This is a genomic window from Streptomyces sp. NPDC107521 (assembly GCF_055598485.1).
In genome coordinates this window covers 225,442-340,784 of sequence record NZ_JBVKAT010000006.1, presented here as the reverse complement: position 1 = coordinate 340,784, position 115,343 = coordinate 225,442, and the positions used below count along the sequence as shown (strand labels likewise).

Genomic DNA, 115,343 nt, shown 5'->3' with positions numbered 1-115,343 from the left:
GAGAACACCGCGCGCGGCTTCCGCAAGACCCGTGAGGGCCTTGTCGTCAGCGACAAGATGGACAAGACCGTCGTCGTCGCCGTCGAGGACCGGGTCAAGCACGCGCTGTACGGCAAGGTCATCCGCCGTACCGAGAAGCTCAAGGCGCACGACGAGCAGAACGCCGCGGGCGTCGGCGACCGTGTCCTCCTCATGGAGACCCGGCCGCTGTCCGCGACGAAGCGCTGGCGCGTCGTCGAGATCCTCGAAAAGGCCAAGTAATTCTCCTGCGAGGCGCCCCTCGCAGGTCGTTCCGCCAGGCTCCGGGAGCCGCTCGCCCACGTGGTGAACGGCCCCCGGGGAACCGGCAGACAATCAGGAGATAGACGTGATCCAGCAGGAGTCGCGACTGCGTGTCGCCGACAACACGGGTGCGAAGGAGATCCTCTGCATCCGTGTGCTCGGTGGCTCCGGTCGCCGCTACGCGGGCATCGGTGACGTCATCGTCGCCACCGTCAAGGACGCGATCCCCGGTGGCAACGTGAAGAAGGGTGACGTCGTCAAGGCGGTCATCGTTCGCACCGTCAAGGAGCGCCGCCGTCCGGACGGCTCGTACATCCGCTTCGACGAGAACGCCGCCGTCATTCTGAAGAACGACGGCGACCCCCGCGGCACCCGTATCTTCGGCCCGGTCGGCCGTGAGCTGCGCGAGAAGAAGTTCATGAAGATCATCTCCCTCGCGCCGGAGGTGCTGTGAGCATGAAGATCAAGAAGGGCGACCTGGTCCAGGTCATCACCGGTAAGGACAAGGGCAAGCAGGGCAAGGTCATTGCCGCTTACCCGCGCGAGGAGCGCGTCCTGGTCGAGGGTGTCAACCGGGTCAAGAAGCACACCAAGGCCGGCCCGACCGCCAGCGGTTCCCAGGCCGGCGGCATCGTGACCACCGAGGCCCCGGTCCACGTCTCCAACGTCCAGCTGGTCGTGGAGAAGGACGGGAACAAGGTCGTCACGCGCGTCGGTTACCGCTTCGACGCCGAGGGCAACAAGATCCGCGTTGCCAAGCGGACGGGTGAGGACATCTGATGGCTACCACCACCACTCCGCGTCTGAAGACGAAGTACCGCGAGGAGATCGCGGGCAAGCTGCGTGAGGAGTTCTCCTACGAGAACGTCATGCAGGTTCCCGGCCTCGTCAAGATCGTGGTCAACATGGGTGTGGGCGACGCCGCCCGCGACTCCAAGCTGATCGAGGGCGCCATCCGCGACCTCACCACGATCACCGGTCAGAAGCCGGCCGTCACCAAGGCCCGCAAGTCCATCGCGCAGTTCAAGCTGCGCGAGGGCCAGCCGATCGGTGCCCACGTCACGCTTCGTGGCGACCGCATGTGGGAGTTCCTGGACCGCACCCTGTCGCTGGCGCTCCCGCGCATCCGCGACTTCCGCGGTCTGTCCCCCAAGCAGTTCGACGGCCGTGGCAACTACACCTTCGGTCTCACGGAGCAGGTCATGTTCCACGAGATCGACCAGGACAAGATCGACCGCGTCCGGGGTATGGACATCACCGTGGTGACCACGGCGACCAACGACGCTGAGGGCCGCGCGCTCCTTCGTCACCTCGGCTTCCCGTTCAAGGAGGCGTGAGCGAGATGGCGAAGAAGGCTCTGATCGCTAAGGCTGCTCGCAAGCCCAAGTTCGGTGTGCGCGGCTACACCCGCTGCCAGCGCTGTGGCCGCCCGCACTCCGTCTACCGCAAGTTCGGCCTGTGCCGCGTGTGCCTTCGTGAGATGGCTCACCGCGGCGAGCTGCCGGGCGTGACCAAGAGCTCCTGGTAATCCGGTAGTTCCGGGTTATTCAGACTCTCGGTAAGCACCGGGTCGGCAGAGGTCCGGCCCCGCATGCCTTAGGCTTGTGGGGTTGGGCGTCTGCCACCCGTACGCCCGCGGGCCAGGCCCGCTACTGTTTGCTTACTACGCCGTAGGTCCACCGCGCCGCACCCGTCCCGTCTCGGATCGGGGAGAGGGATGGCGCACCAGGAAACCCCGGCGAGAGAGGCCGAAGGCCAATTCATGACCATGACTGATCCGATCGCAGACATGCTGACGCGTCTGCGGAACGCGAACTCGGCGTACCACGACTCCGTGACGATGCCGGCATCCAAGATCAAGTCTCACATCGCGGAGATCCTCCAGCAGGAGGGCTTCATCACGGGCTGGAAGGTCGAGGACGCCGAGGTCGGCAAGAGCCTCGTCCTCGAGCTGAAGTTCGGCCCGAACCGTGAGCGCTCCATCGCGGGCATCAAGCGGATCTCCAAGCCCGGTCTCCGGGTGTACGCGAAGTCCACCAACCTGCCGAGGGTGCTCGGAGGCCTGGGCGTGGCGATCATCTCCACGTCGCACGGGCTCCTCACCGACAAGCAGGCCGGCAAGAAGGGCGTGGGTGGGGAAGTCCTCGCCTACGTCTGGTAGCGGAAGGGAACGGAGGAAACAGCTATGTCGCGCATCGGCAAGCTCCCCATCACGGTTCCCGCCGGAGTGGACGTCACCATCGACGGCCGCACGGTCGTGGTGAAGGGCCCCAAGGGCACCCTGACCCACACCGTCGTCGCGCCGATCGACATCGCCAAGGGTGAGGACGGCGTCCTGAACGTCACCCGCCCCAACGACGAGCGTCAGAGCAAGGCCCTGCACGGCCTGTCCCGCACGCTGGTGGCGAACATGATCACCGGCGTGACCCAGGGTTACGTGAAGAAGCTCGAAATCAGCGGTGTCGGTTACCGTGTGATCGCCAAGGGTTCGAACCTGGAGTTCTCCCTCGGCTACAGCCACCCGATCCTGGTCGAGGCCCCCGAGGGCATCACCTTCAAGGTGGAGACCCCGACCCGTTTCTCGGTCGAGGGCATCGACAACCAGAAGGTCGGCGAGGTTGCGGCCAAGATCCGCAAGCTCCGCAAGCCCGACCCGTACAAGGCCAAGGGCGTCAAGTACGAGGGCGAAGTCATCCGCCGCAAGGTCGGAAAGGCGGGTAAGTAAGCCATGGCATACGGGCAGAAGATCCTCAAGGGCGACGCCTACAAGCGCGCCGCGATCAAGCGCCGTCACATTCGCATCCGCAAGCGGATCGCGGGTTCCGCGGAGCGTCCCCGTCTGGTCGTGACCCGCTCGAACCGTCACATCGTGGCCCAGGTGATCGACGACATCAAGGGTCACACCCTGGCGTCGGCGTCCACCCTGGACACGTCGGTCCGCGGCGGCGAGGGCGACAAGTCCGCGCAGGCCAAGCAGGTCGGTGCCCTGGTCGCCGAGCGTGCCAAGGCCGCCGGTGTCGAGGCCGTGGTGTTCGACCGCGGTGGCAACCAGTACGCCGGGCGCATCGCCGCCCTGGCCGACGCCGCCCGCGAGGCCGGGCTCAAGTTCTGAGTCGGTTCCGGAGCTAGCGGAAACAGAGAGAGGTAATTCCAATGGCTGGACCCCAGCGCCGCGGCAGCGGTGCCGGTGGCGGCGAGCGGCGGGACCGGAAGGGCCGTGACGGCGGCGCAGCTGCCGCCGAGAAGACCGCTTACGTTGAGCGCGTCGTCGCGATCAACCGCGTCGCCAAGGTTGTGAAGGGTGGTCGTCGCTTCAGCTTCACCGCGCTGGTCGTGGTGGGCGATGGTGACGGCACCGTGGGTGTCGGATACGGCAAGGCCAAGGAGGTGCCGGCCGCCATCGCCAAGGGCGTTGAGGAGGCCAAGAAGCACTTCTTCAAGGTCCCCCGCATCCAGGGCACCATCCCGCACCCCATCCAGGGTGAGAAGGCTGCCGGCGTCGTGCTGCTCAAGCCGGCCTCGCCGGGTACCGGTGTGATCGCCGGTGGTCCCGTGCGTGCCGTGCTGGAGTGCGCGGGCATCCACGACGTGCTGTCGAAGTCGCTCGGCTCCGACAACGCGATCAACATCGTGCACGCCACCGTGGAGGCCCTGAAGGGCCTGCAGCGTCCCGAGGAGATCGCGGCCCGCCGCGGTCTGCCGCTCGAGGACGTCGCCCCCGCGGCCCTGCTGCGTGCACGCGCCGGGGCGGGTGCGTAGTCATGGCGCAGCTGAAGATCACGCAGGTCAAGTCCTACATCGGCAGCAAGCAGAACCACCGCGACACCCTGCGTTCCCTTGGTCTCAAGGGCATCAACACGCAGGTCGTCAAGGAGGACCGCCCCGAGTTCCGCGGCATGGTGCACACCGTCCGCCACCTCGTGACGGTCGAGGAGGTCGACTGATCATGGCGGAGCAGAACCCGCTCAAGATCCACAACCTCCGTCCCGCCCCGGGCGCCAAGACCGCCAAGACCCGCGTCGGTCGTGGTGAGGCGTCGAAGGGTAAGACGGCCGGTCGTGGTACGAAGGGCACCAAGGCCCGTTACCAGGTTCCGGAGCGCTTCGAGGGCGGCCAGATGCCGCTCCACATGCGCCTCCCGAAGCTGAAGGGCTTCAAGAACCCGTTCAAGACCGAGTTCCAGGTCGTGAACCTGGACCGTCTGGCCGCGCTCTACCCCGAGGGCGGCGAGGTCACGGTCGAGGGTCTGGTGGCCAAGGGAGCCGTTCGCAAGAACCAGCTCGTGAAGGTCCTCGGCCAGGGTGAGATCACCGTGGCGCTGCAGGTGACGGTCGACGCCGTCTCCGGCTCCGCCAAGGAGAAGATCACCGCCGCGGGCGGTACCGTCACCGAGCTCGTCTGATCCTTTCGGGCGCATCGATGACGTGAGCGATCCCGACCGGGGATACCCCACAAAAGGGGTATCCCCGGTTGGTCGTTCCTAGGGGGGCGGTGTCGCCGGTAAGGTGGCCTGCGCTGTCCTTTCACGGCTGCCACACATGGGGCACCCTGAACGGCAGTCATCCGTTACTCAATTGTCGTCAGTCGAACCTCAAGACCGTCACCCTTGACGCAGTAGCGCGGGGGTCGCAGGAGGCACCGTGCTCACCGCGTTCGCCCGGGCGTTCAAGACGCCCGACCTGCGCAAGAAGCTGCTCTTCACGCTCGGCATCATTGTGGTGTACCGAATCGGCACCAATATTCCGATTCCGGGCGTCGACTACAAGAACGTCCAGGAATGCGTGGACCAGGCGTCCGGCAATCAGGGCCTGTTCGGTCTGGTCAACATGTTCAGCGGTGGGGCCCTGCTGCAGATCACGATCTTCGCGCTGGGCATCATGCCCTACATCACGGCGAGCATCATTCTGCAGCTGCTGACCGTGGTGATCCCGCGCCTGGAGGCCCTGAAGAAGGAGGGTCAGGCGGGTACCGCGAAGATCACGCAGTACACCCGCTACCTGACCGTCGCCCTCGGCGTCCTCCAGGGCACCGGCCTGGTCGCCACCGCCCGCAGCGGCGCGCTCTTCTCCGGCTGCACCGTCGCCGGCCAGATCGTGCCCGACCGCTCGATGCTGACCACCATCATCATGGTGCTGACCATGACCGCCGGTACGACCGTCGTCATGTGGCTCGGCGAGGTCATCACCGACAAGGGCATCGGCAACGGCATGTCGATCCTGATGTTCATCTCGATCGCCGCGACCTTCCCGTCCGCCCTGTGGACGATCAAGACCTCGGGCACGCTGGCCGACGGCTGGATCGAGTTCGGCATCGTGCTGCTCGTCGGGTTCGTGATGGTCGGCCTGGTCGTCTTCGTGGAGCAGGCGCAGCGCAGGATCCCCGTCCAGTACGCCAAGCGCATGATCGGCCGCCGCTCCTACGGCGGCACGTCCACCTACATCCCGCTCAAGGTGAACCAGGCGGGTGTCATCCCGGTCATCTTCGCGGCCTCGCTGCTCTACATCCCGGCACTCATCGTGCAGTTCTCGGGCTCGCAGTCGGGCTGGGCGGTGTGGATCCAGAAGAACCTGGCCGATCCGGCCGCGGCGGCCCACATCACCCTGTACTTCCTTCTGATTGTCTTCTTCGCGTTCTTCTACGTGGCGATCTCCTTCAACCCCGAGGAAGTCGCGGACAACATGAAGAAGTATGGTGGTTTCATCCCGGGCATCCGGGCTGGCCGACCGACCGCGGAGTACCTGAGCTACGTACTCAACCGGATCACCTGGCCGGGCTCGCTGTATCTGGGGCTGATCTCTCTCGTACCGACAATGGCGTTGGCGGGTTTCGGGGCAAACCAGAACTTCCCGTTCGGCGGGACCAGCATCCTCATCATCGTGGGTGTCGGCCTTGAGACGGTGAAGCAGATCGAGAGCCAGCTCCAGCAGCGTCATTACGAAGGGTTCCTCCGCTGATGCGAATCGTCCTCGTCGGGCCGCCGGGTGCTGGAAAGGGTACGCAGGCCACCCGCCTCGCCGAAACGCTGCACATCCCGCACATCTCCACGGGTGACCTGTTCCGCGCCAACATCAGCCGGCAGACGGAGCTGGGCAAGCTCGCCAAGTCCTACATGGACGCGGGCAACCTCGTTCCCGACGAGGTCACCATCGCCATGGCCAAGGACCGCATGCTGCAGCCCGACGCCGAGGGCGGCTTCCTGCTGGACGGCTTCCCGCGCAACGTCTCGCAGGCCGAGGCGCTGGACGAGCTGCTCGCCTCCGAGGGCATGCGGCTCGACGCCGTGCTGGACCTGGAGGCCCCCGAGGACGAGGTCGTCAAGCGGATCGCCGGACGGCGGGTGTGCCGCAACAACTCGGCGCACGTCTTCCACGTGACGTACAACGCGCCGAAGACCGAGGGCGTCTGCGACGTCTGCGGCGGCGAGCTGTACCAGCGCGACGACGACTCCGAGGAGACGGTCCGCACCCGGCTGGAGGTCTACCACACGCAGACCGAGCCGATCATCGACTACTACAAGGCCCAGGGCCTGGTCGTGACCATCTCCGCGACCGGTCCGGTCGACGAGGTCACCACCCGCGCGCTGGAAGCGCTCAAGCGCGACGAGTGACCCTCGCGGTCCGTCCGCGCCACCACACGGCCGCGGCTCCCCCTCGGGAGCCGCGGCCGTGGTCGTGGGGCGGACACGGCACGGTGCGGTCCGCCGCGGCCCGTATCGTGGACACGTTCCCCACTTCCCCGGTCCAGAAAGGCCGCAGCCCCCATGGTGCAGATCAAGAGCCCCGAGCAGATCGCCAGGATGCGTGAGGCGGGGCTGGTCGTCGCCGCCATCCACGCGGCCACGCGGGAGGCGGCGGTGCCCGGCGCCACCACCAGGGACCTGGACCAGGTCGCCCGCAAGGTGCTCGCGGAGCACGGCGCCAAGCCGAACTTCCTCGGCTACGGCGGCTTCCCGGCGACCATCTGCACCTCGGTGAACGAGGTCGTGGTGCACGGCATCCCCTCCGACGACGTGGTCCTCAAGGACGGCGACGTGATCTCCGTCGACTGCGGCGCGATCATCGACGGCTGGCACGGCGACGCCGCCTACACGGCCTTCGTGGGCTCCGGTCACTCCCCGGAGCTGGTCGAGCTGTCCCGTGTGACCGAGGAGTCGATGTGGGCCGGGATCGCGGCCATGCGGCAGGGCAACCGCCTGGTCGACGTCTCCCGCGCCATCGAGACCTACATCCGCCGCCAGCCCCGGCCCGGCGGCGGCAAGTACGGGATCATCGAGGACTACGGCGGCCACGGCATCGGCACCGAGATGCACATGGACCCGCACCTGCTGAACTACGTCGACCGCCGGCGCGGCAAGGGCCCCAAGCTGGTCCCCGGCTTCTGCCTGGCCATCGAGCCCATGGTCTCCCTCGGCACCCCCCGCACGGAGGTCCTGGAGGACGAGTGGACGGTCGTCACGACCGACGGCACCTGGTCCTCGCACTGGGAGCACTCGGTCGCCCTGACCCCCGAGGGGCCCCTGGTGCTGACCGCCCCCGACGGCGGCCGGGCCAAGCTGGCCGAGCTGGGCGTGACGGCGGCCCCGGATCCGCTCGCATGATGATCACGCGGGTGGGGCAGAATTCCTCGTTTCGCCTTTCCGAGGGTGCTGACGTAGACTGACTCGTCGGCTCTGGTGCATCCGCATGTCTGCATGCGGCTCGTTCGCACGAGGCACCCGAGTTGATCAAGGTAGTCGATTCGAAGGGCGAAGCGTGGCCAAGAAGCAAGGTGCCATCGAGATCGAGGGCACTGTCGTCGAGTCTCTTCCGAACGCCATGTTCAAGGTCGAGCTCCAGAACGGCCACCAGGTCCTGGCACACATCAGCGGCAAGATGCGTATGCACTACATCCGCATCCTCCCTGACGACCGGGTCGTGGTGGAGCTGTCTCCGTACGACCTGACGCGTGGCCGGATCGTCTACCGGTACAAGTAGATCTTGCCTGCGTCCCGCGCGTCTCGCGTTCACCCGCGATCCGCGTAGGGCCGTCGGCAACTGACCCGGAGAACCTCACATCCCATGAAGGTCAAGCCGAGCGTCAAGAAGATCTGCGACAAGTGCAGGGTGATCCGCCGTCACGGTCGGGTCATGGTCATCTGCGACAACCCGCGCCACAAGCAGCGCCAGGGCTGACGCACGACCGTTCCCTCTGCGATTCGCAGAACTTCGCGCGACGCGAACTGATTTCGTTCATACGCAGAACCCGGGCGCCCTGGTGCCCGACACCCCCGGCTCGGAGGCCGGGGACCCAGTTCGTACCTGGTACGGCGGCTGGGAGCAGGTTCTGCGGAAGACCTCCGACCATCAACTGGAGCCATTGAATGGCACGCGTTTCCGGTGTTGACATCCCGCGCGAAAAGCGCGTGGAGATCGCCCTCACCTACGTGTTCGGCATCGGCCGGACTCTTTCCCAGCAGACGCTGGCCGCCACCGGCGTGGACCCGAACACCCGTGTTCGGGACCTCTCCGAGGAGCAGCTGGTCGCGATCCGCGAGTACGTCGACAACAACATCAAGACCGAGGGTGACCTCCGTCGCGAGATCCAGGCCGACATCCGCCGCAAGGTCGAGATCGGTACCTACCAGGGTCTGCGCCACCGCCGCGGCCTGCCCGTCCGCGGTCAGCGCACCAGCACCAACGCACGTACCCGCAAGGGCCCGCGTCGCGCCATCGCCGGCAAGAAGAAGCCGGGCAAGAAGTAGTCCGCAGCGGACTCGCCGTCCAGCGGTCTTCGCTGTAGGACCGACCACCTCCCGTAGGAGAACGACATGCCCCCCAAGGGACGTCAGGGCGCTGCCAAGAAGGTGCGCCGCAAGGAAAAGAAGAACGTCGCTCACGGCCACGCGCACATCAAGAGCACGTTCAACAACACCATCGTGTCGATCACGGACCCGTCCGGCAACGTGATCTCCTGGGCCTCCGCCGGCCACGTCGGCTTCAAGGGCTCGCGCAAGTCGACGCCGTTCGCCGCGCAGATGGCCGCCGAGTCGGCCGCCCGTCGCGCGCAGGAGCACGGCATGCGCAAGGTCGACGTGTTCGTCAAGGGCCCGGGCTCCGGTCGTGAGACCGCGATCCGCTCCCTCCAGGCCACCGGCCTCGAGGTCGGCTCGATCCAGGACGTCACGCCCACCCCGCACAACGGCTGCCGTCCGCCGAAGCGCCGCCGCGTCTGACGCGTCGGTCCGGCCCGGGCGGTGTCCGGCCGGGGGTGCGGGGGTCGTCCCCCGCATGCCGCGGTACGGCTGCCGTCCGCCGAAGCGCCGCCGCGTCTGACGCGTGGGGTGCGGGGTTCGCCCCGCACCGTGCGGCACCAGGGTTTTCCGGGCGGTACGGCCCTTTCGGCCGTATCGCCCGTACCCTTGCAGTACAGAGTCGGGCGTCAAATAGCGGGCGCCCCTGACTGAAGGAATACACATGCTGATCGCTCAGCGTCCCTCGTTGACCGAAGAGGTCGTCGACGAGTTCCGCTCCCGGTTCGTCATCGAGCCGCTGGAGCCGGGCTTCGGCTACACCCTCGGCAACTCCCTGCGGCGCACGCTCCTCTCCTCGATCCCGGGTGCGGCGGTCACGTCCATCCGCATCGACGGTGTCCTGCACGAGTTCACCACCGTGCCGGGCGTCAAGGAGGACGTCACCGACCTGATCCTCAACATCAAGCAGCTCGTCGTCTCCTCGGAGCACGACGAGCCGGTCGTGATGTACCTGCGCAAGCAGGGCCCGGGTCTGGTCACCGCCGCCGACATCGCGCCCCCGGCCGGTGTCGAGGTGCACAACCCCGACCTCGTCCTCGCCACGCTCAACGGCAAGGGCAAGCTGGAGATGGAGCTGACGGTCGAGCGCGGCCGCGGCTACGTCTCCGCCGTGCAGAACAAGCAGGCGGGCCAGGAGATCGGCCGCATCCCGGTCGACTCCATCTACTCGCCGGTCCTCAAGGTCACGTACAAGGTCGAGGCCACGCGTGTCGAGCAGCGCACCGACTTCGACAAGCTGATCGTCGACGTCGAGACCAAGCAGGCGATGCGTCCCCGCGACGCCATGGCCTCCGCGGGCAAGACCCTGGTCGAGCTGTTCGGTCTCGCGCGCGAGCTGAACATCGACGCCGAGGGCATCGACATGGGCCCGTCCCCGACGGACGCCGCGCTCGCCGCCGATCTGGCGCTGCCGATCGAGGAGCTCGAGCTCACGGTCCGGTCGTACAACTGCCTCAAGCGCGAGGGCATCCACTCCGTGGGTGAGCTGGTCGCGCGCAGCGAGGCCGACCTGCTGGACATCCGCAACTTCGGTGCGAAGTCCATCGACGAGGTCAAGGCCAAGCTGGCGGGCATGGGCCTCGCGCTCAAGGACTCGCCCCCCGGGTTCGACCCGACCGCCGCCGCCGACGCCTTCGGCGCCGACGACGACGCGGACGCCGGGTTCGTCGAGACCGAGCAGTACTGACGGCTCGGGACCGACGGTCCCCCCTCCGGGAGCCACCCCCGCGGGCGGCTCCCGGATCTCCGACAGGCGGCCGCCTGCTCGGATACTGACTCCGGTACCTGGTACGGCCGGGGCAGACACTGAGGAGAATCACCATGCCGAAGCCCGCCAAGGGTGCCCGTCTGGGCGGCAGCGCCGCGCACGAGAAGCTGCTCCTCGCGAACCTCGCGAAGAGCCTCTTCGAGCACGGCCGCATCACCACCACCGAGGCCAAGGCGCGCAGGCTGCGCCCGTACGCCGAGCGTCTGGTCACCAAGGCGAAGAAGGGCGACCTCCACAACCGTCGCCAGGTGCTCCAGGTGATCACGGACAAGAGCATCGTGCACACGCTCTTCACCGAGATCGGCCCGCGCTACGAGAACCGCCCCGGTGGCTACACCCGCATCACCAAGATCGGCAACCGCCGTGGCGACAACGCGCCCATGGCCGTGATCGAGCTGGTCGAGGCGCTCACGGTCGCGCAGGAGGCGACGGGTGAGGCCGAGGCCGCCACCAAGCGCGCCGCCAAGGACGCGGAGGCCACCCAGGCCGTCGAGGCCGCTCCGGCCGACGACGCCAAGGTCGACGTGACCAAGGACGCCGAGGAGTCCAAGGACGCGTAGGTGTCCCGCCCCTCCAGGGTGTTCACGGGCCCGTCCCTCCTCACCGGGGGGCGGGCCCGTTCTGGTTGGCTGAGAGGATGCGGGAGTGAGTGACGAAGTACGGTCCGGGAGCGTCCGGGTGCGGCTCGACCTGTCCTACGACGGGTCCGGGTTCTCCGGCTGGGCCAAGCAGGCCGGCGGGCGGCGCACCGTGCAGGGCGAGATCGAGGACGCGCTGCGGACGGTGACCCGCTCGGGGGAGACCCACGAGCTGACGGTGGCGGGGCGGACCGACGCCGGGGTGCACGCCCGGGGCCAGGTGGCCCATGTGGACCTGCCGCGCGAGGTGTGGGCCGGGCACCGCGACAAGCTGCTGAAGCGGCTGGCGGGGCGGCTGCCCCGGGACGTCCGGGTGTGGTCCGCGCGGGAGGCGCCCGACGGCTTCGACGCGCGGTTCTCGGCCGTCTGGCGGCGCTACGCCTACCGGGTCACCGATCATCCGGGCGGGGTGGACCCGCTGCTGCGCGGCCATGTGCTCTGGCACGACTGGCCGCTGGACGTGGACGCCATGAACGAGGCGGCGCGCGGTCTGGTGGGGGAGCACGACTTCGCGGCCTACTGCAAGAAGCGGGAGGGCGCCACCACCATCCGCACCCTCCAGGAGCTGAGCCTGGTGCGGGACGGGGAGGGGATCGTCACCGCGACCGTGCGGGCCGACGCCTTCTGCCACAACATGGTCCGCTCCCTGATCGGCGCCCTGCTCTTCGTCGGCGACGGCCACCGGCCGCCCGCGTGGCCCGCCGAGGTGCTGGCCGCCCGGGTGCGGGACTCGGCGGTGCACGTGGTGCGCCCGCACGGGCTGACCCTGGAGGAGGTCGGCTATCCGGCCGACGGCCTGCTGGCCGCCCGCAGCCGGGAGGCGCGGAACAGGCGGACGCTGCCGGGCGCCGGCTGCTGCTGAGCGGGCGGCGCGGCGGCGGTCAGCCCTTCGCCCAGGCGCTGAGCAGCCCGCCCGCCGCGGCGGCGATCTCCTCGGTGTCGCGGCCCCCGGTGCGGAAGCCGGGGGCCAGTTCCAGGTGGACGAAGGTGACGTGGCGGCGCTGGGCCGCCTTGCCCTGGACGTTCCGGGCGCCCTCCAGCGGGCAGCGGGCCGCCCAGCCCCGGCAGACCCGGATGCCGTCGGCCTTCAGCCGGTCGGCGAGGGCGTGCACCTCGGCCGGGGCGCTGCGGGCGGCGCCGGTGGAGAGGACGGCGTCGTACTTGCTGGCGGACGAGCCGGACTTGCCGTGCAGCTGGAGTCCGGGCACGCCGCGCTTCTGCAGCTCCAGGACGATGGCGTGGAAGGCGCTGTCCTCGCGGTGGGCCACGTCGGCGGTGCCCTCGTCCCCGGCCCTGCGGTGGGCGCCGGCGAGGACCAGGGAGCCGCCGGGGGTGCCCTCCAGGAGCCGGACGCCGAGCGACTCGGTGGCCCGGTCGGCGACGGGGTGCGGCACCTGGACGTTCCAGCGGACCCGGGAGTCGGCGGTCAGGTACAGCCGCCCCCAGTGGGTGCTGGGGCCGGGGCGGGTGGCCGCGATCTCGTCGTAGCGGCGGCGGGAGTCGGTGTCGGTGAGCCGGGTGACCCCGAGGCCGAGCGGGGCGAGCAGCCGCTCCGCCCCCCGCGCGTCGCCTTCGACGAGACGGCCGACGCCGAGGGCGATCTGCTCGCGCTGTTCGCCGTCGGGGGCGTCGTAGTCGCCGTCCGGCCGGAAGCCCTGGGTGTAGCCGAGGATGCGCCCGCGCAGGTCGACCAACTCCCGGTTGGCCGGAACGGTTTGGTCCGTATCGGTGTCCGGAGAGTCCTGACATCCCGTCACTGTCAGAAATAGTCCTATCGCGGTCATAAAGACAAGCAAACGTGACAGTTTTGTGACGGCAAAGCCAGAGGCACGGAAGGGGCGCGTGTGACCATGTCTCGGTGACATTGCGTAAGTCTCTCCGTATGGGTCGTGTTGCCGCCACTCTGGCGCTGGTGACCGGTCTCACCGTTTCCTGCACGTCCCGGTCCGCGGAGCCGCAGGCGAAGCCCGGCGGCCGTTCCTTCACGGTGGCGGCGGCGGGCGACGTGCTCATCCACCCCGAGCTGGTCGAGCAGGCGGCCAAGGACGCCCAGAAGACCGGCAAGGGCCAGGAGGGACTGGACTTCGGCCCGCTGCTCGCCGGTGTCCAGCCGGTGATCAGCAAGGCCGACCTCGCGATCTGCCACATGGAGACCCCGGTCGGCGACCCGAAGGGCCCCTTCCAGGGCTACCCCGAATTCCTGGTGCCCCCGCAGATCCTCACCGCGCTGAAGGGTGTGGGATACGACACCTGCTCCACCGCCTCCAACCACACCTTCGACCACGGCATGAAGGCCGTGAAGCGGACGCTGGACGCGATGGACGAGGCGGGTCTCGGCCACACCGGTTCCGCGCGCACCCCCGAGGAGGCGGAGAAGGTCAACATCCGCGAGGTCAACGGGGTGAAGGTGGCGCACCTCTCGTTCTCCTGGGAGTCGTTCGTCCACCCGGTGCCGAAGAAGGTGAGCTGGGCCTTCAACCGGACCGGTCTGAAGGAGATCAAGAAGGCCGAGACCCGGGCCCGGCAGAAGGGCGCCGAGGTCGTGATCCTCTCCATCCACTGGGGAGCGGAGCACTACAACGAGCCGGGTGTCGTCCAGGTCCGACTGGCGGAGCAGATCGGCGAGCAGACCGGTATCGACCTGGTCATCGGGCACCACTCGCACGTGGTCGAACCCATCCAGAAGGTCAACGGCACCTGGGTCGCCTACAGCCTCGGCAACCAGGTGGCCCGGCACTCCTCCCCGACCGGACTGACCGAGGAGGGCGCGATCGGCTGGTTCGAGTTCCGGGAGGCGGCCGGGGGCGGCTGGACCGTCGATGCCCGGTACCGCACGACGCTGATCGAGATCCCGCCGGAGCTCCAGCCCGAGGAGAAGCTCCCCGAGGGGGCGGTGGAGGACCACCGGCTGGTGGACGTGCGCGACGCGCTCGACCGTCCCGGCGAGGTGTCCGAGGAGCGGCTGGCCCGCTACCGGCTGGCCTCCGACCGGACCCGAGGATTCCTCTACAACCGCGGCGCCCCCGGCGGTGACGGATTGCAGCCGTTGATGCTGAAGAAGTGATCAGTAACACATGTGATGGCGTGGCCAGTTGAGCAACCTTGACAGTTTTTAACTGTCCTTTAAATCAGAGCGCCGTGCACTGCGGCAGTGGTGTGTCCACTTCCCGCTCTGGACACCCGCAGCGACCAAGGAAGAAGACCGGTGACATCGAGTCCTGCCGCGCACTCCGGACGGAAGGGGCGGCGACGCAGCCGCAGACGGGCGGACATGCCGCTCCTGGGTGGCATCCGTCCCCCGATCGCGCTGCTCTGCCTGCTCATCCTCGCCCTGGCCGGACTCACGGCCAAGGTGCTCGGTCCCCGTCCCGACGAGGCGGTGCCCAAGGCGGTCCTCTCCTCGCAGCAGCACTTCGCGGAGGACGGCGCCATCGCGCTGCGCGCCTCCATCGACGAGCGCGTCACCGACCTCCAGCGCACCGCCGCGGCGCTCAACGCCGGCCGGCCCACCAAGGCGGAGGACGTGCTGTCCGGCCTCGGCCGGGCCTACCAGAAGTGGACCGGCACCACGGTCATCGACCTGGAGGACGGCAAGGTCCTCGCCGCCCGCGGCGAGCACATCCCGCTCGCCTGGCTCGACAAGGACGTCCTCACCGGCAAGCAGGCCCTCACCCCCCGCATGGTGCGGCTGGAGACCGGTGACGTCCGGCTCATGACGATGGCCGTACTCGACTGGAAGGACCGGCCCCAGCAGCTGCTGATCGCCTCCAACAGCCTGACCGTGCCGCAGATCACCCTGGGCCCGTTCCGCACCATGGCGGTCGCCACGCGCGAGGGCGAGATCCTCGCCACCGCCGGGTTCGAGCAGTCCGAGGCGCTGAACTCGGACACCCAGCGCGAGGAGCTGAACTTCCTCCAGAAGCAGATGAGCCGCCTCGCCGACCAGGCCGCCGAGCGCACCGAGCAGCACCCCGTCAGTGCCCGGGAGCCCGGCGCGCGCGGCTACCCCGGCGTCAGCGGCAGCCTCCTCGGCGACCGCTACAACGGCCGCGTCGCCACCGCCGGATACGCCTCCCTCGCCTCCTCCGACCCGGAGGAGAAGGACAGCGTCGCCGCCGGGCTGGGCCTGACCGTCGTCGCCATGCTCCCCGTGGTCCAGCAGCAGGGCGCCGCCGAGTCCGGCCGCGAGCTGTACGGGCTGATCGCCGCCGGGGCGCTGGTCGGGCTCGGGCTGCTGGCCGCCGCCGTGCTGTGGGCCGCCGTGCAGCGCCCCCTGCTCCGGCTGTTCCTGGAGTCCCGCCGGCTCGCCCGGGGCGATCTGACCCGGCCCGTCGCCGTGCCCCGCTGGGGCGAGGCCGCCCGGATCGGCACCGCCCTGGAGCGGCTGCGCACCCAGCTCAACGGCATGGGCGGCGAGCAGCCGCCCGCCGCCCGGGTGCGCGGACTGCGCCTCGGCGTCCGCGCCCCGCTCGGGATCACCGCCGTCCTGCTGCTGCTGTGGTGCGTCCCCGTCGGCCTGCTGGTCAACCGCACCGACGGCTCGGTCAGCGTGCCCGCCACCATCGTCAACGACCAGCGCGACCGCACCGACCTGATCGGTGACCGGGTCCGCCGGGCGCTGAACGAGGCCCAGGCCGACCTCGTCTCCACCTCCCGCCTGATCGAGGGCAAGGACGCGGCCGCCACCGAGACCGTCCTCAAGGACGCCCTGCGCAAGCACACCCGCTACCAGGCCCTCTACGTCACCGACGCCGGGGGAGCCGTCCTCGCCAGGGCCGGGGCCGACCCGCACTCCTGGAAGGACGGCAAGGGACTGCCCCTGGTCCGGGTCTCCGGCCAGGGCGGGAAGAAGCCGGTGATCCAGGCGGGCGCCCCGGTGGCGGAGCCCAAGGGCGCCACCCTCGTCGGCGAGGTGCGGGTGGAGTTCCTCAACTCCCTGCTCAAGCGGCCCGGCCTCGGCGAGGTCCGGGTGGTGGGCCCCGACGCGAAGACCGTGGCCGGCAACGCCGGGTTCCTGGCCTTCGAGAAGCTGCCCCACTCCTCCCTGACCGACCTGGTGCGGGCCGGGCGGCTCCCGGTGGGCGCCGGGCCCATGGAGAACGGCCTCCTCATCCGCGACGGCGGCGCCGTCACCGTCGCGGCGGCGGCCCCCTTCTCCGGCGGCGGCGTCGCCGCCGACCTCGGCTGGACGGTGGTGAGCTGGCAGAAGGCCAACCACTTCGAGATCGCCGCCTACGAGCGGGAGGACCGCAGCGTCCTCGCCGGAATGCTCGGGCTCGCCGCGATCGTCGTCTGCCTGGGCTGGATCCATCTGGTCGTCGCCAGGCCGCTGCGGGCCCTGGCCGCCGGCGCCGAGAAGCTCGCGGACGGAGATCTCAAGACCGTGCAGTACCCCCGCTACCAGGACGAGGTCGGTGCCGTGGTGCGCAGCCTCGAACTGATCCGGCAGCAGTTGCAGGCCCAGCGGCAGAGCCAGACGCGCCGGGCCGCCGACACCCGGACCGGCGTCGGAGGAAGGTGACCCGTCGTGCTCTACCTGTACTTCGTGCTGCTGGTCGGCAGCCTGTTCCTGCTGGCCGCGGGCATCGTGGAGCAGCGCCGCCACTACGCCGCGCTGCACTCCATCCCCTCGCGGGTGCTGGTCAACGGCATCCGGGGCAAGTCCTCCATCACCCGGCTGTGCGCGGGCGCGCTGCGCGGCGGTGACCTGGTCACCGTCGCCAAGACCACCGGCACGGCGGCCCGCTTCATCCACCCCGACGCCACCGAGGAGCCGGTCTACCGCAAGTTCGGCATCGCCAACGTCGTCGAGCAGATCGGCATCGTCCGCCGGGCGGCCACCTACCGCCCCGACGCGCTGGTCATCGAGTGCATGGCGGTCATGCCGGCCCTCCAGGAGGTCAACCAGAGCAAGCTGATCCGCTCCACCATCGGCGTCCTGTGCAACGTCCGCGAGGACCACCTCGCGGAGATGGGCCCCACCCTGGACGACGTGGCCCGCTCGCTGTGCCGCTCGATGCCGGAGAACGGCATCTGCGTCACCGCCGAGAAGGACCGCTTCCACATCCTCCAGGAGGAGGCCGACGCCCGGAACTGCAAGCTCGTCTACGCCGACCCCGAGATGGTCACCGACGACGAGCTGCGCGGCTTCAGCTGGTTCACCTTCAAGGAGAACGTCGCCATCGCGCTGGTCGTCGCGGAACTGCTCGGTGTGGAGCGCCGGGTCGCCCTCCAGGGCATGTACGACGCCCCGCCGGACCCCGGCGTGCTCTCCGTGGAGCGCTACGCCACCCCCGAGGGCAAGCGGCTCGCCTTCGCCAACGTCTTCGCGGCCAACGACCCCGAGTCGACGCTGATGAACATCAACCAGCTCCTCGACCTCGGCGCCATCCGCCGCCCGCTGAACGTCGTGATCAACTGCCGCCCGGACCGCGTCGAGCGCAACGGCCAGATGGGCGAGATCATCCCGGACCTGGAGCCGGACAACGTCTTCGTCATCGGCCACCCGGCCAAGAGCGCCATCGACGCCATCCCCGCGCAGTGGCGCGACCGGGCCGTCGACCTCGGCGGTGAGCGGCGGGCCGCCGACGAGTTCATGCCCGCCCTGCTCGGCCGGATGTCCGACGGCTCCTCCCTGGTCGCCATCGGCAACATCCACGGCCAGGGCGAGGAGCTCCTGGAGTACCTGGCCGAGCTGCCCGCCGACGAGAGCGAGGCCGACGACGGCGCCGCCCCGGCCGCTGCCGCCCCGGCCCAGCCGCAGCGCATCGACCCCTATGCCTCGTACCCGATGGCCTACGAGGAGCGCTACCAGGCCACGCGGACCCAGGAGATCCCGGTCGTCCGCATCCCCGAGCAGCCGACCGGCCCCTACGGGCAGCAGCCCTACCAGCAACAGCACCAGCAACAGCAGCACCAGCAACAGCAGCACCAGCCGCAGCAGGCGTACCCGCCGCGGCCGGAGCCGCACCACCCGCCGCAGGACCGGCACCCGCAGCACCCGCAGGGGCCGCTGGAACCGCTGGAGCCGCGTCACCAGGCGCCGCGGCAGCGGGGCCCGCAGGACCCGCGCGGTCAGGACCCGCAGGAGCCGCACGACACCCGGGAGTACCCGCCGCAGGACCCGCGCCGGCAGCATCCGCAGGACCCGCGGCAGCAGGACCCGCAGGACACCGAGCCGTACCCGCCGCAGCAGCGGCAGCAGTACCAGGAAGAGCAGTACGGGCACTACGGGCAGTACGTCCCCACGCAGCAGTCCTGGCCGACCCCTGACGATCCGCACGACGACCCCTACGGCGGGTCCGCCCGCCCGCCCGCCCGGAGACCCCGTTGACCACCGCCGCCCTGACCCCCGAGATGGCCGCCCTGGGCATCGCCATCGGGCTGTTCTTCTCCTTGCTGTGCTACCTCACCACCAACCTGTCGCCCGGCGGAATGATCACGCCCGGCTGGATCGCCCTCACCCTCATCGAGGACCTCCAGCGCGCCGCCATGATGGTCGGCGTCACCGCGTTGACCTACGCGGGCACCAAGATCATGCAGCGGCTGGTGATCCTCTACGGCAAGCGGCTGTTCGCCGCCGTGGTCCTGCTGGGCGTGCTGCTCCAGGCCACGGTGATGATCGTGCTCTCCATGGAGTTCCCGCTGCTCTACGGCAACCAGACGCTGGGCTTCATCGTGCCCGGACTGGTCGCCTACCAGATGGTGCGCCAGCCCAAGGGGGCCACCCTGCTGGCCACCGGCACGGTCTCCCTCATGGCCTACATCGTCGTCGCCGCAGGACTGCTGCTCGGCGTCATGCCCACCGTCTGACATACGAGAAGCAGAGGAGAACACCATGGCAGCGAAGGCGAAGAGGAAATCGCGCCCGGTCGTCTCGGGTCTCGTGGTGCTGGCACTCGTCGGGGCCTCGACCTACCTCACCCTGGAACTGCGCAAGCAGGACCAGGAGGGCGTCACCTCGGTGCGCAACGTCGGCGTCCTGGACGGCAGCCGCCCCTCCGCCAAGGAGGAGGGCGAGGCGAGCTGGTCCCGGCTGGAGAACCCGGCCCGCTCCGTGCTGCGCGGCGAGGACGGCCGGATCATGGGCGTCTTCACCGACGGGGCCCGCACCGCCACCCTGACCGGCCCGGCCCGCACCTTCACCGAGCCGGCCTCCACCGCCTCCAAGGTCTCCACCACCGACTGGGTCCGGCTGATGCCGGAGCTGTGGAAGAAGGGCGCGGAGAAGGAGGCGTGGTTCAAGGACTGGTACGCCGAGTCCCGGGACAGCAAGGAGGACGACCTCTTCGCCATCGCCTTCCAGTACGTGGCGGGCGCCCCGCAGAAGAAGGACGACACCGGCCTCGTCTACGCGGGCGACGCCAACTTCGGCCCCCTCAACACCACCGGCGCCGAGGGCGGCGACCTGCGCCTGGAGCAGTCCGACTTCTACGACTACCTCGGCGTCACGTACCCCTTCCGGGACGGCTCGGTGGGCCAGCCGGAGACGATGCGGGCCAAGTCCCTGGACTGCTCGGGCTTCATCCGGATGGTCCTCGGCTACCGCGCCCGCTACCCGCTGATGTCCTCCGACACCTCCGGGGACGGGCTGCCGCGCACCGCCAACGGCATGGCCCGTTCCGAGGAGGGCGCCGACGTGCTCCCGCTGACCGGCATCACCCCGGACGACCGGCCCTCCGCCATCGACCAGCTCCAGCCCGGCGACCTGGTCTTCTTCAAGCTCGACACCCGCACCGCCGAGCGGCTGGACCACGTCGGCATGGTGCTCGGCTACGACACCGAGGGGCACCTGATCTTCGTCTCCAGCCGCGAGGAGATCAACGGCCCGACCATCGGCGACGTGGGCGGCGTCTCCCGGCTGGACGGCAACGGCTACTACGCCAAGACCCTGCGCAGCGCCAAGCGGCTCTGACCCCGCGGCTCTGCCCCCTCCGGGGCGGGCGCGGCGCCGGGTGCGGCCACCGGCGCCCGTGCCCGCCGACGCCCCGCCCACGGGCGGCCGTGCCCGCCGGGACCCCGGCCCGCGGTGTCCGTCGCCCGGGACGGTGCCCGCGGCGGCTGCGGTCCCGGGCGGTGCCGTCCGGCCGGGGGCGGTCAGTCCGCGGCGGCCGCCGCCGAGGCCTGGGCCCGGCCCCGGCGGTGGATCTGCCGGAAGGTGAACTCGGCCAGGTCGTCCCCGGCCCGGAAGACCGCCGCGTCCCCCTGCGTCACGTCCTTGCCGTCGACCCGGCCCGCCAGGGTGAAGTAGGCGTAGCGGCCGTAGGAGTTGGTGGTCGAACGGCAGACGGCGCCCGTGCAGAAGGCGGGGACCCCTTCGCCCGACAGGGAGCGGACGGTGCTCCGCCGGTCGGTCCCGGCCCGCGCCGCGGACGCCTTCGCCGCCGTGTCGAACACGGCCACCCCGACCGTCACCGCCACCCCGTCCCGCCGGTACGTCACGCGTATCAGACGGGTGCAGCCATGGGCGTCGAGCGCCTGCGGCAGCGTGCCCCGGGCGGCGGTGGCGCAGGACCGGGTGTCGGCCACCGGACCCTTCCCGTACTCCGCGTCGCCCATGGTCATGCGGGTGCCGGGGAAGAGGGTCCCCGGGCCGAGGGGCGCCCGGTCCTTGGCGGCGCTGGAGACGAAGTCCTTCGGGTCCAGCGGCGGCGGCGCGCTGGTCGGGGCGAAGGAGGGGGCCGAGGCGGTGGCGCCGGACGGCCCGGCCGCCGTCGGCGGCCCGGAGGAGGGGGAGGCCGCCGCCCCGTCGGGGCCGCCCGAGGAGGCCACGGCCACCGCGACCGCGACGGCCGCCGCCACGGCGGCCAGCGCACCGCCGCCGACGAGGAACAGTCTCCGGCGCCTGCCGCGGGCCTCGGAGCGCTCCGCGAGCGCGGCCCAGTCCGGGGTTCCGGCACCCCCGTTCCCGGCCTGCTCGGAGTGCGACCGCCACGGGTCCCACGGCTGCTGGGGTCCCCCCTGCCCAAAGCTCATGGGCGGCATTTTAGAGGTGCCCGGCACCGCCCGCGCCGCCCTCGGCGACCCTCGCCGCGCGCTCCCGTCGTGTCTTCGTGTCCGTCCTCCGCGGCGCTCCCGTCGTGTCTTCGCGTGCGGCCCCCGCCCGCCCCCGTCGCGTCCTCGCTTCCGTCCTCCGCACCCGCCTTCCGCAACCCCCTGTCCCGTCGGAGGCCCGGCCCGCACCCGGCCCGCCCCGCCGAGGCGCCCGGCCCGCCCCGCCGGAGCGCGCCGCCGGCTCCGCCGCCCCGCCGGAGCGCGCCGCCGGCTCCGCCGTCCCGCCGGGACGCCCGGCCGGACCCGCCGGTTCGGGTCGGTGCGGGCCGTCGCGGGCCGGGGCGCGCGGCCGGGCGGGGTCCGGGGCGGAGGGGGCCCGAGACCCTAGGGTTCGGTGCATGGCGACGCGCGAGGGCGACATCCGCGGATGGTGGGTGCGACCGGCCGGCCGGGCACCGTGGGCGGTGCTCGCGGCGGTGCTGGCCGCCTCGGTGGCGAGTGCGGCCCGGTCCGGTCCGCCCGGCGGGATGGACAACGCGATCGTGGTGCGGGCCGCCCGCACCTGGCTGTCCGGCGGCTCGCCCTACGACGACCCGCACTTCCTCTACCTCCCCAGCGCCGTCCTGGCCGCCGCCCCCGAGGCCCTGCTGCCCGCCCCCGTGCTGCGGGCGGCGGCCCCCTGCGCGGTGGTCCTGCTGCTGGCGCTCGGCTGGGCCTGCGCCCTCGCGCTGCACCGGGTGCCGCTCGGCAGCCGCCTGGCAGCCCTGGGGCTGACCGGGCTGGCGGCGGGCTTCGCCCCCTTCGGGCACCTGGTGCGGCTGGGCAACTGGACCGTGACGGCGGCCGCGGCGCTGCCGCTGTGCCTGCTGCTGGCCAGCCGGGGGCGGTGGACGGCGGCGGGCGGGGTGATCGGCGCGGCGGTGGCGCTCAAGCCGCTGCTGGCGCCGGTGGCCCTGCTCTTCCTGTTCGCCGGGCGCGGGCGGGCCCTGGCGGCGGCCGTCCTGGTGCCGGCCGCCGCCTCCGGGGTGGCGGCCCTGCTGGTGCCCGGCCCCGGCGGCTTCCTCACCCGCGCCCTCCCCTTCCTGCTCCACGGCGACGACGGCTTCGTCCGGCTCTACGAGGCGTCCCCGGCGGCCGTGCTGCCCCGGCTGGGGGTGCCGGGGGCGCCGGCGGAGGGGGCGGCGGCGCTGGCGGCCGCGGCCGGGGTGCTGTGCGCCCTGCTGCGCTGGCGGCGGGGCGACGCCGGACCGCTGCGGTACGCGGAGACCGGGACCGGGCTGATGCTCTCCGCCTTCCTCGTCTCCCGGCCGTCCTACGACCACTACCTCCTGGTCGTGGTGCCGCTGCTGCTCGCCGGGCTGCCGTACGCCGGGTCGGTGGCCCGGGGGCCCTGGTTCTGGGCGGCGCTGGTGCCCCAGCTCCCCGGGGTGACCTGGCCCTGGCTGGAGGGGGTGCGGCGGCGGGCGTTCAAGGACGCCTTCACGCTGGGCGTGCTCGCGGTGACCGTGGCGCGACGGGCGCGGAACGCACCGGTGACGGCACGGGCTACCATGGAGGGTCACGACCGTGCCGGGGAAGCCCGGGACCCCGTGCGGGCGTCGGCAGCACCGTTTTGACCCGGCCGCGGCCGGGCGGGTATTCTGCACAGTCGTTATGTGTATTGGCTTGCTCATTCTCACGTGAGGGGCCCTTACACCGGTCCACCGGGACCGATGACCAGCGACCAGCACACGGTTTGCGTCACCGTGGTGCGGTCAGGGCTGTCGTGATCGTCTTCGGTGACCTTGTCAGGACCAATCACTGAAGAAGCGAAGGCTACGAACCGTGCGTACGTACAGCCCCAAGCCCGGCGATGTGACGCGCCAGTGGCACGTCATCGACGCTCAGGACGTCGTCCTGGGTCGTCTGGCCTCCACCGCCGCCTCCATCCTGCGTGGCAAGCACAAGCCGATCTACGCGCCCCACGTCGACACCGGTGACTTCGTCATCATCATCAACGCCGACAAGGTGCACCTCTCCGGCAACAAGCGGACCCAGAAGATGGCGTACCGCCACTCCGGCTACCCGGGCGGTCTGCGCTCCGTGCGCTACGACGAGCTGCTGGACAAGAACCCGGAGAAGGCCATCGAGAAGGCCGTCAAGGGCATGCTCCCGAAGAACTCCCTGGGCCGTCAGATGCTCTCGAAGCTGAAGGTCTACAAGGGTGACCAGCACCCGCACGGCGCGCAGCAGCCGCAGCCGTTCGAGATCACCCAGGTCGCGCAGTAAGTCCGGCCACCCCCTAAGACTGAAGAGAATCTGAGGAGCATCGTGGCCGAGACCACTGCCGAGCAGCCGCTCGAAGAGATCGACATCGACAGCTACACCAGCGAGTCCGAGGTGCCCGTCGAGGGCGAGTACACCTCCGAGTCCCTCGCCTCCCGTTTCGGCGAGCCGCAGCCGGCCGCCGGCCTGGGCCGCCGCAAGAACGCCATCGCCCGCGTCCGGATCGTCCCGGGCACCGGCAAGTGGAAGATCAACGGCCGCACCCTTGAGGACTACTTCCCCAACAAGGTGCACCAGCAGGAGGTCAACGAGCCCTTCAAGGTGCTCGAGCTGGAGGGCCGTTACGACGTCATCGCCCGCATCGCCGGCGGCGGCGTCTCCGGCCAGGCCGGTGCGCTGCGCCTGGGCGTGGCCCGTGCGCTGAACGAGGCCGACGTCGACAACAACCGCGGCCCGCTCAAGAAGGCCGGCTTCCTGCGCCGCGACGACCGCGCGGTCGAGCGGAAGAAGGCCGGTCTGAAGAAGGCCCGCAAGGCCCCGCAGTACAGCAAGCGCTAAGCTTCGCTGCCTGCTCGTGCGTCTCGCGAGCCGGTCCGGCTCGCCCGTACGTACTCCGAACGCCCCGGCGGCACGCCTATGTGCTGCCGGGGCGTTCGTGTATCCCCGCCGTTAGGCGTATAACGACACAAGACGCTCTGATGCTTGTGTGTTCGTATGGCTTGGCAGTGCGCCTACCGCACGTCCCGGGCCTCGGGAGCCGACTGGGCGGGCCGCACCGGCAGCCGCTTCCGGAATTGACGTTTCCTCAGGAGGACAAGTGGGACGACTCTTCGGCACGGACGGCGTGCGCGGCGTCGCCAACGCGGATCTGACGGCCGAGCTGGCGCTCGGGCTCTCCGTCGCCGCGGCGCACGTACTGGCCGAGGCGGGCACCTTCGCCGGACACCGGCCGACCGCCGTGGTCGGCCGCGATCCGCGCGCCTCCGGGGAGTTCCTGGAGGCCGCCGTCGTCGCCGGGCTCGCCAGCGCCGGCGTGGACGTGCTGCGGGTCGGCGTGCTGCCGACGCCCGCCGTCGCCCACCTCACCGGGGCGCTCGGCGCCGACCTCGGCGTGATGCTCTCCGCGAGCCACAACGCGATGCCCGACAACGGGATCAAGTTCTTCGCCCGCGGCGGCCACAAGCTCGCCGACGAGCTGGAGAACCGCATCGAGGCCGTCTACGCCGAGCACCGCACCGGCGCCCCCTGGGACCGCCCGACCGGCTCCGGAGTGGGCCGCGTCCGCGAGTACGAGGAGGGGCTCGACCAGTACGTCGCCCACCTCATCGGCGTCCTGCCCAACCGGCTCGACGGGCTGAAGATCGTCCTGGACGAGGCGCACGGCGCGGCCTCCCGGGTCTCGCCGGAGGCGTTCGCCCGCGCCGGGGCCGAACTGGTCACCATCGGCGCCGTGCCGGACGGCCTCAACATCAACGACGGCTGCGGCTCCACCCACCTCGACCTGCTCCGGGCCGCCGTCGTGGAGCACGGCGCCGACCTCGGCATCGCGCACGACGGCGACGCCGACCGCTGCCTCGCCGTGGACCACACCGGCGCGGAGGTCGACGGCGACCAGATCCTCGCCGTGCTGGCGCTCGCGCTGCGGGAGCGGTCGGCGCTGCGGGAGGACACCGTTGTCGCCACGGTCATGTCCAACCTGGGCTTCAAGCTGGCCATGGAGCGCGAGGGCATCCGGTTCGTGCAGACCGGGGTCGGCGACCGGTACGTGCTGGAGGAGATGAAGGCCAAGGGGTACGCCCTCGGCGGCGAGCAGTCCGGGCACGTGATCATCCTCGACCACGCCACCACCGGGGACGGCACGCTGACCGGGCTGATGCTGGCGGCGCGGATCGCCCAGACCGGGCGGTCGCTGCGGGAGCTGGCGTCGGTGATGGAGCGGCTGCCGCAGGTGCTGGTCAACGTGCGCGACGTGGACAAGGCGCGGGTGGGCACGTCGGCGGAGCTGGCCACCGCCGTGTCGGAGGCGGAGCGGGAGCTGGGGAGCACCGGCCGGGTGCTGCTGCGGCCCTCCGGGACCGAGCCGCTGGTGCGGGTGATGGTGGAGGCGGCGGACCTCGAACAGGCCCGCTCGGTGGCGGGACGGCTGGCCGACGCGGTCAAGTCCTCCCTGGGGTAGCCCTCCCGCCCGGCCCCGCCGGGCGCCGCTCCCGGCCGGGTTTCGCCCGGGCCGGCCGGGTTTCGCCCGGGCCGGCCGGGTTCCGCCCGGGCCGGCCGGGTGCCCGGGCCCGCGCCGTCCCGCGCTCCGAGCGTGCCGCCGCCCGCCCCGCGCGCGAGCGGCGGCCCCGGAAGGCACGGGCACCGGCCCGGTCCCGCTACGGGGTCCCGGGCTTCGTCAGGTGCTTGCGCTGGGTGGACCAGAGGGACTTCTGGGCCAGCAGGGTCACCGTCCCGGCGACCGTGATGCCGGTCAGGTTCACCAGGAGCTGCTCGGCGGAGCCCACCGTCTGGGTGAGGTCGCCGAAGCTCAGGGCCACCGCCGCGTTCGCCGCCGCCGGGACCGTGGTGACCGAGATGGCGACGCCCACCAGGGCGCCCGACTTGGCCGAGGTCAGCGACAGGGTGCCCGCGATGCCGGCCATGACCGCCACCGCGAACGAGAGGGCGTCGGGGGAGTAGACGAAGCCGGTGTTGGGCCGGGGGCCCTCCAGCCGCTCCTCACTGAACAGGCCCAGCGCGGTCATGCCCCAGCTCAGCACCACCGTCGCCGCCATCGCCACCGCGAAGCCCACCAGCAGGGCGAGCAGCGACCGCGCCGCCAGCCGCGGCGCCCGCTGCACCACGGCCGTGGAGATCCCGGCCAGTGGTCCGAAGTCCGGGCCCACCGCCATCGCGCCCACGATCAGGACCGCGTTGTCGAGGACCACCCCGCAGGCCGCGATCATCGTGGCGAGCACCATGAAGGCGACATAGGTGATCGACAGCGAGGACTCCTCGTTCGTCGCCTCCTCCAGCTGCTCCCACAGCACCGCGTCCGCGGGCGCGCCCGGCGCCTCCCGCTCGGCCCGGTCGGCGTGGTCGGACAGCGACATCCCGATCGACTCGGCGGTGATCGCCCCGTCCCGCTGGATGCCCAGCCGCCGCAGCCGGCGCACCAGTTCGTCCGCCGACTCGCGGGCCACGTCGCACAGCACGACGTCGCCCTCCGGTTCGCGGGCGGCACCGGGCAGGACGACGAGATGGGTGGTGCCGACCGTCTCCCGGACGAGCCGGACGGCGTCGTCGGTCCGGTCGGCCGGGATGATCAGGCGCAGATGCAGCATCCGGTATTTCTACCGGCCGCGACCCCTCCGTCACAGTTTGCGCAGGCTGAGCCGCCGCACCTTGTGGTCCGGTCCCTTGCGCACCACCAGGGTGGCCCGCCCCCGGGTGGGCGCCACGTTCTCCACCAGGTTGACCCGGTTGATGGTGCGCCAGGTGGTGCGGGCGTAGTCGAGGGCCTCCTCCTCGGACACCTGCGTGTACCGGCGGAAGTACGAGGAGGGGTCCTGGAAGGCGGTCGCGCGCAGCTTGCGGAAGCGGCTGAGGTACCACTGCTCGATGTCCTCGGTGCGCGCGTCGACGTAGACGCTGAAGTCGAAGTAGTCCGCGAGCCCGACCCGGGTGCGGCCGTCGCCGCCGGGCAGCGCGGGCTGGAGGACGTTCAGTCCCTCGACGATCAGGATGTCGGGGCGGCGGACCACGAGCTTCTCGTCCGGGACGATGTCGTAGATGAGGTGGGAGTAGACGGGCGCGGTGACCTCGTCCTTGCCCGCCTTGATGTCGGCGACGAAGCGGGTCAGCGCCCGGCGGTCGTAGGACTCGGGGAAACCTTTCCGCGACATCAGCCCCCGGGCCTGCAGTTCCCTGGTCGGCAGCAGGAAGCCGTCCGTGGTGACCAGCTCGACGCGCGGGTGCTCGGGCCAGCGGGACAGGAGCGCCTGGAGCAGCCGGGCGACGGTGGACTTGCCGACGGCGACCGAGCCGGCCACCCCGATGACGAACGGGGTCCCGGACTGGGAGCCCTGCTCGCCGAGGAAGGTGTTCAGGGCCCCGCGCAGGCCGTCGGTGGCGCCGACGTAGAGGTTGAGCAGCCGCGACAGCGGGAGGTAGATGTCCCGCACCTCGTCGAGGTCGATGACGTCGCCGAGGCCGCGCAGCCGCTCGACCTCCTCGGCGGTGAGCGGCAGCGGCGTCTTGTCGCGCAGCGCGCTCCACTCGGCACGGGTGAGGTCGACGTAGGGAGTCGCCTCCGGCCGCTGCCGGTGGGCGCTCCGGGGTATCGAGGAGACCGGAGAGATCACAGTCCATTGTTAACGGAGTTCGAACGGGGCGACAGGTGGGCTGTGTCACGCCGGACGGGGCGCGGGGGCCGGGCGGCACGGGAGGGGCCGGGGGCCGGGCGCGGGACGTGTGGGGATGTGGCGGGACGTGTCGGGACACCGGGTGATCCGGCGCGGCGCGGCCGCGGGGAGGGGCCGCGGGGAGGGACGCGGAAGGCGTCCGGGAGGCGTCCGGGCGCGCGGGGCGGGGGACAGGTCGGTCACGCCGGACAACGCCGGACACGCCGGTCACGGTCGCGTTCCGGCTGCCGGACCGGTGGCGGAATCCGCGCCACCGGTGCGTAAAGTTCCCGCAGACTTCCCGGAGTTCACCGGGCCCCGGCTACGAAAGAGTCCCCGCCGTGACCACGACCGCCGTCCGCCGTACCGCCCTCGCGGCGTCCGCCGCCGCCCTGGCCCTCCTCGTCACCGCCTGCGGCGGCTCGTCGGACGACGGCAAGGGGGAGGACCGGGCGAGCACCGCCCCCAGCCCCACCCCCTCCGCGAGCGCCAGCGCCACCGGCAGCGCCACCCCGTCCCCGGAGAACCAGCGGACGCACTCCAGCGCCGAACTGGACATGCGCGCGCTGACCCAGTCCGACCTCCAGGACATCACGGTCACCGAGGTCGTGAAGGTCGACGACGTCGCGCGCGACGAGGTGACGACGGAGAACGCGGCCTGTCTGCCGCTCGCCCTGGCGCAGAACGGCGTCCCCCAGGCCGACCCGGCCGCGGCGGTCAAGCGGTCCTGGGCCTCGGCGCCGAAGGAGCCCTCCGGGAAGGAGCGGAGCGCCGACCCCATGGAGCGCATGAACGGCATGTCCAAGGGGCTGCTGACGCTCTCGTCCTACCAGGGCGACGGTGCCACGAAGGCCGTCGACGCCCTGCGGAAGTCCTTCGAGGCGTGCAAGGACGGCTTCGTCTTCACCGCCAAGGGGCAGCGCACCAGGATCGGTGAGGTCCTCCCCGGCGACGTGGCGCCCGCCGGTGCCGACGAGACGGTCGCCCTCACCCTGAAGCTGGACCCCGAGAAGGGCTCCAGCTTCCCGGTCAAGGTCATCGTCACCCGCAAGGGCTCCACCCTCGCCGCCTTCGCCGAGATCAACCTGGGCGCCGCCGCCACCGGCAAGGACTTCCCCTTCCCCGAGAACGTCGCCGGGGCCCAGGTCACCAAGCTGGGCTGACCGGGGACCCGCCGGGGGCCGCCGGGGCCGTGCGGTTCCCGGCGGGAACGTCCGGTTCCGGGGCAGGTCCGGGGCAGGTCCGGGGCCGCTCCGGGGCAGGTTCGCGGGCGATTCCCGCCTCCGGGCGCCGGTCCGCGTCCCCGGCGCCCGACGCCGCGCGCTGATCCACCGCGGATCACGGGACAGCCCCTAGGCTGCCCTTTATGTGCGGAATTGTGGGATATGTGGGTCCGCAGTCGGCGCTGGACGTCGTACTGGCCGGACTGAAGCGTCTGGAGTACCGCGGCTACGACTCGGCGGGCGTCGCCCTGCCCGCGGACGGCGGCCTGGCCACCGCCAAGCGCGCCGGGAAACTCGTCAACCTGGACAAGGAGCTGTCCGAACGGCCGCTGCCGGCCGCCACCACCGGCATCGGCCACACCCGCTGGGCCACCCACGGCGGCCCCACCGACACCAACGCCCACCCGCACGTCGACAACGCGGGCCGGGTGGCCGTCGTCCACAACGGCATCATCGAGAACTTCGCCCCGCTCCGCGCCGAACTGGAGGAGCGCGGCCACACCCTCGCCTCGGAGACCGACACCGAGGTCGTCGCCCATCTGCTCGCCGAGGAGTTCTCCGCCCATCCCGACCTCGCGGAGGCGATGCGGCGGGTGTGCCGGCGCCTGGAGGGCGCGTTCACCCTGGTCGCGGTGCACGCCGACGCCCCCGGCGTGGTGGTCGGCGCCCGGCGCAACTCCCCGCTCGTGGTGGGCCTGGGGGACGGCGAGTCCTTCCTCGCCTCCGACGTGGCCGCGTTCATCGCGCACACCCGGGAGGCCGTCGAACTGGGCCAGGACCAGGTCGTCGAGCTGAGCCGGGACGGCGTGACGGTCACCGGGTTCGACGGCGCCCCGGCCGACGTGCGCGCCTACCACATCGACTGGGACGCCTCCGCCGCCGAGAAGGGCGGCTACGACTACTTCATGCTCAAGGAGATCGCCGAGCAGCCCAAGGCCGTCGCGGACACCCTGCTCGGCCGCATCGACGGCTCCGGCACGCTCAGCCTGGACGAGGTGCGCATCCCCGCCGGGGTGCTGCGCGAACTGGACAAGGTGGTCATCGTCGCCTGCGGCACCGCCTTCCACGCCGGGCTGATCGCCAAGTACGCCATCGAGCACTGGACGCGCGTGCCCTGCGAGGTGGAGCTGGCCAGCGAGTTCCGCTACCGGGACCCCATCCTCGACCAGCGCAGCCTCGTCGTCGCCGTCTCCCAGTCCGGGGAGACCATGGACACCCTGATGGCCGTGCGCCACGCCCGCGAACAGGGCGCCAGGGTCCTCGCCATCTGCAACACCAACGGGTCCACCATCCCGCGCGAGTCCGACGCCGTGCTCTACACGCACGCCGGTCCCGAGGTCGCCGTCGCCTCCACCAAGGCCTTCCTGACCCAGCTCGTGGCCTGCTACCTGGTCGCCCTCTACCTCGGCCAGGTGCGCGGCACCCAGTACGGCGACGAGATCCGCGCCGTCGTGCGCGACCTGTCCCGGGTGCCCGAGGCGGTCGAACGGGTCCTGGGGACCATGGAGCCCGTGCGGGAGCTGGCCCGCTCCCTCGCCCACAAGGACACGGTGCTCTTCCTCGGCCGCCACGTGGGCCACCCGGTCGCGCTGGAGGGCGCCCTCAAGCTCAAGGAACTCGCCTACATGCACGCCGAGGGGTTCGCCGCCGGGGAGCTGAAGCACGGGCCGATCGCGCTCATCGAGGAGGACCTGCCGGTCGTGGTGGTGGTGCCGTCGCCGCGCGGCCGGTCCGTGCTGCACGACAAGATCGTCTCCAACATCCAGGAGATCAGGGCGCGGGGGGCGCGGACCATCGTCATCGCGGAGGAGGGCGACGAGGCCGTCGTGCCCTACGCCGACCACCTCGTCCGGGTCCCGGCCACCCCGACGCTGCTCCAGCCGCTCGTGACGACGGTGCCGCTCCAGGTCTTCGCCTGCGAGCTGGCGACCGCCCGGGGCAACGAGGTGGACCAGCCGAGGAACCTGGCCAAGTCGGTGACGGTGGAATGAGGCCGGTGCCGGTGCCGGTGCCGGTGGCGTAGGACCCGCCCGTGGCGCAGGGCCCCGCCGGTCGGTCGCGCGCCGTGCGTCGCCCGCGGTGCCGTCGCGCCCGCCGCGGGTGGCCCTTGGCGGTGTCCGGGGCGGGGCGGGGCCGTCGCCGTAGGGTGTGCGGCATGAGCATCATCGGGGTCGGGATCGACGTGGCCGAGATCGAACGGTTCGGGGCGTCGCTGGCCCGCACCCCGGCCCTGGCACGGCGTCTGTTCCTGCCCGGCGAACTGCTGCTGCCCAGCGGGGAGCGGCGCGGCGTCGCCTCCCTCGCGGCGCGGTTCGCGGCGAAGGAGGCGCTGGCCAAGGCGCTGGGCGCGCCCGGCGGGCTGCTGTGGACGGACGCCGAGGTGTACGTGGGGGAGGCGGGCCGCCCGCTGCTCCGGGTGAGCGGCACGGTGGCCGCGCGGGCGGCGGAGCTGGGCGTGGCCTCCTGGCACGTGTCGCTGAGCCATGACGCGGGGGTGGCGTCGGCGGTGGTGATCGCGGAGGGGTAGCCCTTACCCGGGCCGGGCCGGGCCCCGGGGCCGCTCGGGCGGGGCCCGGGGCCGTGCCGCGAGGGGATCGCTCCCGGAGGAAGGGGGAGCCGCGGGAGGGCGTTTCCCCACGGGGATTCCCGCCGGGGGCGAGGGCGCCCCCCTGGGGGGAGTCCCGCCGGGCCGACGCGGCGTCAGCGCGGGTGGATGCCGCCCCGGCGTCCTGGAGGTGGTCCGCCACCTCGTGGGCGGTCGCCGGGGCCGTGCGGCGAGGGGATCGCTCCCGGAGGGAGGGCGAGCCGCGGGAGGGCGCCTCCCACGGGGCCCCGCCGGAGGCGAGGGCGCCCCTGGAGGCGAGGGCGTCCCCGGAGGCCGGCGCACCTCCTGGGAGGAGCCCCGCCGGGCCGACGCGGCGTCAGCGCGCGTGGATGCCGCGCCAGGCGTCCTGGAGGTGGTCCGCCACCTCGTGGGCGGTCGCCGGGGCCGACCGGGACGCCAGGCGGCCCGACAGCCCGTGGAGGTAGGCCGCCGCCGCGCCCGCGTCCGGGACGGGCAGCCCGGCCGCCAGGAGCGAACCGGCCAGGCCCGACAGCACGTCGCCGCTGCCCGCCGTGGCCAGCCACGGCGTCCCCGTGGCGTTCGCCCGCACCGGCCCGCCGTCCGCCGCCGCGACCAGCGTCGTGGAGCCCTTCAGCAGCACCGTCGCCCCGTACCGCGCCGAGAGCTCCCGCACCGTCGCCAGCCGGGCGGCCTCCACCTCCGCGCGGCCCACGCCCAGCAGGGCCGCCGCCTCCCCCGCGTGCGGGGTCATCAGCGTCGGCGCCGTACGGGCCCGCACCGCCCCGGCGTCGGCCAGTCGCAGCCCGTCCGCGTCGATCAGCACCGGCACCTCCGCCGCGACCGCCTCGGCCACGGGCGCGGCGTCGTCGCCGATCCCGGGGCCGACGACCCACGCCTGCACCCGCCCCGCCCCCTTCGGCCCCCCGGCCGACACCAGCGCCTCGGGGAACCGGGCGATCACCGCGTCCCCGGCCGGGCCCGCGTACCGCACCGCGCCGGCCCCGCCCCGCAGCGCGCCCGCCACGGCGAGCACCGCCGCGCCCGGGTACCGCGCCGACCCGGCGGCGACGCCGACCACCCCGCGCCGGTACTTGTCGCTCTCCGCGCCCGGCACCGGCAGCAGCGCCGCCACGTCCGCGTGCTGGAACGCCTCCAGCACCGCCCCCCTGCCGGGCAGCGCCAGCCCGATTTCCACCAGCCGCACCGATCCGGCGTACTCCCGCGCGGGGTCGACCAGCAGCGCCGGCTTGTGGGTGCCGAAGGTCACCGTCAGATCGGCCCGCACCGCCGCGCCGCGCACCTCGCCGGTGTCGGCGTCGACCCCGCTCGGCAGGTCCACGGCGACCACGGCCGCCCGGGACCGCTCCGCCGCCGCGGCCAGCGGCACCGCCCCCGGCCGCAGCCCGCCCCGCCCCCCGATGCCCGTGATGCCGTCCACGACGAGGTCGGCCCGGCCGATCAGTTCCTCCCCGGCACCGTCCGGCGCGATCCGCCCCCCGGCCCGGCGCAGCGCCGCCAGGCCCCCGGGATGCGCCCTGCCGGGGGTGAGCAGCACCGCCGTGACCCCCGCCCCCCGGCCGGCGAGCCGCGCCCCGGCGTACAGGGCGTCACCCCCGTTGTCGCCGCTGCCGACCAGCAGCACCACCCGGCTGCCGTAGACCCGGCCGAGCAACTGGGCACAGGCCGCGGCGAGCCCGGCGGCGGCGCGCTGCATCAGCGCCCCCTCCGGCAACCGCGCCATCAGTTCCCGCTCGGCGTTCCTGACCGTCTCCACGCTGTACGCACTCCGCATGCCCCCAGTGTTCCCCGCCCGGCGCCGCACCCTCCGGCGCACCCGCCCCACGCGTCCCCACGCGTCCCCACGGACCCCTTCCGGAGCGCCGTCCGGGCCGTCCGGAGGCCCGCCCGGCCCTCCGACCGGTGGGCATCCTGCCTGCTCTGAGAGACTGTGCGGTGATGAGTGAGAGTGTGGTACGGCCGGAAACGGGCCCGCGGGCCCGGGCCGAGATCGATCTGGACGCCCTGCGGGACAATGTGCGCACCCTGCGCGAACGGGCACCCGGCGCGGCCCTGATGGCCGTCGTCAAGGCCGACGCCTACGGCCACGGAGCCGTCCCGTGCGCCCGCGCGGCCGTCGAGGCGGGGGCGGGCTGGCTGGGCACCGCCACCCCGCAGGAGGCGCTCGCGCTGCGCGCCGAGCCCGCGCTCGCCGGAGTGCGGATCATGTGCTGGCTGTGGACCCCCGGCGGGCCCTGGCGGGAGGCGGTCGAGGCGGGTCTCGACATCTCCGTCAGCGGGATATGGGCCCTGGAGGAGGTCACCGGGGCGGCCCGCCGCGCCGGGCGGCCCGCCCTGATCCAGCTCAAGGCCGACACCGGCCTCGGCCGCAACGGCTGCCAGCCGGGCCCGGAGTGGGCCGCGCTGGTCGCCGCCGCGCTCGCCGCCGAGCGCGCGGGCCTGGTGCGCGTCACCGGGCTCTGGTCCCACTTCGCCTGCGCCGACGAGCCGGGGCACCCCTCCATCGCCGCCCAGCTCACCCGCTTCCGGGAGATGACCGGGTACGCCGAGGGGGAGGGGGTGCGCCCGGAGGTGCGGCACATCGCCAACTCGCCGGCCACGCTCACCCTGCCCGAGAGCCACTTCGACCTGGTCCGGCCCGGCATCGCGATGTACGGGCTGTCGCCCAGCCCGGAGGTCGGCACCTCCGCCGACTTCGGGCTGCGCCCGGTGATGACGCTGTCCGCCCCGCTGGCCCTGGTCAAGCGGGTGCCCGCGGGCCACGGCGTGAGCTACGGGCACCACTACACCACCCCCGGCGAGACCACCCTCGGCCTCGTCGCCCTCGGCTACGCGGACGGCGTCCCCCGGCATGCCTCCGGGACCGGCCCGGTCCTGGTCGAGGGCAAGTGGCGGACCGTCGCGGGGCGGGTGGCGATGGACCAGTTCGTCGTCGACCTCGGCGGCGACCTGCCCGCCCCGGGCACCGAGGCGGTGCTGTTCGGGCCGGGCGACCGGGGCGAGCCCACCGCCGAGGACTGGGCGCAGGCGGCGGGCACGATCGCGTACGAGATCGTCACCCGGATCGGCCCGCGCGTCCCCCGGGTCCTCGTGGACCGGCGGAGCACCGTGCGCGGGTGACCCCGTCCCGTGCATGATGCACCCGTCCGGGTGATGCCGGACGGCGACGAGAGCGACCGGCGCGGCGCCCCGGCGAGGAGGAGCGGTACGTGAGCGAGAGCGGTGCGGACGCCGTCGTGGACGCGGCCACCGGCGGCTGGCGCCGGGCCACCGGCATCGCGGGCCTGGCCCTGGGCGTCGTCGCGGCGGGCGCGGCGGCCGGTGTGGCGGTGGAACGGCTCACCGTCGGCCGCGAGATGCGCCGCGAGGCCCGGATGGTGCTGGACGCGGCGGGCCCGTTCGGCGAACTGCGCGGCACCCCCGGCAGGGCGTACGCCGACGACGGCACCGAGTTGTACTACGAGATCGACGAGATCGACGAGATCGACGAGATCGACGAGATCGACGAGATCGACGAGACCGACGAGACCGACGGGGCCGGGGGGACGGGCACGGCCGAGGGGGCCGCGACCGGGACCGACGTAGCCCATGACGCCCATGACGCCCATGACGCCCATGACGCCGATGACGCCGATGCGGCGGGGGACGGGGCCGACGGCGGAGCCGGGGCCGGGGGCGGCTCCGCCGGGGGAGCGCGGCAGCGATCCGGGCGGCGGGCGCCCGCGCCGCTGACCGTCGTCTTCTGCCACGGCTACTGCCTCAGCCAGGACTCCTGGCACTTCCAGCGCGCCGCCCTGCGCGGTGCGGTCCGCGGCGTGTACTGGGACCAGCGCAGCCACGGCCGCTCCGGACGGGGCGTGACCCAGGGCCGCGACGGCGAGCCGGTCACCATCGACGGACTGGGCCGCGATCTGCGCGCCGTCCTCGACGCCGCGGCGCCCGAGGGGCCCGTGGTGCTGGTCGGCCACTCCATGGGCGGGATGACGGTGATGGCCCTGGCGGACCAGTTCCCCGGGTTCGTCCGGGAGCGGGTGGCCGGTGTCGCGCTGGTCGGCACCTCCTCGGGGCGGCTCGGCGAGGTGAACTTCGGGCTGCCGGTGGCCGGGGTCAACGCGGTGCGGCGGGTGCTGCCGGGCGTGCTGAGGGCGCTGGGGCAGCGGGCGGAGCTGGTGGAGCGGGGGCGCCGGGCCACCGCCGACCTGTTCGCCGGGATCGTCAAGCGCTACTCCTTCGCCGGGCGGGACATCGATCCGGCGGTGGCCCGGTTCGCGGAGCGGATGATCGAGTCGACGCCCATCGACGTGGTCGCCGAGTTCTACCCGGCATTCGACGACCACGACAAGACCGCCGCCCTGGCCCGGTTCCGCGAACTGCCGGTGCTGGTGCTCGCCGGGGTGCGGGACCTGGTCACGCCCAGCGAGCACAGCGAGGCCATCGCGGAACTGCTGCCCGGGGCGGAGCTGGTGATGGTGCCCGACGCCGGGCACCTGGTGATGCTGGAACACCCCGCACTGGTCACGGACCGCCTGACCGGCCTGATCGCCCGGGCCCGTGAACGGACCCGGGGGGACGCGGCGGCCCCGGGGGACGGCGGGACCCGGGGCACGGCGGGATGAGGACCCCGTCGACCGGTTGACGGCACGGGGGAGCGGCGCGCGCCGGGCACCGCGCCCGGTCGGCGGCGGCACCGCGGCGCGACCGTGCGGAGGCCGCGCCGGGGCCGGGCGTTCCGGCCGGGCGTACGACGCCGGCGCCGGGGGCGACCGGGCGCGGTCGGCCGTGACGGCGGACGCGTCGGCGCCCGGGGCCGTCCGGGGCCGTACCGGGGACGTCGGCGGCGACGGCCCCCGAGGGCGGGCCGCCGGGCGCCGTCCAGCGGCTACCGTGGGGTGCCATGGAAGCACCCGCAGCACCGTCCGGTCCCGCCGAGCCCGCTCCCGAGGCCGAGATCACCGTCACCTCCCCCGACCGGATGCGGGAGTTCGGCCGCAGGCTGGCCGCCACGCTGCGCGCCGGTGACCTGCTGATGCTCAGCGGGGAGCTGGGTGCGGGCAAGACCACCCTGACCCGGGGGATCGGCGAGGGCCTCGGGGTGCGCGGCGCCGTCACCTCCCCGACCTTCGTGATCGCCCGGGTGCACCCGCCGCTCGGCGACGGTCCGCCGCTCGTCCACGTCGACGCCTACCGGCTGTCCGGGGGGCTCGACGAGATGGAGGACCTCGACCTGGACGTCTCCCTGGCCGACTCGGTCATCGTGGTCGAGTGGGGCGAGGGCAAGGTGGAGGAGCTGACCGAGGACCGGCTCCAGCTCACCATCCACCGCGCCGTGGGCGACACCACCGACGAGGTGCGGCGGGTGACCCTCAAGGGCGTCGGCGCCCGCTGGACCGGGGCCGACCTGGACGCCCTCACCGGCTGAGCGTTCCCGCGCCGGTACGGACCCGGGCGTACCGGCGGGGTACCGGTTCGCACCGTACGCCCGGTGCTTCAGGTGCTCCCCGCGCCGCTACGACCCGTGTCGCTCGCCGCCGTCCCGTCCCGTACCGCCTGCCCGCGCCCGGGAGCGCGTCCGGCCCGGCCCGAACGGCGCCGGTCCGCGCCGTTCGCCGCGGGTCCGTTCCGCGCGCCCGTCCGGCGTCCGTTCGCCCCGGGGCCGCCCCGCTTCCGCCGGCCCCACCGGGAGCGGGTGATCCTGCCCCGTGTCCCCGTGTCCCCGTGTCCCCGTGTCGCCGTGTCCCCGTGTCGCCGTGTCCCCGTGTCGCCGTGCCCCGTGACGCGCTGGGCGTTCCGGCGTGCCCGGCCGTCCCGGACCGGCCGGTGGCGGCGCGCCGGCCCACCGGGTTTCCGACATGGTGTCGGAAAAGTGTTGCCTTCGGCCTTCCCCCCGTGGTCACATGGTGTCCGGGCCGTGGTTAGGCACGCCTAACCAGGATGGCCCCCGAGCCCCAGGAGGCGTCCATGCCGGAGACCAGGGACCCGTCGCGCACCGCCCCCGCGGTGTCCATGAAGGAACTGCTCGCGGCCGGTGCCGCCGCGGCGGCCGTCTCGACCCCGCCGCCCGCGCCCGGGCCGATGCCGAGCCCGTCGGTGTCACCGGAGCGCCGCCGCGAGGCCGCCTGACCGCGCACCCCCGTCCGCCCGTTCCGCCCCGCCCGCCGCGGACCCCGCGCGGACCCGCCCCGCCCGTTCCGCGGCCGGGTCCGCCGCGCGGTCAGCGGATCACGACCACCGGGCGGCCGATCGTCGCGAACTCCCACATGGCGTCGCCGTCCGCCCGGGACTCCCGGATGCCGCCGGTCGGCGCCGACAGGTCGGGCTCGGGCGGCTCGTCGTCCACGGCCGCGCTGAACCCGATGACCACCCCGTCGACCGCGGTGAACCGCACCACGTGCTCGATCGGGACGCCGTCCGTGCCGATCACCCGGTTCGAACGGGACGTCACCGCGTAGTCGCCCGGTGCCGGGTCGACCGCGCCGGGGGTCACCCGGAAGGTGCGCCGGGCCGCGCCGTCCGCGCCGACCAGCCAGACCCGGTCGTCGTCCACCGAGTACACGACCCGTTCACCCGTTCCGGACCGCGCGGGCAGCGCCTCCGGGTGACGCCGGTCGCGCGGCGCCTTGACGGCGCCGGGGGCGGGCGAGCCCGACGCCCGCGGCCGGGTGGCGGGGGGCTCGGGCGCCTCCGCCGCCGCGCGGTAGGCGAGCGTGCCCACCGTCACCAGGGCCGCCGTGGTGAGTGCGGCCACGAATCCGGCGCTGCTGGCTGCCACTGGCGACCACCCCGTCGTCCTGTCCCGTGCGTCCCGGGCGCCGCGCGCGCCCCGCGGGTCCGGGGCACTCCGGACGCCGTACGCGTTCCGTGGAGCGACGGTAGCAGTCCGTGACGGCCGCTCCCGGCCGTCCGACACGGGCGCCGCGGCGCCGTACGCTGTTCGCGTGCTCTTGCTCGCTCTGGATACCGCCACGCCCGCCGTGACCGTCGCGCTGCACGACGGCACGGACGTCATCGCCTCGTCGAGCCAGGTGGACGCGCGCCGCCACGGTGAGCTGCTGCTGCCCGCCGTCGACCGGGTGCTCTCCGAGGCCGGTCTGCGGCTGGGCGCCGTCACCGGCGTCGTCGCCGGGACCGGTCCCGGCCCGTACACCGGGCTGCGCGTCGGCCTGATGACGGCGGACGCCTTCGGGCTCGCGCTCGGCGTGCCCGTGTACGGCGTGTGCACCCTGGACGGCCTGGCCCGCGCCGCCGACCTGGAGGGCCCCTTCGTGGTGGCGACCGACGCCCGCCGCAAGGAGGTCTACTGGGCCCGGTACGCCGACTCCCGCACCCGTCTGACCGACCCGGCCGTCGACCGCCCCGCCGACATCGCGGAGCGGGTGGCCGGGCTCCCCGCCGTCGGCGCCGGAGCCCTGCTGTACCCGGACACCTTCCCCCGGGCCCACGAACCCGAGCACGTCTCCGCCGCCGCGCTGGCCCGCCTCGCCGTCGAGCGGCTCGCGGCGGGGGAGGAGCTGCCCGCGCCCCGGCCGCTCTACCTGCGGCGGCCGGACGCCCAGGTCCCCAAGAACTACAAGGTGGTCACCCCCAAGTGACGGCACCCGAACCCGGCCCCGCCGCCGGACCCGTCCCCGAGCCCGAGCCCCCGCCCGGCCCCGCCGCCCTGCGCGAGATGCGCTGGTGGGACATCGACGCGGTGCTCCTGCTGGAGCGCGAGCTGTTCCCGGAGGACGCCTGGTCGCGGGGGATGTTCTGGTCCGAGCTGGCGCACGCGCGCGGTCCGGCGGCCACCCGCCGCTATCTGGTCGCCGAGGCCGACGGCCGGATCGTCGGCTACGCGGGCCTCGTCGCCTCCGGCGACCAGGGCGACGTGCAGACCATCGCCGTGGCCCGCGAGCGCTGGGGCACCGGGCTGGGCGCCCGGCTGCTGACCGAGCTGCTGCGGGCCGCCACCGCCTTCGAGTGCGCCGAGGTGATGCTGGAGTGCCGGGTGGACAACACCCGCGCCCAGCGGCTCTACGAGCGCTTCGGCTTCGAGGCCATCGGCTTCCGCCGCGGCTACTACCAGCCGGGCAACGTGGACGCCCTGGTCATGCGCCTGACCGATCCGTCCGCCTCCGTGGCGGGTACCGACCCCCTGCCGGGAACCGAGCGAGGAACCGAGATCAATGGCTGACGAACCCCTGGTCCTGGGGATCGAGACCTCCTGCGACGAGACCGGCGTCGGTGTCGTCCGCGGCACCACCCTGCTGGCCGACGCGGTCGCCTCCAGCGTCGACGAACACGCCCGGTTCGGCGGGGTCGTCCCGGAGGTGGCGAGCCGCGCCCACCTGGAGGCGATGGTCCCCACCATCGACCGCGCGCTGAAGGAGGCGGGCGTCAGCGCCCGCGACCTGGACGGCATCTCGGTCACCGCCGGTCCCGGCCTCGCCGGCGCCCTCCTGGTCGGAGTCTCGGCCGCCAAGGCGTACGCCTACGCCCTCGGCAAGCCCCTCTACGGCGTCAACCACCTCGCCTCGCACATCTGCGTCGACCAGCTGGAGCACGGCCCGCTGCCCGAGCCCACGATGGCGCTGCTGGTCTCCGGCGGGCACTCCTCGCTGCTGCTCTCCACGGACATCACCGCCGACGTCCGCCCGCTCGGTGCCACCATCGACGACGCGGCCGGCGAGGCCTTCGACAAGGTCGCCCGGGTGCTGAACCTGGGCTTCCCCGGCGGCCCCGTCATCGACCGGTACGCGCGCGAGGGCGACCCGGGCGCCATCGCCTTCCCGCGCGGGCTGACCGGGCCGCGCGACGCCCCGTACGACTTCTCCTTCTCCGGCCTCAAGACGGCCGTGGCCCGCTGGATCGAGGCCCGGCGGGCGGCGGGGGAGGAGGTGCCGGTGCGCGACGTGTCGGCGTCCTTCCAGGAGGCCGTGGTGGACGTGCTGACCCGCAAGGCCGTGCGGGCCTGCAAGGACAACGGCGTCGACCACCTGATGATCGGCGGCGGGGTCGCCGCCAACTCCCGGCTGCGGGAGCTGGCGCGGGAGCGCTGCGAGGCGGCGGGCATCCGGCTGCGGGTGCCGCGCCCCAAGCTGTGCACGGACAACGGCGCGATGGTGGCCGCGCTCGGCGCCGAGATGGTCGCCCGGGGCCGGTCCGCCTCCGACTGGGACCTGTCGGCGGACTCCTCCCTGCCGGTGACCGACCCGCACGTCCCGGGGAGCGGCCACGGCCACGGCCACGGCCATGACCACGGGCACGGGCACGGGCACGAGCACGGGCATGGCCACGACCATGTGCACGAGGTCAGCAAGGAGAACCTGTACCCGTGACCGTCGCGCTGATGTGGGAGGCGCGGGCCGTGCCCGGCCGGGGCGGGGAGCTGCTGGAGTGGGCGCGCTCGCGTGACCTCGACGCCGTGCCCCTGCGCCGGGAGACCCTGCGCGCGCCCCAGGACCGGGTCCTCGTCATCACCTGGTGGGACGCCCCGTACGACGCCGAACTGCCGGAGCTGCCCGAACCGGCGGCCGAGCTGGTCACCCGGCCGGTGCACCGCTGGCGCTTCGAGTCGGTGGGGGTGACCGGGCCGGAGCGGTGAGCGGTACGGCACCGGGGCGGTGAGGGCCACGGGGCCGGAGCCGCCCGCTCCTCGCGGGCCGGTGCCGTTCCCTCCTCGTGGCTCGGGGCCGCCCCTTTCGCCGTGGGCCGGGGCCGCCTCCTCGTCGTACGGCCGCACCCGGTCCCCCGGTCCCCCGTCCCGGCGGGCCGGACGGCGCGGGCGGGGGCCGCCCGCCCGCTCACCGGGCCGGGTGGCCCAGCAGCATCGTGGGGGCGCCCGCGACCCGGGTGAGGAAGACCGTCGCCGCGTTCGGCCCCTGGGGGCGGACCTTGCGGCGCAGCTCCTCCGGCTCCACCGCCGAGCCCCGCTTCTTCACCGTCAGCGTGCCGACCTCCCGCTCCCGGAGCAGCGCCCTGAGCCGCTTCACATGGAACGGCATCCGGTCGGTGATCTCGTAGGCCGTCGCGTAGGGCGTGGGCCGCAGCTCGTCCGCCGTGACGTAGGCGATGGTCGCGTCCAGCAGCCCGCCGCCGACCCGTTCGGCCACGTCGGCCACCAGATGGGCGCGGATGACGGCGCCGTCGGGCTCGTACAGGTAGCGGCCGGGCTCGCGGACCGGCGGGTCGGGCAGGCCGGCGCCGACGAGGGTGCGGGGGCCCGGCAGCAGCGTGGCCCGCACGGTGCCCGGCGCCGTGCCGAACCACAGCACCGCCTCCTTGACGTCACCGCCGTCGGAGATCCACTCGGCCTCGGCGTCCTCGGGCACCACCTCGTGGGGGATGCCGGGCGCGACCTTCAGCGCGGCGGCGACCGGGGCCCGGCGGGCCGCCCCCACCGCCCAGGACAGCGGCGGCGAGTACGCCTCGGGGTCGAAGATCCGCCCGCCCGTCCCGCGGCCGCCGCGCCCGCCGCGCCGCGCCGGGTCCACGAACACCGCGTCGTACCCGGTGGTGTCGACCTCCGTCACGTCCGCCTCGCGCACCTCGACCAGTCCGTCCAGCCCCAGCGCCTCGGCGTTGGCGCGGGCCGCCGCCGCGGTCACCGGGTCGCGGTCCACCGCGAGCACCCGGATGCCCGCGCGGGCCAGCGCGATCGCGTCGCCGCCGATCCCGCAGCACAGGTCGGCCACCGAGGCCACGCCCAGCTCGCGCAGCCGCCCGGCGCGGTGCGCGGCCACGCCGGCCCGGGTCGACTGCTCGACCCCGTCGGGTGTGAAGAACATCCGCCCGGCGTCCTCGGCCCCGAACTTCGCCGCCGCCCGCTGCCGCAGCCGCGCCTGTCCGAGCGCCGCCGACACCAGCTCGGCCGGGTGGGTGCGGCGCAGCCGGGTGGCCACGGCCAGCTCGTGCGCGGGATCGGTGTCGCGGACCTCGTCGAGGAGGGCGCGGCCTTCGGGGGAGCGGAGGGCGTCGAGCTGGTTCACCGGGACATTGTGGGCCAGTCGGTGGACGGTCCGCTCCCGGCGCGGTGTCGGACCGGGTCCGCGGGCCGGGGACTGCGAGCATGCCGCACTATGCACGAAGTCGTACAAACAGATAAAAAGCGGATGCCGGGGAGAGGGCCGTCATGGTCGCTTCGGGCAACCTCCTCCGGGTCCCGGACGCCCCGCGCGCCCCGTCCCCTCGGTGCCGCCCGCGCCCGCCGTGCCGCCCGCGGCGGCCTGGTCCTCGTGGCCGCCGCCGCCCTGGGCGCCGGCTGCGCGCAGGGCGGGGACCCTCCCGGGGTGCGGGGCGCCGCGGGGCAGCAGCCGCTCCAGGCGCCCCCGGCCCGCGCCCTCGACTCCTACGCCGCCAAGCTGCGCGCGGCCCAGGCGGCCAGGGTCGCCGCCGCCCGGCGGTGGAAGCTGGCGGCGGTACCGCTCGCCGCGCCGCCGCCCCCGGCGGAGAAGCCCCGGATCACGGCCCGCGAGGGCTTCGAGGTGGACGGGCAGGAGGACCTGCCGCCGGTCTTCACCACCGTCCCCACCGAGGAGAAGGTCGTCTTCCTCACCATCGACGACGGCGCCGAGAAGGACCCGGCGTTCCTGCGCATGATGAGCGAGCTGAAGGTCCCGTACACCGTCTTCCTCACCGACAAGGAGATCAAGGACGACTACGGCTACTTCACCGGCATGCGGGACACCGGGGTCACCCTCAACAACCACACCCTGACCCACCCGTACCTCCCCGCCCTCTCCTACGCGGAGCAGAGGCGGGAGATCTGCGGGATGCAGGACGTGATCGAGAAGCGGTACGGCACCCGCCCCGCCCTCTTCCGCCCGCCCTACGGCAACTACAACCGCGACACCCTGCGCGCCGCCCGGTCCTGCGGCATCCGGTACGCGCCCATCTGGAACGAGGAGGTCTACGTCGACCACTGGGAGTACCGCGAGTGGGACCAGGACCTGCACCCCGGTGACATCGTCCTCACCCACTTCCGGGGGCGCGGGGACTGGGACGGCACGATGACCGACCTGGCCCGCCGCTTTCTCGACCGGATCACCGCCGAGGGATACGCCGTGGCCCGGCTGGAGGACTACCTGTGACCCGTGCCGGCCGAGCCCCGCGCGCCGGCGCCCGGGACGGCGCCCGGGGGCCGTCCGCCGGGGGCGCGCGGAGGGGCGGCGGGCGCCGGGAAATCCCGCGACGCGCCGCGTCCACTGGCACTCCGCTTGACCGAGTGCTAATCCCGGTCATAGTCTCGGCTCTGGCACTCCCCCCTGGAGAGTGCCAACAAAGCGACGGGCAGGTCCGGCACCCGCGACGACGGATCCACCTGGTCGCCACCTCAGACAGTTAACCCCGTGAGATCTCCGAAGGGGGAGGTCGGATCGTGACGACCACCAGCTCCAAGGTTGCCATCAAGCCGCTCGAGGACCGCATTGTGGTCCAGCCGCTCGACGCCGAGCAGACCACGGCTTCGGGCCTGGTCATTCCGGACACCGCCAAGGAGAAGCCCCAGGAGGGCGTCGTCCTGGCCGTGGGCCCGGGCCGCTTCGAGGACGGCAACCGTCTTCCGCTCGACGTCTCCGTCGGTGACGTCGTGCTCTACAGCAAGTACGGCGGCACCGAGGTGAAGTACAACGGCGAGGAGTACCTCGTCCTCTCGGCCCGCGACGTGCTCGCGATCATCGAGAAGTAGGACGCAGGCCGGGTCCGCCCCGGCACCGCCGACTCACCTCGGCCCCTGCCTCAGCTGCGCCCCTGGCACCCGCGAACGATAAGAAGCCGGGCGTCGGGGGCGCAGTCAGTTTTCCCCGGATTACGGAAGAGGGCTCACGCTCCCATGGCGAAGATCCTGAAGTTCGACGAGGACGCCCGTCGCGCCCTTGAGCGCGGCGTCAACAAGCTCGCCGACACGGTCAAGGTGACCATCGGCCCCAAGGGCCGCAACGTCGTCATCGACAAGAAGTTCGGCGCCCCGACCATCACCAACGACGGCGTCACCATCGCCCGTGAGGTGGAGATCGAGGACCCGTACGAGAACCTCGGCGCCCAGCTCGTCAAGGAGGTCGCGACCAAGACCAACGACGTCGCGGGTGACGGTACGACCACCGCGACCGTGCTGGCCCAGGCGCTGGTCCGCGAGGGTCTGAGGAACGTCGCCGCCGGTGCCTCCCCGGCGCTGCTGAAGAAGGGCATCGACGCGGCCGTCGCCGCCGTGTCCGAGGACCTCCTCGCCACCGCCCGTCCGATCGACGAGAAGTCCGACATCGCCGCCGTGGCCGCGCTGTCCGCCCAGGACCAGCAGGTCGGCGAGCTGATCGCCGAGGCCATGGACAAGGTCGGCAAGGACGGTGTCATCACCGTCGAGGAGTCCAACACCTTCGGCCTGGAGCTGGACTTCACCGAGGGCATGGCCTTCGACAAGGGTTACCTGTCGCCGTACTTCGTGACGGACCAGGAGCGCATGGAAGCCGTCCTGGAGGACCCCTACATCCTCATCAACCAGGGCAAGGTCTCCTCCATCACGGACCTGCTGCCGCTGCTGGAGAAGGTCATCCAGGCCAACTCCTCGAAGCCGCTGCTGATCATCGCCGAGGACGTCGAGGGCGAGGCCCTGTCCACGCTGGTCGTCAACAAGATCCGCGGCACCTTCAACGCCGTCGCGGTGAAGGCCCCCGGCTTCGGCGACCGCCGCAAGGCGATGCTCCAGGACATGGCCGTCCTCACCGGCGCCACCGTCATCTCCGAGGAGGTCGGCCTCAAGCTCGACCAGGTCGGTCTGGACGTGCTGGGCTCCGCCCGCCGCATCACCGTCACCAAGGACGACACCACCATCGTCGACGGTGCCGGCAAGAAGGACGAGGTCCAGGGCCGCGTCGCGCAGATCAAGGCCGAGATCGAGGCCACGGACTCCGACTGGGACCGCGAGAAGCTCCAGGAGCGCCTCGCCAAGCTGGCCGGCGGCGTGTGCGTGATCAAGGTCGGCGCCGCCACCGAGGTGGAGCTGAAGGAGCGCAAGCACCGTCTGGAGGACGCCATCTCCGCGACCCGCGCCGCGGTCGAGGAGGGCATCGTCTCCGGTGGCGGCTCCGCCCTGGTCCACGCCGTCAAGGTGCTGGAGGGCAACCTCGGCAAGACCGGCGACGAGGCCACCGGTGTCTCCGTCGTCCGCCGTGCCGCCGTCGAGCCGCTGCGCTGGATCGCCGAGAACGCCGGCCTGGAGGGCTACGTCATCGTCTCCAAGGTGGCGGAGCTGGAGAAGGGCAGCGGCTACAACGCCGCCACCGGTGAGTACGGCGACCTGGTCAAGGCCGGCGTCATCGACCCGGTGAAGGTCACGCGCTCCGCCCTGGAGAACGCCGCCTCCATCGCCTCCCTCCTGCTGACGACCGAGACCCTGGTCGTCGAGAAGAAGGAAGAGGAAGAGCCGGCCGCCGCGGGCCACGGCCACGCCCACTGAGCACCGCGCCGAACGCCCGACGGTGCCCGGCACCCCCGCTTTCCCGGGGGCGCCGGGCACCGTCGCGTTCCCGGGGGCCGGGCGTCGGGAGCCCCGGGCCCTACGGCGTCCCGCCGCCCGACGGCCGCGTTCCGCCCGCCCGACGGCCCCGGCGCCCGCGCCCGGCCCGCCCGCGTCCCCTCCGGTCGGCGTGCCCCGCGCCCGCCCGGCCGCCGGCACCGGGCCGGTGCGGCCGGTCCGCCCCCGCGCTAGCGCGGCCCGTACTTGCGTCCCGTCACCGAGGACAGCCCGCCCAGCATGCCGCGCGGCACCAGCTTCGTCGCCCCCATCAGCGCCTTGTAGCGGGGGTCCGGGATCGACAGGGACTTGCCGCGGGCCAGGTCCGCCAGCGCGGCCGAGACCAGCTTGTCGGCGTCCAGCCACATCCAGTTCGGGATGCTGTCCGTGCCCATCCCGGCGCGCTCGTGGAACTCCGTGCGCACGAAGCCGGGGCACAGCGCCATCAGCCGCACCCCGCTCCCGGCCAGGTCCCGGGCCGCCCCCTGGGTGAACTGCACGACCCACGCCTTGGACGCGCCGTAGGTGCCGCGCGGGACGAACGCCGCGACCGAGGCCACGTTGACCACGTCGCCCCGGCCCCGCTCCCGCATCGCCTCGGCCGCCGCCGCCGTCAGCCGCAGCACCGCCTCGCAGTGCACCCTCAGCATCCGCAGCTCGTCGGCCATCGGGACGTCGAGGAAACGCCCCTTGTTGCCGAAACCGGCGTTGTTGACCAGCAGGTCGACCGGGTCGCGGCGCTCGCCCAGCCGGGCCGCCACCGCCTCGATCCCCTCGTCCCCGGCGAGGTCCGCCACCAGCACCTCCGCCTCGATGCCGTGCCGGTCGTGCAGCTCCGTCGCCTGCTCCCGGAGCCGCTTGACATCCCGGGCCACCAGCACCAGGTCGTGCCCCTCGGCAGCCAGCCGTCGCGCGAACGCGGCGCCGATGCCCGCCGTCGCTCCCGTAATCAATGCCGTTGTCATGGCGCAAGGTTATGGTCCCGGCCACCCGGGCACGCCCCCGCTCCACCGGGCCTCCGGCCCGTGAAGACCGGGTGAACGCTCCGGCGCACGCCCCCACCTGCCCGGAATCACCGCCGCCACGGACCGCGGCCCGCGCCGCACCGGCCCGCCCGCCACCGGATCGCGCCACCCGGGCCCGTCCCGCGGGGCAAAGCGGCGGAGCGGGGCCCGGCGGATGCCCAAAGCTCCGCTTATCCTTGGTGGTGTGATCGAGGCCCGTCATCTCCGCGTCCTGCGCGCCGTGGCGTCCACCGGCTCCTTCTCCGCCGCGGGACGCGAACTGGGCTGCACCCAGCCCGCCGTCAGCCAGCAGATGAAGGCCCTGGAGACCTCCGTCGGCACCCCCCTCCTGGTGCGCAACGGGCGCGAGATGCGGCTGACCCAGGCCGGCGAGGCCCTGGTGCGGCACGCCTCCGGCATCCTGGCCGGGCTGACCGCCGCCGAGGAGGAGGTCGCCGCCATCGCCGGGCTGCGCGCCGGGCGGGTCCGCCTGGTCTCCTTCCCCAGCGGCAGCTCCACCCTCGTCCCCACCGCCCTCGCCGCCCTGCGCGCCGCGCACCCCGGCACCCGGGTCTTCCTGGAGGAGGCGGAGCCCCCGAGGTCCGTCGCCCTGCTCCGGGAGGGCGACTGCGACCTGGCCCTCGCCTTCCGCTACGAGGGGGCGGCGGGCGCCGAGGAGTGGGACGACCTCGTCGTCCGGCCCCTGCTGGCCGACCGGCTGGTGGCCCTGGTGCCCGAGCACCACCCGCTGGCGGGCGCCGGGTCCGTCGCCATCGGCGAGCTGGCCGGGGAGCCCTGGATCGCGGGCTGCCCGCGCTGCCGGGGCCAGCTCGTCGAGGTCTGCGAGGGGGCCGGCTTCACCCCCCGCATCGACTTCGCCACCGACGACTACCCGGCCGTGGTCGGCCTGGTCGGAGCCGGTCTCGGGGTCGCCGTGCTGCCCCAGCTCGCGGTGGACTCCGTGCGGCCCCGGGGCGCGCGCACCGTCGCGCTGGAGCCGGAGGTGCGGCGGCAGATCGTCGCGCTCACCCTGCCGGACCTGGCGCAGGTGCCGGCGGTGGCGGCGACGCTGGAGCAACTGGGCCGGGCGGCCGGGGGCCTCGTCCAGGCACCCTGACGTCCCGGACCGTCCGCCCGGGGTCGGGCTCCGGTACCGGAGAAACGTTCCTTCAGAGAAGTGCGGCCGGTGGTCCGGTCAATGCGGGTGCGCCGCGGCGTCGCCGCCGCCGTGCGCCGGTGCCGAGGTGGCGACCAGCCGGTGCCGCGCCCGGCCCATCAGCTCCTCGCGCTCGTCCTCGGTCAGTCCGCCCCAGACCCCGTACGGCTCGCGCACGGCCAGCGCGTGCGCCGCGCACTCGGCGCGCACCGGGCATCTCATGCAGACCTCCTTGGCGGAGTTCTCACGGGCGCTGCGCGCCGTGCCCCGCTCCCCCTCCGGATGGAAGAAGAGCGAGCTGTCCACCCCGCGGCACGCTGCCAGGAGCTGCCAGTCCCACAGGTCCGCGTTCGGTCCGGGAAGGCGGGAGAAATCTGCCATTGCGTGACCCCTTGTAGCCGATATGGGTGGATACCGTGCTCGCGACCGTACAACTACGATCTAAGGAGATGAAAATATGACTCATTGCGAATCTAGCCGCAGACACCGCCGAAGAGGAAGAAAAACGGCTGAATGGGGCATGGGTTGTGATGAAAGCGGGTGGGTTGGCCGTGTGCGTCTGCGGCGTATCCGGCCCCTCACGTAGAGTGTCGAAGTCGACGCACAGCCCCGTAACTCTTTCGGGTGACCATCGTTGAGAGTGCGGAGGCGGTTGAAGGAACCACGTGCTCGGGCGGGCGTCCGAGGCGGTCGACCGCACAGGTGACGATTCGTACCAGCCTGGAGGCTCAACGTGACGCGCATTTGCTGCGGAGGACGGCCATGACTTCCGTCCTCGTCTGCGACGACTCCCCGCTTGCCCGAGAGGCGCTGCGCCGCGCGGTCGCGACCGTGCCCGGCGTCGAGCGCGTGACGACGGCCGCCAACGGCGAGGAAGTCCTCCGCCGCTGGGGAGCCGACCGCTCGGACCTGATCCTGATGGACGTGCGCATGCCCGGCCTGGGCGGCGTCGAGACCGTCCGGCGGCTGCTGTCCGCCGACCCCGGCGCGCGCATCATCATGCTCACCGTCGCCGAGGACCTGGACGGCGTGGCCCTCGCGGTCGCCGCCGGTGCCCGCGGCTATCTGCACAAGGACGCCTCGCGCGCCGAGCTGCGCGCCACCGTGACCCAGGCGCTCGCCGACCCGACCTGGCGGCTGGCCCCGCGCCGGCTGCGCTCCGCCGAGATGGGCGCCGCGCCCACGCTCACCGCGCGGGAGATCCAGGTGCTGGAGGGCATGAGCCACGGCCGCTCCAACGCCGAGATCGGCCGCGAGCTGTTCCTCTCCGAGGACACCGTCAAGACCCACGCCCGGCGGCTCTTCAAGAAGCTCGGCGCCTCCGACCGCGCGCACGCGGTCGCGCTCGGCTTCCGCTGGGGCCTCGTCCGTTAGGGAACCCCGTGTGGCGCAGGCCCGACGGGCCCGTCGGGGGAGCGGCCGTCCCCGTTCACCGCGTGGTGGGCGGGGGTGACGGAGCGCTCCGCGGGAGGCCCGCTGCTCGTTTCGCCGCGGATGGCGCATCCTTGAGGTGTGGAGTTCCTCGGGGACGAGTCGGTCGAGCGGAAGGGGAGGGCGCAGGGGATGAGTTCCGGCGCACCTGCTCATAACGCTTCGGTGCACAACAGCGGGCACGAAGCCACGGATCTGACGGTCGCAAGGCACCATGGGCCGATGCGTGACGACGAGGCGGCCCCCGACCAGGGGACGGTCGGCGGGCTCGTGCATCGTGCCGTCGACGGGGACGAGCAGGCCACGCACGACCTGCTCGCCCACGTCCATCCCCTGGCGCTGCGCTACTGCCGCACGCGGCTGTCCCGGCTGCCCGGTGACGCCCGGCACTTCGTCGAGGACCTCGCCCAGGAGGTCTGCGTCGCGGTGCTGCTCGCGCTGCCCCGCTACAAGGACACCGGGCGCCCCTTCGAGGCGTTCGTCTTCGCCATCGCCGCGCACAAGGTCGCCGACCTCCAGCGCGCCGCGATGCGCCACGGCTCGACGGCCATCCCCTCCGACGAGATGCCGGAGCGCCCCGACGACTCCCTCGGCCCCGAGGAGCGCGCGCTGCTCAACAGCGACGCGGCCTGGGCCAAGAAGCTGCTGGCCAATCTGCCGGAGAACCAGCGCGAGCTGCTGCTGCTGCGGATCGCCGTGGGGCTCACCGCCGAGGAGACCGGCCAGATGCTGGGCATGTCACCGGGCGCCGTCCGGGTCGCCCAGCACCGCGCGCTGAGCAGACTGCGCGCCCTGGCCGAGCAGTAGCCACCCGGTGCGCGGGGCCCCGGCGGCCCCGTGCGAAGCTACGAGGGCCGGAGCGGACCTTGATCGTGGAATGAGACACGTCCTGTTCCCGTTAGCATGGACATCCGCACCGATCAAGGCCATTTGGGGAAGGTGTCATGACTGCCAACGTCGACGGAGTGCCCGAGAAATTCGCGACACTCGGGCTGACCTACGACGACGTGCTGCTGCTGCCGGGCGCCTCCGCGGTGCTCCCGAACGCGGTCGACACCTCGTCCCGGGTCTCCCGCAACGTACGGGTCAACATTCCGCTGCTCTCGGCGGCGATGGACAAGGTGACCGAGTCGCGCATGGCGATCGCCATGGCCCGCCAGGGCGGCGTCGGCGTGCTCCACCGCAACCTGTCCATCGAGGACCAGGCCAACCAGGTCGACCTGGTCAAGCGCTCCGAGTCGGGGATGGTGGCCAACCCCATCACCATCCACCCGGACGCCACCCTCGCCGAGGCCGACGCCCTGTGCGCCAAGTTCCGCATCAGCGGTGTCCCGGTCACCGACGCCGCCGGCAGGCTCGTCGGCATCGTCACCAACCGCGACATGGCCTTCGAGACCGACCGCTCCCGCCGGGTGCGCGAGGTCATGACGCCGATGCCGCTGGTCACCGGCAAGGTCGGCATCTCCGGCGTGGACGCCATCGGGCTGCTGCGCCGCCACAAGATCGAGAAGCTTCCGCTCGTCGACGACCAGGGCCTCCTCAAGGGCCTCATCACGGTCAAGGACTTCGTGAAGGCCGAGCAGTACCCGCACGCGGCGAAGGACGCGGAGGGCCGGCTCATCGTCGGCGCCGCCGTGGGCGCCAGCCCCGAGGCGCTGGACCGCGCCCAGGCCCTGACCGAGGCCGGGGTCGACTTCCTGGTCGTCGACACCTCGCACGGCCACAACAGCAACGCCCTCGACTGGATGGCGAAGATCAAGTCGAGCGTCGGCATCGACGTGATCGGCGGCAACGTCGCCACCCGCGACGGCGCCCAGGCGCTGATCGACGCCGGTGTCGACGGCATCAAGGTGGGCGTGGGCCCCGGCTCCATCTGCACCACCCGCGTGGTCGCCGGCATCGGCGTGCCGCAGGTCACGGCGATCTACGAGGCGTCCCTGGCCGCCCGGGCGGCCGGGGTGCCGCTGATCGGCGACGGCGGGCTCCAGTACTCCGGCGACATCGGCAAGGCGCTGGCCGCCGGCGCCGACACGGTGATGCTGGGCAGCCTGCTCGCGGGCTGCGAGGAGTCGCCCGGCGAGCTCCAGTTCATCAACGGCAAGCAGTTCAAGTCGTACCGCGGCATGGGCTCGCTGGGCGCCATGCAGTCCCGCGGCCAGGGCCGGTCCTACTCCAAGGACCGCTACTTCCAGGCCGAGGTCGCCTCCGACGACAAGCTCGTGCCCGAGGGCATCGAGGGCCAGGTGCCCTACCGGGGCCCGCTCGCCAACGTGCTGCACCAGCTCGTCGGCGGTCTGCGGCAGACCATGGGCTACGTGGGCGCCGCCACCATCGAGGAGATGGAGTCCAAGGGCCGGTTCGTGCGGATCACCTCCGCCGGGCTCAAGGAGAGCCACCCGCACGACATCCAGATGACCGTCGAGGCGCCGAACTACAGCCGTTAGCAGCCGCAGCGCTCCGGCGAGGGCGGCCCCGGGACCATCCGGGGCCGCCCTCGCCGTGTCCGTCGGGGATACTGGAAGACGCTGAACGCTTCAGGGAAAGGCCACAGACGTGACTGAGATCGAGATCGGGCGCGGCAAGCGCGGCCGGCGGGCGTACGCCTTCGACGACATCGCCGTCGTCCCCAGCCGCCGGACCCGGGACCCGAAGGAGGTCTCGATCGCCTGGCAGATCGACGCCTACCGCTTCGAGCTGCCCTTCCTGGCCGCCCCCATGGACTCGGTCGTCTCGCCGGCCACCGCCATCCGCATCGGCGAGCTGGGCGGTCTCGGCGTGCTGAACCTGGAAGGGCTCTGGACCCGCTACGAGGACCCGCGGCCGCTGCTCGACGAGGTGGCGGAGCTGGACGCCGCCGCCGCCAACCGGCGCCTCCAGGAGATCTACTCCGCCCCGATCAAGGAGGAGCTGATCGGCCTGCGCATCAAGGAGGTGCGCGACTCGGGCGTGGTCACCGCCGCCGCGCTCTCCCCGCAGCGCACCGCCCAGTTCTCCAAGGCCGTCGTCGACGCGGGCGTGGACATCTTCGTCATCCGCGGCACCACCGTCTCCGCCGAGCACGTCTCCGGCTCGCACGAGCCGCTGAACCTGAAGCAGTTCATCTACGAACTCGACGTGCCCGTCATCGTCGGCGGCTGCGCCACCTACACCGCCGCCCTGCACCTGATGCGCACCGGCGCGGCGGGCGTCCTGGTCGGCTTCGGCGGCGGCGCCGCGCACACCACGCGCAGCGTGCTCGGCATCCAGGTGCCGATGGCCACCGCCGTGGCGGACGTGGCCGCCGCGCGCCGCGACTACATGGACGAGTCCGGCGGCCGGTACGTGCACGTCATCGCGGACGGCGGCGTCGGCCGCTCCGGCGACCTGGCCAAGGCGATCGCCTGCGGCGCCGACTCGGTGATGATGGGCTCCCCGCTGGCCCGCGCCACCGACGCGCCCGGCCGGGGGCACCACTGGGGCATGGAGGCCGTCAACGAGGAACTGCCCCGCGGCCAGAAGGTCGACCTCGGGACGGTCGGCACGGTCGAGGAGATCCTCACCGGCCCGTCCCACACCCCCGACGGCTCGATGAACTTCTTCGGCGCCCTGCGCCGCGCCATGGCCACCACCGGCTACAGCGAGCTGAAGGAGTTCCAGCGCGTCGAGGTCACGGTCGCGGACTCGCAGCCGCGCCGCTGAACCCGGGCCCGAGGGCCGGCCGCCCCGCCCGGGGAGGCCGGCCCTCCGCCGTGGGCGGGGCCGTCCGGCGGCCGGGAGCGCGCGCCCCGCTCACAGGCGGTGCGCCGCCCCGGTCGGGGTCGCGCCCCGGGTGTCCAGCAGGAGCTGCGCCTTCACGGAGAGTCCCTGGAGGTCGTACGTGCGGTGCTGCTGGAGCAGGATCGTGAGGTCGGCGTCGGCGGCGGCCTCGTAGAGGGAGTCGGCGCGGGGGACCGGGCGCCGGGCGACGCTCCAGTTCGGGACGTGCGGGTCGTGGTAGCTGACGGTGGCGCCGAGGCCCGTCAGCAGGGTGGCGATCTCCTCGGCGGGGGCGGCCTGCCGGTCGGCCAGGTCGGCCTTGTAGGTGACGCCGAGGAGCAGGACGCGGGCGCCGCGCGCGGACTTGCCGTGCTCGTTGAGGAGGGCGGCGGCGCGCCGGACGACGTAGCCGGGCATCCGGCGGTTCACCTGCTGGGCCAGTTCCACCATGCGCAGGCCGCGCGGGGCGTGGCCGGTGAGGTCCTGGGGGACCGAGTGGCCGCCGACGCCGGGGCCGGGGCGGAAGGCCTGGAAGCCGAACGGCTTGGTCTCCGCGCAGCGGATCACGTCCCACAGGTCGATGCCCAGATCGTGGCAGAGGACGGCCATCTCGTTGACGAGCGCGATGTTGACGTGCCGGAAATTGGTCTCCAGGAGGTGCACCGTCTCCGCCTCGCGCAGGCCGCGCGCCCGCACCACCTTGTCGGTGATCCGGCCGTAGAAGGCGGCGGCCGACTCGGTGCAGGCGGGGGTGAGCCCGCCGATGACCTTGGGGGTGTGGGCGGGGACGGCGTCGCGGTTGCCGGGGTCCACCCGGCTGGGGGAGTGGGCGAGGTGGAAGTCGCGCCCGGCGCGCAGTCCGGAGCCCTCCTCCAGGAGGGGCCGCAGGAACTCCTCCGTGGTGCCCGGCCGCACCGGCGACTCCAGGATCACCGTGGTGTGCGGGCGCAGGTGCGCGGCCAGGGTGCGGGCCGCGGCCCCGACCTGGGCGAGGTCGGGGGTGCCGTCCGGTCCGGGCGGGGTGGGGGCGCAGATGACGGCGGTGCGCACCCGACCCAGTTCGGCCGGCCCGGCCGCCGTCCGGAAGCCCCCCGAGAGCATCCGGCGCAGTTCGGCGGGGCTCAGCGGTCCGGCCTCGGGGCCGGTGCGGTAGCCGAGGGTGGGGATGCCGGCGGTCACGGCGGCCTGGGCCAGGGGCAGGCCGTAGGGACCGAGTCCGATGACGGCGAGATCTGCGGGCATGGCGTGGGCCGTCCTTCCCAATAACCGAAGCGGGACAGGTGCGCAAGCCCGGTGGACAGAATGGGCGGGCACACGGTCAGACTAGGAGTAAATATGACCGATTTGTGGGATTGGTCGGCCGAATCCCGTTGAGTGTTGTCCCCGCTCACCCGCCCCGCCCCGGAGTTGTCCACAGGCTGGGGGCACGTGGTGGCTGAACCCGGACGGGACGGTCAGACTTTGCGCAGAGGGGTACGGGACACCAGCGGGCTCGCCCGACGGGTGTGCCGATACCACGGACAGCGGGAGGCAGCAGTGAGGACAGCGACCCTGGGCCCGGCGCAGCGCGCCGAGGCGCTCGCGGCCATGGCCGAGCGCGAGCTGGATGTGCTGGTGGTGGGCGGCGGAGTGGTCGGCGCCGGCACCGCGCTCGACGCGGTGACCCGCGGCCTGTCCACCGCGCTGGTGGAGGCCCGGGACTGGGCCTCGGGCACCTCCAGCAGATCCAGCAAGCTGGTCCACGGCGGGCTGCGCTATCTGGAGATGCTCGACTTCGCGCTGGTCCGCGAGGCGCTGAAGGAGCGCGGGCTGCTGCTGGAGCGCCTGGCCCCGCACCTGGTCAAGCCCGTGCCGTTCCTCTACCCGCTCCAGCACAAGGGCTGGGAGCGGCTCTACGCCGGATCGGGCGTCGCCCTGTACGACGCCATGTCCATGGCCCGGGGCCACGGCCGCGGTCTCCCCCTGCACCGCCACCTGAGCCGCCGTCACGCCCTGCGGGTGGCGCCCGCCCTGAAGAAGGACGCCCTCGTCGGCGCCCTCCAGTACTACGACGCCCAGATGGACGACGCCCGCTTCGTCACCACCCTGGTGCGCACCGCCGCCTCGTACGGCGCCCCGGTCGCCAACCGGGCCCGGGTGACCGGCTTCCTGCGCGAGGGCGAGCGGGTGGTCGGGGCGCGGGTGCAGGACGTCGAGAGCGGCGGCGAGTACGAGATCCGCGCCCGCCAGATCGTCAACGCGACCGGGGTGTGGACCGACGACACCCAGTCGATGGTGGGCGAGCGCGGCCAGTTCCACGTCCGCGCCTCCAAGGGCATCCACCTGGTCGTCCCCAAGGACCGCATCCACTCCAGCACCGGGCTGATCCTGCGCACCGAGAAGTCCGTCCTGTTCGTCATCCCCTGGGGACGGCACTGGATCATCGGCACCACCGACACCGACTGGGACCTCGACAAGGCGCACCCCGCCGCCTCCAGCGCCGACATCGACTACCTGCTGGAGCACGTCAACTCGGTGCTCGCCGTACCCCTCACCCGGGACGACGTCGAGGGGGTCTACGCCGGGCTGCGCCCGCTGCTGGCCGGGGAGTCGGACGCCACCAGCAAGCTGTCCCGGGAGCACACCGTCGCCCACCCGGTGCCCGGCCTGGTCGTGGTGGCGGGCGGCAAGTACACGACGTACCGGGTGATGGCGAAGGACGCGGTGGACGAGGTGGTGCACGGCATGGACCTCCGGGTCGCCGACTGCGTCACCGAGGAGGTGCCGCTGCTCGGCGCCGAGGGCTACCGGGCGCTGTGGAACGCGCGGGCCAGGATCGCCGCCCGCACCGGGCTGCACGTGGTGCGGGTGGAGCACCTGCTCAACCGGTACGGCACGCTGACCGAGGAGCTGCTCCAGCTCATCGCCGCCGACCCCGCCCTGGGCGAGCCGCTGCACGCCGCGGACGACTACCTGCGCGCCGAGATCGTCTACGCCGCCTCGCACGAGGGCGCCCGCCATCTGGACGACGTGCTGACCCGGCGCACCCGCATCTCCATCGAGACCTTCGACCGGGGCACCCGCAGCGCCCGGGAGGCCGCCGAGCTGATGGCGCCGGTCCTGGGCTGGGACCGGGACCGGGTCGAACGGGAGGTCGGGCACTACGAGAAGCGGGTCCAGGCGGAGCGGGAGTCGCAGCGCCAGCCCGACGACCTGTCGGCGGACGCGGCCCGGCTGGGGGCGCCGGACATCGTGCCCCACTGAGCCGAGCCCCGGCCCTGCCCCCGGCTTCGGCCTGGGCTCCGGCTCCGGCTCCGGCTCAGGTCCTGACGTCGGCTCCGGTCCTGACACCGGCTCCGGTCTGGGCTCCGGTCCTGGCCTGGGCTCCGGCCCCGGCTCCGGTCCTGACGTCGGCTCTGCCGAGCCCCCGGCATCGCCCCGACCTCGGCCGGGTGCCGGGGGCCGGCTCCGGCCTCGGCTCCGGTCCTGGCCTCGGCTCCGGCCCGGACTCGGGCTCCGGTCCTGACCCGACCCGACCCGACCCGGCATCGGTTCGGTCCCGGCTCCGGGCCGGGTCCTGACGTCGGCTCCGTTCCGGGCTCCGGCCCGGCCCGGCACCGCTCCGACCTCGGCCGGTGTCCGGGAGCCCGGCCCGGGAGCGCGGCCGGTGTCCCCGGCCCTTCCGCCGGGGATCCCGGGACCCCGGCGGACGGCCCCGCGGCGCGGCCCGGCCGGTCCGAACGGGACCGTTCGGTACCGCCGTTCGGGTCGGAGAGCGGGGCCGTCGGCGGCCGAAAGCGCAGGTGGGAGCCGTGCGGGAGGGGGCGGCGGGAGACCGTGCGGGGCGCCGCCGGAGCGCGGGTGACAGAGGGTCACGCCCCCTGACGGCCGCCGCGCGCCCGGTCGCCACGGGGGGACCCTGCGGCATGGAGCACTTGCCGCGTGAGGGACAATGAAGGCTCTGTCAGGGCGGGTTGCATGAGGGGACGCATGTCGGAGGCGGAGCGCGCGGGCACACCCCGTACGGACAAGGACGCACGTCTCCTCGCCGGGCGGTACCGGCTGGGGGACGTGCTCGGCCGCGGCGGCATGGGGACGGTGTGGCGTGCCGCCGACGAGACCCTCGGACGCACGGTCGCCGTCAAGGAGTTGCGGTTCCCCGGCAGCATCGACGAGGACGAGAAGCGCCGCCTGATCACGCGCACCCTGCGCGAGGCCAAGGCCATCGCGCGGATCCGCAACACCAGCGCCGTGACCGTCTTCGACGTCGTCGAGGAGGACGACCGGCCCTGGATCGTGATGGAGCTCGTCGAGGGCAAGTCCCTCGCCGAGGTCATCCGCGACGACGGCCTGCTGGAGCCGCGCCGCGCGGCCGAGGTCGGCCTCGCCATCCTCGACGTGCTGCGCTCCGCGCACCGCGAGGGCATCCTGCACCGTGACGTGAAGCCCTCCAACGTGCTGATCGCGGACGACGGCCGGGTCGTGCTGACCGACTTCGGCATCGCCCAGGTGGAGGGCGACCCGTCCATCACCTCCACCGGCATGCTCGTCGGCGCCCCCTCCTACATCTCGCCCGAGCGGGCCCGCGGCCACAAGCCGGGCCCCGCGGCCGACCTCTGGTCGCTCGGCGGCCTGCTGTACGCGGCGGTGGAGGGCGTCCCGCCCTACGACAAGGGCTCGGCCATCGCCACGCTCACCGCCGTGATGACGGAGTCCCTGGAGGAGCCGAGGAACGCGGGCCCGCTGCGGGACGTCATCCACGGGCTGCTCACCAAGGACCCCGCCCAGCGCCTCGACGACGCGGGCGCCCGCGCGCTGCTCACCCGGGTCGTCCGGGACGCGGACCGCGCCGACGCGGCGGAGACGGCCGGCACTACCAGGGTCGTGCCGCTGCCCGCCCAGCAGGGCCGGCAGCGGCCGTCCCGGTCGGCGCGCAGGGCCGCCGTGGGAGCGGGTGCCGCGGCTCCGGCCGCCGGCCGCGCCGCCCCCGCCGTGCCCGGCGCCCCGCCGCCCCCGATGCCGGGCGGCCCCCCCGGGGCCCCCGCCCCGGGAGGCGGCGCGCCGAACGGCGCCACCGGCGGGCGGAGCGCGGGCTGGCCCGTGATGGCGCCGCCCGACCTGCCGGCCCGGCCCGCGCCCAGGGCGCCGCTCACCGACGTGGTGCCGCGCCGCACCCTGGTGATCATCGCCGTGGTCGTGGCGCTGGCCGTCCTCGGCACCGTCCTGGCGCTCACGCTCGGCGGCGGGGACGACGACAAGGACGCCCGCGCCGCCGCCGACCGCACCGCCACCGGCGCGAGCACCACCGCCGGGCGCGGCGGTCCCGGTGACACCCGGACCGACGGCAGCGCCTCCGGCCCGGCCGAGGAGGGCGCGAAGGACGGCGCCGCCGCGGACCGGGGCGACACGGCGGGCGGCGACGGGGCCGACTCCGACGACGGCGGCGCCGGCGCGGCCGCCACCCACCGGGGCACCCAGGGCTACTCCATCGGCCTGCCCGAGGGCTGGTCGTTCGGCACCAAGGGCACCGCCGGGGACCGGTTCACCGGGCCGAAGGGCCAGAAGCTGCTGATCGCCTGGACCGCCACGCCCAAGGACGACCCGGTCGCGGACTGGCAGAACCAGGAGCGCTACATGGTCCGCGCCCAGTACGAGCGGATCCGCATCGAGAAGGTGGAGTACCGGGGCTGGAACGCGGCGGACTGGGAGTTCACCTACACGGAGGACGGCACCGGGTACCGCACCGTTGACCGCGGATTCGTCGTGAACGACCACCAGGGCTACGCGCTCATGTACACCGCCAGGGCCGCCGACTGGGACGGTGACCTGCGGCGGGACACCTGGCGCACCCTCAGCGAGAGTTTCCGGTCCGCCTCCTGAGCGTGGACGCCCGGGGTTTGGGACGCCCCAGATATGGCATCCCCTCATTGCGGGTTGCCTCCGGCACGTATCGTGAATGCATGCGAACCGCACGCAGCCGGAACGGGCCGCGCGGCGAACGGAATTGACCGACGGGCGGCTGCCGGGGGTGGGTGACGTGGACGACTATGCGGGACGGGTGCTCGCGGGCCGCTACCGCCTGCCGCTGCCCCCCTCCGACGAGTACGAACTCGCCGAGACCCGGGCCTTCGACACCTACAGCGGCCAGGAGGTCCTGGTGCGCCAGGTGCCGCTGCCCGAGGTCGTCGACGCCGAGGTGGTCGAAGCGGAGGGGCCGTCCGGCGGCCTCGCCGCGCGGGACGACGGGCCCCGGGGGTCCGCGCGCCGGACACCCGAGCCGTACGCGGGGGCCGGGCCGTCGGCCGACCCGGTGGTGCGGCGGGCCATGGACGCCGCGCAGGCCGCCGCCGCGGTGCCCGACCATCCCCGGCTCGACCAGGTCTTCGACGTGTTCCCCGAGAGCGGCTCGCTGTGGATCGTCAGCGAACTGGTCGCCGCCCGGCCGCTGGCCGCCCTGCTCGCCGAGGAGCCGCTGTCGCCCTACCGGGCGGCGGAGGTCGCCGCCGACGTGCTGATGGCGCTGCGCGTGCTGCACGGCTACGGATGGGTCCACCGCAACATCACCGCCCGCACGGTGCTGGTCTGCGACGACGGCCGGGTCGTGCTCACCGGTCTGGCCGTCGGCGCCGCCGAGGAGGCCCTGTGCGGCTACGACCCGGCCCCACCCCGCGAGGACGACGGGGACGAGGGAGCGGCGGACCACGGGGAGCCCCACGGCGGGGAGCCGTACGGACCGGACCACGGGTCGCCGTACGAGCCGGACCACGGGTCGCCGTACGAGCCGGACCCCGGGGAGGACCCGTACGGGACCGGCGAGGTCGACGGCCCCCAGGGCACGGACCACAACGCCGACCCCTACGGTGAGGACCCCTACGGAGCGGCCCCCTACGGGGAGGGCCGCGGCGCGGACCCGTACGGCCGGGCGGGCGGCGCTCCCGCCGGGTTCCCGCAGGGGCCGGAGCCCGTCCCGGGCCCCCGTGCGGTCGGGCCCGGCGCCGGCGCGGACCCCGAGGCCGCCCGGCGGGCCGCCATCCGGGCCAGGGAGGAGGGGCTGCCCGCGTTCGGCCAGGGCGGCCCCGCCGGGCTGCCCCCCGCGGCCTCCGACCCCGTCGCCGACATCAGGGCCGCGCGGGCCGGGGCCATCGCCGCCTACCGCGAGGGCGCCCGCGCCGCCGCCCGGGTCCAGGAGGCGCGGGACGGCCGTGCCGCCCTGCCCGGCGGCTCGCTGCCCGACGGCTTCCGGGCCCGCCCCGCCCTCGACGGCGCCCCGGACCACCCCTACGGGGACCGTCCGGCCGCCGTGTCCGGCCACCCGGCCCCGGCGGGGCCCGGCGGTCCCGCCGCACCGGACGCCCCCGGCGGGCCGGACACCCGGGAGACCGCGCCGCTGGGCCGGATAGCCGACCCCTACGGGGTGCGCTCCGCCTCCTGGCACGGCGCCACGCCGCGCACCCCCGACCCCGCCGGGCCCGGCGGTCCCCCGGCCGTCGCCGGCCCGCCCTCCGCCGGGGTCCCCGCGGTGGCCTCCTCCGGCGTTTCCTCCGCCCCGGCGGCCCCCGCCGCGGCCGGCGGCTGGGACGGCCCCGAGGCCCGCGTCCCCGCCCCCCGGGGCCCCGCCACCGCGCTCGCCGCCGAGCGGGCCCGGCAGGCGCGGATGGCCGTGGTGGGCCCGGTCACCGAGCGGTGGGCGCCCGAACAGGCCGGGCCGGTGCACGAGAACTGGCAGCTCGCCGCGCCCATCGGCCCCGCCACCGACCTCTGGGCGCTCGGCGCCCTGCTCTTCCGCGCCGTCCAGGGGCACGCGCCCTACCCGGAGGACTCGACGGCCGAGCTGGTGCAGATCGTCTGCTCCGAGCCGCCCGCCTTCGCGGAGGAGTGCGGCCCGCTGCGCCCCGTCGTGGAGTCGCTGCTGCGTCAGGACCCCACCGAGCGGATCGACTTCGAGGAGCTGAACGGCTGGCTGCGCTCCCTGGTGCGCTCCGCGCCCGAGCCGGACGCCGGGCTGTACGTCGTCCCGGCCCCGCCGGCCGACACCGCCCGGCTGCCCGTCGTGCGGCGCCGGGGCGAGCTGGTGCGCAGACGGCGCGGCGGCGGACAGCTCGCCCGGCAGGCGCGGCACAAGCGGGGCCGGGAGGAGGAGCGGTCACCGCGCAACCTCGGCCGGACGCTGCTGCTGGTGATCCTGCTCGCCCTGGCCGGGGCGGTCGCGTACGCCATGTTCTTCATGCCGCGGAACGAGGTGGAGGGACCCGGCCGGGCGGGCGCCGCCCCGGCGGAGAGCCGGGCCCCGGCCGAGCCGCCCGCGCGCTCCCCGCAGGCCAGCGGCGACCCCCGCCCCGAGGAGACCTCCTCCGGCAGCGAACCGGACTCCGCCGGGACGGCCGCGGGCTCCGCCGAGACCCAGACCACCGGCCCCGGCGCGGCCGACGGCTTCACCCTGCGCACCGACCCCGAGGGCTTCCGCGTCGCCGTGGCCCGGGGCTGGACCCGGATCCCCCGCAACAGCAGCGGCCAGGTCGTCTACCACAAGGGCGACTTCGAGCTGGTCGTCGTGCCCGGCCGGGACGGCACCGGCGAGTACGGCGAGGACCCCATGGTCTACCAGCGCGAGGGCGAGCGGGAGTTGGCCCCGTACCGGTCCTCCACCTGGGCCACCTCCAGCGGGCTGAGGACCATCGAGGTCGGCGGACGCTCCATGGCCGAGGGCGAGTTCACCTGGACCGGCTCGCGGGGCGGCGAGCTGTACGTGCGCAACGTGGCCATCCTGATCGACGGCCGCTACCACGTGGTGCAGGTCCGCGGCCCGGTGACCCGGCGGGACGAGGTCACCCGGCTCTACGAACAGGCCTCCGGCACGTACCGGTACACGCGCTGACCGCCGACCTGCCACGATGGTTGTGCGCCGGAGCGCAAAGCGACAACTCTCACACCGGGGCCGCCCCGCCGCCCCAACCGTTCCCCGAACGGGGGCCGGTGCCTAGTCTGGCCCCTGACAACAGCATTGCGGGGCAACGTGAATCAGATGCAGGGCCGGGTCGTCGCGGGCCGCTACCGGCTCGACCACGCCATCGGCAGCGGCGGCATGGGCCGGGTGTGGCGCGCCCACGACGAGGTGCTGCACCGGGCCGTGGCCATCAAGGAGTTGACGGCCGCCCTCTACGTCTCCGACGGCGACCGGACCGTTCTGCTGGCGCGCACCCGGGGCGAGGCCCGGGCGGCGGCGCGGATCAACCACTCGGCCGTCGTCACCGTGCACGACGTGTTCGAGCACGACGGCCGTCCCTGGATCGTGATGGAACTGGTCGAGGGCCGCTCGCTGGCCGACGCGGTCCGCGACGAGGAGCGCGTCGTGCCCACCGAGGCGGCCCGCGTCGGGCTCTGGGTGCTGCGGGCCCTGCGCGCCGCCCACACCGCCGGGGTGCTGCACCGCGACGTCAAGCCCGGCAACGTGCTGCTCGCCGACGACGGCCGGGTCCTGCTCACCGACTTCGGCATCGCGCAGATCGAGGGCGACTCCACCATCACCCGCACCGGCGAGGTCGTCGGCTCCGTCGACTACCTGGCCCCCGAGCGGGTGCGCGGCCACGACCCGGGTCCCGCCTCCGACCTGTGGGCACTCGGGGCGACGCTGTACACCGCGGTGGAGGGCAGGTCGCCGTTCCGGCGCACCTCGCCGCTGTCCACCATGCAGGCGGTCGTGGAGGAGGAGGCCGCCGAGCCGCTCCACGCCGGTCCGCTCGCCCCCGTCATCAGCGCCCTGCTGGCCAAGGACCCCGCCCAGCGGCCCGACGCGACCGAGGCCGAGCAGATGCTCGCGGAGGCGGCGGAGGGGCGGCGGCCGAACGCGGCGCAGGCGTACGTGGCGACGCGCTACTCGGGGCACGTGGCCGACGGCGCGGGCGGGCCCACCGTTCACCGGGCCGGACACCCCGCCGGACCCGGCCACCCGGCCGCCCACCCCGGCGGGCCCACCGGTCATCCGGCCGGGCACCCCGGCGGGCCCACCGGTCATCCGGCCGCCCACCCCGGCGGGCCTCCGGCCGGGTACGCGGGCGCCTTCCCGGCCGTCGGGTCCGGCGGGTTCCCCGCCGGGCCGGTGGTTCCTCCGGGCGCCGACGGACCCGCCGGGGCGGGCCCCTCGGCGACCCGCCCCACCGCGCTCGTGCCGCCGCCGGGCCCCGCCACGTCCGTGCGCTCCCGGGGGCGGCGGCTGCGCACCCTCGCCCTGGCCGTCGCCGTCGTCGTGCTGCTCGCGGGCGCCGCCGCCGTGGTGTGGCGGGAACGGGACGGCGCCGGGACCCGGCGGGCCGACGGCCCCTCCCCGTCCGCCCCCGCCGGTGCCACCGCCCCCGACGGCCCCACCACCCCCGCCGGTTCCCCGGCCCCCGCCGGCCCCTCGGCCCCGGCCGCCACCGCCGACGGCGGCACGGTGCCCGCCGGGTGGGTCCGCCACGACGACCCGCTGGGTTTCGGCCTCTCGCTGCCCGAGGGCTGGGAGCGCCGGGCGTTCGACGACCAGGGCGATCTCCGGCAGATCGACTACAGCCCCGACGGCGGCGAGCACTTCCTGCGGATAGCCGTCGACACCTCGCCCGACTTCAACGACCCGCACGCCCACCAGCTCGACCTCGAACAGCAGCTCCAGCGCCTCGTGGACTACCGGCGGCTGGACCTGGAGCGCACCTCCTACCGCGACCGCGACAGCTCCCGCTGGGAGTACGCGTGGACCGCGCTCGCGAAGGACACGGCCTTCCCCGGGCCCCGGCGCGCCATCGAGGAGATGTACATGTCCCGGGACGGCGTCGAGTACGCCCTGTACCTGTCGGCGCCCGCCGAGGACTGGGCGGAGGCGCGCGAGCAGTTCCGCACGGTGCTGCAGAGCTGGCAGGAGGGGCGGCCCGCCTGAGCGCCGGGGGCCTCGGCTCCCGTCCGGCCGGGGCGTCCGTGAGGTGGCCGCGTGCGGTTGCCGCGTGCGCGTCGCACCGCGCGGCCCCGGGCTCTCGCCCGCCACCGCGCCGCCCTCGCCGCGCCACCGCGCCGCTCCAGTCCCGGCCGCGCGCCGCCCGCGCCCGCCCGGGTGCGGCCCGGGCAGCCGGTGCCCGCCCCGGCCGGTCCGGCGGGAACCGCCGTCCCCCGCTCCACCGCCCCCGGGCCCGTCGCACTGATGTGCCCGTCGTCCCGTCAGATGCGCCGCACCGCCGGGCCCGTCGCCCGCCGCCCCGCCCGGGACCCGCCCGGTACGGCCCCGCGCCGGGCGCCTTCCGGCGGCCCCGGACCCCGGGCCGTGATGCGAACAACCCCCGTCGGTTGTCGGCCACCCCTGGCATGGCCTTCCGGAGACGGAGCGCCAGGTGGGGCATCATGGGACACATGGTGACCGAGGGGTCCGACGGGCTTGTCATCGCGGGCCGTTACCGGCTCCGGGAGAGGCTCGGCCGCGGCGGAATGGGCATCGTGTGGCGGGCCACCGACCAACTGCTCGTCCGGCAGGTCGCCGTCAAGGCCCTGCCCCTGGACGACACCCTCTCCGCGGCCGAGGCGAGACGGCGCCGCGAACGCACCCTGCGCGAGGCACGGGCCGTGGCACGGCTCAGCCATCCGCACGTCATCGTCGTGCACGACGTGGTCGAGGACGACGAACGCCCGTACATGGTCATGGAACTCATCGACGGCGGCTCCCTCGCCGACCGCGTCCTCAGCCGGGGCCCGGTCGACGCCCCCGAGGCCGCCCGCATCGGCATCGCCCTGCTCGGCGCCCTGCGCACCGCGCACGCCGCCGGCATCCTGCACCGGGACGTGAAGCCGTCCAACGTCCTGGTCGCCGACGACGGCCGGGTGGTGCTCACCGACTTCGGCGTCGCCCAGGTCGCGGGCTCCACCACGCTCACCGAGAGCGGCTCCTTCGTCGGCTCGCCCGAGTACACCGCCCCGGAGCGGATGTCGGGCGCCGGCACCGGGCCCGCCTCCGACCTGTGGTCGGTGGGCGTGCTGCTCTGCGCGGTGCTGAGCGGCACCTCGCCGTTCCACCGCGACTCGCTGGGCGGGGTGCTGCACGCCGTCGTCTCGGAGGAGATCCGCCCGCCCGCCCAGGTCGCGCCGATCCTGCCCGTCGTCCGGGGGCTGCTGGAGCGGGACCCCGGGCTGCGGCTCGACGCCGAGGAGGCCGAGCGGCTGCTGAGGGCCTTCCTCGACACCGGCCGCACCCCCGAGCGGGACGGGGTCCGGCGCGGCCGGTACTCCCGCCGGGGTCTGCTGACGGCGGTGCTGCTGCTGGTCGGCGCGGCCGGGGCCGGCCTCTCCGCGGCGGCGCTGCTCGCGGACGGGGACGGCGGCGGGGGCGGCGCCCCGGTCCGCTCGGCCCCCGCGACACCGCCCCCCGCGGGACCGTCGGCGTCGTCGGCGTCGGCCGCGTCGCCGGGGACGACCGGGACGCCGGGAACGGTCGGGACCGCCGCCACGGAGTCCGCCGGAGCGTCCGTCCCCGGTTCGGCCTCCGGTTCCGTCCCGGGGGGCCCCGCCGCCGGGGACCCCACCGCGTGGCCCTCCCTCTCCGGGGCCTCGGCGACCGGGTCGGCAGCAACCGGACCGAACGGCAGATAACCGGCGGTTCGCGTCACGGGTCTGTGACCACCGCGCACCCGCTGTGGAAGCGGACGCGGGGGACAGGATATGGATGGGGGCATGAGCGACAACGGGGGAGCCCGCAGCGTGCCGGACCAGCCGACGAGCTTCGAGCTGCGGCCGCCCGGCCCTCCCGCCGCGGTGCCGCACCCCGGCAACCCCTACGCGGCGCCCGCCCAGGCCACACCCCCGCCCCGGCGGGGGCCCGGTGCCCCCGGCCCCGTGGCCTCCGCGCCCCCCGCCCCGGACGCCGCTGAGCGGTCCGCGTCCGCACCGGCGGAGCCCGGCGCCGGGCGGCTGATCGGCGGGCGCTACCGGCTGGTCTCCAAGCTGGGCCACGGCGGCATGGGCACCGTCTGGCGCGCGCACGACGAGACCGTGGACCGCGAGGTCGCCGTCAAGGAGCCGCGCGTCCCGGACCACCTCCCGGAGCGGGAGCGGGCCAACGCCTTCGAGCGGATGCGCCGCGAGGCCCGCGCCGCCGCCCGCCTCGACCACCCGTCCGTGGTCGACGTGCACGACGTGACCGTGGTCGACGACCAGCCGTGGATCGTGATGGAGCTGGTGCGCGGCCGGTCGCTGGGCGACGCCCTCCAGGAGGGCACGCTGAGCGCGCGCGAGGCGGCCCGGATCGGCCTGGAGGTGCTCGGCGCGCTGGAGGCCGCGCACGCCGCGGGCATCCTGCACCGGGACGTCAAGCCGGACAACGTGATGCTCGGCCGCTACGGCCGGGTCGTCCTCACCGACTTCGGCATAGCCCGGACAGAGGGCGAGACCAACCTCACCGACACCGGCGGCTTCGTCGGCTCGCCCGAGTACATCGCCCCCGAGCGGGTGCTCGGCCAGCGGCCCGGCCCGGCGAGCGACCTCTGGTCGCTGGGCGTGGTGCTCTACGCGGCCACCGAGGGCGTCTCGCCGTTCCGCCGCAGCAACACGCCCGCCACGCTCCAGTCGGTGCTCAACGCCGTGCCCGCGCCGCCCGCCTCCGCGCAGGGGCCGCTGGCCGAGGTGATCACCGGGCTGCTGGAGAAGGACCCCGCCCGCCGTCCCGACGCCGCCCGGACCCGCGCCCTGCTGGACGCCGCCGCGAACCCCCCGGACACCTCGACGACCCGGCTGGCCCCGGTGCCGCCGCCGGCCCCGGCCCGCCGGGGCTTCCGGCCCGGCCGCGGGACCTGGCTGGCGGTGGGCGCGGCGGTCGTCGCGGCGGCGGTGGCCGGGTACCTCCTGGTCGCCGACCCGTGGGCGGGGCCGCTGCCCGACGGGTGGAAGCGGCACGACCTCGGGGGCCGGACGGGGATGGCCCTCGCCGTGCCCGGGGTGTTCACCAAGCTGGCGCACGAGGAGGACTGGGACGGCACCACCGAGGTCTTCACCGACCCCAGCGGCATGGTGACCGTCGTCGTCGACCGGGACGTCAAGGCCGACGACGAGGACGACAAGATCCCCGGCACCGCCATCGCCAAGGCGTGGGCGGAGTGGGACACGTTCAAGGACGGCGAGTACTCCCGGAACATGGCGGACAAGCCCGCGCCGCGGGGCGAGCCGAAGGAGCGCACCCTCGACGACCGCAGGGCGGCCGAGAACACCGTCTCGTACACGACCACGGACATGCGCGAACCCCGGCAGCGGGAGCTGCGGGTGGTGTACTACCGGGCGGGCAACGGCGACATGTACCAGGTCGCGATCGACTACCCCGGCAAGGGGTACTTCGCGGACGAGGGCCGGAGCATCGCCCGCACGGTGATCGACAACTGGGAGATCACGAAGCCCTGAGCGGCCGTTTCCGGCCGCGCCCGATCCGTTCCGGTCTCCTCCGCGCCCCGCCGGCGCCGCCCCGGGGCCCGCCGCGGGACCCGGCCGCCCGCCGCCCGCCCCGTCCCGTCCGGCGGGCGACGCGCTGATCAGCGGCTTCGTCGCCAGCGAACACTGGCGGGATGCGCGGGTCCGGTGAATCGCATTACCCACGGGTACACAAAGCCCTCCGTCCGGCATACCCTGCGGCTCATGACGGACGCGCAGGCACAGGAGATCCCCGGCACGGACACCCCCGGCACCGGTACCGCCGCCACCGGCGCGGCACCGGACGGGACCAACCCCCTCGCCCCCGCCCCTCCGGGCGCCCGCACCGCCGCGGACGTGGTGACGCCCGCCCTGGTCGCCCGGCTCACCAAGGACGTCGTCGGCTCCGGCCGCACCGCCAACCACACCCCGTACACCGGGGAGAGGCTGGCCGACCTGCCGGAGTCGTCCCCCGGCGACGTGGCCGCGGCCTTCGCACGGGCCCGCGCCGCGCAGGGTGCCTGGGCCCGGACGCCGGTGCGGCGGCGCGCCGCCGTCCTGCTCCGCTTCCACGACCTGCTCCTCGAACGCCAGGCCGAGGTGCTCGACCTCGTCCAGCTCGAGACCGGCAAGGCCCGCACGCACGCCAGCGAAGAGGTCCTGGCGGTGGCGCTGGAGGCCCGGCACTACGGCCTGCGCGCCCCCGCCTACCTGCGGCCCCGCCGCCACACCGGCGTCCTCCCCGGGCTGACCAGGGTCACCGAACTGCGCCACCCGCGCGGCGTCGTCGGCCAGATCGCCCCCTGGAACTACCCGCTGGAGCTGTCGGTCGGCGACGCCCTCCCGGCGTTCGCCGCGGGCAACGCGGTGGTGATGAAGCCCGACACCGAGACCTGCCTCACCGCCCTGTGGGCGCGCGACCTGCTGGTCGAGGCCGGACTGCCCGCCGACGTCTTCCAGATCGTGCTCGGCGAGGGACCGGTCGTCGGCCCCGAGATCGTCCGGCACGCCGACTACGTCTCCTTCACCGGCTCGACCCGCACCGGCCGGGAGGTCGCCCGGGGCGCCGCCGAACGCCTCGTCGGGGCCTCCCTCGAACTCGGCGGCAAGAACGCCATGCTGGTCCTGGAGGACGCCGACATCGAGAAGGCCGCGACGGGCGCCCTCCGCGCCTGCTTCTCCTCGGCCGGGCAGCTCTGCATCTCCATCGAGCGGCTCTACGTCCACGCCTCCGTCGCCGACGCCTTCGTGGAGCGCTTCGCCGCCCGCACCCGCGCCATGCGGCTGGGCTCCGCCCTCGCCTACGGCGCCGACCTCGGCTCGCTCGCGGGACCCCGGCAACTGGAGGTCGTCGTGCGGCACGTCGAGGACGCGGTGCGGCAGGGCGCGAAGGTCCTCGCCGGGGGCGTGGCCCGCCCCGACGCGGGCCCCTACTTCTACGAGCCGACCATCCTCGACGGCGTCCGGGAGCCCATGGCCGTCTGCTCCGAGGAGACCTTCGGGCCGGTCGTCTCGGTCTACCGCTTCACGGACGAGGACGAGGCCGTCGAGCGGGCCAACGCCACGCCGTTCGGCCTGAACTCCTCGGTCTGGACCCGGGACGCCCGGCGCGGCCACGCGCTCGCCGCCCGGCTGCGCACCGGCACCGTCAACATCAACGAGGGGTACGCGCCCGCCTACGGCAGCGTCCGGTCGCCGATGGGCGGCATGAAGGACTCCGGGCTCGGCCGCCGGCACGGCTCCGAGGGCATCCTCAAGTACACCGAGTCCCAGACCGTCGCCCACCAGCGGCTGCTGCAGCTCGCCCCGGCGTTCGGCATGGACGACGCGCAGTACGCCCGGCTGATGAGCGGCAGCCTGCGGGTGATGAAGGCGCTCCGCGTCCGCTGAGCCCCGCCCCCGCCAGGCGCCCGCCCCTCCCGCCGGGCATCCGTTCCCCGTCGGGACCCCGGCCCTCCCGCCGGGAGCCCCGCCGCCCCCCGCCGCCGTCCACCGAGGAGAGCACGTGTCGCAGGAGAAGCCCGGCCGGGACCGGGACGGGTCCGGGGTCCCGGAGGGGGCCGCCGGCACCGGCGAGCCCGGGGACGGGTACGCGTACGACTACGACGTGGTGATCGTGGGCTCCGGCTTCGGCGGCTCGGTGTCCGCCCTCCGGCTGGCCGAGAAGGGGTACCGAGTCGGCGTCCTGGAGGCGGGCCGCCGCTTCACCCGGGAGACCCTGCCGAGGAACTCCTGGGACCTGAGGAACTATCTGTGGGCCCCGCGGCTCGGCATGTTCGGCATCCAGCGCATTCACCTGCTGGGCAACGTCATGGTGCTGGCCGGCGCGGGCGTCGGCGGCGGCTCCCTGAACTACGCGAACACCCTCTACGTACCGCCCCGGCCGTTCTTCGAGGACCCCCAGTGGCGGGACATCACCGACTGGCGGGAGGAGCTGGCGCCGTACTACGACCAGGCCCGCCGCATGCTCGGGGTCCGCCTCAACCCGACGATGACCCCCTCCGACGTGCACCTGAAGGCCGCCGCCCAGCGGATGGGGGTCGGCGACACCTTCCACATGGCGCCGGTCGGCGTCTTCTTCGGCGACGGCGAGGACGCCGACGGCACCGCGCGGGCGAGGCCGGGGGAGCGGGTGGCCGACCCGTACTTCGGCGGCGCCGGGCCCGAACGCCGGGCCTGCACCGAGTGCGGCGAGTGCATGACCGGCTGCCGCCACGGCGCGAAGAACACCCTCAACGAGAACTACCTGTACCTCGCGGAGCGCGCCGGGGCGACCGTCCACCCGATGACGACGGTCGTCTCCCTCACCGACGACTCGCGCGGCGGCTACGCCGTCACCACCCTGCCCACCGACCGCGGGCGCCGGGGCCGGGGCGCGGGCCGGGTCTTCACCGCCCGCCGGGTCGTCCTCGCCGCCGGGACCTACGGCACCCAGACCCTGCTGCACCGCATGAAGCGGAGCCGGCGGCTGCCCGGGCTCTCCGACCGGCTCGGCGAGCTGACCCGCACCAACTCCGAGGCGCTGGTGGGCGCCCAGACCGACGACCGCCGCTACCGCAGGGCGACCGGCGGGACGGCGGGGCCCGACTTCACCCGGGGCGTCGCCATCACCTCCTCCGTCCACCCGGACGCCGACACCCACATCGAGCCCGTCCGCTACGGCCGGGGCTCCAACTCGATGGGCGGGCTGTCCATCCTCCAGGTCCCCTACGCCGGGCCGGACGCCCCGGGGGCCTCGCGCGTCCTGGGCTTCCTGGGCAACGCGGCCCGGCACCCGGTGCGGGTCCTGCGCTCCCTGTCCAACCGCAAGTGGTCCGAGCGGACCATCATCGGCCTGGTGATGCAGTCCCTGGACAACTCCCTGACCACCTGTCTGAAGCCGTCGGGCGTCGGTAAGGGGCTGCTCACCGCCCGCCAGGGCCACGGCGCGCCCAACCCGAAGCAGATCAGGGCCGCGACCGAGGGCGCCCGGGCCCTCGCCGCCGAGATCAACGGCTTCGCCGGGTCCAACGTCGGCGAGCTGATGGGCACCCCGCTCACCGCGCACTTCCTGGGCGGCTGTCCCATCGGCGCCTCCCGCGAGAGCGGTGTCATCGACCCCTACCACCGGCTCTACGGGCACCCCGGCATCTCGGTCGTCGACGGCTCGGCGGTCTCCGCGAACCTGGGCGTCAACCCGTCGCTGACCATCACGGCGCAGGCCGAGCGGGCGATGTCCTACTGGCCGAACAGGGGCGAGGCAGATCCGCGCCCGGCGCAGGGCGCGCCGTACGCGCGGCTGGCCCCGGTCGCCCCGAGGTCCCCGGCGGTGCCCGGGCGGGCGTTCGGCGCGCTGCGGCTGCCGTTCCTGGGGATGCCGGCGGTGCCGCCCAAGGAGTAGCGGGGGAGCACCCTCGGACCGTTGCCCGTTCCGGGCCAGGACCCCGCCGTCCGTTCCGGGCCCGGACCGCCGTCCGTTCCGGGCCCGTACGGCAGAAGGACCTGCGCCCCCCTCCGAGCGCAGGTCCTTCCCGTTCCGTGGCCGTGCCGGGCGGTCAGCCCGGGGCACCGGCCCTCCGGCGGCGGGCGGTGAGCACCGCGCCCGCGCCCGCCAGCACCGCGAGTCCGCCGGCCAGGCCGATCACCGGCAGGCCCGAGCCGGTGCCGGTGGCGGCGAGGGCGCCCCGGGGCAGCGCCGAGGCCCCGCCCTGCGGCTGCTTCACCGTCGGCCCGGTGCCGGTGCCGGGACCGTTGCCGTTGCCGTTGGGCCGGGCGGTGCCGGGGTCGGGGTTGCCGGAGCCCGGTGCGAGCACCTGGAAGTCGTACTGCCCCCAGCCCTCCGCGAGGCACGACTCGCCCTCGACGTCGTCCAGGTAGGCCCCGGCGCCGAAGGTGTAGGCGTCACCGGCGGGAGCCCCGGCGCCGACGGAGACCCGCAGGTCGACGGTGGTGGTGGCGCCCGCCTTCAGCCCGTCCGTGAAGAGGAAGTAGTCACCGGCCCACTCGTCGTCGCCGATCCGCTGCCAGGCGCCCGTCCCCGGCTCGCGGAACTCCAGGGTCACGTGCGGGCTGAGGTACGCGGACTCGTCCAGCTCGTAGTTCTCCACCTCGGCGTAGAACGCCACCTGCCGGACGTCGACGGCCGACCGGTTCGTCACGACGAGCCGGAACGGGTGCGGGCCGTCGCCCGCGACGATCCGCCCGGGCAGTCCCCTGACGTCGGCGGACACCTTGGCGCTCGCGTAGTCCTCGTCCAGTTCCTCGCAGTAGGGGACGTCGGGGAGCTCCGGATCCTCCGGGTCGGCGGGAGCGGTCGACTCCGCCGGGCCGGTGGGCTCGGCGGACGGGGACGGGGCCGAGGTGGTGGGCGCCGGGGTGGTCGGGGTGGCGGTAGGCGTGGCCGAGGCGTCGGGGGTGGCGGTGCCGTCGGTGTCGTCCGTGCCGCCGGTCTCGCCGCCGGTGGTGTCGCCGTCGTCGTCGGTGCTGTCCGTGTCCTCGGTGTCGCCCGGGCCGTCGGTGCCGTCCGTGCCGTCCTCGCCGGAGGGGGTGCCCTCCTCGCCCGGGGAGGTGGTGCCGTCGCCGGTGGCCGGGGGCGTGTCGTCGTCGGACGCGGTGTCCCCGGCCGCGTCCGGCGTCTCGTCCCCGGTGGTCAGGACGGTCGCCGCGGGGGACACCCCACCGGTCGCCAGGGCGGCCGGGGCGGAGGCGAGGGCCAGCGGGGCGATGACGGACATCGCCGCCACGGTGACGGCGGCGCGGCGAAGCTTCATGAGGACCTCGTGACATCGGTCGTACCGCGGCCTCGCGGTACGGGGCTCCGAGGAGGTCCCGCCCTCGGACGCGGCGGACCCCGGGACCGGACTGTTCCAGTGGTTCGGCCTGTTTGATCAGCGAGCCCGGCGATTGGTTGTTCCGACCTCACAGGATTCTTATGTGGTGTACGTCACAGACTGGGGTGGGTGTCTCGTGGGACGCGCCGGGGAGGGCGGGCGGCGTCGGGCTCGGCGCGGGGTGGGGCGGGGCGCGCGCGGGGCGCCGCATGGGGGAGTCGCGTGCCGGGCGCGTGCGCGGGGCGCGGGCCGGGGGCGGTTCCGGACGGGCGAAGGACCCCGGCGGACGGGCGCCCGCCGGGGTCCTTCGTGTGCCGCACCGGGGCGTCAGGGACGCGCCGGTGCCGGGACGGCGCTGGGGGGAGGATGCGCCGCCGGTCCTCGGGTCCGCGGAGGGTCTTCGGAGCCGCGGTTCTCCGGTCCCGGGCCGTGGCGCCGGGTCGTGGCGCCGGGTCGGGTCGGGGTGGGGCGAGCGGGTCACGGTGTTCGGGGTTCGGGGACGGTGGAGCGGGGGTGGCGGTGCGGTGTGCGGCGGAGGCCGGGTCCGGTCCGGGACGGGACGGTCCCGACGGTCGGCCCCGGGCGTCCCCGGAGCCGACCGTTCCTGGGTGACCGGGCTGCTGTCCCCTGCCGTCCGGTCACTTCCTGGGGCGAGGTCCCACGACGCGCGGTGCGATCCGCACGTCTCACCGCCCCAGCGAGCCACGCGTGGTTCTTTTCGGGCCCGCCCCTGGCTGGCACGGACACCGGGACCAACGAACCGGTCCGGTACCGGTCACGCACCGTACGAGTGAGAGCGCGCCCGAACTCAGTTCCGACGCCTCCCGGACGCGGGGCGGGCGCCGTCCGGCCGTGCTCCGGACCGCCCCGGGCGCCCCGTGCTCAGATGCGCCCCCGGCTCAGCTCCAGCAGCGTCATCGCGAGGGCGGTGCCCGGCCTGCCCAGCGCGGTCCGGTAGTGGTCGAGGATCTCCATCTCGCGGGAGAGGTTCACCCGGCGGCCCCCCGAGGTGATGCGCGCCTCCTGGATGACGCCGGAGACGGCCACCCGTTCCTGGATCAGGCCGATGATCCGGTCGTCGAGCGCGTCGATGCGCTCCCGGGCGCCGTTGATCAGCCCGGCGGCCTCGGTGGTGCGGGCGCCGGTCGCCTCGGCGGCGGCCCGTACGGCGGGCACGGACTGTGCCGCGGCACCGGTGCTCCCGTTCCCGGCCCCGTTCCGCGGGCCGGCCGCGGGGCCGTCCCCGCCGCGGGCGGCGTTCGCGCCGTCGTTCCCGGGGGCGCCGGCGTTCTGGTTTTCGGTGGTCACGGTCATGGCGGGGCTCCTCGCTCGGGGCGGTGCCCCGGACCCGACACGGCCGGAGACGACAGGCGCCCCGGGCCTTGTCGGCCCGGGGCGCCTGGGAAGTCGCTTGTCAGTTGCTCAAGCAGCACAACCATGGCAGCCGGTGGGCCGGTTGCCATAGGTAAACAGGAAGGTCTGGTGCGTGAGCATGGGCCCAGTATGCCGCGCGGGCACACCGTGTCCAAGCCGGTTCGGATCGTGAGACGCGCGGGTCCGCCGGGCGCCCGGGCCGCCACGCCCGCCCGCCTCGGTAGAATCGAAAGGACAAGCCCCCAGCCCGACCGCCGGAAGGCCCCCGTGTCATCAGCGACTCCCGCTGCCGCCGCCCCCGAGACCGTTCTGGTCGTCGACTTCGGCGCGCAGTACGCCCAGCTCATCGCCCGTCGCGTCCGCGAGGCGCGGGTCTACAGCGAGATCGTGCCCGGTTCCATGCCGGTCGCGGAGATGCTCGCCAAGAACCCGGCGGCCATCATCCTCTCCGGTGGCCCCTCGTCCGTGTACGAGCAGGGCGCCCCGACCGTCGACCGCGCCCTGTTCGAGGCGGGCGTCCCCGTCTTCGGCATGTGCTACGGCTTCCAGCTCATGGCGCTGGCCCTGGGCGGCACCGTCGACAACTCCGGCGCCCGTGAGTACGGCCGCACCGCGCTGACCGTCTCCAAGCCGTCGTCCACCCTCTTCGAGGGCACCCCCGCCGAGCAGTCGGTGTGGATGTCGCACGGTGACGCCTGCTCCGCCGCCCCCGAGGGCTTCGCCGTCACCGGCTCCACGGACGTCGTCCCGGTCGCCGCCTTCGAGAACGACGAGAAGCGGCTCTACGGCGTCCAGTACCACCCCGAGGTGATGCACTCCACGCACGGCCAGCAGGTGCTGGAGCACTTCCTGTACCGGGGCGCGGGCCTGAGCCCGGACTGGACCACGGGCAACGTCATCGAGGAGCAGGTCACGGCCATCCGTGAGCTGGTCGGCGACAAGCGCGCCATCTGCGGCCTGTCCGGCGGCGTGGACTCCGCCGTCGCCGCCGCCCTCGTCCAGAAGGCCATCGGCTCCCAGCTCACCTGCGTCTACGTCGACCACGGCCTGATGCGCAAGGGCGAGACCGAGCAGGTCGAGAAGGACTTCGTCGCCGCGACCGGCGTCCAGCTCAAGGTCGTCGACGCCAGCGAGCGCTTCCTGAACGCGCTGGCCGGGGTCTCCGACCCCGAGGAGAAGCGGAAGATCATCGGGCGCGAGTTCATCCGCGTCTTCGAGCAGGCGCAGGCCGAGATCATCGCCGACGAGGGCCCCGCCGTGGAGTTCCTCGTCCAGGGCACCCTCTACCCCGACGTGGTCGAGTCCGGCGGCGGCACCGGCACCGCCAACATCAAGTCCCACCACAACGTGGGCGGGCTCCCCGAGGACCTGGAGTTCCGGCTCATCGAGCCGCTGCGCCAGCTCTTCAAGGACGAGGTCCGCATGGTCGGCCAGGAGCTGGGCCTGCCGGACGAGATCGTCCAGCGCCAGCCCTTCCCCGGCCCCGGTCTCGGCATCCGCATCGTCGGCGAGGTCACCAAGGCCCGCCTCGACCTGCTGCGCGAGGCCGACGCCATCGCCCGCGAGGAGCTGACCGCCGCCGGTCTCGACCGCGAGATCTGGCAGTGCCCCGTGGTGCTGCTCGCCGACGTCCGCTCCGTCGGCGTCCAGGGCGACGGCCGCACCTACGGTCACCCGATCGTGCTGCGCCCCGTCTCCTCCGAGGACGCGATGACCGCCGACTGGTCGCGGCTGCCGTACGACGTGCTGAGCCGGATCTCCACCCGGATCACCAACGAGGTCGCCGACGTCAACCGGGTCGTCCTCGACGTGACCTCGAAGCCGCCGGGCACCATCGAGTGGGAGTAACCCCTGCGGGGTTTCCCGGCGGTCCCTGAGCGAGGGGCCCGGGGATGACCCGGGGGAGCCGGTCCTTGGCGGCCGGTTCCCCCGGGTCTTCCGCGTTCCGGGCATGCGGCGGACGCCGTGCGGGGTGCGTTCCGGACGCGCTCCGGGTGCGTTCCGGACGCGCTCCGGGTGCGTTCCGGACGCGCCCGGCGGAGGTGCCGCGGGGCGGGTGGAACGCGTGGGGCGGGATGGGACGGGGCAGGGCGGGACCGAGGGACGGGGCCCCGGGACGGGCGGCGGGACGGGGTGCGCAGGGCGTGGGGCGTGGCTCCCGCGGTGTCAGGTGCGCCGGACCGTGCGCAGGGGTGTGCCGGGCCGCCAGATCTGGATCACGAGGTACTGCTCGTCGACACGGGTCCGCACCACCTCCGTCAGCTCCGCGCGGAAGAGATGGAACGGCTCCGGCGGCTCCACCTCCTTCACGTATCCGCCCTTGGTCACCGGGTCCTCCACCTCGACCGTCCGCCCGCTGATCCGGACGTCCCCGCCGCCCATCGCCGTGCCCTCGCCCGTGTTGGCCTGGAAGGCGAAACGCGGGTCCCGGCGCAGGTCCAGCGCCTTGGCCGAGTCCGGCATCATCCCGAACCACATCTCGCCGTCCCAGAACCGCACCTCCATCCCCGACGTCCGGGGCGAACCGTCACTCCGCAGGGTGGCCAGCGTGTGATGGGTGTACGCGTCGAAGCGCGCCTCGACGGTGGCGGCCAACTCGGGTTCGGCCGCGACGAAGTCCGCCCAGCGGGCGGTGGTGCTCGGTCTCATACGCCGAGTCTCGCGCCGAATCCCGACATCCACTGTCGCGTATACGCCCGGATGCGGGACGGTGGGGGTGACGGGGGTGGGGCGGGGGCTCGGCCGGGCGCGGACGCGGACCGCAACGGGCTGGGGGCGGGCCCGGCACGGATGTGGCGCGGACGGGATCTGGCGCCGATCGGATCTGGCGCGGACCGGATGTGGCGCGGACCGGAGCGGTGCCCCCGGCACGGCGATCGCGTCGGCACGGACACCCGGCGGCACGGACACGTGGCAGTCCGGGGCCCGCGACGGTCCGGGCATGCGACGGTTCCGGGCACCGGGGGAAGCGGTGCCGAGAGAGGCGGGGCGGGGAACCGACGGTGCCGGGCCGCTCGGGAAACCGATGGTGCCTGGGCCGCTCTGGGGACCGGGACACGGCAGCGGGCGCACCGCCGAAGCGGTGGGAACGTGCGGTGGCGAGGGGAACGGGTGGCGGCGGAGCGCCGACCGAGGGGGCGTCGGCGGAGCGGGCGCCGACCGAGCGTCGACGGAGCCGCTCGCCGAGGGGAGGAAGGTCCCCGGTGCACCCTCCGGGGGCGGGTCCTCGGACACCCGGCGGGAGGTGGGTCCGGGCGGGCGCGCTGCTGACCGTCGTGCGCGCAGGGGGAGTGCCGATCAGAAGCCGCGGAGCACGGCCGACTTCGTCCTCGCGAACTCCTCGTCCGTGAGCACACCGGCGCGATGCAGTTCACCCAGCTCCCGCAGCCGTCGCAGCAGCACGTCGTGATGCGCCGCCGCCCCGGTGTCCACCCCGGTGTCCACCCCGGTGTCCGCCCCGGCCGTCGGCGCGGAGGCCGGCGCGGCTGCCGGGGCGGACATCGGCCCCGTCTCCCTCGCCCGCGTCGACTCGGCCAGCCCGGCCGGGGACGCTCCCGGAGGGGGAGAGCGGACCACGACCGGCCCCGGGGACGGCGGCGCCCCCGACTCCTCGAACGGCGACGACCCCCGCCGGGGCGACGGAACGGACCCCGCGTCGTCGACCGGCCCCACCAGCGTGACGCGCACCACGGGCTCAGCGGCCATGCCAGTCACGCCGGTCACGCCGGTCACGCCGGTCAAGTCGGGCCGTCCCGCGCCCGGCGTAGGTCCCGCGGCCGGCATGGGTCGCGCGTTCTGCGCCGGTCCCGTGCCGGACATCGGTCCGGCGCCCGTCATCGTTCCCGCGCCCGGCTCGCCGCCCCGCACCGGCGCGGTGAATCCCAGGGGCACGGCCCCGCCCTCGCGCGACGGATGCGGCAGCCGCGCGGTGACCGCCGTCGCGACCAGCGCCGTCAGCAGATCGCGGCGGGGACTGCCCCACAGGTCCAGCGCGAGGGGGTCCTTCTTCGGCGGCAGCCGCCCGTACCGCTCCGACTCCCGGGTGACGAAGCGCAGGAAACCGTTCCGCTGAAGCGAGTTGGGCACCCACTCGACCCGCACCAGCTCCCCGGCCCCGATCACCAGCGGCCCGGCGGCGCGCTTGCTCCGGGCGGAGGTGTCGGCCCAGTCCACCCGCACCCGCGTGCCGTCGAAGGAGACCGTCCCGTCGGACGACCGCACCGACACCGGCACCGGCGGCCCCGGCAGCAGATACTCCCCGGCCGGATCCTCGGGCACCCCGTCCAGCAGCAGCGCCCGGCGGACCTCGTCGACCAGGTACTCCGCGATCCCGGCCCGGTCGGCGTCCACCACCAGCCGGTACGGGTCCGCCGCCTCGGGCAGCCGCCCGCCCGTCGCCTGCAGCAGGGGATCGGCGCCCTCGCGCAGCCGCAGGCTCAGGCGCCCGCCCCGGCCGTCCGAGGCGAAGGCGATGCCCGCCACCGCCGTCAGCGGCACACGGATCTCTCCACAGGTCCGGCGGAACAGCGACACCGAGCGGTGGAGCCCCGGTGTGATCCGCACCGAGCCCCCGTCGAAGGCCCAGGTCCCGTCGCGCTGGGTGATCGCGGTCATGGAGGAATTGTGGCAGCCGGTCAACACGACGGCGCGCACATCACCCGGCCTGAGCAGAGTGACCGGGGGCGCCGAACACGAAGGGTGCGGTATGCGGCACAATTCGCTGTCATCCCAAGGTACTTGGAGAATCCGTCGAGGGCACCGGGCCGGACCCGGCGCGGTGCGGGCGGTTGGTGACGCAGGGTTCGGGAAGGCGGGCGTCGGGCGTGGCGGTGCAGGAGGCGAGACACGGCAGTGGCTCGGACGGGGACAGGTACGAGGCGGCGCACGGAGGCGGCTGCGCCTGCGGGGACTGCCCGCACGGCGCCCGCGAGGGGCACCGCCGCGCGGTCGCCGCGTTCCTGCTCCGGCGTGACGAGTTCGCCGCCGGGCAGGGGCTTCCCGCCGCGGTGGCCCACTCGGCCTCCGCCTCCCGGCAGTGGGTCTCGGAGGAACTGGCCCAGTCCGCCGACCTCGTCGCCGAACGCGCCCGCGCCGAGGGTGCCGCCTGGCTCGCCGGGCTCTGGCGCCGCACGGTGGGCCTGGTGTGGGCCGCGGTCGTCGCGCTGCTGCTGACACAGGCCCTCACCGCCATCGGCCCCGGCTGGACGGCGGCACGCACCGCCGGACTCGCCGCCGCCCTGGTCGTGGTCGGTGCGCTCACCGCCGCCGCCCGGTTCCACCGGGCGCGCGGCGGGGCGCTGGCCCCGGTCGTCGGTGAGGACAACCGCCTCTCCACCTCCCGTGCGGTGGCCGTCGCCTGGGTGCTCTTCGTCGCCTACGCCGTGCTCGTGCTCGTCGGGCAACTGGCCGCCGCCTCCGGGCACGCCGAGCGCGACGCGCTGATCTCCGGTCTCGAACTGGCCCGCGGCGCCGGCGTGGTCACCGTCCTCGCGGTGGTGTGCGGCATCGCGGTCCTGGTGCGCCGCGTGGTCGGTCTGCGTGTCCTCGCGCAGCGCCTGCAGAAGATCCGCGCCGACCGGCCGCGCGCCGCCGACCTGCTGACCGACGACGCCGGGCGCGGCACCTTCGCCGACATCCAGTACGTCGTCATCAGCGCCGTCGCCCTCGTCTTCGCGGCGGTCCGGCTGGCCCGGCGGCCGGAGCAACTGCCCGACCTGCCCTGGGGCCTGGCCGTGGTGGTGCTCATCTCGGCGGCCACCTACCTGGCCGGCAAGTACGCCGAGGGCGGCCGACCGGTCATCCTCTCCGTCGTGCGGTCCCGGGAGGCGGGCGACCTGGACGCCCCCATCCGCACCGGCGACGACATCGAGATCCGCGGTGCCGGGTTCGTCCCGCCCGGCGCCCAGCGCGCCGACCGGCTGGCCCGCATGGTCGTCCGCATCGGCACCGTCAACGTCCATGTGCCGCTGGTCCCCGTCCCCGGCGGCTTCAGCAACCCCGCCGACGACCTGCTGACCGTGCCGGTCCCCGCCGACGTCGAACCGGGACGTGTCGACGTCCAGGTGGTCACGGGCGCGGGCGTCGAGACCAACCGCTACGCCATCGACGTGACCGACTGACCCCACCGTCCTCCACCGGCCGTTGCTCCGCCTCTCCACCGGCCCGCCGGGCACCCACCGGCGGGCCCGCTCCCGAAACCGCCCCCACCCGGACCGAGCACCACCCGCGCCCCGCACGTATCGTCGGACCACGGCGGCCGGTCCGGCGGGCGAGAGGCGACTGACGACGATGAACCACGACACGCATACGGGCACCCACTCCTTCCGTGGCGGTGGCGGTGGCGGCGGTGCCTTCGGCGGTGCCGCCGACGGGGGCGGGGGATGGCGGGCCGGTGTCTCCCGGTACGCGCTCCTCCCGCTGCGGATCTTCCTCGGCGTCACCTTCCTCTACGCGGGCCTGGACAAGCTCACCGACAGTGCCTTCCCGAAGGACTCCGGCGTCGGCTCCATCGGCGACACGATGCGCGCCGTGCGCGACTCCTCGGCCATCCCCGCCCTCGTCGACCTGGCCCTGAAGAGCCCGCCCGGCTTCGCCTACGCCATCGCCCTCGGCGAACTGGCCGTCGGCATCGGCGTCCTGCTCGGCCTGCTGACCCGCCTGGCCGCGCTGGGCGGCGCGCTCATCTCACTGAGCCTCTGGCTGACCGTGAGCTGGGCCACCGATCCCTACTACTACGGCAACGACCTCGTCTACCTCATGGCCTGGCTGCCGCTCCTCCTCGCCGGAGCCCCGGTGCTCTCCCTGGACGCGGCCCTGCACGCACGCCGCCGCCGACGCCTGCCCGGCGTCTGACCCGGCCGCCCGTCACTCCGGCGGATCCGCGCCGGGCACCCCCCGCCGCTCGTCCGGCGACACCCGGCGACGGCGTATGCCGCGGGCCGCCATGCCCGCCGTGGCCGCGAGGCACAGCCCGGCCGACATGACGGGGAACAGCACGAACCACGGGACGTCCCACGCGCCGGTCGCATCACCGGCGTAGAGCACGCCCGCCAGGATCAGGGTGAGCCCGACGACCAGGCGGCCGGGCTGGAAGTCATGACGCAGCACGGCTCACCTCCGCCTGTCCCACGCCGACCCTCAGATCGAGGTCGACCGTGCCCGCCCCGGCGCCGCCCGGGGTGCCCGGCAGGGTCAGCTCCCGGTGCTTGCGGGGCGCCACGTCCACGTCCTTCGCGTTGTCGCCCGGCAGCTGGATGTCGCCCAGCCCGACCTCGACGCTCAGCCGCACGGTCACCTCCTTCGGCACGACCACCCGTATACGTCCCACGCCCACCTCCGCCCGTGCGGTCAGCTCCTGGCCTTCCGGCAGCTTCAGCCGGGACAGGTCCAGGGTGCCCGTACCCGTGCCGATCTCGTACCGCGTCCGGACGTCGGCCACGGTGGTGGGCTGCCAGGTGGTGTTCCTCCAGTGCGTACCGGCGTCGGGCGGCAGAAGCGTGGCCCCGGCCAGCAGGCCCGCCGTGACGACGGCGAGGAAGACCGTCCCCGCTCCCGTGCGGCAGAGGAACGAACTGACCGCGATACCGATGCCGAAGACGGCCAGGGCGCAGGACAGCCCCGTCTGCAGGCTGACCCCGAGCGGATGGTCGTCCCAGGTCAGCCGGGTGCCGAGGAAGCCGGCGAGCAGTGCGAGGAGGAACACCCAGCCGCCGATGCCCCGGGGATCGCGGGACCGCGGCCGCCGGGAGCAGCGGCTGCCGCTCCCCTTCTCCGTGTACCAGGGGAAGGCCTTGAGATCGACCTTGATGTCGAGGGCCCGCTCGGCGTTCGGGGCGGGGGTGTCCTCGGGCCCCCACAGATATCCCGTCCCCCCTACGTGGGTGCCGTCCTTGACTATCGGGTCCCGCCACCAGGACGGCCAGTGGAAGGAGATGGGCGGCGCCTGCGCCTCCGGCGGGGCGTCGGCGGCGGCCTGCGCGGAGAGCGGGTCCGGATCGGCCGCCCCCCGCTGTCGCGACCAGTAGCCGGCCCCCGCCAGGACGAGGGAGAGGAGCACGGCGAAGGTGAGCACCCCGCCGTTCTTCAGCATGGTCAGGAACACCCCGCAGCCGACCAGGGCGAACATCACGGCCGCCAGCGCCTGGCCGTCGACCCGGCCCGTCAGCAGCTTGCGCACCTCGTTCTCGTCCTCGTCCTCGTACGGGACGAAGAGCCAGGCGAAGCCGTAGAAGATGAGGCCGATGCCGCCCGTCGCGGAGAGCACCGCGAGCGTGATCCGGAAGATCACCGGGTCCATGTCGCACTGCCGCCCCAGACCGGCGCAGACTCCGGCCAGCGTCTTGTGCCGCCGGTCGCGGCGGAACGGGGGGTCGGAGCCCGGGGCCCCGGAGCCGCCGCCGGGGACACCGGCCGCGGCGGACGCGGTGTCCCGCGGCCCGGCGCCCGGTGCGGAACGCGGTCCGTGGCCGGGTCCCGTACCCGTCGCGGCGTGCTCGTGATCTGTCATGGGTCCATGGTGACGGGCGGGGCGGCGTGGCGGCAGCCGGTACAACCCTGGTCCGTCCCTGATATCGGCCCCGAGGCCGCCCCGGGGTCCGGCGGGGGCGGCGCGCCGGGCGAAGATCAGGGGTGTCTCGGGGACCGACCCTGATGCCCGCCCCCGATCCGCCGTGTGACCATCATTGGCATGCCGGAAGCCGCAGCAGCACCACTCGTCGAACCGCGGCCGCCGCGCAAGCTCTACCGCAGCGGTGACGGACGCTGGCTCGGTGGCGTGGCGCGGGGGCTCGCGGGCCATCTCGGCCTGCCCGTCGTCTGGGTCCGCCTCGTCTTCGTCGGCCTCTTCATGGCCGACGGCCTCGGCGCCCTGCTCTACGCGGCGTTCTGGTTCTTCGTGCCGCTCGGGGTCGGCGGCGTCGAGACGCAGAAGCCGCCGTCCTTCGTCACCACCGAGGTCTCCGCGGACGGCCGCCGCCGCGTGGTCGCCCGCAGGCCGGACAAGGGGCAGCTCGTCGCCCTGCTCCTCATGGTCGTGGCGGCCATGGTCTTCGTGGGCAACGTCAATCTGGCCGACGGGGCCAAGGCCTACCTCTGGCCCATGGTCCTGGTCGGCGCGGGCGTGGCCCTCGTCTGGCGCCAGGCGGACAACGCGCGCCGGGCCCGCTGGGCCGAGGTGGGACGTCACGGGCGGACGGTCACCCTGCTGCGGTCCGTCGTCGGCGTCCTGCTGGTCACCGCCGGTGTCACCGGCATCTTCGTCCTCCAGGGGTCCGCCGCCCACCTCGGCTCCGTCCTGCAGGCGGCCCTGGCCGTGCTGGTGGGCATCACCCTCCTCGCCGGCCCCTATCTGGTGCGGATGACCCAGGACCTCTCCGAGGAACGGCTGATGCGCATCCGGGCCCAGGAGCGCGCCGAGGTCGCGGCCCATGTGCACGACTCGGTGCTCCACACCCTGACCCTGATCCAGCGCAACGCGGAGAACGCGGGCGAGGTGCGCCGCCTGGCCCGTGCCCAGGAGCGGGACCTGCGGGCCTGGCTCTACAAACCGGAGGGCAACGGGAAGGACGAGGACGACGAGCCGGCCACCCTCGCGGAGGCCGTGAAGCGCAACGCCGCCGAGGTCGAGGACAAGCACGGCGTGCCCATAGAGGTCGTGGTCGTCGGCGACTGCCCGCTCGACGACCGGATCGGGGCGCAGATGCAGGCCGCGCGCGAAGCGATGGTGAACGCGGCCAAGTACGGTGGCGACGGCGGGGCCGTCCAGGTCTACGCCGAGGTCGAGGGGAGGACGGTCTTCGTGTCCGTCCGCGACCGCGGCCCCGGCTTCGACCTCGACGCGATACCCGCCGACCGGATGGGCGTCAGAGAATCGATCATCGGCCGCATGGAGCGCAACGGCGGCACGGCGCGGCTGCGCGCGGTGCCCGACGGCGGCACGGAGGTCGAGTTGGAGATGGAGAGGGCGGAGACGTCATGAACGAGCCGACCGAGACGGACGGAACGGCCGGAGCGGGCGAGGCGGCCGGGTCCGCGGGGCCGGCGGACGGCGGGGCGGAGCGCCATGTGCGGGTGGTCCTCGTCGACGACCACCGCATGTTCCGCACCGGTGTCCAGGCCGAGATCGGCCGGACGGCGCAGACCGGGGTCGAGGTGGTCGGCGAGGCGGCCGACGTCGACCAGGCGGTCACCGTCATCACCGCGACCCGGCCCGAGGTGGTCCTGCTCGACGTGCACCTTCCCGGTGGCGGCGGGGTCGAGGTGCTGCGGCGCTGCGCCCCGCTGATGGCCGACGCGGAGCGGCCCGTCCGGTTCCTCGCCCTGTCCGTCTCGGACGCGGCGGAGGACGTGATCGGGGTGATCCGCGGCGGTGCGCGGGGCTATGTCACCAAGACGATCACCGGTACGGATCTGGTCGACTCCGTCTTCCGGGTCCAGGAGGGGGACGCGGTGTTCTCCCCGCGCCTGGCCGGGTTCGTCCTCGACGCCTTCGCCTCCACCGACGCCCCGCCGGTCGACGAGGACCTCGACCGCCTCACCCAGCGCGAGCGGGAGGTGCTGCGCCTGATCGCCCGCGGCTACGCCTACAAGGAGATCGCCCGGCAGCTCTACATCTCGGTGAAGACGGTGGAGTCCCATGTCTCGGCCGTGCTGCGCAAGCTCCAGTTGTCCAACCGCCATGAACTGACCCGCTGGGCGACGGCCCGCCGACTGGTCTGACGGCGGACGCCGGGGTCGGCGGGTGTCGAAGGACGACGGTGCCGGGCGGGACGGGGGTGCCCCTGCCTGATCGCCGGCGCGGCCACCGCCCGGACTCCGGCGGCCTGAACCCAGGTCTCCCGGCCCCGGTCTCCCAGCCCCGGTGGCCCGGACTCCGGCTTCCCGGCCGGGGCCACCCGAGCCCCGGCCTGACCCGGCCCTTTCGGCACCGGCACCGGCTTCCCGGCACCGGCACCGAACGGGTCCCGCTGGACCGGTGTGCCACGGCCCGGGCGCCGTAGCTCAGCGGCCCGCGGGCCGCTGCCCGCAGGTGGCGTACCGAGGGGGCGGCGGACCGGCGTACGAGTTCCTGGGGACCGCCAGCCGACGCGGCGGGGGTCAGGCCACTCGGGTGGCCCCGGCGAAGGGCATCCCGTCGATGGGGGCCACGCGCACCGGAGCCGAGGGGTTCGGGGCGTGGATCATCCGGCCGCCGCCCACGTAGATGCCCACATGGGTGACGCCGGGGTAGAAGAAGACGAGGTCGCCGGGGCGGAGCTGGGAGCGGGGGACGCGTTGCCCGGCGCCGATCTGGGCGTAGGTGGTGCGGGGCAGTGACACACCCGCCGCGCGGTAGGCGGCCTGGGTGAGGCCGGAGCAGTCGAACGCGTGCGGGCCGGTCGCGCCCCAGACGTAGGGGCTGCCGAGCTTCTGGTGGGCGTAGGCGACGGCCGCCGCGGCGCGGGAGCCCGGCGCGAGGTCGCCAGGGGTGCGTGGGGCGGACCTCGGTGCTCCGGTGTGGGTCCCGGGGGTCCCTGGGAGGCCGGAGGGGGACGCCAGGGCGCGGCCGTCGGCGGAAGCGGCGGAGAAGGGCGAGGCGGGATCGGGGCCGAGCCGGGCGCGCCGCTCGGCGTCCAGCCGGGACTGGAGGCGGCGGGCCGCGGCGAGCTTGGCCGTGATGGTGCCGCGGTGGCGTTCCAGTTCGGCTCGGCGCGAGGTGAGGGCGGCCAGTTCGATGCGGGCGGCGCCGCGCAGTTGCTCGATCTCCCGCAGTTGGGCGCGGGCCGCGCCGAGGGCCGCCTTCTGCCGGGTGCCGACGCGCTGGACGAGGGCGGCGCCGTCCAGATAGCGGTCGGGGTCGGAGGAGAGCGCGAGGCGCAGGGCGGGGCCGAGTCCGCCGCCGCGGTACTGGGCGGCGGCGGCCGAGCCGAGGGTCTCGCGGGCGGTGTTCAGCCGGTCCTCCTTGCGGGCGACCTCGTCGCGCAGCCGCTCCAGTCGCCGTTCGGCGGCGTCGGCCCGCTCCTTGGCGCCGTTGTACTTCTCGGTGGCGGCCTCGGCCTCCCGGTGGAGCCGGTCGACCGTGGCCCCGGCCCGCGCCGGGGCGGGCTCCGGGGCGGCGTGTCCGGTCCCGGCGCCCAGTCCGGCGGCGGTGGCCGCCCCGGCGAGGGTGAGGGTGATCGCCGTGCGGGCCGCTCCGGTGCCCGTCGCGCGCTGCCGTGGCCTGCGATGCGCTGCCACCAGGGGTTCACGTCCTTCCGTACGGACCGGCCCGCCGTCCGGGCCCGGTCATCCGCTGGGGGAGGACGCTAGGCCGGGTCGTGCCGGGCCGGTGGTGGAAAGGACGGAACTGTCGGCACGGGACCGTTCGGCGACCGGGAGTGATCGCGGGGGAGCGGTGGGTGCGCCGACGGGCCGGGGGTGATGACCGTGTCGCCGGATCGCGGCCGGCCGGGGGTGACGGACTGCTATGGGAGCGCTCCGGAGCGCGGGAGCGCGCGCGGCGGGCGGGCGGCGGGCGGCGGCGGAGCGCGGCGTGGGGCGGGCCGGTGTCGGAGCGGTAGGGGACGCTGGCTAGGCTCCGGCACCATGGACGTACTCATCCACGTTTTCGTCGGTCTGCACATCGTCGGCATCGCCGCGCTGCTCGGCGGCTTCCTGACCCAGATGAAGGCGATGGGCCAGGGCACCGCCCGCTTCGTCCCCGCCATGCTGCACGGCGCGCTGACCATGCTGGTGACCGGTGTGGTGCTGGTCGGTCTCAACCAGGCCCAGGACTACTCCGTCGACAACATCAAGATCGGCGTGAAGCTGGCCGTGCTGGTCGTCATCCTCGGCCTGGTCTACGTCAAGCGCGACGAGGAGCGGGTGGAGAAGCCGCTGTTCGGCCTGGTGGGCCTGCTGACGGTGGTGAACATCTTCATCGCCGTGCTGTGGACCTGATCCCCACCGGTTCCCGCGCGATGGACCGCAGCTCGTTCCGGGCCGCGGCCACCGCGCCCGCGGCGACGGCCAGCCAGGCGGCGACGGCCACCCACACCAGCGCCCGCCCCGGTCCGTCCAGCCAGGACACCGTGATGGCGGCGGAGACGGACAGGGTGGCCGCCGCCGTCATGCCGAGGGGGAAGACGGTCGACCAGCGGCGCACGTCGTAGTCGACCCGCACCCACACGACCTCGGCCACGGCGAGGACGGCGTACCAGGCGAGGTCGAGCGTGAGCAGACCGACGGTGACGTCGTGCAGGACGGACTGGACGTCGTCGGTCCACAGGTACATGTCCGTGCGGGCGGCGGCGAGCAGCTTGGCCCCGGCCAGGGCGGAGATCGCGAGCGCCCCTCCCGCGACCCAGTGGTCGCCGGCCCCCCGGGCGACCTGCCGCAGGTCGAAGCGGACCAGGGCGATCAGGTAGAGCACCAGGCCGAGCCAGAACGGCACCAGCGCGGCGTGCACCAGCCAGGCCGTCGTGGTCGTCGCGCCCAGCGTCGCCGCCAGCACCGCGAGCCCCTCCGTGGCGACACAGCCCAGGAACACGGCGCCGGGCATCCGGCGCCCCCAGTTCCGTACGACCAGCACCAGCAGGCCGGGCCACAGCAGGGCGGCCAGGGCGAGCCCCGCCCCGGCGAGGGACGTCCAGCCGAGCAGCGCGAAGCGGGTGCCGACCACGGTCGTGGCCGCGACGGCCGTCAGCGCGCCCGGGGTCCCCGCGCGGTCGGCCCACTTCGCCCGGTCGGTCAGCAGCAGGGAGACGAAGTTCACCGCGAGCCCGAGCCAGGCGGCGCAGGCCAGTGCCAGCGCGACGCGGGACAGCGTCTCGTGCCCGATCAGATGGAGAGCGACCGACACGATGCCGGTCGCCATCACGGCGGCCCCGGCGGCGGGCGGACGCTGCGCCAGCCAGGTGCGCAGGGAGGAGCGGGTGACGGTGGTGGACATGGGGCGATGCTAGAGAGCCGGGCGGATCAAGCCGGGCGCACCACGCTGTGGATGGACGACTCGCCGTCGTAGTAGACGGATTCCTCGCGGACGTACGCCCCCGGCTTCGGCGCGTGGATCATCATGCCGTCGCCGATGTAGAGCCCCACGTGGGTGACGTCGGCGTAGAAGAAGACGAGGTCGCCCGGCTGGGCCCGGTCCAGGGGGACGGTGGTGCCGAAGGCGACCTGGTCGTAGGTGGTGCGCGGCAGGGAAACGCCGGCCGCCTTCCAGGCGGCCTGGGTGAGACCGGAGCAGTCGTAGGAGCCGGGGCCGGTGGCGCCCCAGACGTACGGCTTGCCGATCTGGGCGCGGGCGAAGGCGATGGCCCGGCCCGCCGTGGTCCCGGGGGTGGGCGCGGGGGTGGTGGTCCCGCCGCCGTTGCCGCCGGGCCGCGAACCGGACGTGTCCGGGGAGCCCGACGACCCGGACGGGTCCGTGTCCGAGGAGCCCGTGCCGGAGGAGCCGGAACCGGAGGAGCCCGAGGGACTGGACGGGTCCGACGCTCCGGAGGGACTGGACGGGTCCGACGCTCCGGAGGGGGTGGCGGAGTCGGCCGCGGCGGCCCGTTCCCGCCGCTCGCGGTCCTCGGCCTGGCGGTGGGCCAGCTCCGCGGCCTTGCGGGCGGCCTCCTCCCGCTTCTTCTTCTCGGCCGCCGCCAGCCGCGCCTTCTCCTCGGCGGTCAGCTCCGACAGCAGTTCGCGCGCGCCGGACAGCTTCCTGCGGACAGTGGCCCTGGCCGCCCGCAGTTCGTCCTGCGTCCCGGTGAGCGTCCGCAGGCTCTCGGTGGCCTCCCGGCGCTTCTTCATCGTCGCCGCCTGCTGGGCGATGAAGTCGTCGACGGCGTCCTTCTGCCGGCCGGTGAGCCGCTTCGTCATCCGGCTGCGGTCGGCGTAGTCCTGCGGGGAGTCGGCGAGCAGGAAGGTCGCCGTCTCCGGGATCGCGCCGCCGCTGCGGTACTGGGCGGCGGCGAGGGAACCCAGCTTCTCGCGGGCGTCGTTCAGCTTCTGGGTGCGCCGGGCGACCTCGTCCAGGAGCGCGTCGGCGTGTCCGCGCTGCTCGGCGGTCCGCTCCTTGGCCGCGTTGTACTTCTCGGTCGCCGCGCCCGCCTCCCGGTACAGGGTGTCGACCCGCTTCTGCACCTCCTCCAGGCTCGGCCGGTCGTCGGCCGGGGCGGCCTGGGCGGTCTGGGAGAGCAGGGCGACCGAGGTCAGCGCCGCGGTGGCGAGGGCGGGGGTGCGCAGGGCCGCCGCGCGGGTGCCGGTCGGACGCGACTTGCGGTGGGACGCCAAGGAGACGGCTCCTTCCGTGCTCCGCCTGCCGGGCCCGTGCCCTTCCCGTCCGGGGCGTGGTGCCCGGGGGCGGTCCGGCTCCTGGGTCCGTGGCCGGTCCGGGGCCGGGGGCGCGGCGGGGCGCGCCCGGAGGCGTCGCGCTCGTCGCGAACGGGCGCCGGTCCATCCGGGCCTCCGGCCGGTCCGGCTCCGGGCGCCGTGGAGGCGCGCCGGGTGCGGCGGGGCCGCGCGGGCCGGCGAGGTTCGCCGGGAGGGGCCGAGCGGCCTGCCCGGCACCGTAGCCAACGGGCGTGGCGCTTGTGAAGGTCGGCGGGTGATATGCCCGATACATTTTCGTGACCTTCGCGCCGGGGTGACGCTGCGTGGCGCGACGCCGACGCGGGGGTGCCGACGGGGGGCGGTCGGGGGGAGCGGCCGGGGGAACGTGTCCTGCCGGCGAGGGGCGGCGGAGCACGGTCCCTCCGTGGGAGCCGGTCCCTCCGTGGAGGAGGAGCCGCTCAGTCCGTGGAGGGGCCCTGGTTCGATCAGGGGGCCGGGACCAGGGCCGGGGGCCAGGGACCGGGGCCAGGGACCGGGGCCAGGGGCCGGGGCGGGGGCGGGAACGCGACCGGGGCCGAAGGAGGGCCTGTTCGCACGGGAGCGGTGCGCCCCGGAAGACTCCCGGGGGAGAGGCCCCGGCGTGGAGGAACCCCGGCCCGGAACGCCGACCGGGGCCCGACCGGGGCCCGGCCGCCGCCCGGCCGCCGCCTGAGGCCGGGACCGCCCCGCTCCCGCGACTCTGAGGGCCGCCCCACCCCGCTCCCCCCGGCCCGCCCCACCCCGCTCCCGCGCCCGGCGGAGCCGCGTCCCGCGGAGCACCGCCCGCGCCCCGGGCGGGACCGTGCGCCCCTGTCGCCCGGCTCCCGGACAAGGCGGGCGACAGGGGCGCCCCCTTGTCCGACCCCCTCGCTAGCCTGCGGACATGGCCGACTTGTACGAGTTGACGATCACGCTGGACCTGCGCGACGAGCTGTCCGAGGACGAGGTCGCCGAGCTGCGCTGGCACCTCGGGCTCGGGCCCGCGCCGGAGGTCCCGCGCACCGTGACCGCGTTCCCCGTCCGCACCGGGGGCCCCGACGGTGAGCCCGTCGCCGGGGACGATCCCCAGCCCCTCCTGGACGGTGACGGACCGGCGTACCGGGTGGGCGGCGCGCTCGTCTCGGCGCTGTGCCGCCGCGAGGGCACCCGGCCCGGCGGGTGGGCGCTGACCAGCCGGCAGGAGGTCCACCCCGACGCGTTCGACCTCATCGGCGACCTGCTGTGCCGGCTCGCCGCCAAAGCGGCCGACCGGCACCGGCGGGAGGACGGGGGCGTCGTCCTGGGCTGGACGCGCTTCTACGAGTCGTCGTCGGCCGAGCCGCTGGTGGTGCGCGACGGCGCGGTCGGCTGGCCGTGACCGGACGGGCGGGGTGTCGCGCGGAGGAGCCGGCCGGGCCTCTCCGGGGGGACCGGCGGACGGCTCCGGAGCCCGGGAGACCCGGAGCCCCGGGGCGCGCGGCCCCGCCCCGCGGGGGAATTTCCGGGGCGGGAACCCGTTGTCGGTGGGGCGGCCTAGACTCGGAGAGCGATGAGCAGCCTCTTTGACGACAGCTTCCTGGCGAGCCTCCAGGCCCCCGCGGGCCACGAGGAGGAGCCCCCGCCCCCGCCCGAGGACGACCACGCCGCGGAGCCGGTCCCGCACGACCTGTTCGGCGGGAGGTTCGACACCCCGCCGGAGCGGGACACGCACTACCGCAACGGCGCCCCGCGCCCGGTGCTCGACCCGGCCGCCCTCCTGGAGGGGCTGAACGAGAACCAGCGCGCCGCCGTCGTGCACTCCGGCACCCCGCTGCTCATCGTGGCCGGCGCCGGTTCCGGCAAGACCCGGGTGCTCACCCACCGCATCGCCCATCTGCTCGCCGAGCGCGATGTCCACCCCGGCCAGATCCTCGCGATCACCTTCACCAACAAGGCCGCGGGCGAGATGAAGGAGCGCGTCGAGCAGCTCGTCGGCCCGCGCGCCAACGCGATGTGGGTCATGACGTTCCACAGCGCCTGCGTGCGCATCCTGCGCCGCGAGTCGAAGCGGCTCGGCTTCACCTCGTCGTTCTCGATCTACGACGCCGCCGACTCCAAGCGGCTGATGGCCCTCGTCTGCCGCGACCTCGACCTGGACCCCAAGCGCTTCCCGCCCAAGTCCTTCAGCGCCAAGATCAGCAACCTCAAGAACGAGCTGATCGACGAGGAGGACTTCGCCGCCCAGGCCGCCGACGGCTTCGAGAAGACCCTCGCCCAGGCCTACGCCCTCTACCAGTCCCGGCTGCGCGAGGCCAACGCCCTCGACTTCGACGACCTGATCATGACGACGGTCAATCTGCTCCGCGCCTTCCCGGACGTCGCCGAGCACTACCACCGCCGTTTCCGGCACGTGCTCGTCGACGAGTACCAGGACACCAACCACGCCCAGTACTCCCTGGTCCGCGAGCTGGTCGGCACCACCGAGCACCCGGTCGAGGTGCCGCCGGAGGCCGAGGTCCCGCCCGCCGAGCTGTGCGTCGTGGGCGACGCCGACCAGTCGATCTACGCCTTCCGCGGGGCGACGATCCGCAACATCCTCCAGTTCGAGGAGGACTACCCGGACGCCACCACCATCCTGCTGGAGCAGAACTACCGCTCCACGCAGACCATCCTCAGCGCGGCCAACGCCGTGATCGAGCGCAACGAGTCGCGCCGCCCCAAGAACCTGTGGACCAACCAGGGCGCGGGCGCGACGATCACCGGTTATGTCGCGGACACCGAGCACGACGAGGCGCAGTTCGTCGCCGACGAGATCGACCGGCTCACCGACGCGGGTCACGCGCGCGCCGGTGACGTCGCCGTGTTCTACCGGACCAACGCCCAGTCCCGGGTCTTCGAAGAGGTGTTCATCCGCGTCGGCCTGCCCTACAAGGTCGTCGGCGGCGTCCGCTTCTACGAGCGCAAGGAGGTCCGGGACGTCCTGGCCTACCTGCGGGTGCTCGCCAACCCGGAGGACTCGGTGCCGCTGCGCCGCATCCTCAACGTGCCCAAGCGCGGCATCGGCGACCGCGCTGAGGCGATGATCGACGCCCTCGCCCAGCGGGAGCGGATCAGCTTCCCGCAGGCGCTGCGGCGCGTCGACGAGGCGTACGGGATGGCCGCGCGGTCGGCCAACGCGGTCAAGCGCTTCAACACCCTGATGGAGGACCTGCGCACCATCGTCGAGTCCGGCGCCGGTCCGGCCACGGTCCTGGAGGCCATACTCGAACGCACCGGCTACCTCGCGGAGTTGCAGGCGTCCACCGACCCGCAGGACGAGACCCGCATCGAGAACCTCCAGGAACTCGCCGCCGTCGCCCTTGAGTTCGAGCAGGAGCGCGGCGCGGGCGCGGAGGCGGCGGAGGGCGCCGGCGACGCGGAGGGCACGGCCCCCGGGGGCACCCTGGCCGACTTCCTGGAGCAGGTCGCGCTGGTCGCGGACTCCGACCAGATCCCGGACGAGGAGGACGGCGGCGGCGTCGTCACCCTGATGACCCTGCACACCGCCAAGGGCCTGGAGTTCCCGGTCGTCTTCCTCACCGGCATGGAGGACGGCGTCTTCCCGCACATGCGCGCCCTCGGCCAGGCCAAGGAGCTGGAGGAGGAGCGGCGCCTCGCCTACGTCGGCATCACCCGCGCCCGCGAGCGCCTCTACCTGACCCGGTCCACGCTGCGCAGCGCCTGGGGGCAGCCCTCGTACAATCCGCCCTCGCGCTTCCTGGAGGAGATCCCGGCGCCCCACCTGGAGTGGAAGCGGACCGGGGCGAGCGCCCCGGTGTCCTCCGGGCCGGTGTCGGGCATCGCGGCGTCGCTGTCGTCGTCCCGTTCCCGCTCCTCGGCGTCGGGCGCCTCCGGCTTCGCCACCCGGCGCACCGCCGAGAAGCCGACGGTGTCGCTTGCGGTCGGCGACCGGGTCACCCACGACCAGTTCGGGCTGGGCACGGTGGTCGGGGTGAAGGGCACGGGGGCCAACGCCGAGGCGACGGTCGACTTCGGGGACACCAAGCCGAAGCGGCTGCTGCTGCGGTACGCGCCGGTCGAGAAGCTCTGAGCGGCCGGGCCCGGCGGCGGTCGCGCGCCGCCCGGGCCCGCCGCCGCGGCCGTGCCCCGGCGGAGCCGTGAGGCCGGACGGGGCGGTGAGGCCGGACGGGGACGCGCCGGACAGGGACGTGCGCGGCGGCGGGGGCCGCGCGGCGGGTCAGGACGGGTCGACGCCGTGGCTGCGCAGCCAGGCCAGGGGGTCGATCGCGGCGCCGCCGCCGGGACGCACCTCGAAGTGCAGGTGCGGTCCGGTCGAGTTGCCCGAGTTGCCGGAGTACGCGATCCGGTCCCCGGCCTTCACGGGCGTGCCGGAGGGCACGTGGTACGTGGAGAGGTGGCAGTACCAGGTCTCCGTGCCGTCCTTCGCGGTGAGGATCAGCATGTTGCCGTAGGCGGAGTTGAACTGGGTGCGCACCGTGCCGTCGGTCGCCGCCATCACCGGCGTGCCGTAGCTGACGGGGAAGTCGATGCCGGTGTGCACGGACATCCAGTTGATGCCGGCCTGCCCGTAGTAGGCGCTGAGTCCGTGCTGCGCCACCGGGAGCGCGAACTTGGGGCGCAGCCGCTCCTTGCGGGCCGCCTCCTCCGCCGCGCGCTTCTTCTCGGCGACCTGCTCGGCCTTGAGGTCGATCCGCTCCTGGGTCCGGCTGGCCCGGTCCGCGAAGTCGTCGGCACCGGCGGCGAGGCTGGTGAGCTGGGTGTCGAGCCGGTTGTTGGCGGTGGACGGCCGCACCGGCTGGGCGTCCGGGTCGATGTCGTCGGCCGCCGCGGCCCGGGTCGCGGTGCCCTCGTCGCCGGTCAGGCCGCCGACCGAGGCCGCGGCGATCCCGGCCACGCTCATCACGCAGGCCGAGGGCACGGCGATGGTCAGCAGGGCCGAACGCTTGGCGGGGCGGCGGCGCCGGGAGCGGGACCCGCCGTGGGAGGCGGCGGTACGGGGGGCCGGGACACGCGGTGCCCGCTCCTCCTGCTCCTCCAGCAGATCGGTCACGGCGGGCAGTTCACCGGTGTCGGCCAGGCCGTCCTCGCGCGCGGCGGGTCCACCGCCGTCCGGGGCGGCGCCGGGGGCGTCGGTGTCCGGGCCGGCCGCCGGGGCGGGCGTCTCCCCGGGGGCGCCGTCGGCCCGGGTGCCGGGCGAGTCCGGGGCGGCGGGCCCGGCCGCGGCGGCGCCGTCGGAGTTCCACTGCGTGGCGTCGTAGGCGCCGGTGTCGACGGTGCCGGAGGCGAAGGCACCCGTGGCGAAGGCGTCGGCGGGGAACGCGCCGGAGACCGCCGGGCCCGTGGCGAAGGTGCCGGTCGCGAAGGTGCCGGTGTCGAGGGAACCGGTCGCGAAGGTGCCCGTGGCCAGCGAACCGGTGTCGAAGGTCTGGGTGTCCCAGGTCCACTGCTGGGTGCTGTCGGCCGGTCCGCCGGAGGGCTCCGGGAGCGTCCAGGCGCCGGTCTCCCACTGGCCGGTGGTCCCGGTGGTGGCGCCCTGCGCGGAGGCGGCGTCGGCCGGTGCGTACGCCGCCGTCCAGCCGGTGGTGTCGTACGTGCCGGTGTCGTGGGCGGCGTGGTGCCGGGCCGCGTAGCCGTCGTGGTGGAGGCTCCGGTGGCTGCCGGTGGCCCACTGGGCGGTGTCCTGGACGCCGGGCGTGCCGTACCCGCCGGTGGTGCCGTACCCGCCGGTGTCCTGCGCGGTGAGGGCGCCGAAGAGGGGGTCGGTGGCGAAGGCGGTGCCGTGGCCGCCGGTGGTGAAACCGGTGGTGTCGTGGGCGGCGTACGTGGTGAGGTCGCCGTGGACGGGCTCCCCGGTGCCGTACGGCGCGTAGTGCGCCGCGGAGGCGTCGGAAGCCGGGCCCGGGGTGATGGTGCCCCCCGGAGGGTGACGGTCGTTCACCAACTTCTCTTTCGCCTCGACAACAGGGCTGCCAGAGCAGTGCGGCGACTGTACCCGGCGGTATGCGGGCGCGACAATCTTCCGCGGGTTTCCCGTGCGGGCGAAGCGGGCAATCGGCCGTGATTCGGCGGCCGGGAGCAGGACCTTGGCTTTGTGTTCGACGGATGTTCGAGGCGAATGGGGGATATCAGGCCACGGTGATGCCCCCGACGGGGCCGGGGGGAAGGCCGCCGCCCGCCTCCGGGAGCAGTCCGGAGGCGTCGAGGGCCTGCCGGATGCCGGTGGCCACGGCCGGGTGCACCGGCAGGGCGAGGTGTCCGATGCCGCTCACCCGCACGTTCTCCACCGTCAGGTCGGGGTGGTCGAGGCGGGCCGCCTCCAGCGGGTCCATCACCCGGTCCAGGTCGCTCCAGAAGCTCACGAACCGCGTGCGGCAGCCGGGCGCCGGCCGGGTCAGCTCCTCCAGCACCGGCGAGCCGGGGCGCATCTGCCGCACGATCGGATGGGCGTTGGCCAGCGGCGCCACCCGGGTCCCGGTGTGCGGCGTACCGAGGGTCACGCAGGTGCGGACGCGGAGGTCGCCGCCGAGCCGCTGCACGTAGTAACGGGCGATGAGCCCGCCGAGACTGTGGCCGACGAGGTCGACCCGCTCGGTGCCGGTGTGCGCGCAGATCTCCTCGACGTACCCGGCGAGCAGTTCGGCGGCGGCGCGGATGTCGCCGGTCAGCGGCGAGTGGTTGAGCGAGACGACCGGCTGCCCGCCGTGCTGGGCGAGGCTGCGGCGCAGCAGCAGGAAGACGGAACGGTTGTCGATGAAGCCGTGCAGCAGCACCACCGGGGGGCGGGCCGGGGACGTCAGCGGGGACGGGGGCGGCGCCGATCCGGGGCCGGAGGCCGGGGTGCCGGGGGGCCAGGGGTCGGGGCGGCGCTCCTGGACGATGCCCGAGGGGTAGAGGAGCAGGTGTCCGGCGAGGATCGCGGCCTCCAGGGCGGTCGCCTTGAGGAAGGTCAGCGAGGAGCCGGTCAGCCGGCCCGTCAGCCCGGGGAGCGCGGCGAGCCCCGAGAGCCAGGGGAGGTTCGAGACGCCCGGGAGGCCCGGCAGACCGGGGAGCGAGGGGCGGGCCGACAGGGCCGACAGCCCCGGGAGCCCGGCCAGGCCGTCGGTGAGCCCCGAGATCCCCGGCAGCGACGAGAGACCGGAGAGCGACGAGAGACCCGGGAGACCCGGGATTCCGGGCAGGTCCGGCAGGGAGGGGAGGAGGCGCTGGCAGAACGGAACAAGGGGCAGTGCCGCCGTCGTGACCTTCATGGACCGACCTCCTGTCGGCACGCCGCGGGACGTCTCTGTCCCCGGGTGCCCTGGTGGAGAGCGGAAAACGCCGGTGATCGCCGGTCTGTGCGGGAGAGGAGCGAAGGGTGCGGATCCCGGTGCGGGTGTTGCCGGTCTCTCGATGATACGGCGGTGGCGCCCGGGGTGCCTGTGGCGCCGCTGCCCGCCCGGGGCCGCCCCGCGATGCCCGGAGCGAGTGGCTCCGCCTGCCGGTGGTGCCGCCGCTGTACCCGGCGACGGTGCGCGGCGGGAAGGTGTCACCGTGTGATTTCCCCCTCTGTCCGCACCATGAAACCGCGGCTTGCGGGATGCTGGCGATAACGTTCGTTCACTCCCCGGGCGGCTCCGCGGGCGGCGCGGTACGGCGGCCCCGCACGTCGGGGCGCCCGGCGGTGCCGGGCGGGCCAGGCGCCCCGGGCGTGACGTGCTCCTGCTGTACGGCGCGGATGATGTGTGCGGTACTTGACGGTACGGATGGATGTAGTCGCTTCATGGAGGCAGTGATGGGTGTGCCAGCCGGTCCGATCCGCGTGGTGGTGGCCAAGCCGGGGCTCGACGGCCACGATCGCGGGGCCAAGGTGATCGCGCGGGCCCTGCGCGATGCCGGTATGGAGGTCATCTACACCGGCCTCCACCAGACCCCGGAGCAGATCGTGGGCACCGCGATCCAGGAGGACGCCGACGCGATCGGGCTGTCCATCCTCTCCGGCGCGCACAACACGCTCTTCGCCGCGGTGATCGAACTGCTCAAGGAGCGGGACGCGGCCGACATCCTGGTCTTCGGCGGCGGCATCATCCCGGAGGCGGACATCGCGCCGCTGAAGGAGAAGGGCGTCGCGGAGATCTTCACGCCCGGCGCGACGACAGCGTCGATCGTGCAGTGGGTCCGGGCGAACGTCCGGGAGCCCGCGGAGGCGTGAGCCCCCGGCGGCGCCCACCGGCCCCGGCGGTACGGGGCGCGCCGCCCGCAGGACCGGCGGACGGAGGTCCGCCGGGCCCGTGACCCGGAACCGGGGCCACGGCCCCGGCCCGCCATCCCCGCACCCCGTCCCCCGCCCGGCCCCGGCCGAAAGGGGTCTCCGTTCCCGGAGCCCGGCCCGGACCGGCTGCCCGCACCGGCCCGGACCCGAGCCGATGCCGACGGCGCCCTCTTGGCGCGCTCGGCCGGGGACGCTCCGCCGACTGTCCGGTCGCCCGGCGGTCGGTCCGTCCGGTGGTCCGGCCCTCCGAAGGTCCGTCCGGCCGCACACTGTTCCCGGAGCTTGGCCCGGCCCGGCCCACCGGCCCGTACCCGCCCTGAGCCGATGCGGACGGCGTGCCTTGGGCGCGCTGGGCCGGAGGTGTTCCGCAGGCCGAGCGAGAGTCCGGCAGCCCGGCGATCCGGCCCGCCGAAGATCCCTCCGTTCGCACGCCGTTGACCCACCCTCGCCTTGCTGACGGCCCTCGGAAGCTTCCGGGTCGGGCGGCTCCATCCCCCGGAGCAGCCCCGCGGTCCACCGGGAGCGCCCCGGGTCACCGGCCGTCCACCCCCGGCCAGCTCTTCGACCGCTGATGACGGGCCCGCGTCCCGGGCAGCCCCGGGCCCGGTCCCCGCTCTCAGAGGCAGCCCCCGCAGTGCGTCGGTCCGACGCGAGCGGTCCCGCCCGGTCAGCTCCCCGGTCACTGTTGGCGAACCCTCGCCCCGGCCCGGCAACTTCATCCCCCAGGCGCGGCCCCGCGATCCGCCGGGCCCACCGGGAGCCCCTCGCACCGGTCACCCGCCCCCGCCAGCTCCTCGGTCATCACCGCCCGCAGCCGCAGCGTCCGGGCCAGGCGCTGGAACGCCTCCGCCCAGTAACCCCCGGCGCCGGGCGAGGCGTCCTCCGGTTCGTCCGGCACCGCCAGCAGGCTGTCCAGCCGGGCCGCCTCGCCGGGATCCAGACAGCGTTCCGCCAGGCCCATCACGCCGCTGAAGCTCCACGGGTAACTCCCCGCGTCCCGGGCGATGTTGAGCGCGTCGACGACGGCCCGGCCGAGCGGCGGGGCCCACGGCACCGCGCACACGCCGAGCAGCTGGAACGCTTCGGACAGCCCGTGGGCGCCGATGAACCCGGCGACCCAGTCGGCCCGTTCCCCGGCCTCCAGGGTGCCGAGCAGCCTCGCCCGCTCGGCCAGGGACACCGCTCCCGGACCGCCCGCCTCCGGTGCCGTCGGGGAGCCCAGCAGGGCCCGCGCCCACCGGGCGTCCCGCTGCCGCACGGCCGCCCGGCACCAGGCCGCGTGCAGTTCGCCCTGCCAGTCGTCCCGCACCGGAAGGGCGACGATCTCCTCCGGGGTGCGCCCGCCCATCCGCGCGGACCAGATGCCGAGCGGCGCCGCCTCCGCGACCTGGCCGAACCACCACGACCGCTCGCCCCGGCCGGACGGGGCCCGCGCCACCACGCCGTCCCGTTCCATGCCCGGATCGCACTCGTGGGGAGCCTCCACCACGACGGCCGGGGCGCCGACGGTGCGGTCCAGGGAGACGCAGGCCAGCGCCCGGGCGCCCATCCGGGTCGCGAGGGCCGAGCGCGGCAGGGCGGTCAGCAGCTCCGCCGCCGTGGCCCGGACGGTGCGGCTGCGGTCGGTCAGCGCCCGCTCCAGGAACGGCTCGTCGGCCTCGGACAGCCCCACGCGCAGGGAGTCCAGGAACATCAGCCGGTCCTCGGCCCGCTCGGTCTCCCAGGTCCCGGCGAGCAGCTCGCGGCCCGCCACCGGTTCACGGGACCGCAGCGTCGACAGCAGGGTGACGCGCTCCGTGAACAGCCCCTCCCGCCACAGCCGCCGCGTCCGCTCGCCGCTTCCGGGGCCGGGCGGTGCGGCGGCCCCGCCCGGCGTCGTGCGCAGGGCGAACCGCCAGTCCGGGTTCAGCCCGGCCAGCCACAGGCCGCGCGGCCCGGCGAACCGCAGCGCCGCCGGACGCAGGTCCGTCCGTGCCCGCGCTGCGTCCAGCAGGGCGGGCAGCGCCTCGGGCGGCGGCGCGTAGCCGTGCGCGTTCGCCGTCGCGAGCCACTGCGGCAGCAGTTCCATCAGGTCGGGGGCCGTGCCGCGGCGCCCTCCGCCCGCCGTGCCGGGACGGTCGGAGAGCAGCGCCGTCAGCCGCCGCGCCGCCGCGTCCGGCACCCGGGGGCGCGGGTCCCCGGGGGCGGGGGCCACGCGCCGGCCGGCGGTCCCCGGGCGGAGCCCGGCCCGGCGGCGCACGGTCGCCACGGCCGCCGCGTCCAGCAGCGCGGCCGGCGCGTCCCGGCCCGGGGCGAGCCCCGGGGGAGTGCGCCGGTCGGTGCCGAGCAGGGCCGCGGTGACGAGGTCCTCCCACGGCGGGGCCGAGGGGACCGGTGCTGTGCTGGTCATCGGGTTCCTTCCGGTGGACGGGGCCTGCGGGCCCGGGGACGGAGTACGGGACCGGGCGGTCACGGACGCGGCGGCACGGCGGCGGACCGGACGGCCGGAGCGGACGTGCCCCCGCGCGGGCCCGGTGGACGGGTCAGCACAGCGGCACCACCGGACCCGGGGCCTCCGGCCAGGCGGCCAGGGGCGTGAAGCCGCGGTGCCCGCACTCCCCGAAGACCCGGAGGGGCGCGCCGCCGGACAGCGCGACCAGCCGCCACAGCCCGGGCCGGGCGCGGGCCGCCGGGGTGAGCGGCAGCGATGCGTCCCCGTCGGCGTCCGCCAGGTGCCAGTGGTCGCCGTCCCGGACCGGTACCGCCCGCTCCAGGGTCACCGGCACCGACTCCAGCCAGGGGTCGTCGCGCAGGGCCGACCCGTACCGGGCCGCCGCCCCGCCCGTCGTCACTCCCGGCGGGCGGGCCCGTGTCGGCGCGGGCCTCCCGAACCGCTCGCCCAGGGCGACCCGCCCCCGGCCGTCGCCCGGCCGGGCGGTCACCTCCGCGTCCAGGGCCAGCCCCACCGGCAGCGGGGGCTCCAGGGGCCGCCCCGGCGACCCGTAGGACAGCCAGAGGACGGTGCGGTCCGACCCCGTTCCGTACAGCCAGGTGTGGCGGGCCGTCAGGGGCTGGTCGGAGGTGTCGTGGCGGGCGAGGACCAGCCAGCGGTCCCGCACCGGGGGTCCTTCCGCCCGCGCCGGCAGGCCCACGCGGGAACGGACCGCCGCGGCCAGGGCGTCCGGCAGCCCCTCCCGGCGCAGCCAGCCCCGGTCCAGGAGGTGCAGCAGCGCGCACTCCTCCAGCAGCCGCACCGGCCAGCCCGGCCCGGACCCGGGTACGGCGCCCAGCTCCCGCACCCGCGCGGCCAGCCCCGGCGCCTGCGCGTCGACCATGCGGGCCGCCGTCTCCTCCCACATCCCGTACCCGGCCGCCTCCGCCCCGGCCAGACCGCCGCGCAGCAGGTCCGCGAGGCGCCGCTCCAGCTCCGTGGCTCCGGAGGTGATCCGCTCGGCACGGCGCTCCGCCCGCCGCCGCGCCGCCCCGGGATCGGCGACCCCACCTGCCGGGCCCCGCGCCTCCGGTCCGCCGCCTCCGGCCCCCGGTCCGGCATGCTCCGTCTCCGAAGCCTCACCCGTGGCCCCCGGCCCGGCGTCCCCTTTCTCCGGCTCCGCGCCCCTGGCCCCCGGTCCGTCGTCCCCCGTCCCCGGGACCGTGCCTCCGCCCGTCGGTCCGGTGCCCCCGCCCACCCGGCTTCGGGCCTCGGGCGCGCCGCTTCCGGCTCCCGGTTCGGCGCCCTCCGTCCCCGCTCCGGCGCCCCCTGTCTTCGAGGCCGTGCCCCCGCCCGCCGGTCCGGCACCCCCGGCCGCCCGGCCCCGCGCCTCCGGTCCGCCGCTTCCGGTCCCCGGTCCGGCGTTCCCCGTCCCCGGGACCGTGCCTCCGCCCGTGACCCCCGGCCCGATGTCCCCCTTCTCCGGGCCTGCACCCCCGGCCCCGGGCCCGGCGTCCCCTTTCTCCGGAGCCACTCCGCCGCCCGCCGGACCGGTGTCCCCGTCCCGTGCCCCTGTGGGACCGGCCGTGTCCGCCGCCGCGGGCACTCCCGGCCCCTCCCCGAGCCGGTGCCGTGCCCCGTCCGGCGGGGTGCTGCGCGAGGCGGCGGCCTCCCCTGCGCCGTCCCGGAGCCGCGGCAGCCCCCGTACAGGGGCGCAGGGGGTGCCGTCAGCCGGACAGTCGCCCCCGCGCACCGGCTCCGCGCCGTCCGGCACGGACACGGCCGCGCGGTGCGGCGGGCCCGCCCCCTTCTCACAGGGCCCCCGCACCGCCCCCTCTTCGGAACGTCCCCTCCCGGGCCATCGCGCGGCCGTTACCGGCCCCTCTCCCGCCTCGCGCGACGCGGCGTCGGGTGCCCTCGCCGGCACCTCCGCCACGATCCCGCGCCCCCGTCGCTGAGTCATGCCACCGAAGGTAGACGGCGCCACTGACAACCGGTCAGGTGAGGGCGTTCGTGCAGGTCAGGGCGATTGTCAGTGGGGTGGTGCACGGTGGGTCACAGAACGAACCGGATGAGCTGGAGGGGGACTCAGCCATGCCCGTGTCCGCAGAACCGACATCCGCACGACCCGGCTCCGGGGCCCCGGAGGAGAGGGGCCCCGAGTCCGCTGGGCGGGCCGGGGCCGGGGCCGGCGCCGGCGCCGTGCCCGGCTCCGAGGTGCTGCGTCCGCACGCCGAGGTGACCTTCGCGGGCGAACTCGCCGCGCTGGCAGCGCGGGACGACCGCCCGCGCCCGGTCCGCTGGAGGCTGTCGCCGTGGGCCGTCGCCACCTACCTCCTCGGCGGCACCCTGCCCGACGGCACGGTGATCACCCCCAAGTACGTGGGGCCGCGCCGTATCGTCGAGGTCGCCGTCGCCACCCTCGCCACCGACCGCGCCCTGCTCCTACTCGGCGTGCCCGGCACCGCGAAGACCTGGGTCTCCGAGCACCTGGCCGCCGCCGTCAGCGGCGACTCGACGCTGCTGGTGCAGGGCACCGCAGGCACCCCGGAGGAGGCGATCCGCTACGGCTGGAACTACGCGCGGCTGCTCGCCCACGGGCCCGGCCGCGAGGCCCTCGTGCCCAGCCCCGTCATGCGCGCCATGGCGGAGGGCCGCACCGTCCGGGTGGAGGAGCTGACCCGCGTCCCGGCCGATGTGCAGGACACCCTCATCACGATCCTCTCCGAGAAGACCCTGCCCGTGCCGGAGCTGGGCCAGGAGGTGCAGGCCGCCCGCGGCTTCACCCTGATCGCCACCGCCAACGACCGCGACCGGGGGGTCAACGAGCTGTCCAGCGCCCTGCGCCGCCGCTTCAACACCGTGGTGCTGCCGCTGCCGGAGAGCGCCGAGGCGGAGGTCTCCATCGTGGCGCGCCGGGTCGACCAGATCGGCCGTTCCCTCGACCTCCCGGCCGCGCCCGACGGCATCGACGAGATCCGCCGGGTGGTGACGGTCTTCCGCGAGCTGCGCGACGGAGTGACCGGCGACGGCCGGACGAAGCTGAAGTCGCCCAGCGGGACCCTGTCCACGGCCGAGGCCATCTCGGTCGTCACCGGCGGCCTCGCCCTGGCCGCCCACTTCGGCGACGGGGTGCTGCGGCCCGGTGACATCGCCGCGGGCATCCTCGGCGCCGTCGTCCGCGACCCGGCGGCGGACCGCGTCGTCTGGCAGGAGTACCTGGAGACGGTCGTGCGCGAGCGCGACGGCTGGAGCGACTTCTACCGGGCCTGCCGGGAGGTGGCCGCGTGAGGGACACGCCGACGGCCGGGGGACGGGGCGCCGCGGCACCCGGTGGCGGACCGGCGCCCTCCCGGCGCCGGCGGGGGGCTGCCGGGGCGGGGGAGAGGGACGGCGGGACCGGCGGGGAGGGTGCCCGGGGCGGCCCGCCCCGTACGGGGGGTGCCCGGGGGCGCGCGCCCGCCGACGCGCCGCCGCTGCTGCTCGGTGTGCGCCACCACGGGCCGGGGTCGGCCCGGGCGGTGCGCGCGGCGCTGGACGCGGCCCGCCCGGCGGCGGTGCTCATCGAGGGGCCGCCCGAGGCCGATCCGCTGATCCCGCTGGCCGCCGACCCGGCCATGCGCCCGCCCGTCGCCCTGCTCGCCCACGCCGTGGACGAGCCCGGCAGGTCGGTGTTCTGGCCGCTGGCCGCGTTCTCCCCGGAGTGGGTGGCCCTGCGCTGGGCCCTCGACCACGGGGTGCCGGCCCGCTTCATCGACCTCCCGGCCACCCACACCCTGGCCCGTCCGGCGGGGGACGGCGGCGCGGGGGACGGCGCGGCGGAGGGGGACGCGCCGAAGGACGGCGCACCGGGCGCGGGCGGTTCCGGCGGGCGCCCGGAGGAGGAGTCCGCGCCGGCCGGCCTGGCTGTCCGGGCCGATCCGCTCGCCGCGCTCGCCGGGGCCGCCGGCCACGAGGACCCCGAACGCTGGTGGGAGGACGTCGTCGAGCACCGGGCCGGGGCGGCGGGCGCGCCGGAGGACGCGCTCGCGCCGTTCACCGCGCTGGAGGAGGCCATGACGGCGCTGCGGGAGACCGGCGGCGCGGACGGCCGGGACCTCGTGCGCGAGGCCCACATGCGGCTCCGGCTGCGCGCGGCCCGGCGGGAGTTCCCGGGCACCGTGGCCGTGGTGTGCGGGGCCTGGCACGTGCCCGCGCTGCGGCGCCGCACCACCGTCGCCGCCGACCGGGCGCTGCTGAAGGGGCTGCCGAGGACCCGGGTGGAGCTGACCTGGGTCCCGTGGACCCACCGCAGGCTCTCCCGGTCCGGCGGGTACGGGGCGGGCATCGACGCGCCGGGCTGGTACGGGCACCTGTTCGAGGCGCCGGACCGTCCCGTCGAGCGCTGGCTGACCAAGGTGGCCGGGCTGCTGCGGGAGGAGGACCGGCCCGTCTCCCCGGCCCATGTCATCGAGGCGGTCCGGCTGGCCGGGACCCTCGCCGCGCTGCGCGGTCGCCCGCTGGCCGGGCTGGGCGAGACGACGGAGGCCGTGCGGGCGGTGATGTGCGACGGCTCGGACGTGCCGCTGGCCCTGGTGCGCGACCGGCTCGTCGTCGGGGACGTCCTGGGCGGGGTCCCGGAGGGGGCGCCCGCCGTGCCGTTGCAGCGGGACCTCGACCGGATCCGGCGGCGGCTCCGGCTCGCCCCCGAGGCCCGCGTCCGCGAACTGGACCTCGACCTGCGCGAGGACACCGACGCGGCCCGCAGCCGCCTGCTGCACCGGCTGCGCCTGCTCGGCGTCGGCTGGGGCGAACCGGCCGCCGAGCGGTCCGGCACGGGCACCTTCCGGGAGGGCTGGCGGCTGCGATGGGAGCCGGAGCTGGCGGTGCGGGTCGCCGAGGCCGGGGTGTGGGGCACGACCGTCCTCGCCGCCGCGACCGCCAGGGCCGAGGCGGACGCCGCCGCCGCGCGGGACCTGTCCGGCGTCACCGCGCTCGCGGAACGCTGTCTGCTCGCCGGGCTGCCGGACGCGCTGCCCGCGGTGATGGCCGCCCTCGCCGACCGCGCCGCGCTCGACACGGACGTCGGCCACCTCGCCCGGGCCCTGCCCGCCCTGGTCCGCGCCCTGCGCTACGGGGACGTGCGCGGCACCGGGACGGAGGCCCTGGCCGAGGTCGCCGCCGGGCTCGCCGCGCGGATCTTCGTGGGGCTGCCCCCGGCCTGCACCGCGCTCGGCGCCGACGCGGCCGAGGAGGCGCGCCGCCACGTCGACGCCGTGCACGCGGCGGTGGGCCTGCTCGCCGCCGTGCCCGGCCGGGGCGGTCTGCGGGCCCGCTGGCACGCCGTCCTGCGCACCCTGGGCGCGCGGACCACCGTCCCGGGGGTGATCCGGGGCCGCGTGGTGCGGCTCCTCCTCGACGACGGCGCGCTGGCGCCCGCCGCGGCGGCCCGCCCGATGGGCCTGGTGCTCTCGCCCGGCACGCCCCCGGCGGACGCGGCGGCCTGGATCGAGGGCTTCGTCGGCGGCGCGGGCGGCGGCCTGCTCCTCCTCCACGACGAGCGGCTGCTGACGCTGGTCGACACCTGGCTGACCGGTGTCCCGGGGGTGGCGTTCACGGACGTGCTGCCCCTGCTGCGGCGCACCTTCTCGGCCTACGAGCCGGGGGTCCGGCGGGCCCTGGGCGACCGTGTCCGGAGCGGCCCCGGCGGGCGCGGCACGGGGGCGTCCTCGCCCACCGTCCCCGGCTTCGCCCCGGCCCCCGACCCCGCCCGGGCCGACGCGGTCCTCCCCGCCGTCCACGCCCTCCTGGGCCTCACCCCGGCCCCGGCCACCGAGACGACGGCGGTCTCCGGGGGGACCCCCGCCCTGCCACCCGGGCTCAGGAACACCACCACCCTCACGGCACCCACGGCGGCCGGCGGCACCGCCCTGTGCCGCGGAGCGGACGAGGGGACGGCGGCGGGACCACCGGGTGCGGCCCCGGCCGGGCGCGAGGGCACGGCGACGGCCGGGGCCGCCGACCGGTCGGCGGCGGCCGGGGCGGGCGAGCGGACCGCCGCCGGGGAGGACGGGTGCAGCGGGCATGGAGCGGGCGCGGGGACCGCCGCCGAGACGGCCGACGGTGAGGGGACGACGACTGTGGATGCGGCCGGCGGCGGTTCCGCGGCGGCCGGGGCTGGAGGGAGCACCGGCCGGGAAGCGGGAGGGGACGCGCAGAAGGGCGCGGGCACCGTCGGCGGGATGCCCGGGTGCGAGGGCGCGGTGGGGGGTCCCACGGGGGTGGCCCCGGCCGGTGAGCGGACCGCCGCCGGTGCCGGAGGGGGCGCCGGCCGCCGAGCGGATGCGGGCGCGGGCGCGGGCGCGAACGCGGGGGCGGGCGGGAGCACGACCGAGGCGGGGGCGGACATGGGGACGGCCGAGGAGGCGGACGTGGGGAGGGCCCGGGAGGTGGACGCACCGGGAGCCGGTGCCGCTCCCACCGCCCACGCAGGTTCGTTTCCCCACGCCCACGCCCACGCCCACGCCCACGCCCACGCCCACGCCCACGCCCACGCCCACGCCCACGCCCACGCCCATGCCCACGCCCATGCCCATGCCCATGCCCATGCCCATGCCCATGCCCATGCCCACGCCCATGCCCACGCCCATGCCCACGCCCGCACCGCTCCCGACGCTCACGTCGACGCCGCTCCCGCTCCCGCTTCCGACGCCGACGCTGACGCCGCTCCCGTTCCCGCCCACGCCTCCGGCGCCGTGCCCGGCGCGGCTCCCGCCCCCGGCGCCGGGGCCGAGCGGTTGCGGCGGTGGCGGATGGTGCTCGGGGGTGAGGCGGGGGCGGACGGGACCGGGTGGGCGCTGTCCGGGCGGGACGCCGCGGTCGACGGTGCCCTCGCCGCGCTCTACGGCGACCGGGAGGCGCCGCGCCCGGGGCGGGAGCGCACCGCGGGGCTCGGGGCGTCGGCGCCGTCCGTCGCGCGCTGGCTCGGCGACATCCGGACGTACTTCCCCTCCCCGGTCGTCCGGGTCCTGCAACGGGACGCCATCGACCGGCTCGGCCTCGGCGCGCTCCTGCTGGAGCCGGAGCTGCTGGAGGCCGTCGAGGCGGACGTGCACCTCGTCGGCACCCTGCTGTCGCTCAGCCGGGCCATGCCCGAGACGACGCGGGAGTCGGCGCGGGCCGTGGTGCGCCGGGTCGTGGAGGACCTGGAGAAGCGGCTCGCAGCCCGCACCCGGACCGCCCTCACCGGCGCCCTGGACCGCGGCGCCAGAACCGCCCGCCCCCGCCACCGGGACATCGACTGGAACCGCACGGTCGCGGCCAATCTCCGGCACTACCTGCCCGAGCACGGCACGGTCGTGCCCGAGCGGCTCGTCGGCCACGCGCGGGCCGCGCGGTCGGTGCGCAAGGAGATCGTCCTCTGCGTCGACCAGTCCGGTTCGATGGCGGCGTCGGTGGTCTACGCGTCGGTGTTCGGGGCGGTGCTGGCCTCCCTGCGGGCGGCGCGCACCCGGCTGGTCGTGTTCGACACCCAGGTCGCCGACCTCACCGGTCTGCTGGACGACCCGGTCGACGTCCTTTTCGGCACCCGGCTGGGCGGCGGCACCGACATCAACCGCGCGCTGGCGTACTGCCAGGACCGGATCACCCGGCCCGCCGAGACGATCGTCGTACTGATCAGCGATCTGTACGAGGGCGGCACGCGGGACGCGACGCTGCGGCGGGTGGCGGCGATGCGGGCGGCGGGCGTGCGGTTCGTGACGCTGCCGGCCCTGTCCGACGAGGGGACGCCGGCGTACGACCGGGAGCACGCGGCGGCGCTGGCCGGGCTGGGCGTGCCGGTCTTCGCCTGCACGCCCGACCGGTTCCCGGAGGTGATGGCGGCGGCGATCGAGGACCGTCCGCTGCCGGTACCGAACCGGACATGACTACCCATCGGTAACACGGGGCTTGCGCGACCTCCGGACCTCCGTGCGAGGATCACGCCCCAACAGCCTCCTCCCGCCCCGCCGGGCGGGCCGCGCCCCGGTCCGTACGCGCTCGCGCGAGCGCGTACGGACCGGGGCGCGGGGCAGGCGCAGTCTCCGTGTGGGTGCGGGTCGCACCGGAGGGCCGGAAGCCGTCCGGTCTCCGTCCGGCCGAGCCCCGCGGACGGGGTCGGAGGGGTTCCCATTGGGGTGGGGCCGCCCCGGCCCGCACCCCGGCGGCCGTGACGCGGCTCCGGGGAGCAGGACGGGCCCCACCGGGCGAACCCCAACCCGGTGAGGCCCCTCCCGGCACCCCGGGCCCGCGCCCGGGGCCTCACCCGTACGGCGGATGCCTCCCGGGGGGCGCCTCCGGCGGAGCGCCCGGAGCCCGCGCCCGAACGGAGCCCCGCTCGTCCCGCCCGCCCCCGGCCCGATCGCCGGGCCCGCTCCGTCCCGCCCGCCCCCGGCCCGATCGCCGGGCCCGCTCCGTCCCGCCCGCCCCCGGCCCGATCGCCGGGCCCACGCCGTCCCCGTCTCCGCCCCCGGCCCGATCGCCCGGCCCACGCCGCCCTGTCTCCGCCCCGCCCCGGCTCGTGCCGCCCCGTCTCGATCCGTCCGGCGGGGCGGGCGAGAGGGCATGGGCGTGAGACGCGCCGTGTGGTGCGGCCTTCGGCGCGGGCCCTCTCCGGAGCGTCCGGTTCCGGCACGTCGTGCCAGGTGGCTGGCATCATGTGACAGGTATCACCGCTCAGGTGTGACCCGCGATTTAGGGACCCTCCTCAACCGGGGATACCCTGCGAGACGGACATGCCGCGCGCTCGGTCACCGTGTGCGCTCCCCCTGTGACACAGAAGCGCGCGTCACGTTGCCCTCGCGGCACGCCCACGCATCCAACGAACCGCGAGATCACTGATAGGGACGGAAGCGCGTGGACCTGTTCGAGTACCAGGCGAGGGACCTCTTCGCCAAGCACGATGTACCGGTGCTGGCCGGTGAAGTCATCGACACGCCTGATGCGGCGCGCGAGATCACCGAGCGTCTGGGCGGCAAGTCCGTCGTCAAGGCTCAGGTGAAGGTCGGTGGCCGCGGCAAGGCCGGTGGTGTCAAGCTGGCCGCCACTCCGGACGAGGCCGTCGCCCGCTCGACGGACATTCTCGGCATGGACATCAAGGGCCACACGGTCCACAAGGTGATGATCGCCGAGACCGCTCCGGAGATCGTGGAGGAGTACTACGTCTCCTTCCTCCTCGACCGTGCCAACCGGACCTTCCTCTCCATCGCCTCCGTCGAGGGCGGCATGGACATCGAGGAGGTGGCCGCCACCCGCCCGGAGGCCGTCGCCAAGACCCCGATCGACGCGATCGACGGTGTGACGCCGGAGAAGGCGCGCGAGATCGTCGAGGCCGCGAAGTTCCCGGCCGAGGTCGCCGGCAAGGTCGCGGACGTCCTCGTCACGCTGTGGGACACCTTCATCAAGGAGGACGCCCTCCTGGTCGAGGTCAACCCGCTGGCCAAGGTCGCCTCGGGCGAGGTCATCGCCCTGGACGGCAAGGTGTCGCTGGACGACAACGCCGAGTTCCGCCACCCCGACTTCGAGGCGCTCCACGACAAGGCCGCGGCCGACCCGCTGGAGGCCGCCGCCAAGGAGAAGAACCTCAACTACGTCAAGCTCGACGGTGAGGTCGGCATCATCGGCAACGGCGCGGGTCTCGTCATGAGCACCCTGGACGTCGTCGCCTACGCCGGTGAGAACCACGGCAACGTCAAGCCCGCCAACTTCCTGGACATCGGCGGCGGCGCCTCGGCCCAGGTCATGGCGGACGGCCTGGAGATCATCCTCGGCGACGCGGACGTCCGGTCCGTCTTCGTCAACGTCTTCGGCGGCATCACCGCGTGCGACGAGGTCGCCAACGGCATCGTCCAGGCGCTGAAGCTCCTGGAGGACCGCGGCGAGAAGGTCGAGAAGCCCCTCGTCGTCCGTCTCGACGGCAACAACGCCGAGCTGGGCCGCAAGATCCTCACCGACGCCAACCACCCGCTGGTGCAGCGCGTCGACACCATGGACGGCGCGGCCGACAAGGCCGCCGAGCTGGCCCACGCCGCCAAGTAAGCACTCAGGACGAGGACACCAACACACCATGGCTATCTGGCTCAACAAGGACAGCAAGGTCATCGTCCAGGGCATGACCGGTGCCACCGGCATGAAGCACACCAAGCTCATGCTCGGTGACGGCACCGAGGTCGTGGGCGGCGTGAACCCGCGCAAGGCGGGGCAGACCGTGGACTTCGACGGCACCGAGGTACCCGTCTTCGGGACCGTCAAGGAGGCCATCGAGAAGACCGGCGCCGACGTCTCCGTCATCTTCGTGCCGGAGAAGTTCACCAAGGACGCCGTCGTCGAGGCCATCGACGCCGAGATCCCGCTGGCCGTCGTGATCACCGAGGGCATCGCCGTGCACGACTCGGCCGCCTTCTGGGCGTACGCCGGCAAGAAGGGCAACAAGACCCGGATCATCGGCCCGAACTGCCCCGGCATCATCACCCCGGGCCAGTCCAACGTCGGCATCATCCCGGGCGACATCACGAAGCCGGGCCGCATCGGCCTGGTCTCGAAGTCCGGCACGCTGACGTACCAGATGATGTACGAGCTGCGCGACATCGGTTTCTCGACCGCCGTCGGCATCGGTGGCGACCCGATCATCGGCACCACGCACATCGACGCGCTGAAGGCCTTCCAGGACGACCCCGACACCGACCTGATCGTCATGATCGGTGAGATCGGCGGCGACGCCGAGGAGCGGGCCGCGGCCTTCATCAAGGAGAACGTGACCAAGCCGGTCGTCGGCTACGTCGCGGGCTTCACCGCGCCCGAGGGCAAGACGATGGGCCACGCCGGTGCCATCGTCTCCGGTTCGTCCGGCACCGCCCAGGCGAAGAAGGAGGCCCTGGAGGCCGCCGGTGTCCAGGTCGGCAAGACGCCGACCGAGACCGCCAAGCTCGCCCGCGCGATCCTGGCCGGCTGACCGGCCCCCGCGCCGCACATCGAGTGGGCCCGGCTCCGTCGAGGAGCCGGGCCCACTCGGCGTTTCCGGACGCCGCCGGCCGCCCTTCGGCCACCGGCGGCCGTCCACGGGCATGCCCCGGCCGTTCCCGGCCGTCCATGGGCATGCCCTGGCCGCCCCCGGCCGTCCGCGGCCAATCCTCCGGCCACGTGCGGCCATTCCCCGGCCACACGCGGCCACGCACGCGGCCTCTCATGGCCACCGGTGGCCGCCCCCGGCCGTCCGTAGCCGCGCCGGCCCCGCGCCGGCCCCGCGCCGGCCCCGCGCCGGCCCATCCCCGGCTCCCAGCGGTCGCGGCCGGACGGTACGGCGTCGGGGCGGGGTCAGTCGGGGCGGGGGAGCAGCCGTTCGGGGCCGTCCTGCCAGGCGTCCCGGAGCTTGTGGCGCAGCTCCACCTGCCCGTCCGACAGCGGGCCCGGCGCGGCCCGGGAGGGCAGCCCGTGCACCGGCGCCCCGGGGGCCACGGGCGGCTCGTAGTGGGTGGGCGCGGTGCGCAGCGCCAGGGCGGTGGTCCCGATCAGGGCGGCCGTGAAGGCGACGGCGGCCCGGGTCATGACACGGGCCCGGCGCTCGCCCGCGGTGCGCACCGCCGGGGGGCCGGAGGCGCGCGGCCGTCCGGCGGACGCCAACTCGGCCAGCCGCTCGCGCAGCACCAGCGGGTCCGCCAGCTCGGGCAGCGGCCCGCGGAGGGCCTCGCGGGCGCGCATCAGCCGGCCCGCCGCCGCCGGGGTGCTGGCCTCGGTCTCCGCGGCCGTCTCCGGGAGGTCCAGGCCGACGCCGTCGTAGAGCACGAGAGTGCGGCGGTACGGCGGCGGGAGGCGCAGCAGGGCGGTCAGCAGGGCGCGCTGCTCCGGGGCGGAGGGCGGCGGCTCCGGGTTCCGGCGGGGGCGGAAGCGGTGCCAGGGGGAGAGCGCGCGGTCGTACGCCGCCGCCCGCACCCAGCCCGCCGGGTCGGGGTCGCGGGCGACCTCGGGCCACTGCTCCCAGGCCCGCCGGAAGGCCGTCTCCACCGCCTCGCGGGCCGACGCGCGGCGGCCGGTGAGCAGATAGGTCTGGCGGAGCAGGGCGGGGGCGGCGAACTCGTACAGCGCGTCGAAGGCCTGAACGGGGGTCGGGGCGGGCGGCAGGTCCTCGGGGAACGGTCCGCCGAGCGGTCGCGCCGGGAGGACGAGGCTGTCGGCGGAGGCTCCGGACCCCCGGCGGGAGACCGAGGGGGGCCCGCCCCTTGCGCGGGTCCCGGCGCCGACGGCGACCACGACGGGCACGGGCCCCGGTTCCGGGGCGGGGCCGGACTCCGCCACGGGCTCGGGCGCCGACGCGGGCCTCGCCCTCCTCGGGGGCCGCGCCTTCCGGGCGGGCTTCCGTACGCGCCGGGGCGCGGGCTCTGACGCGGGCGTCGGCCGCGGCCCGGCCGCCGCTTCCCGTACGGATGTCACGTCCGGTACGGACGCGGGCCGCGGCCCTGGTGCGCTGCCCGGAACGGGTGTCGGCTCCGCCGTGGGGTCGGTCTCCGATGCCGGGGTGGGCTCCGGCACGGGGGTGCGCTCGCGCTTCGCCTTCCGCCCCGGAACCAGCCCCAGGCCGCGCCCGCGCCCGCGCGCCGGGGTGGCAGCGCGCACCGGAGGGGGTACGTCGCCCGGGGCCGGGGTGCGCTCCGGTTTTGGTGCGTGGTCCCGGGACGCGGCGCGTACGGGCTCGGGTCCGTGGTCCGGAGCCTCCGTGTGCCTGGGTTCCGGTTCGTGGGCGGTCGTCGTGCGTACGGGTTCCGGTTCGTGGTCCGGTGTCCGGGTGGGGTGCGGTCTCCGCACGTCGTCCGGCGTCATCGTGTGCGCCGGGTTCCGTTCGGGGGGCGGGGGCGCGGTGTGCTCCGGTTGCCGTACGCCGTCCGGGGCCGTCGCGGCGGCGCGTTCCGGTTCCCGGCCCCGGTCCTGTTCGTGTCGTGACGCCGCGTGTTCCGGGGCGGAGGTCCCGTCCGGCGCCGGTGCGCGGTTCGGGTCTGGCCGGGGGTCCGGAGGGGGGCCCTGGGGCCGGGGCCGCTCGGGGGTCGGGGCCGACGGGGCGCCGTCGTGGCCCGGTCCGTCGTCGGGGGACGGTGCGTGGGCGGCCGGGGCCGGGTGTGGGTGCGGGGCCGGGGCGAGGGGCGGGAACGGCTCGCGGCCGGGGGCCGACGGGGGGCGCTCCGACGGGGCGTCAGGGCGCGGCGTGCCGTTCGCCAGGGAGTGCAGCAGCTTCGCGTACGCCTCCCGCTTGCGGCCGCGCGGAGTCGTGCGCCCGCTCTCCCACGCGCGGACCGTCTCGTGGGTGACGCCGACCCGCTCCCCGAGCTGAGTGCGCGTCAACGCGGCGGACTCGCGCAGGCGTCGGCGCGTCGCGGGGGGAGGGAGCGGGGTCGCCGGGCTCCGTGTCACAGGGCACCCCTCCGTGCGAAAAAGTACATAACCGTATATTGGGCGACACGTCGGGGCTTCGCCTCTTGCGTCGGGGAAGCGGGTGTCATTGGGAGCATGGCGGCGTGATCCAGACGACCGCCCACCGCATCTCCCCCTCCCTGCTGCGCGCCCGGTGGCGCGACCGGGCGCCCGGACTGTCCGCCGGTGCGCTCGGCGGAGCGATCGCGGCCGTGCTGGGCCTCGGCGCGATCGCCGCGGTGGTGTCCCTGCTGTGGATCAGCTCGCCCTACCCCGACGGCGGGCCCGGCGGCGCCCTGCGCGTCGCGGCGTCGCTGTGGCTGCTGGGGCACGGGGCCGAACTGGTGCGCGCCGAGACCCTGTCGGGGGTGCCCGCGCCGGTGGGCCTGACCCCGCTGCTGCTGTTCGCGCTGCCGGTGTGGCTGGTGCACCGCGCGGCGCGGGACGCGACGGACCCCGGGGACGGCGTCGGTGTGGCGGTGGGCGGCCGGGGGCCCGACGGCCGGGCGGGAGGGGCGCGCGGCGGCGCCGACGGGCCGCCCCCGGTCTCCGCGCGCAACGCCTGGACCGGGGTCGTGCTCGGCTACCTCGGGGTCGCCCTGCTGGTGGCCCTCTACACCGTCGGGGGCGCCCTGCGGCCGTCCTGGTGGGTCCTGGTGTGGCTGCCGCCGGTCGTGATGGCCGCGGCGGGCGGGGGAGCGTGGACGGCGTTCGGCCGGCCGGGCGGCCCGGTGGGCCAGATGCTGCGGAAGCTGCCCCGCCCGGTGCGGGAGCTGCTCGTGGAGCCGGACGCGCGGCTGGGCGCCGCGACGCGGGCCGCGGGCGCGGCGGCGGCGGTGCTGGCCGGGGGCGGCGCGCTGCTGGTCGGGGTCTCGCTGGTGGGGCACGGGGGCGCGGCGCGGGACGCCTTCGGGCAGCTCACCGAGGGGTGGTCGGGCCGCTTCGCGGTGCTGCTGCTCTGTCTCGCGCTGGTGCCCAACGCGGCGGTCTGGGCGGCGGCGTACGCGCTCGGGCCGGGCTTCCTGCTGGGCGCGGGGCACGTGGTGGCGCCGGGCGGCTCCGACCCGACGGCTCCGCTGCCGCCGTTCCCGCTGCTCGCGGCGGTGCCGGACGCGGGGGCGGGGACACCGTGGCACTGGACGGTGGCGGTGGTGCCGCTGGCGGCGGGTGTGACGGCCGGGT

The 115,343-nt window shown here is 74.7% G+C and carries 94 protein-coding genes and 3 pseudogenes (2 of these 97 only partly in view); 72 read left to right on the top strand and 25 right to left on the bottom strand.

The genetic code is table 11. The annotated features are described in order from the left end of the window. From rpsQ to truA, 21 genes are all read left to right on the top strand, one after another. Positions 1-261 carry the 3' portion of a 30S ribosomal protein S17 gene (rpsQ, locus tag ACZ7LB_RS12715; RefSeq protein WP_161226991.1) on the top strand. The gene continues 24 nt to the left of window position 1, outside the view, so only the last 261 of its 285 coding nucleotides appear in the window; its start codon lies beyond the left edge, outside the window; it ends in the stop codon at positions 259-261. 106 nt (positions 262-367) lie between these two features. Continuing rightward, positions 368-736 carry a 50S ribosomal protein L14 gene (gene rplN, locus ACZ7LB_RS12710; protein WP_003998823.1) on the top strand — a complete coding sequence of 123 codons (369 nt, stop codon included), beginning with the start codon at positions 368-370 and terminating at the stop codon, positions 734-736. 2 nt (positions 737-738) lie between these two features. Continuing rightward, positions 739-1,062, top strand: coding sequence for a 50S ribosomal protein L24 (gene rplX, locus ACZ7LB_RS12705; protein WP_471467593.1), 324 nt, complete (start codon positions 739-741; stop codon positions 1,060-1,062). Then, positions 1,062-1,619 carry a 50S ribosomal protein L5 gene (rplE, locus tag ACZ7LB_RS12700; protein ID WP_019329632.1) on the top strand — a complete coding sequence of 186 codons (558 nt, stop codon included), beginning with the start codon at positions 1,062-1,064 and terminating at the stop codon, positions 1,617-1,619. Before rplX ends, rplE begins: the two co-directional genes overlap by 1 nt. Positions 1,620-1,624: 5 nt before the next feature. Beyond that, positions 1,625-1,810: a type Z 30S ribosomal protein S14 gene (locus tag ACZ7LB_RS12695; RefSeq protein WP_003948630.1), complete on the top strand. Its 186-nt coding sequence runs from the start codon at positions 1,625-1,627 to the stop codon at positions 1,808-1,810. Between the two features lie 234 nt (positions 1,811-2,044). Continuing rightward, complete coding sequence (gene rpsH, locus ACZ7LB_RS12690) at positions 2,045-2,443, top strand: 30S ribosomal protein S8 (RefSeq protein WP_361943813.1); 399 nt, start codon at positions 2,045-2,047, stop codon at positions 2,441-2,443. Positions 2,444-2,467: 24 nt separating this feature from the next. Next, on the top strand, positions 2,468-3,007 hold the full coding sequence (gene rplF / locus ACZ7LB_RS12685; protein ID WP_471467591.1) for a 50S ribosomal protein L6: 540 nt from the start codon (positions 2,468-2,470) through the stop codon (positions 3,005-3,007). 3 nt (positions 3,008-3,010) lie between these two features. Further along, positions 3,011-3,394 carry a 50S ribosomal protein L18 gene (rplR, locus tag ACZ7LB_RS12680; protein ID WP_161226994.1) on the top strand — a complete coding sequence of 128 codons (384 nt, stop codon included), beginning with the start codon at positions 3,011-3,013 and terminating at the stop codon, positions 3,392-3,394. 41 nt (positions 3,395-3,435) lie between these two features. Continuing rightward, positions 3,436-4,041 (top strand): 30S ribosomal protein S5, encoded by a 606-nt coding sequence (gene rpsE / locus ACZ7LB_RS12675; protein WP_019753099.1) that lies wholly within the window; start codon positions 3,436-3,438, stop codon positions 4,039-4,041. A 2-nt stretch (positions 4,042-4,043) separates the two neighbouring features. Then, positions 4,044-4,226 carry a 50S ribosomal protein L30 gene (gene rpmD / locus ACZ7LB_RS12670; protein ID WP_003974250.1) on the top strand — a complete coding sequence of 61 codons (183 nt, stop codon included), beginning with the start codon at positions 4,044-4,046 and terminating at the stop codon, positions 4,224-4,226. A 2-nt stretch (positions 4,227-4,228) separates the two neighbouring features. Beyond that, on the top strand, positions 4,229-4,684 hold the full coding sequence (gene rplO, locus ACZ7LB_RS12665) for a 50S ribosomal protein L15 (protein WP_161226995.1): 456 nt from the start codon (positions 4,229-4,231) through the stop codon (positions 4,682-4,684). A gap of 238 nt (positions 4,685-4,922) precedes the next feature. Next, on the top strand, positions 4,923-6,236 hold the full coding sequence (secY, locus tag ACZ7LB_RS12660) for a preprotein translocase subunit SecY (protein WP_471467589.1): 1,314 nt from the start codon (positions 4,923-4,925) through the stop codon (positions 6,234-6,236). Continuing rightward, complete coding sequence (locus tag ACZ7LB_RS12655; protein ID WP_471467588.1) at positions 6,236-6,889, top strand: adenylate kinase; 654 nt, start codon at positions 6,236-6,238, stop codon at positions 6,887-6,889. Before secY ends, ACZ7LB_RS12655 begins: the two co-directional genes overlap by 1 nt. Positions 6,890-7,042: 153 nt before the next feature. Then, positions 7,043-7,879, top strand: a complete 837-nt coding sequence (gene map / locus ACZ7LB_RS12650; RefSeq protein ID WP_471467586.1) for a type I methionyl aminopeptidase — start codon at positions 7,043-7,045, stop codon at positions 7,877-7,879. 154 nt (positions 7,880-8,033) lie between these two features. Next, positions 8,034-8,255: a translation initiation factor IF-1 gene (gene infA, locus ACZ7LB_RS12645; protein ID WP_003948620.1), complete on the top strand. Its 222-nt coding sequence runs from the start codon at positions 8,034-8,036 to the stop codon at positions 8,253-8,255. 84 nt (positions 8,256-8,339) lie between these two features. Further along, positions 8,340-8,453: a 50S ribosomal protein L36 gene (gene rpmJ, locus ACZ7LB_RS12640; protein ID WP_003974245.1), complete on the top strand. Its 114-nt coding sequence runs from the start codon at positions 8,340-8,342 to the stop codon at positions 8,451-8,453. Positions 8,454-8,641: 188 nt separating this feature from the next. After that, positions 8,642-9,022: a 30S ribosomal protein S13 gene (rpsM, locus tag ACZ7LB_RS12635; RefSeq protein ID WP_004984507.1), complete on the top strand. Its 381-nt coding sequence runs from the start codon at positions 8,642-8,644 to the stop codon at positions 9,020-9,022. Between the two features lie 66 nt (positions 9,023-9,088). After that, positions 9,089-9,493, top strand: coding sequence for a 30S ribosomal protein S11 (gene rpsK / locus ACZ7LB_RS12630; RefSeq protein ID WP_003956432.1), 405 nt, complete (start codon positions 9,089-9,091; stop codon positions 9,491-9,493). A gap of 241 nt (positions 9,494-9,734) precedes the next feature. Next, positions 9,735-10,757, top strand: a complete 1,023-nt coding sequence (locus ACZ7LB_RS12625; RefSeq protein ID WP_024755423.1) for a DNA-directed RNA polymerase subunit alpha — start codon at positions 9,735-9,737, stop codon at positions 10,755-10,757. Between the two features lie 134 nt (positions 10,758-10,891). Further along, positions 10,892-11,398, top strand: coding sequence for a 50S ribosomal protein L17 (gene rplQ / locus ACZ7LB_RS12620; protein ID WP_471467584.1), 507 nt, complete (start codon positions 10,892-10,894; stop codon positions 11,396-11,398). A gap of 85 nt (positions 11,399-11,483) precedes the next feature. Then, complete coding sequence (gene truA, locus ACZ7LB_RS12615; protein WP_471467582.1) at positions 11,484-12,338, top strand: tRNA pseudouridine(38-40) synthase TruA; 855 nt, start codon at positions 11,484-11,486, stop codon at positions 12,336-12,338. A gap of 19 nt (positions 12,339-12,357) precedes the next feature. Here the strand turns inward: truA and ACZ7LB_RS12610 are convergent, their stop codons facing one another. Then, positions 12,358-13,170, bottom strand: coding sequence for a hypothetical protein (locus ACZ7LB_RS12610; RefSeq protein ID WP_471467580.1), 813 nt, complete (start codon positions 13,168-13,170; stop codon positions 12,358-12,360). 188 nt (positions 13,171-13,358) lie between these two features. Between ACZ7LB_RS12610 and ACZ7LB_RS12605 the strand changes: the two genes are divergently transcribed. The 5 genes from ACZ7LB_RS12605 to ACZ7LB_RS12585 all read left to right on the top strand — a co-directional run bounded on the left by ACZ7LB_RS12605 (position 13,359) and on the right by ACZ7LB_RS12585 (position 20,390). Then, complete coding sequence (locus ACZ7LB_RS12605; RefSeq protein WP_471467578.1) at positions 13,359-14,540, top strand: CapA family protein; 1,182 nt, start codon at positions 13,359-13,361, stop codon at positions 14,538-14,540. A 207-nt stretch (positions 14,541-14,747) separates the two neighbouring features. Beyond that, positions 14,748-16,997 carry a HAMP domain-containing protein gene (locus ACZ7LB_RS12600; RefSeq protein ID WP_471467576.1) on the top strand — a complete coding sequence of 750 codons (2,250 nt, stop codon included), beginning with the start codon at positions 14,748-14,750 and terminating at the stop codon, positions 16,995-16,997. Positions 16,998-17,003: 6 nt separating this feature from the next. Continuing rightward, on the top strand, positions 17,004-18,809 hold the full coding sequence (gene pgsB / locus ACZ7LB_RS12595) for a poly-gamma-glutamate synthase PgsB (protein ID WP_471467574.1): 1,806 nt from the start codon (positions 17,004-17,006) through the stop codon (positions 18,807-18,809). Further along, positions 18,806-19,288, top strand: coding sequence for a poly-gamma-glutamate biosynthesis protein PgsC/CapC (locus ACZ7LB_RS12590; RefSeq protein ID WP_471467572.1), 483 nt, complete (start codon positions 18,806-18,808; stop codon positions 19,286-19,288). Before pgsB ends, ACZ7LB_RS12590 begins: the two co-directional genes overlap by 4 nt. Before the next feature lie 25 nt (positions 19,289-19,313). Then, the gene (locus ACZ7LB_RS12585; RefSeq protein WP_471467570.1) at positions 19,314-20,390 is read left to right on the top strand and encodes an NlpC/P60 family protein; all 1,077 of its coding nucleotides are present in this window, start codon (positions 19,314-19,316) and stop codon (positions 20,388-20,390) included. A gap of 182 nt (positions 20,391-20,572) precedes the next feature. On the opposite strand, the gene ACZ7LB_RS12580 is transcribed toward ACZ7LB_RS12585, so the two are convergent. Continuing rightward, entirely contained in the window at positions 20,573-21,451 is an 879-nt protein-coding gene (locus ACZ7LB_RS12580) for a hypothetical protein (protein WP_471467568.1), read from the bottom strand. A gap of 416 nt (positions 21,452-21,867) precedes the next feature. On the opposite strand from ACZ7LB_RS12580, the gene ACZ7LB_RS12575 reads away from it, so the two are divergent. The 4 genes from ACZ7LB_RS12575 (at position 21,868) to glmM (ending at position 25,910) form a co-directional block, all read left to right on the top strand. Further along, positions 21,868-23,085, top strand: a complete 1,218-nt coding sequence (locus ACZ7LB_RS12575) for a glycosyltransferase 87 family protein (RefSeq protein ID WP_471467566.1) — start codon at positions 21,868-21,870, stop codon at positions 23,083-23,085. Positions 23,086-23,293: 208 nt separating this feature from the next. Next, on the top strand, positions 23,294-23,737 hold the full coding sequence (rplM, locus tag ACZ7LB_RS12570; protein WP_137303147.1) for a 50S ribosomal protein L13: 444 nt from the start codon (positions 23,294-23,296) through the stop codon (positions 23,735-23,737). Positions 23,738-23,779: 42 nt separating this feature from the next. Next, the gene (gene rpsI / locus ACZ7LB_RS12565; protein WP_161227007.1) at positions 23,780-24,292 is read left to right on the top strand and encodes a 30S ribosomal protein S9; all 513 of its coding nucleotides are present in this window, start codon (positions 23,780-23,782) and stop codon (positions 24,290-24,292) included. A gap of 259 nt (positions 24,293-24,551) precedes the next feature. Next, positions 24,552-25,910, top strand: a complete 1,359-nt coding sequence (gene glmM / locus ACZ7LB_RS12560) for a phosphoglucosamine mutase (RefSeq protein ID WP_471467564.1) — start codon at positions 24,552-24,554, stop codon at positions 25,908-25,910. Positions 25,911-26,106: 196 nt separating this feature from the next. Here the strand turns inward: glmM and ACZ7LB_RS12555 are convergent, their stop codons facing one another. Together ACZ7LB_RS12555 and coaA are read right to left on the bottom strand one after the other, a co-directional pair. Further along, entirely contained in the window at positions 26,107-27,054 is a 948-nt protein-coding gene (locus ACZ7LB_RS12555) for a DUF389 domain-containing protein (protein WP_471467562.1), read from the bottom strand. 30 nt (positions 27,055-27,084) lie between these two features. Next, positions 27,085-28,074, bottom strand: a complete 990-nt coding sequence (gene coaA, locus ACZ7LB_RS12550; protein WP_161227010.1) for a type I pantothenate kinase — start codon at positions 28,072-28,074, stop codon at positions 27,085-27,087. Positions 28,075-28,454: 380 nt separating this feature from the next. Here coaA and ACZ7LB_RS12545 point away from each other — a divergent pair, with 380 nt between their 5' ends. The 3 genes from ACZ7LB_RS12545 to ACZ7LB_RS12535 all read left to right on the top strand — a co-directional run bounded on the left by ACZ7LB_RS12545 (position 28,455) and on the right by ACZ7LB_RS12535 (position 31,863). Further along, positions 28,455-29,276, top strand: coding sequence for a hypothetical protein (locus ACZ7LB_RS12545; protein ID WP_471467560.1), 822 nt, complete (start codon positions 28,455-28,457; stop codon positions 29,274-29,276). A gap of 203 nt (positions 29,277-29,479) precedes the next feature. Further along, a complete protein-coding gene (gene glmS / locus ACZ7LB_RS12540; RefSeq protein ID WP_471467558.1) occupies positions 29,480-31,327 on the top strand; it encodes a glutamine--fructose-6-phosphate transaminase (isomerizing) in 1,848 nt (615 codons plus the stop codon). A 164-nt stretch (positions 31,328-31,491) separates the two neighbouring features. Further along, positions 31,492-31,863: a holo-ACP synthase gene (locus ACZ7LB_RS12535; protein WP_471467556.1), complete on the top strand. Its 372-nt coding sequence runs from the start codon at positions 31,492-31,494 to the stop codon at positions 31,861-31,863. 394 nt (positions 31,864-32,257) lie between these two features. Here ACZ7LB_RS12535 and ACZ7LB_RS12530 read toward each other — a convergent pair whose 3' ends face one another. Next, positions 32,258-33,694: an NAD(P)H-hydrate dehydratase gene (locus ACZ7LB_RS12530; protein WP_471467554.1), complete on the bottom strand. Its 1,437-nt coding sequence runs from the start codon at positions 33,692-33,694 to the stop codon at positions 32,258-32,260. Between the two features lie 164 nt (positions 33,695-33,858). Between ACZ7LB_RS12530 and alr the strand changes: the two genes are divergently transcribed. The 4 genes from alr to ACZ7LB_RS12510 all read left to right on the top strand — a co-directional run bounded on the left by alr (position 33,859) and on the right by ACZ7LB_RS12510 (position 38,040). Beyond that, the gene (gene alr, locus ACZ7LB_RS12525; protein WP_471467552.1) at positions 33,859-35,040 is read left to right on the top strand and encodes an alanine racemase; all 1,182 of its coding nucleotides are present in this window, start codon (positions 33,859-33,861) and stop codon (positions 35,038-35,040) included. Between the two features lie 89 nt (positions 35,041-35,129). Next, positions 35,130-36,536 (top strand): alpha/beta fold hydrolase, encoded by a 1,407-nt coding sequence (locus ACZ7LB_RS12520; protein ID WP_471467550.1) that lies wholly within the window; start codon positions 35,130-35,132, stop codon positions 36,534-36,536. Between the two features lie 278 nt (positions 36,537-36,814). Beyond that, entirely contained in the window at positions 36,815-37,339 is a 525-nt protein-coding gene (gene tsaE, locus ACZ7LB_RS12515; protein WP_161227016.1) for a tRNA (adenosine(37)-N6)-threonylcarbamoyltransferase complex ATPase subunit type 1 TsaE, read from the top strand. Between the two features lie 539 nt (positions 37,340-37,878). Beyond that, positions 37,879-38,040, top strand: coding sequence for a hypothetical protein (locus ACZ7LB_RS12510; protein WP_471467548.1), 162 nt, complete (start codon positions 37,879-37,881; stop codon positions 38,038-38,040). A gap of 91 nt (positions 38,041-38,131) precedes the next feature. On the opposite strand, the gene ACZ7LB_RS12505 is transcribed toward ACZ7LB_RS12510, so the two are convergent. Beyond that, positions 38,132-38,689: a hypothetical protein gene (locus tag ACZ7LB_RS12505; RefSeq protein ID WP_471467546.1), complete on the bottom strand. Its 558-nt coding sequence runs from the start codon at positions 38,687-38,689 to the stop codon at positions 38,132-38,134. Positions 38,690-38,855: 166 nt separating this feature from the next. On the opposite strand from ACZ7LB_RS12505, the gene tsaB reads away from it, so the two are divergent. The 4 genes from tsaB to ACZ7LB_RS12485 all read left to right on the top strand — a co-directional run bounded on the left by tsaB (position 38,856) and on the right by ACZ7LB_RS12485 (position 41,500). Further along, the gene (gene tsaB, locus ACZ7LB_RS12500; protein ID WP_471467544.1) at positions 38,856-39,509 is read left to right on the top strand and encodes a tRNA (adenosine(37)-N6)-threonylcarbamoyltransferase complex dimerization subunit type 1 TsaB; all 654 of its coding nucleotides are present in this window, start codon (positions 38,856-38,858) and stop codon (positions 39,507-39,509) included. A gap of 77 nt (positions 39,510-39,586) precedes the next feature. Next, positions 39,587-40,090 carry a ribosomal protein S18-alanine N-acetyltransferase gene (gene rimI / locus ACZ7LB_RS12495; RefSeq protein WP_471467633.1) on the top strand — a complete coding sequence of 168 codons (504 nt, stop codon included), beginning with the start codon at positions 39,587-39,589 and terminating at the stop codon, positions 40,088-40,090. Then, positions 40,083-41,234, top strand: a complete 1,152-nt coding sequence (gene tsaD, locus ACZ7LB_RS12490) for a tRNA (adenosine(37)-N6)-threonylcarbamoyltransferase complex transferase subunit TsaD (RefSeq protein ID WP_471467542.1) — start codon at positions 40,083-40,085, stop codon at positions 41,232-41,234. The genes rimI and tsaD overlap by 8 nt, the downstream gene beginning before the upstream one ends. Next, a complete protein-coding gene (locus ACZ7LB_RS12485) occupies positions 41,231-41,500 on the top strand; it encodes a hypothetical protein (RefSeq protein ID WP_471467540.1) in 270 nt (89 codons plus the stop codon). The genes tsaD and ACZ7LB_RS12485 overlap by 4 nt, the downstream gene beginning before the upstream one ends. A gap of 199 nt (positions 41,501-41,699) precedes the next feature. Here ACZ7LB_RS12485 and ACZ7LB_RS12480 read toward each other — a convergent pair whose 3' ends face one another. Beyond that, positions 41,700-42,884 (bottom strand): class I SAM-dependent methyltransferase, encoded by a 1,185-nt coding sequence (locus ACZ7LB_RS12480; RefSeq protein ID WP_471467538.1) that lies wholly within the window; start codon positions 42,882-42,884, stop codon positions 41,700-41,702. Positions 42,885-43,130: 246 nt separating this feature from the next. On the opposite strand from ACZ7LB_RS12480, the gene ACZ7LB_RS12475 reads away from it, so the two are divergent. The 3 genes from ACZ7LB_RS12475 (at position 43,131) to groL (ending at position 46,345) form a co-directional block, all read left to right on the top strand. Next, the gene (locus ACZ7LB_RS12475) at positions 43,131-43,985 is read left to right on the top strand and encodes a polysaccharide deacetylase family protein (protein ID WP_471467536.1); all 855 of its coding nucleotides are present in this window, start codon (positions 43,131-43,133) and stop codon (positions 43,983-43,985) included. A 287-nt stretch (positions 43,986-44,272) separates the two neighbouring features. Beyond that, positions 44,273-44,581: a co-chaperone GroES gene (gene groES / locus ACZ7LB_RS12470; protein ID WP_053135717.1), complete on the top strand. Its 309-nt coding sequence runs from the start codon at positions 44,273-44,275 to the stop codon at positions 44,579-44,581. A gap of 144 nt (positions 44,582-44,725) precedes the next feature. Beyond that, complete coding sequence (groL, locus tag ACZ7LB_RS12465; protein WP_471467535.1) at positions 44,726-46,345, top strand: chaperonin GroEL; 1,620 nt, start codon at positions 44,726-44,728, stop codon at positions 46,343-46,345. A gap of 248 nt (positions 46,346-46,593) precedes the next feature. Here the strand turns inward: groL and ACZ7LB_RS12460 are convergent, their stop codons facing one another. After that, positions 46,594-47,367, bottom strand: a complete 774-nt coding sequence (locus tag ACZ7LB_RS12460) for an SDR family NAD(P)-dependent oxidoreductase (protein WP_471467533.1) — start codon at positions 47,365-47,367, stop codon at positions 46,594-46,596. Positions 47,368-47,611: 244 nt separating this feature from the next. On the opposite strand from ACZ7LB_RS12460, the gene ACZ7LB_RS12455 reads away from it, so the two are divergent. Beyond that, entirely contained in the window at positions 47,612-48,523 is a 912-nt protein-coding gene (locus tag ACZ7LB_RS12455) for a LysR family transcriptional regulator (RefSeq protein ID WP_471467531.1), read from the top strand. Positions 48,524-48,601: 78 nt separating this feature from the next. On the opposite strand, the gene ACZ7LB_RS12450 is transcribed toward ACZ7LB_RS12455, so the two are convergent. Beyond that, positions 48,602-48,943, bottom strand: a complete 342-nt coding sequence (locus ACZ7LB_RS12450; RefSeq protein ID WP_471467529.1) for a WhiB family transcriptional regulator — start codon at positions 48,941-48,943, stop codon at positions 48,602-48,604. A gap of 381 nt (positions 48,944-49,324) precedes the next feature. Here ACZ7LB_RS12450 and ACZ7LB_RS12445 point away from each other — a divergent pair, with 381 nt between their 5' ends. From ACZ7LB_RS12445 to ACZ7LB_RS12430, 4 genes are all read left to right on the top strand, one after another. Beyond that, positions 49,325-49,936 (top strand): response regulator transcription factor, encoded by a 612-nt coding sequence (locus ACZ7LB_RS12445; RefSeq protein WP_003948568.1) that lies wholly within the window; start codon positions 49,325-49,327, stop codon positions 49,934-49,936. Between the two features lie 279 nt (positions 49,937-50,215). Then, on the top strand, positions 50,216-50,800 hold the full coding sequence (locus ACZ7LB_RS12440) for a sigma-70 family RNA polymerase sigma factor (protein ID WP_161227027.1): 585 nt from the start codon (positions 50,216-50,218) through the stop codon (positions 50,798-50,800). A gap of 137 nt (positions 50,801-50,937) precedes the next feature. Further along, positions 50,938-52,437: an IMP dehydrogenase gene (gene guaB, locus ACZ7LB_RS12435; protein WP_471467527.1), complete on the top strand. Its 1,500-nt coding sequence runs from the start codon at positions 50,938-50,940 to the stop codon at positions 52,435-52,437. Positions 52,438-52,546: 109 nt separating this feature from the next. Then, positions 52,547-53,671 carry a GuaB3 family IMP dehydrogenase-related protein gene (locus ACZ7LB_RS12430; RefSeq protein WP_471467525.1) on the top strand — a complete coding sequence of 375 codons (1,125 nt, stop codon included), beginning with the start codon at positions 52,547-52,549 and terminating at the stop codon, positions 53,669-53,671. A gap of 90 nt (positions 53,672-53,761) precedes the next feature. On the opposite strand, the gene ACZ7LB_RS12425 is transcribed toward ACZ7LB_RS12430, so the two are convergent. Further along, a complete protein-coding gene (locus ACZ7LB_RS12425) occupies positions 53,762-54,970 on the bottom strand; it encodes a nucleotide sugar dehydrogenase (RefSeq protein WP_471467523.1) in 1,209 nt (402 codons plus the stop codon). 294 nt (positions 54,971-55,264) lie between these two features. Between ACZ7LB_RS12425 and ACZ7LB_RS12420 the strand changes: the two genes are divergently transcribed. The 8 genes from ACZ7LB_RS12420 to ACZ7LB_RS12385 all read left to right on the top strand — a co-directional run bounded on the left by ACZ7LB_RS12420 (position 55,265) and on the right by ACZ7LB_RS12385 (position 71,990). Next, positions 55,265-56,971 (top strand): glycerol-3-phosphate dehydrogenase/oxidase, encoded by a 1,707-nt coding sequence (locus ACZ7LB_RS12420; RefSeq protein WP_471467521.1) that lies wholly within the window; start codon positions 55,265-55,267, stop codon positions 56,969-56,971. Between the two features lie 726 nt (positions 56,972-57,697). After that, positions 57,698-59,587: a serine/threonine-protein kinase gene (locus tag ACZ7LB_RS12415; protein WP_471467519.1), complete on the top strand. Its 1,890-nt coding sequence runs from the start codon at positions 57,698-57,700 to the stop codon at positions 59,585-59,587. A gap of 157 nt (positions 59,588-59,744) precedes the next feature. Next, the gene (locus tag ACZ7LB_RS12410) at positions 59,745-62,582 is read left to right on the top strand and encodes a protein kinase (protein WP_471467518.1); all 2,838 of its coding nucleotides are present in this window, start codon (positions 59,745-59,747) and stop codon (positions 62,580-62,582) included. A 147-nt stretch (positions 62,583-62,729) separates the two neighbouring features. Then, positions 62,730-64,613 (top strand): serine/threonine-protein kinase, encoded by a 1,884-nt coding sequence (locus tag ACZ7LB_RS12405; RefSeq protein ID WP_471467632.1) that lies wholly within the window; start codon positions 62,730-62,732, stop codon positions 64,611-64,613. Positions 64,614-65,068: 455 nt separating this feature from the next. After that, positions 65,069-66,307, top strand: coding sequence for a serine/threonine-protein kinase (locus ACZ7LB_RS12400; protein WP_471467516.1), 1,239 nt, complete (start codon positions 65,069-65,071; stop codon positions 66,305-66,307). Positions 66,308-66,388: 81 nt separating this feature from the next. Then, on the top strand, positions 66,389-68,104 hold the full coding sequence (locus ACZ7LB_RS12395; protein WP_471467514.1) for a serine/threonine-protein kinase: 1,716 nt from the start codon (positions 66,389-66,391) through the stop codon (positions 68,102-68,104). 231 nt (positions 68,105-68,335) lie between these two features. Next, on the top strand, positions 68,336-70,000 hold the full coding sequence (locus tag ACZ7LB_RS12390) for a succinic semialdehyde dehydrogenase (protein WP_471467512.1): 1,665 nt from the start codon (positions 68,336-68,338) through the stop codon (positions 69,998-70,000). A 115-nt stretch (positions 70,001-70,115) separates the two neighbouring features. After that, positions 70,116-71,990, top strand: a complete 1,875-nt coding sequence (locus ACZ7LB_RS12385; protein WP_471467510.1) for a GMC oxidoreductase — start codon at positions 70,116-70,118, stop codon at positions 71,988-71,990. A 154-nt stretch (positions 71,991-72,144) separates the two neighbouring features. Here the strand turns inward: ACZ7LB_RS12385 and ACZ7LB_RS12380 are convergent, their stop codons facing one another. Next, positions 72,145-73,359, bottom strand: coding sequence for an LAETG motif-containing sortase-dependent surface protein (locus ACZ7LB_RS12380; RefSeq protein WP_471467508.1), 1,215 nt, complete (start codon positions 73,357-73,359; stop codon positions 72,145-72,147). Between the two features lie 942 nt (positions 73,360-74,301). Further along, positions 74,302-74,595, bottom strand: a complete 294-nt coding sequence (locus ACZ7LB_RS12375; protein ID WP_471467630.1) for a chorismate mutase — start codon at positions 74,593-74,595, stop codon at positions 74,302-74,304. A gap of 465 nt (positions 74,596-75,060) precedes the next feature. On the opposite strand from ACZ7LB_RS12375, the gene guaA reads away from it, so the two are divergent. Continuing rightward, on the top strand, positions 75,061-76,641 hold the full coding sequence (gene guaA, locus ACZ7LB_RS12370; RefSeq protein ID WP_471467507.1) for a glutamine-hydrolyzing GMP synthase: 1,581 nt from the start codon (positions 75,061-75,063) through the stop codon (positions 76,639-76,641). A gap of 318 nt (positions 76,642-76,959) precedes the next feature. On the opposite strand, the gene ACZ7LB_RS12365 is transcribed toward guaA, so the two are convergent. Beyond that, on the bottom strand, positions 76,960-77,442 hold the full coding sequence (locus ACZ7LB_RS12365) for a pyridoxamine 5'-phosphate oxidase family protein (protein WP_471467505.1): 483 nt from the start codon (positions 77,440-77,442) through the stop codon (positions 76,960-76,962). Between the two features lie 1,245 nt (positions 77,443-78,687). Further along, a pseudogene (locus ACZ7LB_RS12360) lies at positions 78,688-79,407 on the bottom strand (DUF4429 domain-containing protein); the annotation flags it as partial. 209 nt (positions 79,408-79,616) lie between these two features. Between ACZ7LB_RS12360 and ACZ7LB_RS12355 the strand changes: the two are divergent. Both ACZ7LB_RS12355 and ACZ7LB_RS12350 read left to right on the top strand, forming a co-directional pair. Next, positions 79,617-80,912 (top strand): hypothetical protein, encoded by a 1,296-nt coding sequence (locus tag ACZ7LB_RS12355; protein ID WP_471467504.1) that lies wholly within the window; start codon positions 79,617-79,619, stop codon positions 80,910-80,912. Between the two features lie 169 nt (positions 80,913-81,081). Further along, positions 81,082-81,645, top strand: a complete 564-nt coding sequence (locus tag ACZ7LB_RS12350; RefSeq protein ID WP_471467502.1) for a DoxX family protein — start codon at positions 81,082-81,084, stop codon at positions 81,643-81,645. Between the two features lie 12 nt (positions 81,646-81,657). On the opposite strand, the gene ACZ7LB_RS12345 is transcribed toward ACZ7LB_RS12350, so the two are convergent. Together ACZ7LB_RS12345 and ACZ7LB_RS12340 are read right to left on the bottom strand one after the other, a co-directional pair. Beyond that, the gene (locus tag ACZ7LB_RS12345) at positions 81,658-81,900 is read right to left on the bottom strand and encodes a hypothetical protein (protein ID WP_471467500.1); all 243 of its coding nucleotides are present in this window, start codon (positions 81,898-81,900) and stop codon (positions 81,658-81,660) included. Next, complete coding sequence (locus ACZ7LB_RS12340; protein ID WP_471467498.1) at positions 81,887-83,299, bottom strand: PspC domain-containing protein; 1,413 nt, start codon at positions 83,297-83,299, stop codon at positions 81,887-81,889. The genes ACZ7LB_RS12345 and ACZ7LB_RS12340 overlap by 14 nt, the downstream gene beginning before the upstream one ends. Before the next feature lie 180 nt (positions 83,300-83,479). On the opposite strand from ACZ7LB_RS12340, the gene ACZ7LB_RS12335 reads away from it, so the two are divergent. Next, a complete protein-coding gene (locus tag ACZ7LB_RS12335; protein WP_471467496.1) occupies positions 83,480-84,769 on the top strand; it encodes an ATP-binding protein in 1,290 nt (429 codons plus the stop codon). After that, positions 84,766-85,509 carry a LuxR C-terminal-related transcriptional regulator gene (locus tag ACZ7LB_RS12330; protein ID WP_471467494.1) on the top strand — a complete coding sequence of 248 codons (744 nt, stop codon included), beginning with the start codon at positions 84,766-84,768 and terminating at the stop codon, positions 85,507-85,509. Before ACZ7LB_RS12335 ends, ACZ7LB_RS12330 begins: the two co-directional genes overlap by 4 nt. Positions 85,510-85,887: 378 nt before the next feature. Here ACZ7LB_RS12330 and ACZ7LB_RS12325 read toward each other — a convergent pair whose 3' ends face one another. Continuing rightward, the gene (locus ACZ7LB_RS12325; RefSeq protein ID WP_471467492.1) at positions 85,888-87,006 is read right to left on the bottom strand and encodes a C40 family peptidase; all 1,119 of its coding nucleotides are present in this window, start codon (positions 87,004-87,006) and stop codon (positions 85,888-85,890) included. A 348-nt stretch (positions 87,007-87,354) separates the two neighbouring features. Here ACZ7LB_RS12325 and ACZ7LB_RS12320 point away from each other — a divergent pair, with 348 nt between their 5' ends. Then, positions 87,355-87,708 (top strand): hypothetical protein, encoded by a 354-nt coding sequence (locus tag ACZ7LB_RS12320; protein ID WP_471467491.1) that lies wholly within the window; start codon positions 87,355-87,357, stop codon positions 87,706-87,708. Here the strand turns inward: ACZ7LB_RS12320 and ACZ7LB_RS12315 are convergent. Together ACZ7LB_RS12315 and ACZ7LB_RS12310 are read right to left on the bottom strand one after the other, a co-directional pair. Next, a complete protein-coding gene (locus tag ACZ7LB_RS12315; RefSeq protein ID WP_471467490.1) occupies positions 87,686-88,699 on the bottom strand; it encodes a tellurite resistance/C4-dicarboxylate transporter family protein in 1,014 nt (337 codons plus the stop codon). The two genes, ACZ7LB_RS12320 and ACZ7LB_RS12315, sit on opposite strands and share 23 nt — an antisense overlap. A gap of 26 nt (positions 88,700-88,725) precedes the next feature. Beyond that, entirely contained in the window at positions 88,726-90,030 is a 1,305-nt protein-coding gene (locus tag ACZ7LB_RS12310; protein WP_471467488.1) for a C40 family peptidase, read from the bottom strand. A gap of 961 nt (positions 90,031-90,991) precedes the next feature. On the opposite strand from ACZ7LB_RS12310, the gene ACZ7LB_RS12305 reads away from it, so the two are divergent. Then, complete coding sequence (locus tag ACZ7LB_RS12305; RefSeq protein ID WP_471467486.1) at positions 90,992-91,465, top strand: hypothetical protein; 474 nt, start codon at positions 90,992-90,994, stop codon at positions 91,463-91,465. Positions 91,466-91,636: 171 nt separating this feature from the next. After that, a complete protein-coding gene (gene pcrA, locus ACZ7LB_RS12300; protein ID WP_471467484.1) occupies positions 91,637-94,156 on the top strand; it encodes a DNA helicase PcrA in 2,520 nt (839 codons plus the stop codon). A gap of 147 nt (positions 94,157-94,303) precedes the next feature. Here pcrA and ACZ7LB_RS12295 read toward each other — a convergent pair whose 3' ends face one another. Next, on the bottom strand, positions 94,304-96,025 hold the full coding sequence (locus tag ACZ7LB_RS12295; protein ID WP_471467483.1) for a M23 family metallopeptidase: 1,722 nt from the start codon (positions 96,023-96,025) through the stop codon (positions 94,304-94,306). 187 nt (positions 96,026-96,212) lie between these two features. Continuing rightward, positions 96,213-97,334, bottom strand: coding sequence for an esterase/lipase family protein (locus ACZ7LB_RS12290; RefSeq protein ID WP_471467481.1), 1,122 nt, complete (start codon positions 97,332-97,334; stop codon positions 96,213-96,215). A gap of 524 nt (positions 97,335-97,858) precedes the next feature. Between ACZ7LB_RS12290 and ACZ7LB_RS12285 the strand changes: the two genes are divergently transcribed. Further along, complete coding sequence (locus tag ACZ7LB_RS12285; protein ID WP_471467479.1) at positions 97,859-98,275, top strand: cobalamin B12-binding domain-containing protein; 417 nt, start codon at positions 97,859-97,861, stop codon at positions 98,273-98,275. A 775-nt stretch (positions 98,276-99,050) separates the two neighbouring features. On the opposite strand, the gene ACZ7LB_RS12280 is transcribed toward ACZ7LB_RS12285, so the two are convergent. Both ACZ7LB_RS12280 and ACZ7LB_RS12275 read right to left on the bottom strand, forming a co-directional pair. Next, on the bottom strand, positions 99,051-100,724 hold the full coding sequence (locus tag ACZ7LB_RS12280) for a DUF5691 domain-containing protein (RefSeq protein ID WP_471467477.1): 1,674 nt from the start codon (positions 100,722-100,724) through the stop codon (positions 99,051-99,053). Between the two features lie 133 nt (positions 100,725-100,857). Further along, the gene (locus ACZ7LB_RS12275) at positions 100,858-102,003 is read right to left on the bottom strand and encodes a hypothetical protein (protein ID WP_471467475.1); all 1,146 of its coding nucleotides are present in this window, start codon (positions 102,001-102,003) and stop codon (positions 100,858-100,860) included. 836 nt (positions 102,004-102,839) lie between these two features. On the opposite strand from ACZ7LB_RS12275, the gene ACZ7LB_RS12270 reads away from it, so the two are divergent. From ACZ7LB_RS12270 to sucD, 5 genes and pseudogenes are all read left to right on the top strand, one after another. Beyond that, on the top strand, positions 102,840-104,036 hold the full coding sequence (locus ACZ7LB_RS12270; protein ID WP_471467473.1) for an ATP-binding protein: 1,197 nt from the start codon (positions 102,840-102,842) through the stop codon (positions 104,034-104,036). Between the two features lie 185 nt (positions 104,037-104,221). Next, a pseudogene (locus ACZ7LB_RS12265) lies at positions 104,222-106,552 on the top strand (DUF5682 family protein); the annotation flags it as partial. A 414-nt stretch (positions 106,553-106,966) separates the two neighbouring features. Then, entirely contained in the window at positions 106,967-108,652 is a 1,686-nt protein-coding gene (locus ACZ7LB_RS12260) for a VWA domain-containing protein (RefSeq protein WP_471467629.1), read from the top strand. A gap of 967 nt (positions 108,653-109,619) precedes the next feature. After that, positions 109,620-110,801 (top strand): ADP-forming succinate--CoA ligase subunit beta, encoded by a 1,182-nt coding sequence (gene sucC / locus ACZ7LB_RS12255; protein ID WP_471467471.1) that lies wholly within the window; start codon positions 109,620-109,622, stop codon positions 110,799-110,801. A gap of 28 nt (positions 110,802-110,829) precedes the next feature. Then, entirely contained in the window at positions 110,830-111,714 is an 885-nt protein-coding gene (gene sucD / locus ACZ7LB_RS12250; protein ID WP_471467469.1) for a succinate--CoA ligase subunit alpha, read from the top strand. A gap of 362 nt (positions 111,715-112,076) precedes the next feature. Here sucD and ACZ7LB_RS12245 read toward each other — a convergent pair whose 3' ends face one another. Further along, on the bottom strand, positions 112,077-113,018 hold the full coding sequence (locus ACZ7LB_RS12245) for an RNA polymerase sigma factor (RefSeq protein WP_471467627.1): 942 nt from the start codon (positions 113,016-113,018) through the stop codon (positions 112,077-112,079). Between the two features lie 1,017 nt (positions 113,019-114,035). After that, positions 114,036-114,161 (bottom strand): annotated as a pseudogene (locus ACZ7LB_RS12240) (RNA polymerase subunit sigma-24); the annotation flags it as partial. A 104-nt stretch (positions 114,162-114,265) separates the two neighbouring features. Here ACZ7LB_RS12240 and ACZ7LB_RS12235 point away from each other — a divergent pair. Next, a protein-coding gene (locus tag ACZ7LB_RS12235) for a cell division protein PerM (RefSeq protein WP_471467467.1) crosses the window boundary here: on the top strand, positions 114,266-115,343 show its 5' portion. 470 nt of this gene lie beyond the right edge of the window; 1,078 of the gene's 1,548 nt are visible here — the first part of the coding sequence; it begins with the start codon at positions 114,266-114,268; the stop codon falls past the right edge of the window.

Excerpts from the sequence above, each read along its gene's own strand:
- sucD (WP_471467469.1), top strand. The coding sequence starts at position 110,830 with ATGGCTATCTGGCTCAACAAGGACAGCAAGGTCATCGTCCAGGGCATG.
- ACZ7LB_RS12440 (WP_161227027.1), top strand. The coding sequence starts at position 50,216 with ATGCGTGACGACGAGGCGGCCCCCGACCAGGGGACGGTCGGCGGGCTC.
- ACZ7LB_RS12305 (WP_471467486.1), top strand. The coding sequence starts at position 90,992 with ATGGCCGACTTGTACGAGTTGACGATCACGCTGGACCTGCGCGACGAG.
- rimI (WP_471467633.1), top strand. The coding sequence starts at position 39,587 with ATGCGCTGGTGGGACATCGACGCGGTGCTCCTGCTGGAGCGCGAGCTG.
- rpmJ (WP_003974245.1), top strand. The coding sequence starts at position 8,340 with ATGAAGGTCAAGCCGAGCGTCAAGAAGATCTGCGACAAGTGCAGGGTG.
- rpsH (WP_361943813.1), top strand. The coding sequence starts at position 2,045 with ATGACCATGACTGATCCGATCGCAGACATGCTGACGCGTCTGCGGAAC.
- ACZ7LB_RS12600 (WP_471467576.1), top strand. The coding sequence starts at position 14,748 with ATGCCGCTCCTGGGTGGCATCCGTCCCCCGATCGCGCTGCTCTGCCTG.
- ACZ7LB_RS12575 (WP_471467566.1), top strand. The coding sequence starts at position 21,868 with ATGGCGACGCGCGAGGGCGACATCCGCGGATGGTGGGTGCGACCGGCC.
- ACZ7LB_RS12350 (WP_471467502.1), top strand. The coding sequence starts at position 81,082 with ATGAACCACGACACGCATACGGGCACCCACTCCTTCCGTGGCGGTGGC.
- rpmD (WP_003974250.1), top strand. The coding sequence starts at position 4,044 with ATGGCGCAGCTGAAGATCACGCAGGTCAAGTCCTACATCGGCAGCAAG.
- ACZ7LB_RS12695 (WP_003948630.1), top strand. The coding sequence starts at position 1,625 with ATGGCGAAGAAGGCTCTGATCGCTAAGGCTGCTCGCAAGCCCAAGTTC.
- ACZ7LB_RS12335 (WP_471467496.1), top strand. The coding sequence starts at position 83,480 with ATGCCGGAAGCCGCAGCAGCACCACTCGTCGAACCGCGGCCGCCGCGC.
- pcrA (WP_471467484.1), top strand. The coding sequence starts at position 91,637 with ATGAGCAGCCTCTTTGACGACAGCTTCCTGGCGAGCCTCCAGGCCCCC.
- ACZ7LB_RS12315 (WP_471467490.1), bottom strand. The coding sequence starts at position 88,699 with ATGTCCACCACCGTCACCCGCTCCTCCCTGCGCACCTGGCTGGCGCAG.
- alr (WP_471467552.1), top strand. The coding sequence starts at position 33,859 with ATGAGTGAGAGTGTGGTACGGCCGGAAACGGGCCCGCGGGCCCGGGCC.
- map (WP_471467586.1), top strand. The coding sequence starts at position 7,043 with ATGGTGCAGATCAAGAGCCCCGAGCAGATCGCCAGGATGCGTGAGGCG.
- ACZ7LB_RS12625 (WP_024755423.1), top strand. The coding sequence starts at position 9,735 with ATGCTGATCGCTCAGCGTCCCTCGTTGACCGAAGAGGTCGTCGACGAG.
- rplX (WP_471467593.1), top strand. The coding sequence starts at position 739 with ATGAAGATCAAGAAGGGCGACCTGGTCCAGGTCATCACCGGTAAGGAC.
- rplR (WP_161226994.1), top strand. The coding sequence starts at position 3,011 with ATGGCATACGGGCAGAAGATCCTCAAGGGCGACGCCTACAAGCGCGCC.
- ACZ7LB_RS12425 (WP_471467523.1), bottom strand. The coding sequence starts at position 54,970 with ATGCCCGCAGATCTCGCCGTCATCGGACTCGGTCCCTACGGCCTGCCC.
- ACZ7LB_RS12535 (WP_471467556.1), top strand. The coding sequence starts at position 31,492 with ATGAGCATCATCGGGGTCGGGATCGACGTGGCCGAGATCGAACGGTTC.
- rplO (WP_161226995.1), top strand. The coding sequence starts at position 4,229 with ATGGCGGAGCAGAACCCGCTCAAGATCCACAACCTCCGTCCCGCCCCG.
- ACZ7LB_RS12580 (WP_471467568.1), bottom strand. The coding sequence starts at position 21,451 with ATGAGCTTTGGGCAGGGGGGACCCCAGCAGCCGTGGGACCCGTGGCGG.
- glmS (WP_471467558.1), top strand. The coding sequence starts at position 29,480 with ATGTGCGGAATTGTGGGATATGTGGGTCCGCAGTCGGCGCTGGACGTC.
- ACZ7LB_RS12320 (WP_471467491.1), top strand. The coding sequence starts at position 87,355 with ATGGACGTACTCATCCACGTTTTCGTCGGTCTGCACATCGTCGGCATC.
- ACZ7LB_RS12365 (WP_471467505.1), bottom strand. The coding sequence starts at position 77,442 with ATGAGACCGAGCACCACCGCCCGCTGGGCGGACTTCGTCGCGGCCGAA.
- ACZ7LB_RS12260 (WP_471467629.1), top strand. The coding sequence starts at position 106,967 with ATGCCCGGGTGCGAGGGCGCGGTGGGGGGTCCCACGGGGGTGGCCCCG.
- ACZ7LB_RS12450 (WP_471467529.1), bottom strand. The coding sequence starts at position 48,943 with ATGGCAGATTTCTCCCGCCTTCCCGGACCGAACGCGGACCTGTGGGAC.
- ACZ7LB_RS12445 (WP_003948568.1), top strand. The coding sequence starts at position 49,325 with ATGACTTCCGTCCTCGTCTGCGACGACTCCCCGCTTGCCCGAGAGGCG.
- ACZ7LB_RS12380 (WP_471467508.1), bottom strand. The coding sequence starts at position 73,359 with ATGAAGCTTCGCCGCGCCGCCGTCACCGTGGCGGCGATGTCCGTCATC.
- ACZ7LB_RS12530 (WP_471467554.1), bottom strand. The coding sequence starts at position 33,694 with ATGCGGAGTGCGTACAGCGTGGAGACGGTCAGGAACGCCGAGCGGGAA.
- ACZ7LB_RS12390 (WP_471467512.1), top strand. The coding sequence starts at position 68,336 with ATGACGGACGCGCAGGCACAGGAGATCCCCGGCACGGACACCCCCGGC.
- ACZ7LB_RS12330 (WP_471467494.1), top strand. The coding sequence starts at position 84,766 with ATGAACGAGCCGACCGAGACGGACGGAACGGCCGGAGCGGGCGAGGCG.
- ACZ7LB_RS12555 (WP_471467562.1), bottom strand. The coding sequence starts at position 27,054 with ATGCTGCATCTGCGCCTGATCATCCCGGCCGACCGGACCGACGACGCC.
- ACZ7LB_RS12400 (WP_471467516.1), top strand. The coding sequence starts at position 65,069 with ATGGGACACATGGTGACCGAGGGGTCCGACGGGCTTGTCATCGCGGGC.
- ACZ7LB_RS12655 (WP_471467588.1), top strand. The coding sequence starts at position 6,236 with ATGCGAATCGTCCTCGTCGGGCCGCCGGGTGCTGGAAAGGGTACGCAG.
- ACZ7LB_RS12415 (WP_471467519.1), top strand. The coding sequence starts at position 57,698 with ATGTCGGAGGCGGAGCGCGCGGGCACACCCCGTACGGACAAGGACGCA.
- ACZ7LB_RS12405 (WP_471467632.1), top strand. The coding sequence starts at position 62,730 with ATGCAGGGCCGGGTCGTCGCGGGCCGCTACCGGCTCGACCACGCCATC.
- rplF (WP_471467591.1), top strand. The coding sequence starts at position 2,468 with ATGTCGCGCATCGGCAAGCTCCCCATCACGGTTCCCGCCGGAGTGGAC.
- ACZ7LB_RS12460 (WP_471467533.1), bottom strand. The coding sequence starts at position 47,367 with ATGACAACGGCATTGATTACGGGAGCGACGGCGGGCATCGGCGCCGCG.
- rpsK (WP_003956432.1), top strand. The coding sequence starts at position 9,089 with ATGCCCCCCAAGGGACGTCAGGGCGCTGCCAAGAAGGTGCGCCGCAAG.
- rpsM (WP_004984507.1), top strand. The coding sequence starts at position 8,642 with ATGGCACGCGTTTCCGGTGTTGACATCCCGCGCGAAAAGCGCGTGGAG.
- ACZ7LB_RS12510 (WP_471467548.1), top strand. The coding sequence starts at position 37,879 with ATGCCGGAGACCAGGGACCCGTCGCGCACCGCCCCCGCGGTGTCCATG.
- guaB (WP_471467527.1), top strand. The coding sequence starts at position 50,938 with ATGACTGCCAACGTCGACGGAGTGCCCGAGAAATTCGCGACACTCGGG.
- rpsE (WP_019753099.1), top strand. The coding sequence starts at position 3,436 with ATGGCTGGACCCCAGCGCCGCGGCAGCGGTGCCGGTGGCGGCGAGCGG.
- rplE (WP_019329632.1), top strand. The coding sequence starts at position 1,062 with ATGGCTACCACCACCACTCCGCGTCTGAAGACGAAGTACCGCGAGGAG.
- tsaD (WP_471467542.1), top strand. The coding sequence starts at position 40,083 with ATGGCTGACGAACCCCTGGTCCTGGGGATCGAGACCTCCTGCGACGAG.
- ACZ7LB_RS12605 (WP_471467578.1), top strand. The coding sequence starts at position 13,359 with ATGGGTCGTGTTGCCGCCACTCTGGCGCTGGTGACCGGTCTCACCGTT.
- tsaE (WP_161227016.1), top strand. The coding sequence starts at position 36,815 with ATGGAAGCACCCGCAGCACCGTCCGGTCCCGCCGAGCCCGCTCCCGAG.
- groL (WP_471467535.1), top strand. The coding sequence starts at position 44,726 with ATGGCGAAGATCCTGAAGTTCGACGAGGACGCCCGTCGCGCCCTTGAG.
- ACZ7LB_RS12280 (WP_471467477.1), bottom strand. The coding sequence starts at position 100,724 with ATGACCAGCACAGCACCGGTCCCCTCGGCCCCGCCGTGGGAGGACCTC.
- ACZ7LB_RS12290 (WP_471467481.1), bottom strand. The coding sequence starts at position 97,334 with ATGAAGGTCACGACGGCGGCACTGCCCCTTGTTCCGTTCTGCCAGCGC.
- ACZ7LB_RS12395 (WP_471467514.1), top strand. The coding sequence starts at position 66,389 with ATGAGCGACAACGGGGGAGCCCGCAGCGTGCCGGACCAGCCGACGAGC.
- rplQ (WP_471467584.1), top strand. The coding sequence starts at position 10,892 with ATGCCGAAGCCCGCCAAGGGTGCCCGTCTGGGCGGCAGCGCCGCGCAC.
- ACZ7LB_RS12285 (WP_471467479.1), top strand. The coding sequence starts at position 97,859 with ATGGGTGTGCCAGCCGGTCCGATCCGCGTGGTGGTGGCCAAGCCGGGG.
- ACZ7LB_RS12270 (WP_471467473.1), top strand. The coding sequence starts at position 102,840 with ATGCCCGTGTCCGCAGAACCGACATCCGCACGACCCGGCTCCGGGGCC.
- ACZ7LB_RS12340 (WP_471467498.1), bottom strand. The coding sequence starts at position 83,299 with ATGACAGATCACGAGCACGCCGCGACGGGTACGGGACCCGGCCACGGA.
- ACZ7LB_RS12585 (WP_471467570.1), top strand. The coding sequence starts at position 19,314 with ATGGCAGCGAAGGCGAAGAGGAAATCGCGCCCGGTCGTCTCGGGTCTC.